Raw genomic sequence first — 114,382 nt, forward strand, 5'->3', positions numbered from 1 at the left:
AACTAAAATTAATAATGATATTTCTCACAATGACAATGATATGCAGCATGAAACTAAATTGCAATTGATTTTTTTTATACCATCGTAGTGCACAAATATTAATGAAGTACATTTTTTGCCGCTTAACATTTATCAAATGTCTATTTATTACAAACAATAATTTATATTTCGTGATAAATATGAAAATTGGCGTAATGTTACTAGGATAGGAAAAGTGGGCCTTATTTTACGTCACTAATAATTTCGTGCATGAAAAAATACCACCATTGTTGATTATCACATTAATGTAATGACAGATTAGGCAGATTAATCATTAACTTCAAATTATGACATAACACTCATCTACCAAATAGAATATGCCCGCCCAACTCCAAAAATTTTTTTCATAGTTTCAAAACACAGAGAAGATACAAATAAGAGCAATACATACCTCAACCATAGGTATAAAAATTACTAACCTTCATTTACGTATTATAACTTTGTTGTAATACGAACGACTTTCCTTAGTTGATTATTCCCTTTTTTCTATGTAAATCACTTATAAAATCTTCCATTCTTCTTATTTCATCCCTAAATTCTCTAATCTCTTCTTCTAATGATTGATCAACATTTTCGATAAATCCACCGACAAGACTTTCTAGTCTTGAGAGATTGAATGATATAAGTGCGTTATATTTTGGTTCTAGTAAAGATGACGCAATAATGATATCGTCTTTGTACAACTCCTTGTCTTTCTTTTCAAAGATTGATATGATCTCTTCCAATGGTACAAAATTGCAAACATTCATGACAGACAAAATGGTTGACCTTAGCTCCTTCGTATCATCAACCAGACTACCTGCTCGAGCTGTAAACCTGGGAAATTTTTCTGGAATCAAATTAGAATGGCGCCTCAACTCCATAACGCATCCTAATTTCAACGAGTGTTCCAATTGAGACAATAACGCCTTTACTAAGGAAGATATTGATATCCTGATATTTATATTCAAACTACTAAATTTAAAGTCAAACGCAGAAATTCTAGCCGATAAAGAACAAAAAGACCGAGAAACACCATCCTCATCTATAACAGACCATGTTACAGTAGAATTATGTTCCAAAAAACAGCAAGCATCATCAAGAATCACTTTGATCTCATTGATCAATTCCAAAAGACATCTAAATCCATCAGGATTACTACTGATCTGATAATTTTGTTCAAAAAAAACAACCCACCGTTGAGGAAAACAATCCACAGCAGCATCAACGCCAACATCAGCAACATCAGCAACATCAGCAACACCAGCAACACCAGCAACACTATCTACAACTCTTAACCCCCCTACCATCTCAGCACGAAGATTACCTAAATAATATGCTGGTTCATGAATAGAAAAACCCTCCATTCGGCGGTCCAAAAAGGAAACAGTCTCCAAAAAATCAGGATAAGAAAGTTGAGATAAAATATTGATAGAATTTTTGCAGCTAAACCCAAATACATACTCAACAGTTGCCCTAGCAGATTCCTCACCTAAATCACTCATCTCATCCTGAATGGAAACTGATCTAGAAATCATCGAGCCACAAAAACTAGCTCTATGCATAAAACATACCCCCTACTAACTATGTAAAGTTAGCCGAAACATAAACCGTGATATTCACCTAGCTGCGCAGTTAACCACATGATCCAGAAAAAACATATGAACTATATCATCAGCTCCAGGAAACACTAATCCAACAAACACTTCACAAAAATTACAAATAAAAAATATTTTAGTTGATTAAATTATTAATCAACTAATTAACTAAAATTAAACAATCAATAAGTATATTTTTATCTCATCAAAAATAAACTAATACCAACCTGATAAAATATAACTTACTTAGATTAATAGAATGTTTTTACACTACAAATCTAATTTATCAACAGTTTATATTTTACCAGCAAAATTAATTTATACTGCACCCAGAGCCAGATCATATTGAAAATATAATACCTTTACACCAATACAACACAAACATTATTATATGTTATTGATAAAATATAACCTTCTATTTTTTATAGCAAATAAAGTTAATAAAAAATTTTTATTCATGCCAAAACTGATATTTTTACAAATTCACTAAGACACTATCAACATGTTGTAAAGTTACCCTTATTAAATGATTATACGAATAAGATACCTTTCACATGGTTTGTCATAAAATTACAAATCTCACCTTAACTTTAGCAATAATTTACCTATGTTGACATTTATCCCTTTAAACTTTTATCAACTCAATAACTAGAAACATAAGAGAAGCAATTACTAATCAATCTCAGTCCAATACGCACCCATGATTTATACTTACCGTTTTTTTAATATATTTGTTATCATAGACCTTTTGTTAAACATGTACCCTAGGAGAATTTATATATAGATAACTGCTACCTCATATCCTGGCAAAATTAATGGATCCAAAACATTATCACCCATAGTTATATCTACCAGACCCCCAAAAGAAAAAACCACATGACAAAAATCATCCCCATTAATAGCACTGGACAACCGCAATATCTCATACAACTTATATCATCCAATAATTCAGTACTTATCCTATATGACATAAATATCTTAAACTAAACACATATTTTATGAATAATCCGCAATCATAAATAGATGCTAGAGAAATACCATCGCTTTAACCTAATAAGTATAAATTCATCAAAATATCAATCAGTAGAAAATTTTAGGTCAGATAATCTTTTACTTCTTCATTCGCACTTGATAGATAAATATCTTAGAAAAACTTCCATTTCTTCTATTTCTTCACTTAACTTCTCCAGTGATCTACCAACATTACCTACATAAACTTGGGTAAAGGATAGCTCATATAAATTATTCCTTTCTTCGTTTAAATTATTACTTTCTTCATTTTGCTCAATCTTTCTCAAAAAAAGTTCTATTTTCGATTTTTTGGTTTCTATAATATCCTGGCACTTAATCTTTATGATTGACACTAACATAACAATCTCATTCTTATATAAATCTGAATCAACCAACTCAAAAAGTCTCAACATATCTTCCAGTGGAACAAAATTACAATATTGCATAGCAGGAAAAATTACATCTTCTATTTTGCGCACATCATTTTTAATATTTCTTAAACAAGTTATAAGCTTCAATGATTCTATAATAGATTGCTTCCTTCCAATAAATCCTTCTTGACCAATACTATCTACCTCAGAGAATGTTTTTTCCATTTGCAATAACGCAATTATAGATAAATTATATAAATTCTTCCCAATACAATATCTTAGTTCCACTAAATTAGACATAATTTTTCGTGACGAAGAAATCATAAAAGACATAGATTCTCGTATCTCCCTGCCTGAAATACACCTGCTACCACTCCTAGGATTATGAACAGGAAAAAAACACAGAGGATCGTAGTAATAAAAAAGCTTCTCTTCCCCTGATGAACCTATTATAGGAAGGGCAAAACCATCTATATGGTCATCTGGATCTGAAAGCAACAGCAAATCATCTATTTTTTCATAGCAAATACCAGCCCCGTCTTTACTTTTGCTATTAACTAGCTGGTATACAGGATTTGATTTCCATACATCATCAGTAAATAATATTTCAGGGGGACTCGGAAACATGAACTTTAGATCCAAAAAAATTGCCTCCATAAGATATGTAACAGACGATACCATTGCAATTTCTTCAGAATTAACAAATAAATTAAAGTGCATGCTACAAAAATCATTCCACTCACTAGGAAAAATATCACCACCACTGCTACTTTCGGATATGCGTTCGTACTTAGAAAAACTAATGCTCTTACGCTTTACAATAGTAGCAGCTTCTAATACATCAGCGCATGAGAGTTGCATCAGGTGACCAATAGATTGTTCGCAGTCAACCCCAAAGATAGATTTCATTGACAATTCTATTAAAGAACAAGGATTGTAAAAGCAAGGAACAGAGACACTATCAATCATATAAGCGCAACAACATGGATTAACACAACAATACCATAACACTTGTAATTAATCTAAAATATGACAAATTTTATGGTATATTGCGTTTTGCTTTTACTCTTTATTTTTCACCTAATACAATAACAATAAACTATAAACGCAATGAACTCAAACTTTCATAAACTACTACTTATATTCTTATTCTTAAATTTATTTTACTATTTTCTAATCGCCGTCATTATATTTTATATAAAAACCAAATGTGGATATCATTGCTATGATACACAAAGTGCTAATAACAAATATATCAGTTGTGCATATATAAAATGTCAGCACAACAATAGTAACAATAATCATAAATGAAATATATTTTGCACTAATATTATAATACTACACTTATATGAAATTTTATTTTACATAATATTTATATATACGTATATTTTAAATAATTTGTCATCTTTTTACTATAAATTATTAATGCAATTGAGATATTAATTTTCCTATAAAAACAACGAAGATAAATTATGTAAATCAAGCATTCCATATAGATATTATTAATTCATTGTATTTTATACTTAATATGTAATCTAAAAGAAAGTTCTCTCACGTCACTTCTAAGTTTTATCAGCAACATATTCATGTCATATAAAGAAACTAATTTTTGCTCAAAATTACCTACATCTCCATCTTTGATTTTTTTCATCTTTTTAATAAGAACTTTGATTTTCCTCATCTTTTTAATAAGAAATTTAATCTCCAATTTCTTGCTCTCTATAATATATGGATATTTAGATCTTAATATAGATAATGTCAAATTAATTTCATTTTTGAACAAATCTGAGCCCTTCTTTTCAAGTATGTTCAAAGTTTCTTCCAGGGGAACAAAGTTACAAATGTGCGAAATAGACTTAATCAATGTTTCTACCAAACCTAAATCTCTCACAAAATTATCAAACCTAATTTCAGCTTGAGAAATTATCCCCTCATCCCCTCCCCTATCAAATTCTTCATTTTCTTCAAATATATTCAATAATCTTGTTATGGATAATGACTTTGCCAATGGCAAAAATGAATGTTCCAATTGTAATGACAATGCCCCTAACAAAAAACGTATAGATCTCCTCATTTTGACTGGTGATCTTTTTAAACTAGGAACAAGCGTATTGACCAAAAAAAGCATATAACCCATTGCTTCAGTAACACCCCATCCATCAGCAATAGCCAAAATTGCCGACTTATCTTTTCTAAAAAATAACGAACAAGAATATATTTTACTAACATTACACATAAAATTTGATAAATTTTCCATTTCTTTAGTGTTACCACATATATCTTTGTTACGCTGAAAAAATGTATTACAAGTACCATTTGCAAATGGACAAGTCATGCTCCTATATCCCAAAAAATTTTGACAAACAGGTTCATAAATAGAAAAACTTGACCTAGTACACCTTACAATTAAGGCAGCATCAATCATTTCAGGTAGTGTAAGTTGCATTAAAAAACTAATAGATTTTTCGCTAGTAAAACCAAAAATTGATCTCAGTGATATCTCAAGCAGAGTATTAGGAGCGAAGAAACTAACTTTATGCACACAAAATCCTTACATGGCACCGTTAATAACCATCAATTAAAGTTAAACAATTAAACGAGTATATATTCCTAATTTCTTAAACATTTCCCCAAAAGACGTGAACCACAACATGAAACTGTACCACAGAGTACATGATATCTGCGGTTTTATGATTTCTTATAAAGTAGTAATGTCATCCTATTTCAAAAATAAAGATACTAACTTTTAAATACTAATACATTGATTTACTACAATAAGTTACTACAATACTTTTTCAAAAATACATCTCGACGCGCCACAACCTGACACAAGTAAACAAAAATAATAATATAAAATTCAATGATGTTGAATTTTATTTAATTTTTTAAAAAAATTAGTCCCACACTCATACTAATTATCAGTTGCCTTAACATAATTTCTTAAGTAAAAAATTAGATAGAAAAATAGCTTATATACCCTCACCCCCTTTTTTACCAATTTAATTAATAAGCATAAATAGTTACGCATCTATAATCATAGGAAAGCAAACATAAATACACCTTATACAATGTACTATAATAGTTAACAAAAATCATAGATACAATGCGCTGCATCTAAATACAATTTAGTTATAACTATGAAAAAAGATATTAGATTGAAATTTATATGATCAGAACAGGATACGCCTCAATAGCTTTATTTATATGCATCTAACACATAAAATGGTTACAACGAGCTTTATCTTAATCAACGTAATTGTTCTAGCCGTAAAATATTATTTAGAGTGCCCCTATGTTTATTTATGATCATTTTGTCTTAAACATACTACTTATGACACTACTAATTATTTTAATACGAGATAATCTTTGGGACAAATCTACTTTGGGCAAATTTTCTAGAGAAGATTCAATTTTTTCTATCTCACACATTAGATCTTTTACTGATTTAATAATAGATTTTGCAAAAAATGATATTAGATCATTTTTATCCAGATCATCTTTGGTAGTTGTAAGAAAAGATTCCATTTCCTCATTACTTACATTAAGCTTCCCAATAAAATAATCGATTTTCATTCTTTTTTTAATTACAAGATCAGAATAATTTTCTCTTAAAAATGAAGATATATTTACAATCTCTGTTTTATATATTAGCCTATATTTTTCCTCCAAACGCGGGTTTGAAACCAACTGTTCAAACGCTACCATAATATCCTCTAAAGATACAAAATTACTGTAATCTAGGAATAGCATAACAATTTCCTTTAATGAAAAAACAAATCTTATGTAATTTCTCAAGCAAACTATTATACTGATAGATATTACGGCTAACTGCTTAGGACAGACGGTAGGACAATTAATATCAACACTTTTCCTGATAGTTATAAGATTTATTAGGGTCCCATTATAATGCTTAATTTGCAGTAAAAGCGCCTTAGGTAAGTAATATAGCATCCCTTCTATCGATAAGTACTCCTCCAAAGAAGTTATTGATGAAACTATACTTCCAATAAAGCTGTAGGCCCTATCCAATAGTGTATAAATAAAATTTTCATATCTAGGATTAGAACTTAGGTGTAAAAAATACAGTGGATCACGATAGTATAAAATATCTTCCTGGAGAGATGACTCCGTATCCACAAACTGAGGCAACATTGGAAGCGTAGAAATTTGATCTTTTTTTGCCCTATAGGCACTCATAACATCTTCTGTTTTTTCAGTATGAACAACTTGGTAGATTGGATGAGCACTATAGATACAATCATCCTTTTTGCTAAATGGTATATTTTTTAAAAAAGGGAAATCTTTAAGAAAAATATCATTAAATTCATTAATAAGTTTATCAACTTTTTTACGAAACAAAATCACTTCTCTGAATTTTAGTAAATTACAGCCGTTAAAAGATTCATAGTTACTACAGAAAAATTCATCATAATCTACACAGCTTACAATTCCGCAATTACTTTCGAAGTTACATTCATATTGGGTATGATATTGGGGCGCTATTTTCCTATTTACAATTATTGCAGCATTAATAGCATCCTTCTGGGGAATTTGAATTAAGTAAGCAATGGATTCTTTGCATCCAGAACCGAAAACTGCCCCCAATGATATCTCAACCAAAGTATGAGGATTGAAAAAAAATCTCTCACCATTTAACACTGACACATCCTTCGCACGTTATACGTGTTACTTATTTGCTTTTAATGTCAAAAATTTACTAAATTCATTTTATCTTCAAGATAGATCTGCGTACTAGCAATCGTAATTTATGGAGCATGAAAAATATCTGCAATAATAAAAAAATAATATTTGTGAAATATTTGTTAATTACATAATAAATGTGCAGAACGCAACATTAATTGCTTATAAACCAAATTCATATATAACAGTAACGATAATTATTATGTTACAAAAAAAAATAAAACCACTTTATCTCATTTAAGCTCAAATTAATACCGATTAATTAAGGTATAATTACCGTAAAGTTACGCATATTCATTAACTAAAACCACCGAGACCAACACATCGTAATATGTTACTATTTACAGATCAATTTACACAAGCAATAGATTATTTATCTACAATTAAAACAAAATATCAAAATAGCACCATATATACAATTACACCAAGGAAAGATGAACACAAAGAAATTGGGACTCAAACAAAAAACTGAATTGTAAATTCAATCATATGCTCAATGTTAAGCAAAATCCTTAAGCAATTAAATATTTACATTAATACATAAACAGAAATAAAGTTTCCTGAGTAACTATTATTTTTTAATTATACTACCAACAAGACAATTATTATGTCTCCTCATAAATTTTCTAAGAAATAATTTCATTTCAAATATTTCATTATCCAATTTTTTTACCAATTCAATTGTACTTCTTACAAATATTAATGTCTTATCATCTTTATATAAGCTATCACTAATGCCCATATTAACTTTTTCAAGTAGTCTTTTAATTATAACTCTCCTATTAGAAAATTTTTTATGACATTGAATTTTTAGGAACGAATATATCTTATTTAACGTATCCTTATCTCTTAGATCAATTTTTTTTAGAAGAAATTTAATTCTCATTCTTTTATTTATTATAATTGCAGAGTACTTTGATTTCAGAAATGAATATATATTTCTAATTTCCAGTTCATATGTTGACCTATACCTCTCTAAGCGTGAATCCAAAATTTTACTTTCAAATATTTTCATCAAATCTTCCAAAAACACAAAATTACAACACTCTATTAAAGGAATAACTATTTCCTTTAGTGAAAGAGAGCACCTCATGTAATTTTTTAGGCACTCACGGACACTACATCCTTTCATCGTATTTTTCCTAAGCACAAGCAATTTATTTAATAATGAGTTGTAGTAATTTATCTGTATAAGCAACGCATTAATCAATGAATATAAATCTAATCCAATTTGATCTAACAACTTCAATAACAAACGTGATAACTCAAATATCATTATTCTTAACATAAAATTATCACTACGAATTTGTTGATAAATTGGAAAGTAAGAACAGAAATGATTATGCTCACTAAGAGGAAAGTACTTTAAAAAACAATCATTAGTTAGAACAATAATTCCATCTATACTTCTCTTCAACGAAATTACCGCCTTTACTTTTTCAGAATTACTTAAGTCATCACAGTTATTAAAACAAAATTCATCATAATTTTTATGACATTGAATATCAACATTACTTTCAAAAACAGACTCATATTTAGTACGATAACAACCTATACTTTTGCTCTTTATAATTATTGCAAATTCAATAGCTTTCTTAGGAGAAATTTGAGATAAACACTCAACAGATTTTTTACAACTGACACCAAAAACAGACATCAACGACATCTCTAGAAGAGTGTAAGGGAAAGCCATCTCAACTCTCAAAACACCACAACTCCTATTAATATAATTAAATAACAAACAGACAACTAAACAAATCCAAGACCTATAAAAATAAAATATTAACTCACATAAAAAACCAAAACAACAATATCTGTACTACGATAGCTCTAAAACAAGAACATCCCTAAATATTCCTTCAAAACACGCAAACACCTTTTTAACTTTGTGTAATCCTAATGAAACTTACAGGAACCAAACTATTATATACTCACAGGAAAATGCCTCCGTAAAAAACAACTAACGTAAAGTTCATATCTTAAACTAGTCTGCCATTTTGTGTATAATTTTATCTAGAGTTTATAACCTTTTCAGTAAAACTATCCATAAATGACTCCATCATCTGTATTTCATTACTCAATTTATCGACCGATTTACCAATACCATCACTACCGGCAGAAACTGAAGAACCACAAGCCCCATCCGCTATCATCTCATTACGTATGCTAACTTTTTTTAGGATGTGTCTCAACATGATATTTTTACTATGTATAACGCCTGGGTATTTTATCCTCAAGAAGGATGAAGCCACATCAATATCATTTTTATACATATCTGAATCCACACGTTCAAATATTTCTATAATTTCTTCCAGATAAACAAAATTACAAACATGTATAACAGGAAAAATGGTACCCCTAAGAGTCTTTACCTCCTTTACAAAATTATGCAAGCTAGAAATGAACTCCGAATTAGCTTGAGCAACATTACGATCATCTACTGATAGTCTCGTTAGCAACGAATTCCTCAGTACAGACAGAAATGAATGCTTCATCTGCAAGAAAGATGCTTTAGCCAAGCAACGCAATAACTTGCTCACTCCACAATGATTTTTCAGACCATCCATAAATGAGCTTATAGCAATAGATATAAGCATCATATATTCATGCACTTTATGTCCACCAGCAATACCCAATATTTTTGTCATATCTTCTCTTATGATCATATCAGTATACATATTAATTCTATCTATCTTACTCATTAACCCTAGGACAGTCTTAAGACCATCACTATTATTGAACAGATTAGCATTGTCACAACAAAAAATAACCCAATTATCTGGGAAGGGACAAATAAGATTCTCCGAAATAGGTCTATAAATAGGCTCGTATAAAGAAAAACTAGACCCCTTACGACCTACAAGCAAAGCGGCTTCAAAAATCTCATTGTGCGACAATTGCATCAGGAAACCAACGGACTCTTTACAACTAATACCGAAAATAAACCTTAAAGACAATTCCGACAAAGAACAGGGATTATAGTGAGTAGGATTCATGACCTTCTGTTATAACATAATAATTAGGATTAATTTTATTACACTACGACTATAGTACGCGTAATTTTACAACTATAGTACGCGTAATTTATTTTTAATTAACTGAAAATACTTTAAAGTGAAAGCAAGGATCAGTTTTATCAATCTTCAATTATATGCGTAGAAATTATTGTGAACAACAAAATATACTTCTAATAATGCTTAGAAGTAGGCAATGGAGATCATAATTTATCCACCTTTATACTTTAAAGAAAAAATATTACTCATTTATTTCCAATTATATTATTTATTTTTAATTAATACATTATTACTTTGACTAAATAATTTTTTATTTTTTCACAAAACGTTCAGCAAAAAAATATTAAAGCAACTATATTTACCACAACCATATTATATTTAGATCAATTTAATTTTCATATACTTCGATTATTAAACACCGTCAAATACCAATTTCATCACACGACAAAAACGATAAAACCATGGTATACCACTAGCACACTAGAGTTAATATACTATTTTACAAGCAACCTTGCTTTTTTACTCGTGATTTTTTTATTCGTGGTTTGTTTTCAGATAAACTTATCATCATCGTCTCCAGTTCTCTTATTTCATTTCTAATTTTCTCTACTGATTGATTAATACATTTAACAAAAACTGGTTGAAAACTTGAGCTATGCAAACCTACTTTATTATTTGGATTAATTTTTCTTAGCAATTTTTTCATTCTCAATTTTTTCTTTGATATAAGACTTTCATATTTTTTTATTAAAAAAGAAGATATTACGTTTACCTCCATCCTAAACTCCGACCTACTTATTTTATAAACCACATCATTAGCTGTTGAAAAATTACGTTTTAATACTCTACTTACATCCTCCAATGGTACAAAGTTGAAAAATTCCATAATATTTATTATCTCTTTTATATTAAATACTGATTCCATAAAATTTCTGAAACAAGTTAAAACATCTAACGATAAATTTTCTTTTTCAAAACTCATCTTATGCTTGTCATAATTACTTCTATTTTCAGCTGCCGTTTCTAACAATGATGCAGCATGTTTTGCTTGCGAGCATGATGAAACTATCAAGCAATATAATTTTTTCCTTATACAGTGACATGATTTTTCTAGAATATCCATCGACTCATTTAGATTTTTAATAACTTTTAAAGATGCACTTACAATTTCAGTTAATAAAGAAGAAGCATTGAAACTATAAATATGTCCAGAAGAAAATAAGTCAAAAAATTGAAGTGGATCAAGATAAGTTTTATCTATTTCTATGTCATAAGGAATCAAATCAGGAAGGAAAAAATTTCTATCTTTTCTATTGTAGTAATCACCAATAAGATCGCTAATATCATCAGAATAAATCAATTTATAAATAGGATTTATTCTTTCGTTATGATCTCTTTCATGAACTTTTTGGGAAATTACAGAGTATCTATCATGCACATTAATTAGAATTTTTACAGATTCCTTCCATCTATTCAATGCTTCAAATTCCATAAAATTACATGATGGAGAATATAGAGAATAATCATTGTAAAGAGAAAATTCACTGCTATTCTCAAAAAATTCTATGTGTTCTCTCCTATTGTTAAAAGATTCAATTACAGACTCATATTTAGTGCGGTAATTAGCTGCCATTCTATTACTTACAATTATCGCAGCCTCAATAGCTTCCCTGGGGGACAACTGCATCAAATTATCAATGGAACCTTCACAATCAACGCCCAGAACTGCCTTCATCGACAACTCTACTAAAGAACAGGGATTACGGTAGTTAATTATTTTCATGTTGATAACTATGATAATAGTCAAGCACAACACTAACAGTGCATACACCGCAAGATTAGCTTGTTATTAAAGGAAAACAGATAGAATAGCAGTATAACGATTCGTTTTAATTATGCACAAAATAAAGGCCACAGATGACATGATATTATTCTTGGATTTAATTTGCAAGTAAATTTATCAATAAAAAACAATAATATCATTGATGACTTTTAAAATTTAAAACATAAGACACTAAAATCGTGCCAACACATACAACGGTGTCTACATAGTAGAAAAAATAACAAACTGATCTTTTTTCTATAAATCAAAATAAAACATAGCACATCGATTATGTATCATATTATTCGCTCATAGTAAGATTAAATCCACCCAAGCTATTAAGATCTCCAATAAAAACCTAAATCCTTGTAATTAATGTAACTACCTCAATTACTTTCACTAAAATTTAGATTGATTATATAAAATTCAACAAGAGATTCAATTATACTAACACTGAAAAATTAGAGGATATTTTAATATAATTTCCCAAAACTATAATAAGTTGCACCTCAAACTTAACTAACAATCACCACTGTGATCACTGTTTAAAAAATTATATATGTAATCAAAATATATCTTAAGATACATCACTTACTTAAATATATTAGTTCCTAAAAAATCATAACCCCAAAATATAAAAACAAAGTAGAACTATAAATTCAATATACAAATACGATTTACCATAAAATCATCAACGAGAATGACAAATATTAGGAAATTAAACTCAGATAGCGTATGATAATTAATTTGCAAATGCGATGATAAAACTCATGTTTAGCACGAGATAAACACTGCAATATAAGATAAACATCCTCTACCAATACCCACCTTTGTTTATTATTGTAATAATGTCTCACTATTAGATACACTATCAAGAAAAACTTCCATTTCTTTTATTTCATTATTCAACTTCTCTACTGATTTATAAATATTATCTATATGTTCATGAGTGAGACACATACATCCCGAATCACTCACCTCACTACGTCTAACTTTATCTAGCATAGATCTTACCATAACTCTTCTTTTTTCTATAAGTTGGGGATATTTAGTTTTTAAGAAAGCAGAAACAACGACGAGCTCACACTTAATTTCCTCCTCACGCTCGGAAATTGATTTAAACATCGACATCATATCCTCCAAAGGCACAAAATTACAATTCTTGATAGCGAGTAAAATAGTCCTTTCTACCTTGCATACATCCTTCTTTATACTTCTCAAGCAAGTTATAAGATTTAATGATTCAATTATAGACAATCTTCTTTCTATACCCACTCCCCGTCTTCCAACAAGCTCGTACCTCACTTCATCAGCCTTCAATAAAGTCTTTTCAATTTGCAACAACGCTGCCATTAATACATGATACAAAATTTTACTGATATTGTCCTTTGATTCACTTAAATCATATACAACCACGCTAACATCAAAAAGCATAGAAAAAATTGATTTGTATATCTCCAGAGCTGATGAGCACCTACCACCATTTATGTGATTATGAACAGGAAAAAAACACATAGGATCATAATAACAAAAAACATCTGCTGACGAATTTAAAGATGGAAGAATCAAGCCATCTGCAGCGTTAGATGGTTCCATAAGCGCCAAAACTGTACCCTCTGTAGCATAATAAGCTTTAACAATATCAGAACCAATTTTGTTATTAACAATTTGGTATATAAGATTATACTTCCATAAACAATCTATCGTATCAAGATCAAACTTTTCTGGAAACATACGACCGACAATACCAATAACCTTCTCCATAACAACAGTGAAAGAAGATATCAACCTAAGATCATTTGGATTGCCTAATAACCAACGATGATCATCGCAAAATTTGTCCCACCTTTCTGGAAACATCTCCCTACCACTACTACTCTCTAAAATAGGTTCGTATTTAGAAAAACTAACCCCCTCACGTCGCATAAGCGTCGCAAACTCAAAGGCTTCGGTATGTGAAAGTTGCATCAAGTGGCCTAAAGATTCCTTACAGTCGACACCAAATACAGACTTCATGGACAGCTCTAGTAGAGTACAATTGCCACGAGAATTAATTGACGACATAAAAAAATGACGAAATAATAAACCGTGACAATTGTAACATCTTTAACAATTTATTCATTACACAATAATTCATGTTTATTGGAGTCATCATTGCTAATACCAAAATTTGTAAGTTTGGAGAAATTTATATAAATTATAAATATTTGGTAAAAAAGATCCTTGCAAAAGTGAAACCGGCAAGTAAAAATTTAAGTTAAAAACTAAATATCCTAACTTTATAGCAATCAGAAGATTAAAAATAGAAAAATAGCTTTGATATATGAATAAAATGATCCGTCTGCCCCCATCTAAATAAGTAAATATTACAGGGATAGTTGATCTAAATGCTGATGTAGCACCAAATGTATCATGGATATTAAAACCTATATTTTTAGGAGAGCACGATCCATATAGTGATTATTAACCTATCTGCTGTATATAATATGGAAGTCACAATTAAGTTTGTAGATATAAATTTAACAGACAAACAAATTTTCTATAAATACCAGATCAATTGAACAAAGCAGTATAAGATATATAAAGTTAAATAATATGGCTCTACCTCGTTAATATAAAAAAACGTGTAAAAATAATTTACTCACCCCCCTTACAGATATAGTTTTTTAGGAGCCCCCATATACTTACTCTACTTACTTTAGATCTGAATACTACACACTACTCTCCTCATAGGAAAAAACCCCTAGAAAAGACTCCATCCCATGTATTTCACCCTTTAATTTTTCAACTGACCTATAAGCCCTATCTATATAATTCTCTGTGAGATACATTCCACCCAATTCACCTTTATTATTTCGTTCAATTTTTTCTAGTAATTTTTCTATTTTTAACCTTCTAATTGCTATAAGTTTAGTATATTTAATTCTTAAATGAAATTTAACCATACTAATTTCACTTGCACATGAACCCCTTTCCTCAAACATTTCCATCAATTCCTCCAAACTTACAAAGTTTCCAATAGACACAAGTTTTAGAATAGTTTGTCTGAGAGTCGTGAAGTTCATTAATAAACTGGCCAAAGAAAGTCCAACCATAAATTCTCTCTCTCCCTCCACTAACTTTGGTATTAGCAATGATGATTCTAATGGAAACGAACCTTTTAATTGCAATAACAATGCTGCTATTGAATAATATACTGATTTCCTAATTTTTACCTTCAATGTTGAGAAATAATAAACCAACATGCCAATTTTCATCCATATAAATATCAGTGGTGTAGGAATAATACCCTGACCAATCTCATTAAAAATTTTCACTCTATTTTTAATAATACGTTCTATTCCAGAAACAACTTCATTAACATCAACAATAAATCCTAATAAAGACCTAAACGATTGAGGATCACTGGAACTAGCATAGCTACTTTCACAAAAATATCCCCAGTCGTCTGGAAAATAAAATGCACGATTAATATTATCTCCAGATAAATACTGACAACCATCACGGATCAACAAAGGTAGGCGATCATTACAGCGGAGGCTAACAGCACCTGGAATACAATCAGGATTAGACGACATATGAAACGGATAGCCATAAAAAGGTAGACAATTACTACCACATTCCATATAACCACGGCTAACACATTCCCATAAACATCGATAAGCAGGACTTTCCGATAAAGACTGATAAACAGGTTTCATAGGATCCGGTTCATGCATAGAAACACATTCATACTTAGAAAAACTAATGCTTCTTCCTCCTGCAACATTCATCAGAAAAGATGCTTCACAAATCTCCTCTCTAGAAAGTTGCTTCAAAAGGCTAATGGGCTCTCGGTAAGTAACCCCAAAAATAGAAGAAATTTCTTTATCTGTAAAAAGAGAAGGATTGCAATTACAATGATTAATTTCCTGTACAAACATAAATATATTCAACCAGTAGTAATAAGTATCTATGAAATAATAGTAAATGGTATCAAAAACATCATATAAAAACTGCAATGCAATACATAATAATAATATATATCATTCGCAACTAAATCATAAAATATGCCTCATATAATAAATAAATGAAATCGATTAACCTGAAAATATAAAATCGATAAAATTACCATAAAAATAGTTAGTTATTGAGTTTTATCCAATACATTTTGAATTTCCCTAGCTGTCATATTTACTTAGGTTTACTCAAAAATAGCACCATTTCTGATATGTCTTTCATTAGATCTTTTACTGACTCAATGGCAGGATTCACAAACACTAACTTATCTTCGCCTTTAGTAGACTTAGTTTCGGCATCTAAGCTAGTTTCTATGCTCAGTTTTTCAATTATTACTTCCTTACTCAATGTATGATCTATAATATTTATTCCTAAGAACAAACATATACTATTCAATGTATTCTCATCATTTAGGTTAATTCTTCCTAAAAGAGATTTAATTCTCATTCTTTTATTAATTATAATGCCATCATATCTATTTCTTAAAAATGAAGATATATTCCTAATTTCCAGTTCGTATGTTGACCTATAATCTGACAAATGTGAATCCAAAATTCTACTTTCAATTATTTTCATAACATCTTCCAAACGTACAAAGTTATGAAACTCTAGGAAGGGCATAAAAATTTCCCGTATGGTACTAACATATTTTATATAGTTTCTAAGCAATATTATTATATTCAATGATTTTATAATTAGCACTTCTCTTTCATGAACCACCGGGGCAATAGTTTCCTCAAGCTTACCCCTAACAAAGATTAAATATATTAAAGATGCATTATAGTATCTTATCTGTAGGAGAAGAGCCATGATTAAATTATATAATTTTCCACTTATTTTTTTTACTGAATTATTTAAATAACATATTAATTTATTTATACTAACACCCAAAACTACAGTAGTATAACACATCGGATAAAGAATAAATTCTTGAATACTAAAATAAGGATCTATGCCTAAATTGCACAGAGCATACTTTGAACTTAAAAAGTATAGCGGATCACGGTAATGAGAAATTCTCTCCGGAGACAATGAGTTAGGATACTTCATCTCCAACAAAGATGGATCAGGAAGCGCTAAAATTTCATCCCTTCTTTCATAATAACTAGAAATAACATCTTCAGTGTTTTTAGAATGCACTACTTGATATATAGGATGAATGCCACATACACTGCTATCTTCTATAGAAAATGAATACCTCAAACCCCAACCACTAACTTCATCAATAATTTTACTTATTCCTGCCCTAAGTCCAATTACAACACTTATTTCCTCGGAGTTATTCAATTTATCGTGACTATTAAAACAAAGATCATCATAATTTAAGGAGCATCGAATACCAACATCACCTCCCAAGTAAGATTCATATTTGCTACAATATGTACCCATCTTATTATTTATAGCAATCGCTGTTTCTATAGCTTCCTTAGGAGAAAGCTGAGCTAAATACCTAATTGATTCCTTGAAGCTAATCCCATAAACAGCTGCTGTTGATAGATGTACTAGAGGATATGGTCCTTTATTAGAATCAACTGCTTCAACTGATATGCTATTAATACTACCCACAGAAACGGACATTACATCCACTCCTATTCAAGGCACATGAAAATCTAAGTCATAAATAGTACGACTCTGTTGTAGATGTTGTATATAAAGAAAATAATTGCAACTAGGAGAAAGCAAAACAATTTATATAATTATTAATTATCAAATACTTACACATATATGTCAATACATAAACTATTTTACACAACGGAATACCCCCCGCCCCCCTTATATAATTATCACAAATATTTATATATAACACCCCACAAAAACTAATGAAAAAACATCAACTAAATACAAAAACGTAACTTTTTAAGTAAATTTATTTTTTGATTTCCATTTTCTTATGATTTGCTTTCAGCAGATGTTTGAGATATTTCTTCAGTAAAATTTATCAAAAACAAATTCATTTCTGATATTTCATTTCTTAGATTATTTATCGATCTGGCTATATTTATCAAAAATACCAAATCATAATTTTCAACTGATTTATCCTTACTTTCAGTTGATTTATCCTTTCTAGTTGCTTCCTTTATGTCATCCACAAAAACTTTTCTGAGAAATTTTTCTATTACCAACATTCTATCAGAAATAGGAATAGAATTCTTACCCAATCCATGAGTAGAATTAGGTATTCCTAGGAAAGAAAAAAATTTATTATTTGTATGTTCATCATCTAGGTCAATTTTTCCAAGCAAACATTTAATTGTCATATTCTTGTTGGCTATAAGTTCATTATACTTTGCCTTTAAGAACAAAGAGATATTCCTAAACTCTCGTTCCCAATCTGATCTATAAACGCCTAAACTTGAATTTAAAATTCTACTTCTAATAATCATCGTTACATCTTCCAATGGTACATAATTACATAAGTCTAATAAAGGAATAAGTGTTTTTCTTATTGAACCGACAATCTCTATACAATTTCTTAGGCTAATCACTATATTCAATGATAGCATGGCTAGATTTTCGCTTTCATACGGTCCATTTTCAGCAACACATCTACGACTAGTTGACTCTAGTAATAAATTATTACTATGTAATATCTGCAGGAGAGCAGCCATAATTATATTGTATGATTTTTTACTCATTTTTGCAGACGACTCCTTTAAACAAACCATTAATTTACATAAATCATAATCAACAGCAATAGAATTGCTACGAAGTGGATTAATAACAAATTCTTTGATACGAGAACATGGAGCTATCTCTAAGTTGCAAAAAGCTAATTTGGGATTTAAAAAATACAGTGGATCTCGATAATGAAGAATTTCCGCTGGTGATGGAGGGCTTGTTCTTGGTATATTTAATGGAGGAAACTTTGGAAGTCTCCAAATTTCCATCCTTCTGTCATAATAACGAGGAATAATATCTCCGATGTTTTTAGCATGAACCACATGATACATAGGATGAACACTACATATCATAGCTTCTTCACTTGAAAATGAATGCTTTACAAGCAAATCATCAATAATACTATCAATAATTTTATTTATGCTATTCCTAAATCGCAATACAATTTCTATTTCTCTACTATCACTCAAGACATCATAGTTATTACGACAAATTTCATCATAATTTACACATAATTCGGTACTACTACTGCTATTTTCAGATCGAGATTCGTATTTGCTACTATGGTAGCTATATGAAGTCCAACTATTTACAGACTTAGCAACTTCAATAGCATCTTTAGGAGACATTTTCAAATGATCAACTAATTCCTTTTTTTGTGAATCATCACCAGATGGTACTTGCTCTAAGCCATCAGCTATATCAACTGATTCTTTTCCTCTTAAAATATCCTTAGTAGAGAGAGGAACCAAACGATCAATGGATTCTTTGCAATTAAGACCATAAACTGCGGCAGTTGATAACTCTAACAAAGTACAAAGACTTCCACTAATACTAGTTGTATAAAAACACCCTCCTTTTGCATTGCTAATATCAACTAACATGATTATCACCCTCAACTAATACTATTTATGCCAACAATAAATACAATTAAAGCTCAACGGATAAGACGTGTATCACAAAACCACTTGCTCACAAAACCACCATCATTGGTAAATTTTGTTGCACAAATCTAAACATTGAGTAGTATGATTTTTACAATTATATTTACTACAAAAAACTTAGCACATGTACCTGCCACTATTACAATAGTAGCAGGTAATAAATACACCAACAATAAAAGATAGTGTCGCATCACAAACTGCGCACCACAAAGCAATAAATTACATGCTAAATAAATAAATTAACCTCTTTGTCTACATCACTAGCTAGATACTTATTCAGGTAAACTTCTCAAAAAAGACTTCATTTCTAATATTTCTTTTATTAGATTATTTATATAGCCAACCGATCGATCTTTGCTATCTGATCCATCCTCTTTACCATCAGATATAGCTCTTCTGAGCAGCATTACTTCAATAATATTCTTACAATCAAATGTAGTATCAGTACAATGTATTTCTAACAATGACAACACTTTTCTTCTTACATTAACCTTTTCTAACAAACAGCTAATTATCATTTTTTTACTTTCAATAATGTCAGGGTACTTCAAACTTAATAACAAAGATATATTCCTAACCTCCCGTTTGTAGATTGATCTATGATGTTGGTTACGTGAACCTAAAAACATAATCTCAGATATTCTCATCATATCTTCCAAAGATACGAAGTTAGAAAATCCTAAGAAAGGCATAAAAATATCCCCAAGGCGCTTCAAATACTTTATATAATTCCTCAAGCAAACTACTACTTTCAATGATGGTATAATCAACCTCTCTCTCTCTGGAGGTTCACAAATAAGTCCATTCTCAACAACATCAAATCTGACACGAATTATCTGTCTCAATAGTAAACTACTGTATTTAATCTGCAGTAGTAATGATAAAATTAAGTTGTGTAATTTCCTATCAATTTTTCCAGATGAATCCTCTAAATAATCTATTAATTTATTTATACGAACACATAAAAGTAAGAGGCTATGACGTAATGGGTGGAGAATAAATTCTCGAACAAAAAAGCAAGGACGAGTATCAAAATCACACAGAGCTAATTTTGAACCTAAAAAATATAACGGATCACGGTAATACAAAATTTCTTCTGGAGAGGGAGGACTAGATTTTTTGTTTCCAGATAAAGGTTTAGAAGGAAGAGACAAAATATCGTGCCTTATTTCGTAGTAATTTTCAATAATATCATCAGTATTTTTAGCATTTACTACTTGATACATAGGATGAATACTAAATACACTACTGTCCTCGCTAGAAAACGAATACTCCAAATTCCAATCAACACTAAACTCCTGGATAATTTGACCTATGTTACTCCTAAGAAACATCACGGTGCTTATTTCATCACAATTACTCAAAAGCCTATAGTGATCGTTGCAACAGGTTTCATAATAATCATGAGAATAATTGTCAGAGCATCGTACATTATCACTACTCGTAGAATCATATTCATACTTAGTACGATATTTACCTAGACTCTTATCATTTGAAGCTGTAGCTGCGTCAATAGCTTCATTTGGAGACAACTGAACTAAATTGTAAACCTTACCTTCACCACCTTCACCAGGAAAATGTGCAGCTAAACTATCATGATATACTAAATTATTAACAGCCTCCCTAAATGGTCTACTGTTAGAGGAAAAAGGCACTAAAAGATCAACAGACTCTCTGCAACTAAGACCATAAATAGCAGCTGTTGCCAGTTGAGATAGAGTGTAAGGACCACCATCAAAACTAGTCATTCTGATAAATTTAGCTTTCACAACCTTGCTCCTAAGTAACCCAAAAACTCTACCAACAACAATTTTACTATCTAAATAACTATCAATTTATACAATTATTATAATAAATGAGGATAAATTATCTCTTACATAGTATCTACTAATAACATCTCTAAACCTCACGAAGATTTTAAGTATTATTAACCCATAAAAATAATTAAAATATCTCCTCAATTTTATGTATAAAAATTAACATGTGACAAAACCATAAAACAAACAAACATAAATAGCAAAGCATAATCTCATTAATAAAATATTGTTTTAGAGATAACGGATACCTATTAAGATATTTGAGATATTTTCTCAGGTAAATTTTCCATAAAGCCCTCCATCTCTGATATTTCTTCTCTTAGATTATTTATAGATCTGACTATATTTCTCACAAAAACTAAGTCAACATTCTCAGTAATACCATCAGATAGTTTATCTTTTCTGTTTGATTCTAATTCCTCTATGTCATCCTTAACAACTTTTCTGATTAATTTTTCAATTATCAACCCACTATCAATCATAGAACCGGTGTACTGTACTTTTAATAATGAAAGTACTTTGCATTTTACAGATTCATCATTAAGATTTATTTTTTCTAAAAGACGATTAATTATCATTCTTTTATTAGCAATAACTTCAGGATACCTCTTGCTTAACAATAAATATAAACTCCTAACCTCCTTTTTATGTAATAAACTACGGTCCTGAGGACGTGAACCCGATAACACAACCTCGGACATTGTAATTATATCTTCCAAAGATACGAAGTTATAAAACTCCAGGAATGGCATTAAATTTAGCTTCATAAATTCAACACTACTTATACATTTTCTAAGGCAAATTATCAAATTCAATGATGATATAACTCTACTTTCTCCTCCGTGAACGTTAGGAGAATATCCAGCTCCAGAAAAAATTCTGTCATCAATCGACTTAATTAACACATCAAGACTGTGTTTTGTCTGTAGAAGAATAGCCATAATCAAATTATATAATTTTCTGTTTATTCTCCCAATTGATGCTCTTAAACAATTTATTTCTCTATATACATTTTTTGTCAAAATAACAACATCGCCATACAATGGGCTAATGATAGACTCAATTATATAGGAATAAGGACAATTACTTGTAGATAAATCACGTATAATATAATCTGGACTTAAAAAACATAGTGGATCATGATCACGCAAAATATTTTCTGAAGATGTCGTATATGATTCTAGCGTAGAGGATCTTTTTTTTCCGCACGGACACAAACTCGGAAGCGACATAATATCAAGCTTTTTTTCGTGGTAATTAAAAATAATATCTTCAGTATTTTTAGCATGTACTATCTGATACATAGGATGAACACTGCATATAGACGCATCTTCGTTTGAAAATGAATACCTCAAAAGCCAATCATTACTAATTTTATCAAGAATTTTACGTAGACTATTCCTAAAGTAAATTACACTTTCCATTTCTTCACAATTATTCAAAAATCTATAGTAGTGATTGCAACAAAATTCATAATAATCAACAGAACCTTGGATAACATCATTTCCAACCGATTCAAGTTCATACTTAGTACGATAGCCACATGTATTCCTATTCTTTACAAATATAGCTGCTTCAATAGCTTCCTTGGAAGACATCTTCAAATAATCAACTGATTCTTTTTTACTATTAACTTCATTAGCAGACACCTGCACCAAAGTATCAATTGAATGATCAACTGATACCTTTAAAATATCATCAGTAGACAGCGGAACTAAACAATCAAGGGATTCTTTACAATTAACACCATAAATAACAGCTGTCGATAATTGTACTAGAGTGTGTAGGCGCCCTCTGTCAAATTCAGTCGTTTTAATAAATTCACATTGCACAACATCAGTAGCATTAATGGACATAACAAATACTCCCACCAAACACTATACGTATTATATAAATAATTAGTGCGATACTGAAACCAATATTAACCACTCTGTGCATATCGAATAAATATTATAGCAATAGCTATCAATATCAGATGGCATATATTTTACATTAATAATTTCATCAACTTTGCCCTTCATCAACATCACCACCTTTATTTATTCATAAGTGATAAAACTAACGTAATTTTTCAAACAAAATTCGCCCTAACCTTCTGTACCACTTGGTACTACCATGTTTCCCAGGTAAAATTCAAACTCAGTATGAAAGCAACCATTCCTTTTGTCACTTATAATAATTCAAGCTTCTATCGTTCCATTAGTAGACTTTATTCAATTAGACAATCAATAAATATTTTGCAAATAACTTCGGAAATAGATCTTCCCATCAATTCCAACAAGGTACAATGACTGATTGAATTAACATCATTACTTTCCACAACGATACCTAAAATTCTTACAGTACAATATATTATTCTCAGTTACCTAATAAATACTAATCGAAATGCAGTAGATTATGTTTTATATCAATTAATCTTCAATAAGATTGGATAACAAAAATACGCAACATATAACAGGTATAACATGAATATATCAACACAAAATCATGTGTATCAATTGCATAAAACTCGGTATATAAAAAATGTTACTTTGAGGAACAAAACTTAGCCACAAGAGTATCGGTTTGTAACTTATATAAATTTTATTAAATAATGTACGATAATATAACTATAGTGAACTTTATATTTTACTTTGAGGTGATTATTCACATTAATAACTGTATTGTCTCATTATGTTTACAACAGAAAACATCAGTCATTCAAGATATGATTATTAAAAATATGTAATCATTTTCATATTGTTTTGTACAAGACGAACAACACTTAGTTCTTATAAAATACCTAGGTATAGTGTAATCCTAATTCACAAACATAATTGCCGTTGTTAAACAACAAGAACCACAGTCACCTTAATGCAGTCGATCCAAATAATACTAAATTAACTTATTCTGCACTTAATAGAGATAAGTATAAAATAGTGGTAGCTATCCCAAACAATAGCTGTAACTATTTAATAGTATATTTTCATTTAACAACAACACATAATTTTTCCATTGCAGAAACTTCAATATCTTCCTTAACCACTTACCTTAGAAAATAAATGTATTTAATAATATTCACCCAGCTGATCACAATAATATAAGATCGAGCAATAAAATTTTCTATTTCTTGTAGCTTAGTACAATTTTTCTTAAACCCAACTCAGTGTAATACCTAGTAATACGAATAAATTTCTACTATGCAACAACATCTAATACGACCAAACACACAACGCAACTACACATAGTATAAAAGTTAAATACCGTAACGGCATAACATTTTACAATTAAGATTAAGGAGCATACAAAGAATTCTAGCAATATCACATGGTAAAAAATATTTTTCCACTTGATCCATATGGTATTGCAAATCCCAGCAACACACCAATATCGGAAGATATCGATAATAATTGCCTAACAATATAGGTATATACCAATATTCATAGGTAGATCGTTAAAAACAAAATCACCAATTTACGCAAAAAAATCAATAACTTCATCCTCTTTCTAAAATACTACATATACAACATATACACCCAATTGCAAAAACACACATACCAAAACACATGCACAGCCATAATAGCACTCGGTAGTACATCAACAGCTCGCAAAACGCATCTTCCAAGATTAATTTGGATTTTTAATTTCACAAACCAGAATAGAGACTCATAACATGCAAGATAAAACGAATTTGCTACATTAAGGATAAATATAATGATAAGAAAAAATTCATGCAAACAAGTACAGACTTGACGCAAAAACACCGCAACAAATCCAGAAAAAAACACGGCCAGCGATAACTAAATAGACATGGTTGTAAGGTACTACATGCAATACCATCTATCAACTCTGATAACTTTTTAATCAAAAATGTATTATACAGGTTGGGCCCAATTTTAACCCTCTACATTTGCCTGGCCTAAGATATTCCCACCTTGATTAAAAAAGTACCACCTATCCAAAATAACCGACTTTAAGATAGTCTCATAATTACTTCCCAAGCAAAAAGTAGTAAGGACAAAAACATAAACACTTTGATAAAAAATTATATGCATAGTCTGCTGAAAAAAAAGATAATTTCGTAACTAATTGTTATGTAATAGCAGAAGTTTTTATTCTCAGGAAATAAGCAAAGTTATTAACAGTTTTTGTGAATATGTTTTAGTTATACCCAACTAACTTATTAACTATTTCAGACTAGTGGTAAATACCACTATAATAACTATCCTTATTCCAAAATAATCCTCAACTTGACTAATAATTACCCAATTAATTATAGTCGTAATAACAAAATTTCTCTCAACTACAACAGCTTCATCATGTAACCGTTAAATTAATAACCAATAGCCAACAATTTGCAACTAACTACAAATTAAGCAAAGCAATTAAAAATTATCTAAGCTAGGTAATAAATAAGACAATATTTACTAAACAAACTACTTATCAAGCAGCAGCGATAAACTCTTCTTTGTCATAAATCAGCAAATAATCTTTATCTTTATGCATGTAAATTACAAGATCTTCTTATGATTTGTTAGCATGGTGATTACAAAGAAAAAATGGATTGGTTATTGCAGCCCCTCTTAAAAGCACAACACCTTGAAAATCAAACTTGAAAAAAACTAAGAACTATGACATTTGAACATATAGCCTTATAAGACATATAGTGTGCAAACACCACCCGGTACAGTGAGCTGATGGCATAGAAAAGACCAAACCTAACATGGGTAAAACAAATTACACAGATAACACCAAATGGACGATTATATCAAAATTAAGAAAAAGCAAAAACTGGGTATAGATATACCTGGGTATAGGTATACAAATATATAACTCAAGTACGACAAGCCATAAAGATTAATTTATGCATTATTTAATGACAAATTAGGTAGAATAATAGCTATACAGTAAATCAACATAATCCCTTGTAATCACGCATCACCTATTGCAGAATTAGTAGTAGATAAAGAAATTATCAAATGCCGCATAATTCCACTAAGATAGCAGTAGTTTATTTCATGATTCATGCAAATTTCATAAAATTCACTGAGTGAATCGCGTTTAATGATTTTACAATTTATGATTTTTATTCAATGAGTTATTTTATATGGGCATAACGTGGTAACAACGTGTTTCTATTTTCAGCCGCTTTGCCAAAATCCTATATCAAGGTGATCCTGCATGAGTATCACTATTTTCTTTTTATACGGCAGAATAATTCTTCCTAAACGTACACAAACCAAATAGACATATAATCCTTTTTCGTTCCTTAACGCTACTACTGCTTATAAATAACGAAGCTACAGTCACCCATGCCCCCCCTTATCTATCTGTGACATGAGACTTCTTAACAACCGCACATTCGATATCTGGTAAGCAATAACCGTGATTTTGGTTTAAGTACCTTATAGATCGAGGAACTACCATTATCTGATAACACCAACAAAATTAGCTTTAAAAACTAGATAGTTGCACAAATACCTATCTCATCACTTGCCTCATAAAACTAATCTTCTATACACCTATACCAAACCATCTTATTCACAGCACTCATTAATCTTGGATTGCGCACCGAACATCAGGCCATAAGATAGTAGATACAAATATTAATTAAAAAACAACAACAGAAAAACTATCAAAAACATTACATATGTGCTGTCTGAAACTACATTAAGCTAAAAATAACTCATTCTTCGCCTATAGGTGGAACATTTTCATAGTCAACCGGACGGTAGCCATCAGGAGTTTTAACAATATCATCCGAAAACAAATATTTCTCCATTTGATTCATAAGATACTGACGAGCCCTCTGATCAGCCATACTCAATCTGTACTCATTTATAAGCATCGTCTGATGAGAAAGCCACATCTGCCAAGCCTCATCACTGACATTATCAAAAATACGCTGCCCAATTGCACCCGGATAGGGGGGAAAATCAAGACCTTTAGCTTCTTTCTTCAATTTTTGACAAAATACAGTACGCACAGCTACTACCTCCAGATTACAAAAATATCCATACTAAACCACACGTTCACAGATATCATGTATCTTTAGTAAAGTAACGTCAATTCTTCTGTAATTTTGTAAAGGAATAGCGTCATGGACTGGGAAACAGTAATCGGTTTAGAAATTCACGTTCAACTAAAAACTCAGTCCAAAATTTTCTCCAATTCACCAACAATATTCGGTACCGAAAGCAATACTCAAGCTAACTACATAGATGCCGGATTCCCTGGAACACTACCAACTCTCAACAAAAAATCCATAGAACTAGCCATTAGATTTGGTATAGCAACACAAGCAAAAATCAACCAACGCATCACCTTTGCCAGAAAAAATTATTTCTATCCTGATTTGCCCAAAGGGTATCAAATTACTCAGGACAAAGAACCAATAGTATTGGGTGGCCAAATACCCATACAACAGGAAAAAGAAACGCATATGATAAAAATAGATCATGCCCACTTGGAGGAGGATGCAGGTAGATCTTTGCATGAAAATCTAAATGGATACACAGGCATAGACTTGAACCGTGCTGGTGTCGCATTACTTGAAATTGTCTCCTTACCTATGATTAAATCACCGGCAGAAGCTGTATCATACGCAAAAACCATACACCACCTGGTTCAGTGGATAGGCATCTGCGATGGAAATCTACAAAATGGCTCTTTCAGGATGGATGCTAACGTTTCGGTACGCATACCTGGAGAGACGGCTCTTCGCACTAAGTGCGAGATAAAAAATCTAAACTCTTTCCGTTTTCTTGAAAAAGCGATTGAATATGAAGCAAAAAGACAAGCAGATACATATGAGCGTGGCGGAAAAATAACACAAGAAACACGACTCTACGATTCTGAAAAAAATCTGACCCGTAGCATGAGACAAAAGGAAAGCGCACACGATTACAGGTACTTTACAGACCCGGATCTGCCTGCATTGATAATTTCCGACGAATGGGTGGATAGTATCAGAAAAGACCTTCCGGAAATGCCATGGGTTATACAGGAAAAGATATCTCAAAAACACGAATTATCTCGCGAGGAAGCAATTTTCATTACTCAGTCGTTGAACCATACTAGATATTTCGAAATGGCTATGTCAAATAAAAACGTTTCTGCTCAACAATTTATAAATTGGATGAGCGGTCATCTCCAAGCATACATAAACGACCATGAACTATCGTGGGAGAACCATATAATAACAGCCGATAAACTTGCAAGTATTATTGAAAACATCAACAACGGCACCTTAAGTCAAAGCTCTGCAAAAAAATTGTTTCAATATGCAATAGATGAAGAAAATCAAGATATAGCTAGCTTGATTAAAAAGTACCACCTTGCCCAAATAACTGACTTACAACCGCTTACCCAAGCAGCTCGTGAAATTATTCAGGGTAATATAGAAATAGCTGCCCAAATAAAAAGCGGTAAAGACAAAGCTATCAACGCTCTGATAGGAAAAATGATGAAACAATTTTCAGGAAAAATAAACGCAACACAAGCACGAGAACTACTTCTCACTGCAATCGATGATGAACTAGAAACATAGGGTGCTGAAAAAAAAGATAAAATTGCAACTAATTGTTATACAACAGTATAATCTTTTATTCTCAGTAAATAGTGGTAGTTATTAACAGTTTTTGTGAATATGTTTTGACTATGTCATGTCCGATCTAAGAAAAGCGCTGCAACGCCAGGCATATCCTGTCCTTCAAGAAAGGATAGAAAAGCACCGCCACCCGTAGAAACATAGTCAATTAAGCCTTCTACCCCAGACTTACATATAGCAGCATTGGTATCCCCCCCACCAGCAATGGAAAGTGCAGGAGAATGTGCTATTGCTTGAGCAATTGCACATGTCCCCGAACTAAAAGAATCATACTCAAAAACCCCCATAGGCCCATTCCAAACAATTGTCTGAGCCACATCAATAAAATGCTTGAAAACAGACCTCGTCTCTGGACCAATATCGGCTATTATGTCCCCTTGTGTGATATCCTCAACCCTTTTCACAATGCCCCGGGACTCACTACAAATATTGTCTGTCACTACAACATCTACTGGCAAAGGAAACCCGACACCGCGCGCGCGCATACTATCCGATATCTCCCTGGCAATACCCACAAAGTCACCTGAAACTAAAGATGAACCTACATGATATCCAGCAGCAAGAAGAAAAGTATTAGCCATGCCTCCACCTACTATCAGTGCATCTACCCTGCAAGACAAAAATTGGATTATCTTAAGCTTAGTGTCGAGCTTTGATCCTCCTATTACAGCTACCAAAGGACGCTTGGGATTGTGTAGCAAATCCGACAAAACAGAAAGCTCTCTTAACATCAATGGACCAGCACAAACCACTGGCGCAAATTTAGCCAATGCAGATACAGTCGCTTCACGACGGTGGGATACAGCAAAAGCATCATTAACATATACATCCAGAAGATGAGACATTCTCTCAGCTAAAATTTTGTCATCTGAGGTTTCACCGATGTTAAAGCGACAATTCTCCAACAACACAACCTGACCAGGGTCAACATCTACTCCTGAGTCTAACCAATTACTAATGAGTGGCACCCTTTGTCCCAAAAGCGTGCTCAATAAAGTAGCAACAGAATTTAATGAGTACTTAGGATCCAATATTGCAGGATTTGGCCTACCTAAGTGAGAAGAAACCATAACCGCTGCTCCCTCAGAAAGAGCATACTTCAGCGTTGGAAGAAAAGCTCGTATACGAGAATCATCAGTTACAGCATGATGTTCATCATGAGGAACATTCAAATCAGCACGGATAAAAACCCTTTTATTACGCAAGTCAATATCATTCATTAGTGGAATGCTATCAAAAACTCTATCATGAACAAAATCAATCATATATAACCTATTTAATAGCAAATAAATAAATGATAATCATTAAAAATTCATGAATTAAGATCAAAAACTGACAATACCTCTACGTGTGATGTATGCGGAAACATATTTAGCACCATTAAATCAGACATAACGTAATTATGATTATGGACCAAAATACCAGCATCTCTAGCCATAGAAGCAGGGTGACATGACACGTAAACAATACGCTGTGGAAGCCTCGCCGGCAATTGCTGACAAATCTCTATACTCCCAGATCGAGGTGGATCTAACAAAATCTTATTAAACTCACCTACACGGTCAAAAATTTCTTGTGGTGAACTTTTATACAAATCAAATGCAAAAAATTTAGCTCGATCGCCCAATCCATTTAGATCTGCATTACTTTTTGCTTGTCTAACCAACTGATCATTGCCTTCAATTCCAACTGCAGTAGCACCAAGACGAGCAATAGGAAGAGTAAAATTACCCAAGCCACAAAAAAGATCCAGTACACGATCAGTTGGACACACATCCATGTATCTCATGACCAACCTCACAAGCACTGAGTTCATTGCATGATTAACTTGGGTAAATTCATAAGGAAGAAATCTGATATCTAAATTAAAATCTGGCAATCGGTAAAATAGGGGACGCGAATCAGTTGAATCTAAAAGAAAGGTGGACTCCAAAGATTTTTCTTGCTGTACCCATAACTGCACACCGTGATCACGGGAAAAATTCAGAAGAACATCACGGTCTTTATCCGATAAAGGAACCAAACAACGAAAAACCAACGCTACCAAATCATATCCAACGGCAACTTCAATGACAGGAATAGATCGATATGAATCCAGTGATTTAATCAAATTTGGTAGAAGTGGCAACAATCGAACCATTGGGTCTGCCAAAACGCAGCAACTCCCCATATCAGTCACATATCTACCATTTTTTTCACGAAATCCAACAACAACACGACCTTTTTTTTCTACAAAACGAACAGAAAGAGAAGCTCTATTGCGATAGAACCAATCAGGACCATACACTGGAGTACAAATCCTAAGTGGCTTGACCTTACCAATACGCATAAGTGTCTGCTCAACCATAAGCTGCTTAGCAGCAACTTGAAGAGGTGATGACATATGCTGCATGGAACAGCCGCCACAAACACCGAAATGAGGACAACGTGGATCCTGCCTATAAGGACTAACGGTTTCTAATTTATGACAACGAGCATCATCGTACGATTTTCTTTTACGAACAGTAGCGTACAAAACACGCTCAGCGGTAATGGCACCGTCGACAAAAACAGTCTTCCCAGAAAAACGACCAACCCCTCTTCCATTCTGGTCGATAGATTCAATACAAATTGGAAAAACACCATCATCATCTATTGACAAATTTATTTCCCCGTAAGCACGGCATCAAAACTGGGTTATGCAGCATCATCCTGGAAGTTTTAACACAACCATTTAACAATACATTACGCCAATACCCATCACTCAGCACCCAATCCTGAGATGTATCATAAATGTCACAAGACCTCAAAAGAACAGATTTATTAATCTCATTAGCAGAAACACATAACCTTGCAGAGGAAAAATAAAATAACGGTCTGCTCGGAATCCATACCAGGTGGTGACGAAGCACAGGATAGCGCACAACCTCATCTAACAATACAGGATGATTAGCAACGCAAGATTCTTTGCCCTTCAAAGAACAACCGATTGTACTACCTCCCAAAACTATTTGCGGCAAAGCACGTCCCCAATATAAAATTGTATACGGATTAGGCTTTCCGTTAACCTTCTCAGGAAACCAATGAACGGACGGATCTTCTGGGTCAGGCAATGCACCCAAACAAAACACTTTATGGAGGTGCTTTACACACAACTGAGTTTGAAAAACATCTCTCATGCTTTTCACCCCGTATCCCCATACAGAAGCATGACTGTCAACACATGACAAACTGTACAAAGAAACATCCTGATAATCTTTATTCCAAGCTGGAACCAGGCAATCTCCATTACTGAGACGTAGTTTTTTGGAAAAGGAGTACGAATGGGAATAGCGATCCTCATGAGATAACACAAACTGCGGGGCAGGATTATCTATTAACTCGAAAGAATGCCTCCAATTCAAAAATGGCTCACGCTTATGAAAATCCAATCGCAACCAGCGATCAGTATTTCCAAACCTAACATCCAAAAAGTAGGGTTGAGCAAACAAATTTAGTAAATATTGGGTACAATCTATACCTGTCCTGGAGTCTATAAGAAACCATGCCTGCTGCATACCAAAAGTACCATGCAAGCTTAAAAATAAGTTCATGCCAGGATTTTGACCACGCACACTCACAGCATGCAAAGGCTCCGCAGCTGAAAGTATAGCAACGCTTTCATCTACATTAGAGTGCAAAAACCACATCTGAGTATTGTCAAAAAGCTGATATGGTCTCAATAACAATAGACCACCCTGCTTAGATGGAAAAGATGCCAGCACCAATGAATCATTTTCTGAAGACCTAAACAGTAAGCGAGCCTTAGTAGATCCAGGAAAAAAGAAGGGGTGAACTTTAAATACCTCTCCTTTAGATCTACCAATCATAACTGGAGTCAAAGAATTTATGCCAAAAACAGAATCAACAGATAACCCGCCACGCAAAGAAACAATACGCACTGTAGAACAAAATGGAGCATAAATATTAGAATTAGACGTTCCCCGTTTTAAAAAATCTACACGGCGGAAAAAAGTTGATAAAGTGGAAGTGCCATCTTTAGCAACAGCCCCCCCCTTAGGCATAGCATATAAATTGACCAAAACAGGGTACGAACCAAGTTCATAGAAGTTGTGCACCTCATTTGCGAAGATAGCATTAGGCAGAAATACAAAACAAAAAAACATTACCCTGATACTAAAACTTACACCCTTTTTGAACATAAAAACTATCCCGAATTTCAGGTAAAAATCAAAACAACCCCAAAAAAAACTACACTTTCACTAATAAAAAGCTTTCACTAATAAAATAGCTCATTTGCTAAATAGCTAAATGAGTAATGAATAACGACATCCTTATAGTTGGAACTAACCAACAACTCAGAACTGCTCTACGGGCAGTCGCACAAAACAACCAAGAGTTCAAGGATATTCGTATTCTTAGTTGGGGGCAAGATAAAAACTGTCAAGAAAACAATACAGAAATTAATGCCTTTATTAAGAAACAGCAACCGCAATACATAATACACCTGGGACTGCAACGCCCTCTTTCAACTACTAACTGCAGCGACAAATATCCAAACAGGTACAAGGAACATATAGATGAAGTTGAGCAATTACTAAAAACTATCTCAGAACTTAGAATAAAACCGCACTACCTATACTGCAGCAGCTCAGACGTATACGACTGCAGCCCAACAATAACCATAGCCAAAGAAACATCACCACTAAATACAAGCAAAGAAGAGTCTAAGTGCCTGATATCTTGTGAAGATATAATAATAGAGCAAGCAGCAATACACAATATCCCCAGTAGTATTGCTAGATTATTTGAAAGCACATACCCAAATTTCTTCGGGAAACACCCTCTTTACCACTATTGCACCCAAATTAACACAATAAAGTGGGGCATTAGACCAGCAGAAATATGGGTGGGAAACCTCAATTCCTACTACGATTTTCTAGAAATAAAAGACGTAGCTAGAGCCATACTAAAAATAATTAAAAATAGAAACACACGAGGAGAAATATACAATGTTTCATCAGGAGAAGCATCTTGTCTTTTTGACCTCGTATCAGAACTTATCAAAATATCAGGAATAGCAGTCGACATGCACGTAGATGTACTCAGGGAACAGCTAGAAAGCACACCAAACATCATCGGTAATAACGAAAAAATAGTAACAGAAACATCCTGGATACCAGAACAGAAGTTTATTTCATCATTGTCCAGTTTTTTAGGAGAAAATAACAACAAGTCAAGATAAAACGAAAAACACAAGCAAGGACCATCCTCGCTTGTGTTAAATATAAACTCTCAAATATAAACTCTCGACAAAAAGCTACAAAACTCTCCTAATTACTACAAAAACCCTAATCACGTTGCCCGGAAAAAGAGATCAATAAACGGAGCAAACTAACAAACAAATTAAACAAATTAACATACAGAGATGTAGCAAGGAGTATGTAGTTAGTCTCCCCACCGTTAACAGCAGCACTAAGAGAATAAGCAATACTCATAACTGAGAATACAGCAATCAGCGATGTAATTACCAAAGAAAAAACTGGGATGTTGAGGAATAGATTAGCAAAAATTGAAATCATCAGGACAATAGCCCCAACAAACATAAAACGACTCATAAACGACAAATCTTTGCCCGTAGAAGTAATCCAAGCAGACAAGCCAAAAAGAGTCAAAGCTGTTGCCGCAGCAGCATAAGAAATCAGCATAGGACCATTTCTCAGTGATAGAGCTACAGTCAACAACGGCCCCAAAGTTATCCCCATAACAAAAGTCAGGACAAACAGAAGGTAAACACCAATCACACTATTACTGTTCCTTTGAATAGCGTAGCTCAAACCAAAAAGCGAAGCCATCAAGATAATGGAGGCAAAAACAGGACTCTGCACGAAAAACTGCCAGCTTATGATCATCCCTATCCAAGCACCGATAGCGGTAGGAATAAGTGTCAGTGCTAGCAAAACATAAGCATTCCTCAAAACCCTAGCCGCAGAACCCGACAAAACCCTAGTTGACACAAAAGACGAATCACGCATAGACTCCCTCACTAAACAAAAGTAAATCACAAACCATCTTACCCGCTGTCGATGGTAAAAGAAAGAAAATGATGGAGTCAAGATGGCAAAGTACCTATTTACCAGGACAATTTGCTGGCAATGGCAGACATAATCAGGATCTGTGACTCCATAACTCCCGACCTCAATTTGCTGTGCTTCCTAACTTCAACCGTGAAGAATGGCAAAAATTTACCCACCAACAACTAAAATTAACATAATTAATGATTAATAGATCATGACTTTTGATAGCCCTAATCTCATTGTCAACAATAACATCACAAGTCTTCCATTATCATTTGACCGAATGCAAGAACAGTACTAATATTGGACCCCTTGCCACGGGGTGTAGCGCAGCCTGGTAGCGCATCTGATTTGGGATCAGAAGGCCGGAGGTTCGAATCCTCTCACCCCGACCACCACGTACTTTTTAGGCTTGGTTATGATCATCGAGGTTCTTTTGCTCTAAATCAAAGTGTTGATTGTGTGCTAATTATTGCTTGTTTCATGTTTTCGCTCTTTTTTGGTGGTAAAATGGTAGTCGCGTGTCATGGTGCCTGTAGCTCAACCGGATAGAGCACCGGCCTTCTAAGCCGGGGGTTGTGAGTTCGAGTCTCGCCAGGCGCGCCAGTTCCCTTATATCTGGTGGCTGTAGCTCAGTTGGTAGAGTCCCGGATTGTGATTCCGGTCGTCGTGGGTTCGAGTCCCATCAGCCACCCCATAGTCGTCGCGATAATGACGATATTTATGATTCCAGTAAGTCAATATTCGTGCTACAGGTGATGAAAATTACCAATATTTTTGTTGACATCTGCCGAGACTATTGGTTTATAATGGCAGTGCTTAAAACTTGATACTCTGTGAATCAGGCATCTGGCTTCTTGTCTGTCCCTCCACGGTCTGTGGAATCAGAGATTTCTTGTTGAGGTAAAAGCGGGGCATTCTAGAGGCCCCGTTATTGTTGGCTTAGTCTGTGTGTTGTTTCCAGTTCTGCTCGTGTGTATGGGTAGAAGGGGTTATCGTTTTTTTGCTTGCAAGAAATTGTGACACGCAGAGAAAAATTCCTCCTATGGGGTTCTGGGAGCTGCCGCGGTTGTATGTTACATCTTGTCGTTGGCAAACCATAGAACAATTAGTGCTCCTTGATGCGCAAGTGTGTGCCGCATGGATTCCGCGTGACTTAGTTACAGCGTGACTTAGTTACCGCGTGACTTAGTTACGATCAGCTCACAACAAAACCAAGAAACGCATCGATAGAGTGATGGGTGCTTTTTTGCTTGTCCATGATATTGTTCCGCTGATGCCATGCATTATCCTTCTACTGAAAATGCATATAAAGAAGTAATATTAAAAAGTCAGAGTTGCCATTGGTTTGTCGGTCAATTATCTAGTAGCAAAGCTTACGAAGACGTAATTACGGTATATGACTTGTTTCGTGCGTATTGATCATGAGCTGGTTGGGTGTTACGCTCATGTCTTTGTGGTAGAGATACTGGTTGCTTTCAATAACAAGTTAAAATCCGGCAAAGTCTATCAAAGATCGATTACCACAATAAATAATTGTACCAGCATGAATACATTGGAAACTGGCAGCGGCAGAAATTACGAGGATAACATGAACATAAGTTGTGTGAACACTAAGCGTTGGTGTAAATATGATAAATAAACAAATATTATCCCCTAACTCCCTGGCACAATTGGCTATGGGAGCTATTCTTAGAGTTAGTAATAGTCAATCCATGTCGCATATATCTCAAGTTTCTACACATGAAATGGTAGACCCCGCCCGCATTGTAGAGAAGAAGAAACAATCGCCTCACAGGGGGTTATTTGCCAGCAAATACGAGTTTAGCTTGGAAATGATCCCCGAAGGAAAAACTGACATTGAAGGAAAAGCTTGCAATATCAATGTATGCGATAAAATTTATTGTGATGATTACAAGCCCTTATGTTTTTCTGAAGGACTTATAGAATTAGAAACATGTAGGTCTGCTATAGAAGAAGTTTTATCTACAGCTAAAAGTCAGCTCTCCAAGTATCTACCATCAAATAGGAATGAAAATTACTGGGGTGTTCACCCTATTTATCAGTTGGTCAACAATAAATATGGCTCAGATATTATTCGTAATTACCAAGAATTAGAGAAACGAATTTTATCTCTTCCAGAAGAACCGCCACTATGTTCACCCAGCTCAGAGCAGAAGACTGGTGATTACCCGGATAGTATTTTGCATTACCGCGACCCGCTGTGTTTTTTAAATACAGATTGCCTGTGGTCTAAAAGAAGTGGTAGCCATTACGTTTTGATAGGATCGCTTAGCATCTATACTTCTTTGATAAGAGAAAACTTGGATAAATCAGTATTAATATTGGAAAATTCAACTGAAATACCAAAAAATATATGTAGTTTGGCTGTTGCATCTCTGCTACAGGTGAAGCACACAATTTGTGAATTGGGAGCGTTGCTATCTATAAGGAGTTCGAGAAGGTCCAATAGCATAGCTAATACACCGAAAACAGAATTAATTATGGAATCATTGCTAATAATAACCTTGGCAAGAAAAGTTCACGCAGAAATAAGTAATTTAAGTGTAACTGCTCTTGCTCTTATTGATCATAATAACTTTTTATCATTGGAAGATTTACTAAAAATATTTGAAGGAAAAATTCAAGTCACTCAAGGCTACCTTAGCAAAATTAAAATGAAACATTTAATTGATGACCCATCCGCCTTGATTGATAAAAATAGACTGGAAAACAACAAGTTATTACTTGAAAAAGAAGTCTCTAGTATTAAGATCTTCCTAGAAAGTGAATATCGATCACTTGTGCCACTCAAGAGGTCAAGAGTAGACTTTCTAAAAGAAAAAATAGATAACCTAAGAAAAATTGTTGCTAAAGGAGATACTACCGGAAACGCTGAAGAAAAATTAGATGAATGCGGATATGTATCGTTTATCAAAAGCTCTATTGAAGACTTAGAAGGAGAAATAGTAGAGATGGAAACATCAATGAGCGACTTTTCATAAAACAATGTACTTTATAAGTAAAAATGTGGAAGCTAAAAGGGTAAATTAATGATAGCTTACTCCTATCGTTGCCGCTTCACAATCAGTCCCGTTTAAGAGAAAAATGCTAGGAGTTAGCTTATAATTTTCTCAGAACTAAATTGGGGATAGTTGTAACTATAAAAAAATAACTTAATTAACGCAACAGCTACGAACTACCAACTACTGTGTTAATCACGGGGAAATCATGGACATAAGTTCTCTAGCAACAACAAGAACGCAACCAGATCAACAAGGAGCTTACAACAGTCCTTGCACTTTAGCACAATTATCAATGAAGTCTATATTAGGTATTGATAATAATCCTCTATCAACACAACCTATATCCAGAATTTCATCACATGAAGCAGTTGAAGCAGCCCTCATTATAAGAGGAAAAACAAAATCATTTTCAAGTAAATATGATGAACCCTTGCCAAAAACAAACTCAGATGATAATGGCGGTAAATTTTGCAGTATATATGGTAAATTTTATTGTGATGATTACAAAGTGTTGGACAATTGCGAAGGAGCTACAGAGTTACAAAAATGCACAGATAACATAGAAAGAATTTCAAGTGCACGCACCAATTATTTTTTAAAGTATTTACCATCAGATAAAGATAACGAATGCTGGTCTACACACCCCATTCACAAATTAGTCAATAGTTCAAATATATCCAATTTTAGTAGTAATTTATGTAAATTAAAGGACTCCATTTTATCTCTTCCCGAGTTACCATCCCCGGGCACAGATTATAATCCAGAAACAAAAAGCTACTCGAGTAGCATTTCATATTACCTTGATCCTCTATATTTTTTGAGCACAAAGTGTCTGTACTCGAAAACCTCTAATCACCATTATGCCTTAATGGGATCACTCAGTATCTACGCTTCATTAGTAATGATAAATTTAGATAAATCTATATCCATATTAGAAAATTCAAATCACATACCAGGATGCATATGTAGATTATCTATAGCATCGCTACTACAGGTAAAGCATACGGCTCTAAAGTTAAAAAAATTAATAGCAACAAGACAAGAAAAAGAACACTCATCCCGGAGAATAATATTAACTAAGATTTCACTTGAAATAATAATTTTTACAAAAAAGGTTTCTGCAGAAATAGAAAAATTACAAGAAACGATCATTCCCCTTATTGAATGCTGCAACTTTTTATCTTTGGAAGATCTATTAAAAATATTCGAGAGCAAAGTTTCAAAAACTAATGAGTATCTTTGCAAGATCAAGCCATCTCACTTAGTTGATGACCCGGCGATATCGATTGATAAAGAAAGAATGGAAACTAACAGATCATCACTCGAAAAAGAAATGGGTGATATTTCCTGTTTCCTAAAAAATAAATATCAACTCCTTATTCCACTCAAAAAGTCAAAAATAAAAAGGCTAAGAGAAAATATAGAATCTATTAAACAAAAAATTGCACATGTTGATGAAGAAACAATGTCCAAAGATCTACATATATTATCCCTCAATGATTCAGTTGAAAAATTAGAAGAAGAAGTAAAAGAGATGGAAAAATTCATATGCGGTAATTTTTCTGAACGATATCAAAGGAAAAGAATAATAGAAGAAAAATCAGAGGGAAAAAGAAGTAGAAAAATGAATATATGAAAAATTATGTATCTTTTGTATTGAGATGAAAATAGTTTTTGTAGTAGGTTGCGTCGTGAAACAATAAACAATGATATTTTCGTAATAAGATAGTATATTTGAGATTAATTTTAGTTTATCTAGCACGCAGTTAAAACTGGTTACGACGACGCCCTTATAGCACCACCAGTACCAGTAAATAATTACATGATGTACAAAAATAGATATGAAAAAATTACTTACAAAAAATCATCACAAAACAATGATATGTAAATCATTTATCAATAATCAAGATGAAAAATTATAAGAATAAATACTAACCATGAAAAAATTAATAACCAACTTTTTATAACAGTATCATCCAATAAGTAAAAAACAACCATAAAATAATAAATTAAAAACTAGAGTTACTTTATACCTAAACTTGTTAATGATTAAGGGAGATTCCAACCATAACGACTCCAATCCATACAATTGTTATAATTTGATAATTTACACTATCTTTATGGCTAAAAATGACATCTATCGCTGTAGTAATTCCCGTACATAACGGTGGAGAAACTTGGTCTCATACACTATCCTCTGTACAAGAGCAATCAGTAAAAGTCAAAGAGCTAATAGTACTTGACATTGAATCTACCGATTCAACAAGTTCTGTAGCAGAAAACCACTTTGCCAAAGTAATTCCTATCTTTGCAAAAGACTGGGATCCTTGGCACACACGGCAGTGGGGGGCATCACAAACCAAGGAATCAGAAATAATAGTTTACCTAAGCCAAAATTGCATTCTAGAAAGTAATTACGCATTAGAAGAATTAGCTGAAACACTGGTTTCAAAAAATTCATATATGGTATATGGGAGACAAAAATGCGATCGCAATGCACCAACAAACCTAAGTAACCTATACAGAGATTTTTTTCCTGCACATAACTGCACCAAAGAAGAAATTGCTAAAAGGCTCCCTATTGCCATGAAATTCTGCATTTACTATCATGCATTCGCCGCCTACTCTAAACAAAAACTACTAAGGCTAAACAGTAGCCTACCCAACCGTATATTCGCAGCTGAAGATTTACTTATAATGGACAACCTAATAAGGGAAAGAAAATCTGTAAGCTACTGTGCAAAAGCTGCAGTTATAAGGGCAACAACACCATCTATTAAACAATATTTCCTCCACAGTATGGATCGAGGCACAGCTTATAGCAAAGAAAAAAATCTTCTATCATTTAAGGATGGTGGACTGTGTACCACAAAAGACATCTCCTGTAGAGAAAAAAACTATCCTCAATCACGAGAACATTTTAAAGAAAAGATACGAGGAATTATCTACAGAGCTAGCTGTGAAATAGGGTATCAAATGGGAAAAAGGCGCCGTCCAAACACGGAAAACTGGACTACTGAAAAACATGGAGAACCACTAATTCGAGGGTTGGTTTAAGAATGTACCACAACATTATATATTGTCTGGTCTTACATCACCAGAATCCAGAAGAGCATAGAAATCAGTCAAAGAAGAAACATTAAATATCTTTAGAAGCTTATGCTCACTATCACCAACAGAAAAGTAACAATCATCCCGCAGGGAATAATGTGACATCAACCCCATAAAAATCTTACGGTCTTCTGAATCTAAATTATAAATGGTTTCCAATATAGCCTGCCTACTTGTGAACCGCTGGATTCTATTTCGGCAATCATCCAAGGCTGATAGAACAACGTCAACAAGACGGTTACTATTGAATGGCTTTTCAATGAAGTCAAACGCACCCGACTTCATGACCTCAACAGCCATTTCAACATAACCATGACCCGTAAGAAAAATTACCGGCCAAATAATTTCCTGATCACGTAATCGCTGAAACAACTTTATTCCTGACCATCCTCCGTTCATCCTAACGTCCAACAATACAGTTGCTACCATAAGTTGATCATAACTAAACAATTTTTCCAAGAAAGACTCAGATGAACCAAACAACTCACACTGTAAATGACGAGATTGAATCAGCAAGGACAATGAGTCGCGAATATAATACTCATCATCAATAATAAAAACCATTCCCCCATTATCTTCACCAATTTCATTCATAAATCATCACTATCTTTCATAAGACGGACAATAAACACCGTTCCTTTACCACAATCCGTTTCAAAATCCAAAACTCCACGATGACTTTCTATGATGGATCTGCAAATAGACAATCCTAGACCCATACCTTCATTGCTAGTAGTAACAAATGCATCAAAAATTCTGTGACAAATATCCGTAGGAACACCAACTCCATTGTCCCTAACCATCACGGCATACTCTGAAATACAATCCTCTATTGATATCTCGATTTTACGGTTGTAATTAATATTTAACATAGATTCAATGGCATTTTTAACGAGATTAATAAAAACTTGTACCAATAGTGTTGCATCAGCGTTAACAAAACAAGGAAAATCTGGTAAATCAAACTTGATAATTACACTGTTTTCCCTAATATTATTATCCATAGCATCCACGGAACGTCTCACAACATCACGCAAATCAACAGTGGTTCTTACTAAATCATGTCTTCTAACAAAGGAATATACTCTCCTCACGATGTCACTTGCCCGCTCTGATTGAGAAATAATTTTTTGTGTAATGTCTAACAGCTGTTTATTGGTAAAAGTTCCTTCTTTCAAAATATTATTGACAGCTGTTGCATATGCAACTATGGCTCCCAAAGGTTGATTTAGCTCATGAGCTAAAAAAGATGCAGTTTCACCAACAGTTACCAGATGACTGGTAAGTTCTAAACGTTTTTGTTGCCAACGCATAAGTTTTTGCAAACGCTTCTGTTCATGAATATCAATGGCCGTAATAATATTACCTATACATTTGCTATCTAAGGTAAGCAATGGCGCCACATAAACTAACACACTAATCTTTTCACCACTGCGTCTTTTAATAAAAAATTCCAGGGGTTGCGCCAATTTACGCTGACTAGAAACGGCATTATAAAATTCATCTAACGAATTTTGCTCATCACTAGGTAGTAAAAAATCAAAAGGCAAATACAATCCCAACAAAAATTGTTCTGGATAGTCAACGAACTGACAAAAAGCATTGTTAACATGAATAATTTTACCGGCCAAATCTACTGCAAAAATAGCAGTTGAAAGACAATTTTCTATGCTTTTCATAAATCCTTGCTGCTCTAACAGCAGGTACTCAGCCCTTTCTCTACGCTTTATATCGTACCGCAAGGTCATCAGGCTCCAGAACAGAATCAGAGAAAAAACTACTCCAGTAACACTTAAAAAAATGCTAATCCAACGGATATGATTATCTGAAACTGTAAATTTGAAACGAAGACCAACATCACCAAAGAAAACAGTAGTAGTTGTAGATATAACTTCATTCAAAACATCTAGAGACCCCGAATCATGGCTTTGAAGATAAAAAGGAAGGTACAGAATTTTATATCGTTGAGAAAAAAACTCAGGCAAAATGTTTTTACCAATAAAATCAGTTATTAGGAATCGCAAAAAAATAACACCTTCAAATTGATTCTTGTCAGTAAGAAGTGGGTAACTATAAATAAGAAAGAATTTGCTTTTGTCCTCTATATCTACTTTTTCATAAAATCCTATCTTTCTTTTCTGGGATTCTGCTTCTTTAAAAAGAGATTTCCAACAAATAGAATGAATTGGGCAAACAACACGAGATAACCTATCTTTGAGGTATTTTTTTCTACTTTTTTCATAAATAACTCTACCATTTTTATCCATCCAAACCAAATCGCTCACCATATTCAGATGCGCCAGTCTCTCCACACCATTAAAAAATGCGTAATCTTTGATGGTTGGTTGATGAAAATTAGAAAGATGAATCAAGCTGTTGATAGGAATAGAAACTGATCTAACTAACAAATGACTGAACAGAACAATATCTTCATTAAGGGTACCCCTTTGATACAAGTACCTCTGGTGCCTATAATTCGCAAAAAATGAGAACGCAAAAACACTTATAAGTCCCAATAGCAAAATTGGAGTAATAAGATAGGAATTTCCAGAAAACAACCCATTTTTATTTTTAACCCCAATCATGGTATACTAACAGCCGCAGTGCGTAGTTAATATGTCCATCACCACTACAAATAGCATGTCGTTTTCCATTCAAAGAAACACTAGCATCAGAGAATACCATTCTTTCAACTTTCCAATTATCGCTAATACCCTTGTTCGGGTAAATAGTCATCGTGGTGTTGTTGAAAGCATGCCTCTAGTAAAATCATGTAATTATCATGCCTTTTTAGGATCAGGAAGTAATACAGTATTTGCAAAAAATTACGATGGATGTGTGGTACAAGTAAACATAAAAGGCAAAATAATACTCAATGATGATGATGACTCGGTTTTGATACAAGCAGCTGCTGGAGAAAATTGGGCCGATTTCGTCGACTGGACAATAGATAACAATTACCCAGGATTAGAGAACCTAGCCATGATCCCCGGAACGGTCGGAGCATCTCCGGTACAAAACATTGGAGCATATGGTGTAGAAATAAAGTCATTTATAGATAGAATAGTAGTTTTTGATTATGAGAGAGAATCTTTCATACATCTACCTGCAAGTACTTTGGACATGAGGTACCGCTGGAGCAAACTAAAAACTCCGGAATGGAAAAATATTCTTATAACCGATGTTGTATTTAGACTACCAAAGAAGTGGTCACCTCAATGCCAATACCAACAAATGGGTAAATTGATAGTTAGTAAAAATCCATCCCCAAGAGAAATACGAGACGTAGTTTGCAAACTACGCATGGAGAAACTGCCACCATTAACACCTGAACAGCACCATGCAGGAAGCTTCTTTCGCAACCTTATAGTGTCACCCAATCAACTGCTGGCAATAAAAGAAAAGTACCCGGACATACCTATATTCCCTGAAAGAAAGATACCAATAGGATGGCTGCTGGAAAAACGCGGCTGGAAGGGAAAAAGCAGCGGCAACGTCGGGGTATCGGACAAACACGCACTAGTGCTGACTCACAATGGGAAAGGAAAAGCAGAAGAGCTAGTAAAGCTCTTCAAAGAAATCCAAATCGACATCATGAACGACATCGGAATCACCATAGAACCAGAGGTAACAATACACGGGCTATGAAGAGGCAACCCCAAGGGATTTAATCCGATGAATCAGCCTACTTTTGCAGCGACTAGCTCTATTGGGATGAATAATACCCTTCGAACAGATCTTATCAATAACAGAAGCAGCCGAATTAAAAACCAACAAAGCCTCATCAGCATTACCAGACCCAATAGCAACACGAACCTTCTTTAAAGCAGTACGAAAAGAAGATCTGAGACTAGCATTACGCTGACGCCTTTTCTCTGACTGAATACTTCTTTTTCTTGACGAGGCCGAATTTGCCATAAAAGCTCCATAATTAAAAGTCGGTAACGTAATTATATACCTTTGTTAGCGTATTCTAGGATATTTTATAACAACTATTCAACAGGTTTGTATCTCTACTCATGTCAAATAATCGACTTCTATCGCTAGCTACAGTAAGCAGCATGACTTTCGCCTCTAGGATTCTAGGATTTGTTCGCGACACATGCATCGCACACTTCTTCGGCGCCGGAACGAACACTGATGCTTTTGTTGTTGCATTCAGATTGCCCAATTTATTGCGGCGCATCTTTGCTGAAGGTGCATTTTCTCAGGCCTTCGTACCCCTTTTAAGTCAAACCAACAATCGATCTCCTACAGAAACAAAAAACTTTGTGAATGGTGTTTTTACCCTAATATTAATCACAACAGCACTTGTAACTGCGATAGGGCTATCTGTAGCTGACCCAATAATACGTGTATCTGCTCCAGGATTTGTAGGAAAACCCAGTTTCTATCTGAGTGTTAATTTGCTGAAAATAACTTTCCCCTACATTATTTGCATCTCACTCGTAACTTTATCGGCAGCAATTCTAAATATAAATGGCAAATTTGCAATATCAGCTATCACACCTGCAATCTTAAACATAGCAATGATTGTGGCCATTTTTGTATCGCAACAGTACTTAAAAGACAGAATCACATACCTTGCGTGGGGAGTATTGATTGGAGGAATAATTCAATGTTTAGTACAAATTTACCCCCTTAAAAAAATAAACTTGCTTCCAAAATGGAACACCTCATTTAAGCAACCAATGATAAAAAAACTCATAACACAAATAGGACCGGCAATACTTGGGGTTTCGGTAATACAACTTAGCTTATTGCTTAACACATTTTTTGCATCATTCTTACCAACCGGAAGTATATCTTGGATTTATTATGCAGACAGATTGATGGAATTTCCTACAGGACTACTTGGAGCCGCAATGGTCACAGTACTGCTACCGGAAATGAGTGCTGCACATGCAAATAAAGACACTAATCTCTATACAAACACCATAGACTGGGGATTAAAAATTACGTTACTGCTAGCAATACCTGCTAGCGTTGCAATAGTAAGTATTGGATACGATATCATAGTATGCTTATTCGGATACGGTCAATTCGGAGCTAAATCAGCTATAGAAACACACCGAGCATTAGTTGGATACGCCATAGGTTTAGTTCCAATGATTGCCGTAAAAGTTTTAGCACCCGCCTTCTACGCGAAGCAAGACATAAAAACACCAGCTAAAATAGCTGTTCTAGTACTAATTATCACACAAACTGGAAACTTATTATTAACTGGATACTTGCAACAAATGGGACTCACGCTATCAATAAGCCTAGGAGCCACCTTCAACGCCATATTATTATTCCATAAGCTAAAAAAACATGGAATCTACGCACCAAAACCGGGATGGTCAAAATTAATAACAAAGATAATCATCGGATCAGCAATAATGCTAGCCTTTCTAAAAGCAGTGGAACCACAGTCGGAACAATGGTTCCACTGGTCATCGGCAAGAAGATTACTAACTATATCCCTAATATGCGCAGGAGGATGTGCAGTGTACCTAGCATCACTTCACATGATAGGTATCAACATAAAAAAATTGATCAAAAACGAACACTAAATACCTGCCGGAAAACCGTCTCGACGAGGATCAGCAATACCAACCCAATAATCACCTCGCCTTTCAATAACAGATAAACCGCTGGTCTCGGCAACCATAACAACCTTATGACCCAAAAGACTCAATTGACGTACCAACTCTGGTGAAATTAATCCATCTTCCACCTCAGTCTCAACACCTCTGGAAAAAATATGGGGTCCAGATATGTTTACAACGGGATCCTCTTGCCAATCAAGGCAGCGCACCAAATAACCAACAATATAGCCAACAATGGCAGAACCACCAGGTGAGCCCAAAACAAGAACCAATTTACCAGACTTATCAAAAACCATCGTTGGTGACATAGCACTTCTAGGCTGTTTACCAGGATAAGGTAAGTTAACAACCTTTTCCTTGGGAAGTGGACGAGAAAAATCAAGTAATTGATTATTTAGAAGAAAACCATCAACCATTAACCTGGAACCAAAAGCATCCTCTATGGAGTTAGTCAACGAAACGGCCTGACCAGATGAATCTACAACTGAAATATGTGAAGTGGAAGGACGCTCCAAAGATACAGCCCTTACCCTACCCATGCCAGAAATTACACCTGGCTTAAGATCAACAGTTGCCTTACCAGAAATATCCTTCAAACGAGAATCCTGGTACTTTGTAGACAACAAAACAGAAGTTAGGTCTTTATCAAACTTAGGATCTCCTGCATAAGAATTACGATCAACATAGGCAGCACGACCAGACTCAATGAACCAATGCCAAGCCAAAGGAGAATTAGGCGGCAGATGGTGAAACGGTGACTTCTCTATCAAACCTAGCCAAGCCAAAATCACATCAGCACCTGAGGAAGGCAATCGCGAACTACAAACTTTCCAGTCACGATATTTACCACATAATGCCAAAGATTCAGTGGCACGATAATTTTTAAGGTCATTCAAAGAGATTATTTTTCTCCCAGCACGACTATTAACCGCCTCAACAATATCTTCAGCCCAACGACCTTGATAAAAATTAACAATACCATTCTTTGCTACATCCTCAAAAACATTGGCCAAAGCATAATTATGAAGAATAGACCCCTCTCTAACAATCTTTCCACCAGGACGGTATAACTTAGAAGCCTCGCGATCATTCCAAAGCATACTCTCTTCGGCAAGCTGAAGAGCCAAACGATGTGCCACAGGATATCCACCACGTGCCAATGAAATTGCCGGTTGAAACAGCTTAGCCCAAGGCAAGCGCCCAAATTTTCTATGTGCCCGATAAAGCATTGCCAATTCACCGGGAACACCAACACCATCAGCAGACAAAATTAAATGATCAAAACTATACCAACGCCCCTTATCATCCTTCCATCTTTTAAGATCAAGCTCACTGGGGGCTACTTCCCTACCGTTAATAGATGTAACTTTTTTCGTCTTCGGATCATATATGGTCATAAAACCACCACCACCAATACCTGATGACTGAGGTTCAACCAAATTCAGCACCAACTCAGCAGCAATAGCAGCATCAACAGCCGAACCACCTATCTTTAAAATTTCTTTCGCGGTACGAGTAGCTAGAAAATTCGCAGTAACAACCATACCTCTCTTAGAGTAAGCTAATTTTTTTAAATGAAAACCACTCGAAACTTCTGGAACACGAGGAATATTGGCATGCACCTCATTGAAAACGCAAAGCAAAACAAGAAAAAAAGGCAACAATCTAGACAACATCATGGGACGCCACCTCGCTCAATAAAGACAAGATTCTATCAAAAATAACATCAGCAGAACCAACACCGCTAACACAAAAAAACAGCGGAACATACCTATCCTGCAAGCCTTTATAGAAATTAATCAACTCTCGGCTATGCTCGTGATAAACGCTCAATCTTTTCAAAACCGTCTCAGCAAAATCATCATCTCTTTGAATCAATGGCTCCCCAGTTTCATCATCGCACCACAAAACACGGGGAGGCTTGTATGTTCTATGATAAGTACGGCCAGAATTTGGATGAACCAAACGCCCACTCAACCTCTCCACCACAACAGAATCCGGAACATGTATCTCTATAACAACATCCAGATCTACGTGAGCCTTCATAAGAGCCTCCGCTTGAGAAACGGTACGAGGAATACCATCAAGTAAGTACCCAGAAACACAATCTGGAGATTGAATTCTATTCTCAACTATTTTTATAATCAATTCATCAGGAACCAGTAGTCCCTTATGCATAATATCCCTTAGCTGAGAACTAAGAGGAGAAGAGTTATCATTCGCAGCAGATCTCAAAATATCTCCGGTTGAAACCTGAGGAATTGATAAATGTCGGCAAATCAACGCCGCTTGCGTTCCTTTGCCTGCGCCTGGCGGACCTAGTAAAACAAGACGCATGCCCAATGTATCCTTTTAAGTTAATTAAAAAAACCAAAAAATATAAACAAATACCACTCTAACAGTAATTATTATTTTTGCATCGCGTCAATTTTTTCTCTGAGACCAACATCTAGAGGCATTGATTCTTCCTCAATCAATACAGGAATCCCATCCCTAATAGGGTACGACAAACTATCGGCAGAGCAAACTAAAACCTGCTCACTCGAGAGGAACTTTAGCGGACCCTTACAAATAGGACAAACAAGAATTTTAAGGAGCTTAGGATCAATCCTACTCACGCCCAAAAAAACCTCCACTAGTCTTTGCTGCGCTCAAAAGGATCCCTTACCGTAAATCCTACATGAGCAACATGAATTTTCTCAACGGCCTCCATAACTCCTACAACTGACTGCGTCGGAGCTTGAGCATCAGCATTTATAACCACAATAGCCGATGATGGGGAAACATTCTTCGCGTTCATCATAGACAATAACGAATCAGCCAAGCTACCAACATACTTGGATGAAATATGCCGCGAAGAAACAACATAGTTACCGTTCTTAAGTATAGCAACCTCAAATTCGGACATAGGAACAGCTTGATCTTGCTTGATTGCAGTAGGTAAATTAATGTGATAGTGCGAAAACCTATTGTAAGTAGTTGATAACATAAGAAATATTATAACAACTAACAACAAATCTATCATAGGAACAAGATTAATTTCTAAGTTATCACGGACGCGACGACGAAATAACATCCACCACCTCAATAAATGAAGTAATCACCGATTAGCAGAAGATTCACGTATAGCGTAAAAAAAATTCATGGCTATATGCTCCATATCAGACAAAAAACCATCAACAACTGAACGGAAATAGCGGTAACATATCAACGAAGGTATTGCAACTGCCAATCCCAAAGCAGTGTTGTACAAAGCAACAGAGATACCATGAGCCAAATGAAGCGGATCAGCAGATCCATCTGAAGCATGTGCAGCAAAAATCTCTATCATCCCTATGACGGTACCAAACAAACCCATGAGGGGGGCAATAGACGCAATAGTACCAATAGCATTCAAGAAACGTTCAAGCTGACGGGCAACCAACATAGACTCCACACTGAGCAGCTCCCGAACTTTCTCAGGAGAAGAATCAGCATGCTTCACGATCAAAGATAACACCCTACCAAGCAAAGAGTGAGATGACAAATTACCAAGAGTCTCTTCAGAAAGTGAGTAGGTTTGACGATACTCATTCAACACTTGATCCGAAAGCTCAGCAGGAACAATTCTTGACCTTCGCAAAAATAAAAATCTCTCTACAATAAGAGATAGAGACGCCACGGACAACAACAGCAACAAGTAAATTGGCCAACCACCAGCAACAAGTAAGCGAAACACGGGATTAGTCTTTCAAGGCAGGAACAACTCCTTCATTATGCCAAACATATGACTTTTTAAAAAGAGGCACAAACGTCCACAAAGGCTGTGGATAAGTTTGTGGGCTAGAACTGCATGACATCTCTCAAGAGCCGTTTTTATTCCTTTGTACTTGCTTTGATGAAAATTCAATCAAAAACTAAACATTATCTGTTTCCATACATAAGCAAAAATTCCTATAATGTTCACACCAATAAGAGTTTGAAACGGAAAATACTCAGTGTTACATAATGAAGAAATTCTTACTGTCAGTTCCCTAACTAGACTGCTAAAAAACGTTTTAGAAAATTCATTCAGCACTGTATGCGTAGAAGGAGAAATCTCAAATTGCATACGCGCATCATCTGGACACTTTTACTTCTCGCTAAAAGACAGTCAATCTCAGGTTAGATGTATACTTTGGCGTGGAATAGCTGATTCCATTGCCTCAACACCAAAGAATGGCGATCAGTTCTTAGTATATGGAGCAATAACTGTCTACGAAGCAAGAGGAGATTACCAGATACAAGTCAAGAAAATGATCCCTCGTGGAAACGGGCAACTGTACGCAGTATTCGAAAAACTAAAGAAAAAATTGAAAGAAGAAGGACTATTCGATACCTCTAGAAAAAGGAAGATAGTGAGATACCCGTCATCTGTTGGGATACTGACATCACTAAAAGCAGCAGCACTTAGAGATATCTTGTTCGTCATAAACAAACATAGACCTGACATTGAAGTAGTAATATACCCCGTTCCTGTACAAGGCAAGGGGGCAGGAGATGAAATTGCAAGAATACTCCGCACAGTATACTTAAGAAATGAAGTTGACACGGTACTTATAGCAAGAGGTGGAGGATCAATAGAGGATTTATGGGCATTCAATGAGGAGATAGTAGCACGTACCATAGCCGACTCACCAATTCCAACCATAAGTGGGATTGGACACGAGACGGATTTCACAATATCAGACTTCGTTGCAGACACCAGGGCTGCAACCCCAACTGCCGGAGCCCATCTTCTTGGAGATCGTCTACAAGAAAAAAAGGCACTTGTTTCACTCTACCAAAAAATGCATCAGAAAATAACAAACCTCTGGCACCAAAAGCAGCAAGTACTGGACAGAACGCAAATACACCTGCAGCACCCTCTAACAAAGCTCTTAAGATTGCGCCAACGACTACAATCCCTAAGTCATAGAATGATTACTCAGATCAAAGACAAACTTAACCAAAAAGTAAGGACATATAACCACCTTTTGCAAAATCTGGATAAGTCAATTCCATGCTGCAAAGCTCAAAAACACCTATGCGAAAAATTGCGTTACAAACTTTCGCTGTGCCTAAATCAGTACTTTGAAAAAACTTGTCACAAACTACGCACACTATCCGTATCTCTGTCACATCTAAATCCTCAATCCGTTTTAAGCAGAGGCTACAGCATAACTACGGATGAAAACAATTCCATTATTAGAAACTTTATGGAGGTTAAACCAGATCAAAAAATAAAGGTAACGCTAGGAAACGGATATCTAGAAGCATCAGTAAATAACTCACTCCCGTCACCAAAAGAAACAAACAACACGGAAAAATAAAGTTATCAGACCAAGCAGTGACTTACAACACCACTTCTGGAAAGAATCATCTGCTTCCTCATTGATGCTTCCATAAAATTCTAGCATTAAATAAAAAAACTTCATCAGAAAACTTAACTTCACCTGTAGAAATATAGGAAGAGCAGACATTCAACTCTACGAGGAGCTACCATCAGACATACCAGAAAACAATCTTATTCCTCCCCTACCAGCCCCTTTTTTGATGCGAATGTTACGACGAAGAGCATCATTTCTGACAAAATATTCTTTTTTATCACCAACATCCTCATCAACTTCATCAACCAAAGCGCGGGAAACAAAATCAGTTCCAACAGGTACAGTACGTAATGCTGAGATATCAGAAGAAAATTTGGTGGAAGAGGAATCAATGTGATCAGATTTCTTAGACATACCAACACCACAATTAGACATGGAACAACATGCACTACCCAAAAAATCAGTGCGAGGAAAAACATTGCTAATAGAAAAATTATCGCTAGCATCACCCTTCGTCGCACCCATGGGAACAGCGCATCTTGGTACAAAACCGCCAGCTATGGAAGGAGAATCAACATCTCCGGATACTAACCTCTCCGTACTCCCACTAACCTCCCCCTGAGATTTATTAATTTCACAACAAAACACCCCAGATACACCACCATTGCTATCGACTGGACCCATAATTTGCTCTCTTGCTCTATCTTATATTGTTAATTAATAATTTAGTCAGCTTAATCATCACATTAGCATAATAGCATCCCATGAATTAACAAAAAACAGCTTTCCTTTACTAAAACATATAAATCACATGACATCACCATTTGATAATATACAAAGCATAATAAAACACACAACCACGACGGCATTTCACATGAAACATAAAAAAATACTTCGTAGTTATCTTATATCAGTATCAACAGGAAAAATTCAATTTAAATTTAATTAACCATTTTCATGGTCAGAAATACTTTTATCGTTTGCCCCTTCCATAAACCTAACCCTACTCTTAATCTCTGCTTTTAAGAATTTATCCTCAGGACGCCTCAATATCCCACCTTCAAGTCGAGAAGAACCATCATAATCAGGTGCCCCAACCATTATAATTTTTAATCCTCTATACCCCAACCTTTTGCTACGAATAGCACGACGAGTAGTATCATTTCTTACAAAATATTTTTCTTCATCATCAATACCTTCCACTATATCAACATAGTCACTGGAAACAGATTCAATCCTAGGAGAAAAATTACTATCTGCATTTCCCCTCACTGTATTAATTACAGTGATACCGCATCTAGGTACAGAGCGATCAGCTCTAGCAGAAGAATCACTGGATCCAGAGCTCAATCTTTGTGTACTCTCACCACTATCTTCCTGCGATTTACTAACTTCAGAAGGAAATGCACCACCTGTAGAAAAATTACTACCCGCATTGCCCCTCATTTTATTAATTATAGTAATACCGCACCTAGGTACAGAGCGACCAGCTCTAGCAGTAGAATCACTAGATCCAGAGCTCAATCTTTGTGTACTCTTACCACTATCTTCCTGCGATTTACTAACTTCAGAAGGAAATACACCATGCACACTACCATTACTATCAATTGGGCCCATAATTTTCTCTCTCTTATTATTATATTAATTAAAAATTCAGTTGGGTTAATCGCCATATTTATTATTAAGATATAAAAAATCACTACGAAAAAATAATTTTCATTTATCATATGTAAATAGCATCAGGATGATGACCTACTTAATTATCTACATCATCGGCAATGCCTTCATTATTTTCATCATTAATAAATCTAACCTTCTTGGGAGATGATCTTCTAGATTCATCACCGAGGTGCTTCAATATCCCACCTTCAAGTGGAGAAGACCCATCATAATCAGGTGCCCCTACCATTACAACTTTACCATTATCTCTCTTAACACGTACTCCCACCCTTCGCCCCTCAAAATTAGAGTTACCCCTGAAAATAGGGCTAGATTCACCCGCGGGAACAGAAACTAAGTAATCATTAGATATTCTTCGAACAGCATCTCCAGTCTCACCCTCCAATTGTTTAGATACAACTATACTCTTCAACTCAGCCACAGATCTAGATGCAGTCACATCATTTTGTTTAACTCTAACTATCCTCAACATGCTGGCGCCACTACCATCCAGCATAGGTGAAGAAGAACCAGCACCTCTTCTTGGCATAGGTTGTGGAGCAGATGACGCACCTCTTGGCATGGGCTGCGGAGAATAAATATCAGAAGTAGATACTACAAACTCTAATGGGCCACGATTTTCTACTTCTTCATCATTATCTGATTTGCTAACCTTATCTGGAAGTGCTGCTTCTGAAACACCACCACTACTGTTAACTGACCCCATATAACTCCCCTATTATTTGTATTTAAGTTTCATAATTCATAATATCAATGAACGAAGGCTAATATTTTATTACCCATTAGCTAAAGACAAATCACAGTTGGTCACTATCAGATTACAAACCATTAATAATTATTTATCATAAAGTAAAGTATTGGCAACATAATAATAAGCTTATGTTGCCTTCATAAAAGTAGTAACAAACCTTGGTTCCTACTTCGCTAGCTCACTAGAACAGCCGCTAGAGCATTAGACCAGCGCTTAAACCCATAACTATATCCAGAGTAAAACGCAGATTGAGCCACCACTTTTGATAGATGGTTTCACATACATACTTAACACTAGTTAACTACAAAAAAGAAAACAATATACTCTTTGATCGTCATTCAATACCTCTATCCCCCCTGAATCAAACCCCCCTCTCAAATCCATCTTCCACATGAGCAATATCAACTCTTGTCATTGGTTGCAGGGAAGAAGAAGTATAATACCTCTTGCATAAGCTATATAGAAGAAACAGTAATCCTCTTAACATTGCTTGAGGAGAAGAAGAACTAGCATCTTCTATTGGCATTGGTTGTAGGAAACAACTACCTGTACTTCTTGGCATTGGTTGTGGGGTTAAAACTACCTGTACTTCTTGGCATCGGTTGTGGGGTAAAACTAGCAGTTCTTCTTGGCATTGGTTGTGGGGTAAAACTAGTAGTTCTTCTTGGCATTGGTTGTGGGGTAAAACTAGTAGTTCTTCTTGGCATCGGTTGTGGGGTAAAACTAGTAGTACTTCTTGGCATCGGTTGTGGGGTAAAACTAGCAGTTCTTCTTGGCATTGGTTGTGGGGTAAAACTAGTAGTACTTCTTGGCATTGGTTGTGGGGTAAAACTACCTGTACTTCTTGGCATTGGTTGTGGTCGAAAACTAGTAGTTTTTCTTGGCATTGGTTGTGGTCGTGTAAAAGAACAATCAGAAGCATGCACCACAGACCCTAAGGTACTAGTACAATCTCCTGAGCCGTCTGTACTTTTTTCTCCTAGTTTGCCACCCTCATCTAGAAGTGCCTCTCTCGAAAAACCATCACTACTGTTAACTGCCACCATAACACCCCCTATTTATTTGTACTTAAGTTTATCGATTCATAATCAATAAACGACGGCTAATATCTTATTACCCATTGGATAAAAACAGATCACAATTGGTCACTAACGGGATCACGAGTTCATCACTAGCAAATTACAAACTATTAGTAACCATTTGTTATAAATTGCCGCCCACATCATAAAAAGCCTATACCGCTTTTCTAAAAGGAGGAACAAACCTTAGCTCCTCCTTAGCTCCTGCATTAAACCCGCGTTTAAATCCATACCTATAGCCAGAGTAAAACGCAGCCTGAGGAGATCTCCTTTTGATAGACGATTTAACATCCTTAATACTCATTACTTCCAAAGAAGGAGATAATCTACTCTCCAATCCTCCTTCTATACCTAATCTAAACCCTGAACCAAAACCACGCTCAAACCCCTCTTCCATAAAAATTTTATATTTTTCAAATCCACCAAACTTAAAGTTTCCCTTGCGAGATATATTTCTCAGTTTTGAACGAGCTACAATAAGATCACTAAAAATTCTCTCCCGAGAAACATGCACTGTATTAATAGAATAATCTTGACTCTCTCCATACGATGCAGAGCTCGGACTCTGACCTCTTCCTTTAACACAACCAACAAGTGAACCCAATTTCTGGGTAATTTTTCTCTTTTTACGACCAGAAACATCAACAGAATCCCAAACACCCAAAATTTGTGCTCTAGATTTTCTTTTTCTATTGGTATCAATGAAAAGCCCACTACCTCCTTCTGCAGCTATTCTTATTCTATTTACATCCGAAGAAAATGCAGACGATTGTTCTACCTTAATAGATGAGCTACTCATGCCTCCCTGAACTGGCCCTGGCATAATAGGACTCCTTATTATTTTTATCACAACCACTTGATCATTTTATAATTTAGTAACTTTATAATAAGATGCAACACACTATGTATGGCAGCCTACACAACCATCGTTAACAACGGCCATACAAATGTATTGATAAATTCTAAGCCAATAACTAAGATGAGAATAAACAACAAAAATTAATCATAAGAAAAATATCTGAATCACAATGCCATAGCATTCCCACACACCACGCACAGTATGAATCTCTTCACAATTACTACGAAAACCGATCCTCTAAAATCAACCAAATCAATTAATCACATTACGAAAAGGCAGGCAACAGCGGCAATCATCAGAAAGAAAATACCTACGCAAAAACAGAGTGGAGATTAGTGCCGCAAACGTCTCCACACACACATATATTTGATTACAAAACACCCTAAGCACTCATAAAACGGTAAAAACAGCTCTGTAAAATTAAAACACCCAACAACTTTCTCACTTACGTTTAAACAAACCAGACACACCACCCTTAAGGGCTCCCTTAACAGCTGATTTGGTAAGTTCTGAGGATCCCTTTTTAGCACCAGACGCAAGTGCCCCAGAAATGCCCTTCTTGGGTGCTTTAATAACTACTTCCTTAGCAAACGCAATAGCAGCTCCTTTGGCACCCGATTTTGCACCCTTAAGAGCTCCTTTCTTGGCACCAGCGGCAAACTTCGACGATATCCCGGGAGAAGATCCTTTTTTAGATTTAGATTTTCCTTTTCCCTTCCTGAGATCAACACCTTTCACAGCCGAATTCCAAAGACCCTCAGCAGAGGCCGTAAGGCCGCTTCCAATGCCAGCATTAATACCTTCACCCAATGAACCCTTTAAAATAGCAGCTTTGACTGCACTCTTAGCAGCAGCCTTAGCACCTTTGGCTGCACTTCCCTTAACAGCAGCACCGAGACCATGAGCCTGCCAAGCCATTTCTTCCTTTAACTCAGCAGCACCGCTTTTAGCACGAGACACTGCCCCTTCAAAACTCTCCAGAAGTCTAGTTGCAGCAGATGGTACAGGTGCCCGAATAATCCCAGACGATGTCGGCGAACTACCCCCAGACCCAACGGGACTGGATGATCGGGAAGAACCAGCATCAGAAGAAGCCAAGGAAAATCTCCCCAATTTGGGGGAAGAATCGGGGGAATTAGATTTTGTAGTTGAGAAAATATCTGAAAGTCTGCTCCCTGGTTGTACATTCATACCAGCACCTTATTATTTTTATTATTAAATTTCTACTCTTCATTTTCGTTACGGAGCTAAAAACACACACAAAAACTAACAAAAGTAAAACTAAAGTAGAAAAAATATAAATGTTAAAATAAAAACATCACATAAGGATGCGATTGTAATATAAACAGCTAGTTATAACAAATAATAAAAATCATTATCAAAAAATAATCTGATAGATATCTCCTATGTTTTTTCAATAAAAATTAAGTAATAAAAAAACAATATCAATTTGAGTATAGCATCATCAAAAGTAGGATAAATTTATGAGAGAATTCAACTCAAATATGAAAAACCATCTAAATACGAAAATTACTTGATATAATGTAGTACCGAGTGAGGATTTTGTCATTAAATTGGCATGGAAAGGACCTATAGATGAAGCACGAATTGCCACCATTACCTTATGCCTATGATGAACTAGAACCATTTATATCTAAGGAAACACTAATAACTCATCATGATAAACATCATGCTGGATATGTTAATAACCTCAATAAACTTATTGTTGGAACAGAATTTGAGGACTCAACGCTAGAAGATATCATTTGCAAATCCAATGGCGTAATATTTAACAATGCGGCTCAGGTCTGGAATCATAATTTCTACTTTGAGTGCCTACGCAAACCATTGGAGGATAACAGTCCTTCTGGTGATCTAGCAACAGCAATTGAAAAGCGTTGGTCATCATTTGACAACTTTAGAAAGGAATTTACAGCATTCTCTGCAGCTCTATTCGGATCAGCATGGGCATGGCTGGTTTTAACACCAGACAATACCTTGGAAATGCTTGGAACCAGCAACGCAAGCACGCCTCTGTCTACGGACTCTAAGGCCCTGTTATCTTGCGACGTTTGGGAACACGCTTATTACATAGACCATAAGAACGTTAGAGCTGAGTATCTGGAGTCATTCTGGTCGATTGTAAATTGGGACTTTGTTGCAAAAAATTTCGCTGCCAACTAAAAACAACCACCTGATCACTGAAGGAAGACTTAATTAGAGTCCTTCCTTCAGAATCGGAAAATATCCAAGTCAGAATGTGACCAAATTTGATACCGGCTTCAGGTAGGTAAGGTAGGAGGTTTTATTCATCAGGCATGTTGTTGTTCCAAATCATGATCGCTTCAAGCACGTCCCGTTCTTCGGGAGAAATAACGACGTTACCAGTTTCAGCTAGCAAATAGGCATCTAAGTCACTATCATATTCGTTGACATAAGATGATGAAACACAATTCTTGCTGACATCTGGTTTGAAAGTGATAGTTTCACCATCCAAAACAACATTATCACCTGACGCTACACTAACGATACCACTGGTTTTAAGTATATCACTGTCAACAACAATACTTTTGTTATCTCCGTGCCCAGAAGTTAGTGTCGGATCAACCCTATTAAATTTACCTTCCGCCCTATCGCCATGAATATAGTAATCAGAACCTGACTGTGCATCATCTCCTAAAAACCTCGGGCAAGAATTGCTATCCATAGCAACCACACTATCTTCCCCGAAAGACAAAGGAGCGGCTTTAAATCCATTAACTTGATTATCAGTACCACTAACATCACTACCACCAACACCACCTCTGCGAAGCGGAATCGGATTCATATAACCCCCAACTATTTTTGCCAATAAGAAACGTAGACAGTTACAAATTCAATTTTTTCCCACACTACATAAATACAATAACTAGACCTTTAGTGATAGAAAATAGAAAATAGACCCTATCGAGCAATGAATAAGTTGTAACATACTTGACATACAAAGCAATTCTTTACTTTAATTAAGAATGATGGCATTGTTAAACTCCTCCCAGTATTGATATAAGCTATGACCACTACCACCGATAGTGTTGTTCTTTCTCCATCCATGCAACATTACATGGACCTAAAAAAAAGTTACCCTGACGCATTCTTGATGTACCGAATAGGGGATTTTTATGAATTTTTCTTCGATGATGCGGTGCGATGCTCTGCAATACTTGGGATAACCTTAACCTCTAGATCACGCATACCCATGGCGGGAATACCATCTCATCAGCTAGAGCAGTATCTAGCAAAATTAGTAAGAACTGGAAACAAGGTAGCTATTTGCGATCAAGTAGGACAAAGAAAGGTTAAGGGAAAAGTAATAACTGATCGAGAAATAACTCAGGTAGTTACACCTGGAACAATTACAGACAACCAACTTCTTGAAGCCAAATCCAATTGCTGCCTACTAGCCATTCATAAGATAAATAATAAGTTAGGTTTAGCTTGGCTATCTCTTACTCAAGGGGTTATACATGTACTTGAAATAAAATCAGAAAATATTTTTGATTACTTAAATACAATACGTCCAGCTGAAATAATCTTGTCTGAGTATGCCGACATTGAAATTGATCCGACACAGTATGTAATAACAAGAGTGGATGACTGGTCGTTTGATTCTGAACACGGATATGACCGTCTATGCCAACACTTCTCACTGCAGTCGCTTGATTGTTTTGACATTGGTAGACGTGACATTATCACAGGATCAGCATATTCACTGCTGTGCTACATGATGAAAACTCAGAAAAAAATAGGACAGCACGTTAACACAATTGTACGAGAAAATACAGATAGATACATCTTACTTGATGAAAAAACCAGGATGCACTTAGAAATAACGCATAGTTTAAATGGAAAAAGTAACCATACCCTATTTTGGTTATTTGATAACTGTGTAACTTCTTCTGGGAGCAGATGGATAAAAAATGCACTGCAACATCCAGTACGAGATCAGTCGGTAGCATCTTCTCGTCATGACGCTATTGAATGGCTATTACAAACTAACTTAGCTCAACAAAAACATTATGAAACCGTTCAGAATTTATTGAAAAACACGGCAGACATAGAGCGAATAGCAGCAAGACTGGCTTTAAAAACGGCCCGTCCAAAAGAAATCGCCTCTTTGCGACAAACTGTCCGTGAACTTCCTAAAGTATTTGGTCATATTCGTAATTCTGAACCAATCCCCAGAATAATAGAGGAAATGCTCCCCCATTTTCTACTTTCTGATAATTTCGTCCACATCCTGGAAAACACTATTGCTGAAGAACCGTCTGCATTTGTTAGAGAGGGTGGAGTTATAAGAGATGGATACAACGAAGAGTTAGATCACTATAGAAATCTAAATAAAAATACACAATTGTATATTCATAAATTGCGTGACCAGGAACGAGAAAGAACACAGATACCATCGCTGAAGATTGAGTACAATCGACTTTATGGCTACTACATAGAAGTTACGCCTTCGCACTTAAATAAAGTACCATCCGATTATCAAAGAAAGCAGTCACTTAAAAATGCAGAAAGATTTACAACGGAAGAGTTGATAAACCTTGAACGTGAAACAGCATTAGCTCAAACTAAGTCACTGGAAAAAGAACGAGAAATATTCGACAATTTCCTTGATTCTTGCCAAAACTTTATCAAAGAGCTACAGATGTGTGCTCAATCTCTGTCATCGCTTGACGGTCTTTGCTCTTTTGCATACGTAGCACATCACCACAAATACACTCGCCCTGAATTTTGTTCATCCACTCATCTAGAAGCTGTAGAAGCAAGACACCCCATAATAGAACAGCACGTTGATCAATTTATTCCTAATGACATTAATTTGTCTTTGGACAGGAAGTTTTTAATGATCACTGGTCCAAACATGGGGGGAAAATCGACTTATATGCGTCAGACTGCCATATTAGTTTTACTGTCTTACTGTGGCAGCTTCGTACCAGTAAAATCAGCTAAAATTGGAGCTATCGACCGCATAATGACCCGCATTGGTGCATCTGATAACCTTTCTAGCGGGCAATCTACATTCATGGTCGAAATGTCTGAAATGGCAAGAATTCTAAGACAGGCCACACCAAACAGCTTGCTATTGATAGACGAAATCGGACGTGGAACATCTACATACGACGGACTATCACTAGCACAAGCTATAATGAAGCATTTAATTGAGATCAACAAATCTCTATGTTTGTTTTCAACACATTACTTTGAACTAACACATGCGATAATAGAGTATCAACAAGCTGTTAACATTCACTTATGTGTAGAAGAAACGCCAGACAAAATTGTGTTTTTGCATACAGTACAAGACGGTGTTTCTCAAAAGAGTTACGGTATACACGTTGCCTCTTTAGCTGGAATTCCAGGTAAAACAGTATGCTATGCTCAGAAATTACTTAAGGAACGAGAAAAAAATTACAGCATTACGCTGAAAAGTGACGTCAGCTCAGACATGAAAGACAGCACAAGCGTAAACGATAAAATTATCTCTAAAATTCACAGTGATATCATAGGAAAGATATTGGATATATCAATAGATGATTTGACACCTAGAGAAGCTTTGGAGTTATTGGCAACTTGGAAAAATGACGTTAGTAAATCTTTACTATGATTAGCTATTTTTACTATTTATTTCAAATTAATCACCGCGTAGATATCGCCAGGGACACGTCACCCATGAAACAAATTACATCAGAAAAATTTTGGGCATGCGTTTTTCTAATTGTATGTGCATTTTTCGTAGGAATATCTTGCTCTCCGGAGAAAACAGTGGAGGGAACTGTTACCACCCCTACAGGAACTATCGGACCTGTAACTGGAGGATCAGATAGCGGCTTAATGCCTTCTCCCGTTGATCCATCCAGCCTAATTATCGGACCCAGCGGTTCGGGAATGTCGTGCACTGACTGAAAAGACGTAAACTATTACCACATAGCAAATAATTTTCGATCTTTACATTTCCTCTACCAGGTTATACTATTAGCCCTCTTTAGTTTGGGTATTAATTGAACACGAGCGCAGATATTTTGTGTTCGTCCGTATAGAGGGGAGTGTTTGTAATGAAGAAAGCCTTTGGAGTGGTTGTTTTGTCTGCTGTGATTATCACACTTGCTGGATGTGATTGGATGGATGATTCTTCCTCTACTTCCTCGTCACCCAGTCAGTCTATTGCCACAACATCGCCTTCAGTTGATGAAAAACCAGATGATATGCAAAAAGCCAAGGAAGAATCAGCTAGCGTCAACCCAAGTTCTGAAAACGACAAGGCTCCTGCTGAAACTCTCAGAAAAGGAAAAAAGACTAAACCAGCCGCTAAAAAACAATCCCACGATGGCGAAAACACCACATCAGGCGCAAAAAATTCCGTCCGGTAAATCATAATTGGCCGCATCTTCCAAGAGGAGGAGCTGGTTTACTGACTTCTCCTCTCGGTCTTATTTTCTAAAATGCAATTTTCAGCAATTCAAGAGATGCCCTAACCATACTACCGTAGTCACTGTGGGCACGGTCGAAGTGTGCGAGTTGTCTACATATAATCTCGGCCGGAACACCTTTCATAGACTCCGCAATGTTGGTTGCTAGGCGCTTTTTCTCATCGGGACTCATTATTGAGAATAATTTACCTGGTTGTTCATAGTTATCACAACCGTCAGCACCATCAAAAGAATCAGCATCCCCAGAAATTTTTAATGGGGGCTCACGAAACTCTGGATCAGCCACTGGACCATTAAAGCTATTTGGTTCGTAGTACGCATCCTTATAAGGCGCATTATCAAAGAAACACATCTGACCGTCACGATTATAGGTATGAACTGGACAACGAGGACGATTCACAGGAATCATGTTGTAGTGAGTACCCAAGCGATGACGATGAGCATCAGGATAACTGAACAAACGTGCCTGTAGTACTTTATCAGGAGAAAATCCAATACCAGGAACAACACTGGAAGGAGAAAAAGCAGCATTCTCAATTTCAGAGAAGTAGTTATCGGGATTACGATTCAATTCTAAAGTACCGACCTCAACAAGTGGATAGTCCTTGTGGTACCAAACTCTAGTCAAATCGAATGGATTAAATTTAACTTTCTCAGCTTCCTTTTCATCCATAATCTGAACATACATCGTCCACTTAGGAAACTCACCATTTTCGATAGAATAGTAAAGATCCTCCTGATAGCTCTCACGAGAACGACCAATAACTTCAGAAGCTTCAGAGTTAGTGAAAAACTTATGTCCCTGGTTTGTCTTAAAGTGTATTTTTATCCAATAACGCTCACCTTTTTCATTCCAAAAAGAAAAAGTGTGAGAACCATAACCATTCATAAACCGAGGGCTTTGTGGCAATCCACGATCTGAAAATAATATTGTAACCTGATGCAAACTCTCAGGGGAAGCAGACCAATAATCCCACATTGCAGTAGGAGACCGAAGATTGGTCTTAGGATGACGTTTCTGAGTATGAATAAAATCAGGAAATTTAAGCGGATCACGGATAAAAAATACAGGAGTATTGTTACCCACCATATCCCAATTTCCCTGATTTGTATAGAATTTCAAAGCAAACCCACGAACATCACGCTCAGCATCTGCTGCACCTAACTCCCCAGCAACAGTTGAGAATCGAGCCAAAACATACGTCTTACGACCTACTTCTTTCAAAAAATCAGCACAAGTATAGGAGGTAACATCTTTAGTTACAGTAAAAGTACCATAAGCTCCCCAACCCTTAGCATGAACAATACGCTCTGCAATACGCTCCCTGTTTTGGTGAGCCAACTTTTCCTGCAAATGCCAATCTTGAATAAGAACAGGACCCCTAGGTCCTGCGGTAACTGAATTAGAATTGTCCGCAACTGGAGAACCAGTTGTAGTCGTCATAACCAACTTTCTATCACCATCCTGTGCCATAAAAACCACCAATCAATACAAAAAAATACGACATTATACAAACATGAACAACTAGGATACACAAAACAAATAGACCTGCAACATGGAAATCTTAACGCCTGTAGAACGGAACTAACTCCGCTTTACCTATGGAGTTGGAAACAAGAGAAAATCCAGCCATAGCAGCAGTAGAGTCTTTCTTAATTGGGAGTTTAGAAACTTTAAGCGCCCAAACAGTAAAGATGTAACGGTGTCTTTTTTCACCGGATGGGGGACAAGGACCACCAAAGTTCTTTAATCCATAATCATTACGAATCTCGAACGAACCTTTAGGTAACTTCCCTAAAGAAGAAGCACCTGTATCCACATTATGAACAGAAGGCGGAATATCTACCAACAACCAGTGCCACCAACCACTAATGGTAGGAGCATCAGGATCATAGACGGTAATAGCAAAACTTTTGGTACCAACGGGCTCGTAAGACCATGATAGCTGGGGAGACAAATTACCACCATGACACCCAAAACGATTAAAAACCTGCTTAATATTCATAATTTTATTAGTAGCCATATCTGCACTATGGAGACTAAACCTTGATGCCAAAACATTTTGGGAAAAAAACATCGAGCAAAACAAAACCGCAGACAAGACCCTAGCCATCATACCGTATGCTCCTTTTAACAATAACAGTCGAGAAAAGCAATTTTAAGAACTTAAGCAACAATAATAGATAAGTACACATTTCAAAAAAACAACAGAGGTAAACCACTATTACTGTAATTATTATCAAACCCTCTACAAATGCAACAAATTGACAAAAACCGGACAAGGTAGTTCCACAAACAAAACCACACAAAAACTATATTGCACGATCAAGTAGAAAAATCCAAGAGATAAACACGAAAAGAAGTTGGTGGAGACGGGCGGAATCGAACCGCCGTCCGCAAGCACTTTACAGCAAGATCTACATGCTTAGCAACGCCGTTAAGGTCACATGCCCAGCACCGGCGCGCAAACGCTGGAACACGCTATCTGCTAAATTGTCGGGAAGAGCCGCCACAGATTCAGCCCACCTTATCGCACTAATATGACACTGCTGTGCATGTTTCCACACACCCACCCCATGCGCAAAGCGGTGCAGCGGAAGGAACACCGGTTATTAAGCGGCAAGTTCCTCACTAATACTAAAGGTTTCATCGTTGGCAGTTATATTTGCCTTCCGGCTGTATTTACGTGGATAACCGGCCCACGACATGCCCTCAACTGCTCTGCAACCCACGTCGAAACCAGGTCGTCCCCCAAAAAGAACAAGTACAGACTACATTGTACCATAATCACAACTTCACATTCAATTTACTAAAACTATATAAATCTCATCGCTATTTAAAAAGAAAATCGCTAAGCTCTTTGGCCGATGACACTAAATTAGAAACTGCCCTTTCCAACAACACATCTCTTTGGTACCCCCACAAAACACCCAAAAACTCCATATTACAAGCACTAGCAGCTTCATAATCACACAAACCATCACCAATATATATGCACTTAGAAGGATCACTATTCAAAATATCTGCTGCCTTAAGCAAAGAATCCGGAGATGGTTTAGGATGCAAAACATCGTCCCCACAGACAACACATGGGCAATTCAAATTTATGTGATCCAATAAAGGAATAGTCAAACTACGCCATTTTCCAGTAACAATACCCCATGGAACAACCAGTCCTTCAATATTAGCGATAATACCCCTTATGCCTGGAAAAAAATCGCTCTGCCCGTGATCCACATCGGTATAGAACGACAGAAATCTATTCTTAATATCCTTAAACTCACTATCTTTTTGGGAAATACCCAAAAATCTCTCCAGGATTTTGTTAACTCCCTGACCAGTATAGGAGAGAAAATCCTCCTGAGTCACAGTATCAATACCTCTATCTTCACAAAGCTTATTCAAAGCAGCACGTAAATCAGATGTTGTATCTACTAGCGTCCCATCAAGATCAAAAAGAATAGCATCCCAACCTAGTTTCATTTTTGAGCAACCATAAAGTAATTGACATCTACCGATGAAGATAAAGAAGCAGAATGAGTCATAGGATTATAATGTAACCCCTTTACATTCCTTACTAACAGACCATATTCCTCCAACCACACAGATAATTCACTCGGTTTTATAAAACAAGACCAATCATGAGTTCCGCGAGTTATTATACTTAAGATATACTCTGCAATCACGATAGTTAAGAAATACGATTTAGCAGTACGGTTTATGGTAGACAATATTATATACCCACCTTCTTTGAGCAATTTAATGCACTGACCAATAAAAACACGAGGTGAGCTGACATGCTCTATAACTTCCATACAAACTATACAGTCGAAACTATCCTTATGTGTCTCCAGGAGGTCGTCCACAGTTGCGTGCTTGTAGTCTATTGCCAAAAGCTCAGATGCAGCATGAAGCTTAGCAACATCTATTAAAGAAGAAGACCTATCAACACCAATAACCTCAGCTCCTGACCTGACCAAGCTTTCAGATAAAATTCCACCGCCGCACCCAATATCCAGAACTAATTTCCCCTGTAAAGAAATAATCGAATTGATAAATGCCATTCGAACAGGATTAATATGATGAAGAACCTTCATAGGTCCCTGATCATCCCACCATACGGAACTAAGATCATCAAAAACATCCATCAAGACTACCTCAAAAACAAAAAAGCCCCCCTAAATTTTTTAGAAGAGCTTTTTATCAAAACCAAAAAATATTTACTAATTGCCTTTGATGTGGGCAGAATCTTTTGTGCGGTGATTATCTATAAAACTATTACGGTTGATAGATTTAGGATCTACAGAAGTAACACCTATGATCTCTACCTGAACACGACGATTGCGTGACCTACCATCCTCTGTCATGTTAGTAGCTACAGGATCAGACTTAGATTTTCCTTCCGCATATATACTAGAATGATCAATTCCCTTTTTAATCAAATATTTACGCACAGCATTAGCACGATCACGGGATAACTTAGTATTAAGAGCATCAGAACCACGAGAATCTGTGTATCCGGTAACGACCACAACCTCAATTTTCACTTGCTTCAAAAAATCAACCAAACCATCCAAAACTCTATGACTAGAGCCACGTATCATCGAAGATGAGGTATCAAAGAAGGTACTAGCAGACAAGGTAAGCTTGTGGTCAATAACACGCTCCTGGGACCTACTAGGCGGAACAACTGGTTTTTTGTAAATTACCTTAGCCTCAGCAGCCGGCTCATCATGAGTAGACATTGCAGTAGATTCAGATTTCTTGAAGTACTCAGGATCACAGTCCGGAGTACGCCCAAGAGGGGACCAAGAAGAGGCACGAACACAATTGGAACCAGCATCACGCACAGGACGAGAAGCGCCATCACGCACATAAGCACCATCCTGGGATCCAGTAAGGGCCAACGCCCCGAAAGAAGAAAAAATCAAAAACAGCAGAGAACCCAGAGCAAACGCCGTAGAATACGTTAACTTCACTCTCATCATCGCAAAACTCCAAAAAGGTACAAAAAAACCGCCCCACGATTGTTTCATGAAAGACGCCGCATTGACAAATTAACTTGCATTATGACCTATAATATGTTGTTTCAGAGACAAAATAATACTAACACTGCCACAAAGAAACCACCACCTGAGCTACTATACCCTCTTTTCTACCCAACGCACCCATGGATTCGGCGGTCTTGCATTTTATTCCTATACACGATTGATCAATACCCAAAGCCTTAGAAATATTGTCCTTCATACCTTCAACAAAAGGTGAAAAACGTGGCTCTTCTGCAATAATAGTTGCATCAATATTGATGACTCTGTACGGAAAAATTACATCGCGATACAAAATCGTAAGAAGTTGCAGTGAATTCGCATCCTTATAACTATCATCAGTTTGCGGAAAATAATGACCTATGTCAGCTTTACCACACCCACCCAATAGGGCATCCATCAATGCATGCAACAAAACATCGGCATCAGAATGCCCAATTAAGCCACGAGGATAAGGTATACAAACACCTCCTACTACCAACGGCAATCCCTCAGATAAGCGATGGGAATCGTAACCATAACCAACACGAATAAGTGGCTTTTGGTACAGGGGGTGAAACCAAAGATGTAACTTAACTGCTTCTAAATCGTGGCTATAGGTAACCTTTATGTTATGAGGCGCGATAATTACTGGATAAATTAATTCGCTCCCATGCAGAAACTCAACTGCAGAAACCTCATCACATGCATCTGGAACAGCAGATAGTGATTCAACAAGAGTAGTATAGCGAAAAATCTGCGGAGTCTGGGCACGATAAATACGGTCATTGGACACTGATCTGTTGAGTCCACCACCATCACTAAATTCCTTCAGTGAATCAACTTCAGGAGAAGCCAAAAAGGCACCCATAATACCTTGGTTTAACAGGGCCTTTGTTAAAGATTGGCAATCATCAAACATCAATGCCGGACGTGCAGCATCGTGAACAGCTACCCAATCATCACTATCTGCGCAATTAGAGATGATACGCAACCCACATTGAACACTTTCTGCCCTAGTATTACCTCCCTTACACAAAAACAATGGCACAGAACCGGTGTACGATCTCCAAAATTCAATTTCTCTCTCGCACTCCCCATCCTCAGGCAAAACTAGTACAATACCCTCGGTGCTCAAAAATCGAGATATGGTATACAGAGAGTATGCAGTCATTGGATGTCCGCCAACAAGCTGATATTGTTTAGATTTCATACTCTGCCCTTTGGGCAGATCTTGGCAAAATCTGCTTCCAGTACCAGCAGCAACAACAATGGACCATAATTTCAATGCTTGTTTAAACATACATACCCATTTTCTCGTCTGAACAATTAACTTATGATATAAATTAATCGAACTTGTAGTTTAGCCAAATTGGTGTAAGAGATAAAATTCATCACTTGTGGGTTAATTAGATAATCGGGCAACTACACGCAAAGTGTAAGTGGCGTAACGTTAAACTTCTAAAAGTGTCTATCATCATGAAACCTTTTGCACAAGAAACGATATCAGTCAGCCTCGAGGAAGAGATGAAATCGTCGTACATGGATTACGCCATGAGCGTCATCGTGGGACGTGCTCTTCCAGACGTCAGGGACGGCCTAAAACCAGTTCACAGAAGAATAATGTATGCCATGAACCAACTAAACAACGTGTGGAATAAACCTCACAAAAAGTCTGCTCGCATAGTTGGTGATGTTATAGGTAAGTACCACCCTCACGGCGATTCGGCAGTATATGACACGATAGTAAGAATGGCACAAAAGTTCTCCTTGCGTTACACACTGATAGACGGACAAGGAAACTTCGGTTCTGTAGATGGAGACAACGCCGCGGCAATGCGTTACACGGAAATACGCATATCTCGTATCGGTCAAGAACTCATGACTGATATCGACAGTCAAACAGTAGACTTCGGCCCAAACTATGACAACTCCGAGGTTGAACCACTAGTACTACCAGCTCGAATCCCCAATTTGTTGGTTAACGGATCGTCAGGAATAGCTGTTGGCATGGCTACTAACATCCCACCACACCAAATTTCTGAAGTTATAAATGCTTGCCTATCCTATCTTGACAATCCTGAAATATCGATAAATGACCTCATTAAAATAATGCCGGCTCCGGATTTTCCAACGGGTGGAATCATATACGGCACTCAGGGTGTCCATGACGGATACCGTACTGGAAGAGGCAGAGTAATCATCAGAGCCAAAGTTCATTTCGAAGATTTAGAAAAAGGCAATAGAAACTCCATAATAATCGATGAACTTCCTTATCAAGTAAATAAAAAGAATTTGTTGGAAAAAATTGCTGACCTGGTTAACAACAAAAAGCTGGAAGGAATTTCAGACATAAGGGACGAATCTGATCGCGATGGTATGCGCGTTGTTCTGGAATTAAAGAGAGGAGAGAACCCAGAAATTGTAACTAACAACTTGTATCGTCTGACATCTCTACAATACTCTTTTGGAATGAACTTCGTTGCCCTAGTCAAGGGAAAACCGCAGGTACTGAACCTAAAATACATAATTCAGTACTTTATAGAACATCGTCGCGAAGTAGTAACTCGCCGCACCATATTTGATCTAAAAAAAGCCCGTGAGCGTGGTCACTTGCTTGAAGGATTAGCTGTTGCTCTATCAAACATAAACGAGATCATTGCACTTATAAAATCGTCTTCATCTCGTCAAGAAGCCCATGAAGCGTTAATGAAAAAGTCGTGGCCATCGTCACTGATTGAAAAGATGCTTGGTAAAATAGATGAGAAATTGATACGGCCAGAGGAGCTACGCAACAGCTATGGAATAAGAAAAGATGGATATTTGCTTTCTGACCCACAAGCAAAAGCCATATTGGACATGCAACTCTCCAAACTCACATCGTTGGAACAAGATAAAATTTTCAGAGATTACAAGAATATAGTAGACACAATTTGCGATCTACTTGATGTCCTAGATAAACCTGAGCGTGTAAATCAGATCATTAAGGATGAGCTCTGTAGTACCAAAAAAGAGTTCGGTGATAAGCGCATGTCCCAAATAGTCACAACGACACAAGATTTTTGTGCTGAGGATCTTATTCCAGCGCAGGATATGATGATTACATTATCTCATGCTGGATACATAAAAGCTCAACCTCTATCCGACTATCGCTCACAAAAGAGGGGCGGAAAAGGCAAGATTGCCGCAAAAACCAGGGAACAGGACTTCATAGAGCATGTATTTACTTCAAACACCCATGATTACATTCTATGCTTCTCGACCCGAGGACGTTGCTACTGGGTAAAGGTGCACGAAGTTCCACAGGGAAGTAGAGTATCCAGAGGTAGACCAATAGTTAACATATTTCAACTCCAAGAAGGGGAAAAAATAACCGCTATTTTATCTGTCAAAGAATTTACTGAGGATAATTTCGTATTCATGGCTACCTCCATGGGAACGGTCAAGAAGACATCGCTATCAGAATTTAATAGTCCACGTCGATCTGGATTAATTGCCATCAACCTTGACGACGGGGATCACTTGATTGGGGTCGCAATTACTGAGGGTAACTCAGACGTTATGCTATTCTCAGACGTTGGTAAGGCAGTAAGATTTTCTGAGCAAGATGTACGAAAAATGGGACGAGCAGCTCGTGGAGTAAGGGGAATAACTCTTGGAACAGATCAAAAAGTTATTACCATGCTGGTTACGGAAAGGGAAGAAAACATAGCTGTTCTTGCTGCAACGGAAAACGGTTTTGGTAAGAGAACTTTAATTGAAGAATACCCAAGGCACGGTCGTGGAACTAAAGGCGTTATCGCCATACAACAATCCAAGCGCAACGGAAGGGTTGTGTCGGCAGCCCTCGTATCACCTGGAGATGAAGTTATGCTTATTACTCTCTCCGGAGTGCTAATACGTCTGTGTGTAAACGGAATTCGTGAGGTTGGTCGTTCAGCCCAAGGAGTAAACTTAATTAATTTGTCTGGAAAAGATACTTTAGTTAAAGTCCAAAAAATTGTAGAATCCGAGGACGATAGCTCGGATGAGGAATGATTCCCTAACGTAATGGTTGTGTAAATTCTTGTGTAACACTTTCGATAAGAAAATCATGATTTTGATGGGATGGTGTTTTTGGTTAGTAACCTGCATCTGTTCCAATTACGTAGCCCCTAACAGCTAACATAACATGTGGCGGAGAGAGCCAATGGCACTAGATTATATTCCGATGAACAATGTCCTAAAAAAAAGATCAGAAATAACCTACCCAGAGGAAGATCTGTCTTATATTGATCGGGCTATGGAAGTATCGATAAATCAAGGATTAACTGGGGCAGTTTTGTTGTTAATGTTAGATGGGGAGATAATTTTTAAAAAGGCGTATGGTTATAAAAATATCTGGAATCGATACAACAAAATACCATCACCTGAACCTGCAACTGTAGACACAATATATGATTTGGCTTCATTAACAAAAATATACGCAACTATGCAAGGCTGCATGAAACTATTTGACGATAATCAGTTAGACCTTGACGAGAAAGTTAGCCATTACATTCCTGAGTTTAGCGGTGGCAAAAAAAATGATGTTACTGTAAGAATGCTACTACAGCACCGGTCCGGATTGCCTGCGAACTATCACTTTTATTGCCCCAACCAATCAGGGGATCTATTCAGTCAAGATCGTGAAACATCAATGTCACTCTTACCCTTGGTACCATTAATTAATCACCCAGACAAAACTACTTTATACAGTGATATTGGACCTTACATACTAGGATTGATAATCGAACGTGTAACTCAAACCAGGGAAGATTTGTTTGTAGAGAATGAACTTTACAATAAATTATCTCTTGAGAGAACTGGCTACTTACTTAAGCAAAAGCTTAACTTACCGAATAATTATTTCGCTGCAACAGAACCTTGCGGAAATACGCGTGATGGATCGATTTCATTTCCCAACATACGTACTGATACCATACAAGGAGAGGTACAAGACGAAACATCGTTTTATTCCTTCGATGGTATTAGTGGTAGTGCTGGACTCTTTTCTTGCGTGGAAGACTTGGCAATAATATCGCAGATGATGTTGAATGGCGGCCAATACGGTAACTTTAGATGGTGCTCTGACAAAACTATCTCTCACTTTATGGATAATAAAAGCGCTGACGAAAAATTTTCATTGCTATGGCGCAGAACAAAGCCATACGAAATGATGACTGGAATTATTCCCAAGCCACACGCCGTATGCCACACTGGTTGGCTAGGAACTTTTACCTTGATTGATAAAAAGCACAACTCAGCCATGATATATCTTAGTAATAAGAAAAACAGCAGGTTGTTGCAACATCCCAATATTTTTTATGGAGACTGTGCCATAACCAGCACTTATGGAATAATAGCTGACATGTTTTATAGGGGATTAATTAAGATGGGAAAGGTAAAGTCTCCCAAAGCAAACGTTGAATGAAACATAAATAACAGTACAAACAAAGAAATATTGTGGGACAGTTGTGTCTTTAAAAATTATCCTACCACCATTTTAAACGAGTAATATCTTTTTAGCCTTTGTAAAAATGATGACCATTATCAACAAAAGGGTTAGCATAGCGGAATTAGCTAAAATTAGGCATGTTTCCTATGAGTACATTGAAGATTGCAACCTGGAATTTAAACTCCCTTAATGTTCGTCTCCAACACCTACTAAAATGGATAGATAAACATAATCCTGACTTTATTGGATTGCAGGAACTTAAGATGCAACATGATAATTTCCCAATAGATATATTCAACAAAGAAGGATACAACTGCTACTGGATGGGACAAAAAACTTTTAATGGTGTAGCAATACTCAGTAAACATTCAATTTTATCTGAGCATAACTTACTGCCAGAGCTTAACGAGGAACAGAAGCGTGCTATTGGTATAGAAACTACTCATGGGTATTTTATTAATTTGTACTGTCCAAACGGCAAGGAAAAATCATCTACATCGTTTGAATATAAGATGATGTGGTACAAACAACTGTCGCAATATTTGCGCAAAATAATATCATCTAAAAAAATGTGCATAGTATGTGGTGACTTCAACATTGCACCAACTGAAATGGACATTTATGACCATACTCTATTTGAGAATACTATTTTATGCACTCCAGAAGAGAAATCTTGTTTTCAAGATATCATTGACATAGGATTTATTGACGCTTTTAGGGAAATAAACCCTGAAGAAATACGATATTCATGGTGGGATTACAGAGGTGGATCATTCAGAAAAAACAAAGGCGCACGCATAGACCTCATCCTTATAGATAAAAAACACAGAAACCACATCACCAAGTGCTACATAGACGCAGAACCTCGCAAAGAGGACAGGCCATCTGACCACACCCCCGTTATCATGGAACTATGTACCTAAATACCACTTCCGCCGCTAGGGATATTATTGTTCTTTTTTACATTCTGACCCAATACAATTCTAACTGCCTCAGCAACGCTGCGGGCACCCAATTTACTCATAACATGAGAACGATGAGCCTCAACTGTCTTTATGCTTATACCTAACTGGTCGGCAATTTGCTTGTTTAACCTACCAGCTACAACACAGTCGAGAACCTCACGCTCCCGCGGGGTTAATTGATCCAGCAAACGCACACTCTTAGCCCTAAAACCAATTTCCTCCCAACTAGACATAGCACGTTCAATTGAACGATCAATCAAGCCGAAAAGATCGGTATCCTTGAAAGGTTTTTCTATGAAATCCACAGCTCCCCGCTTCATGGTCTTCACAGCCATCTGAACATCACCATGACCGGTAACAAAAATTATTGGCAAAGGAAAATCTTCTGGTTTAGAACGAGATAGCAAAACCTCCTGCAACTCAAGGCCACTCATACCTGGCATACGAACATCCAACAACAAACAACCCGGTTTCAAAGAGTCATAACTTTCCAAGAATGAGTCCGCAGAAGAATAGCAAGAAACAGCATAACCTGCACCCTCAAGGGTCCAAGAGAAGGAATCACGAACAGCTTCATCATCATCTACAACGAAAACGGTCACATCATTACGCATATCAAGTCACCTTCACTATTAAGAATTATTATCAAGCCTTGATTGACCATAAAAAAACAGCAGCTGGAACCGGTATATTAAACGAAAACCCCCCCGTAACACCAGTTAGTCTATCACGCAAGGAAGGGTAAATCGGAAAATACTTCCTCCACCAGGATTACTTTCTGCCCAAAGCCTACCTTTGTGGTATTCCACAATCGATCTGCATATATTTAACCCCATTCCCATACCCTCGGTCTTTGTAGTAAAAAATGGAGCAAATAGCTTATCCATGGCGTCTGGGTTAATACCATGACCACGATCAAATACAGACACTTCTAGAACCTCATCACGAACTAGTGCCTCTATCCTAATCACACGATCTATACTATCTTGCATAGCATCAACGGCGTTTTTAATGAAATTAATCAAAACTTGCTGAATCAATATAGGATCCACACTGATGGGAGGTAATTGACTATCGACAACAAGTTCAATTGAAATATTTCTTTTGGATGCATCGACTTCAGCAAACTCCACTGCTTCAGCCAAAAGTTCATTCATATTACAAAGAAAAAAACGTGGTTCATTTTTTTTAACGAAATCACGAATACTACGAATAATCCTGCCTGCACGATCAGCCTGAAACGCATTCTTTCTCATAACCTTAAGAACCTCATCCAGGTTCATCATTCCTGACTCAAGACGAGCAATAGAACCAGTACTGTAATTTGAAATTGCGGTTAAAGGCTGATTTAGCTCGTGGGATAAAGAAGAAGCCATCTCACCCATGGTAATTAAATGAGAAGTTTGTTGAACTTTTTCTTGTTGCTGTTGATACAACTGCTCTGCTATTTTTCTCTTGGTGATATCTGTAGAAACTGACATTACTACGGGCTGACGACCATCAACCCAAGGGATAAGCCTCACCCTAACTTCGAACCAACGTTGCAAACTCTCTACATACACTTCAGCAGAAGCGTACTGATCCGAACCAGACCTAGATGCCTTAGGAACCGAACGACATAACTGTAAATGCATATCTGGGGAAGATCCAAAATTCTTATGATAGTAGGCATTATAAAACAAAACTCTCAATTGCAATTGATCAAAAACACAAACTGCAGCTTCTAATGAATTAATAACAGTAGTAAATTGCTGGTGATTATTTTCTAAAATTCTCCGAACACGATTTTTCTCAGTAACATCAATCACAGAAAAAATCCAACCGAAAGTGTTCTTATTTTGATCAGTAAGCGGTGAAACATATAAATGAGCCTCAAAATCTGTGCCATCTTTCTTCATCACACGAACTTCTAATCCACTACCAAATCTAGATTTATCACATCCTTCCTTAATAAAATCCTCAAGTAAAAACCCTACTTTATTGAGTTCATAAGGAAACGGCAGATAAGTATTTAAGCACTCACTAACAGAGTACCCAGTCATTGAAGAAAAAGCATGATTAACATAAGTCACTGTGCCATTCATATCAGTTACCTGAACCCCAGTTATCATAGAATCGCCAATAGCTTGGCGAAAAGCTTTTTCCTTAATCAATGCTCTCTGAATTTTTTTATGAGCAGTTATATCCTGAGCTATGGCGGTAAAATATTCTCCATCAGAAGAATCATGAATCTCCCATACTAACCAATACCTATCACCGTCTGTTGAACCATCAGAAGAATTATTAAAAACAAACTCTGCCTCAAAAAATACTCGTTTTACAGAACCAGACAAAATTTTATTCAACTTTTCTTCTACCAAATCGTAGCATTCTGGCGAAACAAACTTAGTTAGCTCCTGACCAATAACATGAAGCATTGACCCGGCATAGCTAGTAAAAATCTCATTGACTCTACAAAAACGAAATTCCCTATCAAATACACAAAGTGCTGCCAACGACAATCCAAGTAAATCCCGCCTTTGGGTTTGAATGTAATGACTTTTACTGCGATAAAACAGCAAAAAAATTACAGAAATAATCAAAATCATCCAAGTAGATAATCTAATGTAGTTTTCTAAAGAAGAGTAACTTGGCTCTACGCCTATAACCCTGAAATCAAATACATGTCTATTATCCCTGATTGTTGTAACCCTTTCGTAACGATAAGGATTACTCCCACCTTTGGTTACAATTACAGAACACCCTTTGCTTGAAGCTAAAACCTTACTATCAGAACTATCCATGATCTCAATACAAGATTGAGTACCTATATGCAAAGGAACAATATCTGAGAAAAAATTATGTGATTGGTACAAAAATGCCAAAGCTCCTACATATTTACCATCATAAAATTTTGGATAATAGGCAACAAAGTACGATGATTCGGGGAATATTGGCATACCTTCAATAAAAATATCAGCAACAAAGCTACCCTTACTAGTATTACTGAAATTCTTCTCGGCAAAACTCTTAACACTAGCACTCACAATATCTTCTTGATTTATATGCGTACCACATGCCGAAACTAAACTATTATTAGCATCTATAGCAAAAATTTTTAACAAATCTCTACGCATGGAAAACTGCTTTTCCAATCTACTACAAGAGCCCCTACTACCAACATTAGATAAGAATTGAAGCAACATGGGATCAGCAAACTCCATATCGCTTAGAAATTGGCGATGTATTAGGGAAGCGTAAAGCAGTGCATCCTGGCTGAAATTATCATGCTCCAATTTATCGTGGAAATTTTTAGATGAGAAGAAAAAAACAATAATAAACAACAAAGATGCCGCTGCAGTAGGAGATAAGCTAAAATATCTCTTCAATACTACGGAATACTTCTTCATCCAACGGGTAATAACCTTATGATCCAACTCCACCCCCGACAAAAATTGCAGTGATTTTAATCACAAAAAATAATGGGCCAGTAAATACTTTATCAATAAAATCACATATAACAGTTTTATATAATCATTCTCTTGCAAAAATTATACAGTCAGTGGAATAATGTGATCCTCTCTTCGCGCCCGTAGCTCAGCTGGATAGAGTACTTGGCTACGAACCAAGGGGTCGTGGGTTCAAATCCTGCCGGGCGCGCCAAGTTTTTCTCCTAACTTACTATCGATGTCGTAATACGGTTGTGATATGATCTCATAGTGCTCCGTTTTGGTCTTATTCTGCCTAAAAACGGGGTTGGTTTAGTAGGTTAGTATATTTTTTACATTTGACTCGACAGAATGTTTTGCTGTGTCTGTAGGGGAGTTTAGATTTATGATTGATAATGCCACACAAAGTAGCTCTAGCAAAAAGGATAACAATATCATCACTGAGGAGTTGTTGCTCAGTATGGATGATAGTGAGTACATGAATGAAGAACAGATAAAATTTTTTCGGCACAAACTTGAAGTAATGCGTTCTGAGTTACTTGAAAATGTTAATCAAACAGCGGAAAATCTCCGCGATACCCCGGTAGTGCCAGATCTTGTGGATCGTGCAACAATAGAGGAAGAGTACGCTCTTGAATTGAGAACAAGAAATCGTGAGAGTAAGCTTTTGTCTAAGATAGAAACGGCTCTGGAAAGAATCAACGATGGCACATACGGTTGGTGCGAGGAAACCGGTGAACCAATAGGTATACGTCGTTTACTGGCCCGTCCAACAACGGCCCTGAGCATAGAGGCGCAGCGTCGCCGAGAAATACGTCAAAAACTCTACAATGATTAGGATTAATCTAGTCTTTTTTTACCACACGTTTTCCTATATAAATATCGGTTTTGTATAGGAACCGTTCCGCTTTGAGGTTTTGATGCAGTCCAATAATCCACATTTAATACTCGGTGTAACTGCAGGCGTAGCGGCCTATAAATCACTTGAGCTAGTGAGGATTTTGATTAAGAATGGCTGGGAGGTTGATGTCATTTTATCTCCTAAAGCGCAACATCTTATACACCCATCTATGTTCCAGTCATTAATTCACAAAAATGTTTGGTGTGAAGACAGTACGGCAGAGTCAGACACAGGAATGCCCCACATTCAGTTATCAAGAAATGCCGATGCTATACTGATTTCACCCGCAACTGCTAACTTCATTGCTAAGTTGGCACATGGCATTGCCGATAACACTCTTCTAACCACGGTATTAGCTAAAAAAATTCCGCTAATAGTGGCTCCTTCCATGAATAAGCAAATGTGGAATAATCCTGCAACGCAAAGAAATATTGACATACTTAAACATGATGGAGTCGATGTGATCGCTCCGGACACCGGGGAACAAGCATGCGGTGAGTACGGAATCGGTAGATCCCATGAGGCTAGGGTCATATTTGAGTACGTAAGGAATAAACTTGTCTCCGGTGACCTTTTTGGTGGCAAAAAAATTCTAATTACAGCTGGACCGACTATAGAAAAAATAGACGCAGTACGCTACTTAACAAACCGAAGTTCAGGGAAGATGGGATACAGCCTAGCAGAAACAGCTTACAAAATGGGAGCTGAGGTTACGTTAGTATCTGGTCCAACACACATCCCCCCCCCACCGTTTGCTTGTGTAATAAAAGTTCAAACGTCGGAAGAAATGTACTCTGCGGTCAATGATCGCGCTAAAAATCAAGACATATTTATATCTGCAGCAGCCGTATCAGATTACACACCTGTAACATACTCAGATAAAAAAACCACCAAAAAGGATGAAATCACTATAAAGCTGAGAAAAACTGCCGACATTCTGGCACTAGTTGCAAAACAGCACAAAGACCTATTCTGTGTTGGATTTTGTTGTGAAACTGATGAATTGGATAAAAATTCAGAGAGAAAACGAATAGAAAAAAACGCTAGGTTAATGGTAGGAAATTTAGTTAGAAACTCCATAGGCAAGGACAGCAATTCTGTAGTCCTCTACGATGAACACGGAAAAACTATACTTACCCAAAACCCTAAGATAGTCGTTGCACAACAAATTATGCAACACATATATTTACTTATGGCAGAGGAAAATAATACCTCCCAACAACCTAAGGAATACTGATGCTATCGATAAATGTTAAAATTTTGGACGAAAGAATACGCAATATCATGCCCACATATGCAACAGATGGATCAGCTGGGATGGATATTAGAGCTTGCGTTGATACGGCTATAACTTTGGATAAAGGTGAGTCCATACTAATACCGAGCGGAATAAGCTTCCACATAAATGACCCCAAGTATGCAGCGATTTTGCTCCCAAGATCTGGATTAGGACATAAACACGGCATAATACTTGGCAATACTGTGGGGTTAATTGACTCTGACTACCAAGGATCCCTGCAGGTATCACTGCTAAATAGATCAAACAAAAGCTTTGTAATAGAACCCATGGATCGCATTGCTCAGCTGGTGATAATACCGGTCATCCGCGCTTTATGGAACGTTGTAGAAGAATTCGACGCTGTATCAGAACGTGCATCAGGTGGATTTGGATCCACTGGACAATAGCAATTTATTAGCACGAAGCCGCCTAATTTCCTTAGGATCTACTAATATTGGACGATAAATTTCCACTCTGTCACCATCACTAACCGCAGCAGAAAGGTCGTGTAGCCTACCGTATATACCCACCTTCTGCTGATTAAGATCTATTTTAGGAAAACGGTCCAACATTCCTGACATCTTAATGGCATCTTCTATTCTACTGCCCACAGGAACTGAAAGTGAAATAATTACAGCTTCCTCCCTTAAGGCATAAACCACTTTAACATTAAAATTTTCCGTAGACATCCTTCACTCTTTTCACGAATGAATCTACAAAACTATTTGTTATTTTATCAAAAACCGGGCCAACAGCTTTCTCAAGCATAACGTGAGAAAATTCATACTCTATATCAAATGATACATGACACCCTGAAAGGGATTGGTTATCAATTGGATTTAACAGCCACAAACCCCGCAATCTCTTGAATGGACCCTTAAGCAAAGAAAGCTCTATCGATTGATCGGCAATCATGGTATTTTGTGTCTGGAAAGACTGCTTGATTCCGTGGAAGTTAATGCCAATGGTAGCACATACCATATTATCGCTTGGTCGTTCGTCAATTTTTGCTTCATCGCACCAATCAAGAAATAGAGGGTACGAAGGAATATCAGCAATAACCAAAAACACTTGGTGCGCTGAATAAGTAAGCAGTGCCTCTTTGTAGATGTGCGCCATATATGTGCTTTTCCATTCATCGGGAGTATATTATAGCCATGATTATCGTACAAAATAAAAAAGCTTTTCACGACTATTTTATTGAAGATAAGTATGAGGCTGGGATGGTACTTATGGGTTGGGAAACCAAATCGATCAGAGCTGGTCGCGCCCAAATAAAGGAGGCTTATGTACTGGTAAAAAATACCGAAATATGGTTAATTGGAGCTCACATCAGTCCCCTCCTATCTGCATCAACACACATCAAAACTGATCCAGTACGTACCCGCAAGCTACTACTAAACCACAAGGAAATAAGTAAGCTAATAGGACTTACAGAACGCCGCGGCTACACACTAATACCATTAGATCTTCATTATAGTAAAAGAGGATATATAAAAGCTGAAATCGGTCTAGCAAAAGGAAAAAAACAACACGACAAGCGAGAAAGTGAGAAAAAACGTGACTGGGAACGAGAAAAAGCTCGAATCATGAGAAGACCTGCATAAATGATAATATCGTCTCGCATCTCACTCCACCCCTAATGGTACCAGCAACGAGAGTTAGCCAACTTACCATCATAGGTATGGTACATGCACCTATAAGTGTCTCGTACAGAAAAACTACTATCTGCATCAATAGATAAATATTGATTTTTGGTTCCAGAGCAGTCTCTCAAAGGATAAAATGGATTAACATGATCATCTTCAAACGAATTTATAATACGAAAAGCAAAAATGTTATCAACACCCAAATGAGATCGATATAAAAACTCGCTCAAACTCTCCCTACCATAAAAACTATCAGTAAAATCACGGATAGAAATATCATCATGATAAATATTAGTGTCAAGAATTCTAATCCCATGGAATTTTTTTGAAAACTCTTTCAACACTAAAAATAAGTGCCGTTTATTTTTGTAAGTTTGATCTTGAGCAAGAACCGCATAAATTCCCTCTTGACTTTGATAAATGAATCCAATTAGCTCAGAAACACTCATTCCAACGCCTTTGGTAAGAGAATATACCCTACCCGGAAGAACTTTATCAAACAGGGAATTAAGAAAAGCAACATGATCCTTGTCAGACATAATGTTTACCTCCGTCTCTTTACTTAAAGAATGACGATAAGTCTCCAAGAACTTAGAAAGGGTACCATCATAATCTACAGGATATAAAGGCTGTTTATCTAGTGAATGGGTAACAATAAATAAAGCATTTACCCCTTGGATAAAACAAATAATATTATCGCTATCACTATCATTACGACAGCTATACAGACCATCTTCGCGCATAGCGTACATTTTAAGAATAGTAAAGTACTTGCCAAATTCATAACTTTGACTAGGCGTACTATCATCATAGTTGGGTGAACAATATTTTTCATTATCATTAAAAGATGATAAAAATGACTGAGCCTCGAAAGATAACCAATCCTGACCCGATGGTGATGAAACATAAAATACCGAAGGAGACATACCCATGACATGCGGATCAATCTTTCTCCTATTTACCACATATAGGTAACCAAAAGTACCACTATAATCACTCACAGCTAAGTAATTACCTCTATCATCCTGCCAATACACAGCATCATTGGTGTAACCAGAAAAGAATCCAGTACCATTAATTCTTATAGGAACCCATCTCTGTCTTGAAACAACACCATCGATAGCGTCGATATAATCGTTACAATCTTCCCAGTACACCCAACCAAAGTCACTTTCTGAATTAATAAGCGGTGACGATAAACACTTTTTTTGTGGAACATGGTATATCAGGCCATGTTCCATTTTCACTTTATATGAATAGTATGACAGCCTTCTCGTATGAGGATCATAAAAAATGGAATCACCATCAGATTTATACTCGTACTTACAACCATTTGCCGTTACATAATATAAAGCTCCGCGATTAGATTCAGATTCCCATCTAAGTTGCAATGAAACACTAACGTCATCTGGATAAGAATAGTGCTTATCCAAATCCGTAGACACCAAATAATCGTCGTAGCAATTTGAAGAGTAATTACAGACCACACCATAGAAAGAATTAGTAAAAACAGCATTATAGTGTTGAATTCTTAATTCAGTACCTCTTAAAAATATGTTATTACCCCTGAACTCCCACTGTTGATTAACATCGCCAATATCACACTGAGAAAAATACAACCAGCTTTTCTCATTATAATATGAACTAGACAGGTCTCTAGGATAAGTCAGGCAATAGCTAAAAGAGTTCAGTTTGATTGACAAGCGACCATATATATCATACCTAATGGGAGGAGAGTTATAACAAGAATCAAGGTATAAATACAATTTATCACTAAATACAGAAAATAATCCTCCAAGAGCTCCAGTGTAGCAGTAATTTTTACCATTATTATCAACAACCTCTAATTTCCCAGAAAAATCATCAGCTTTTTCGCCATGGTAATACATTGAAAAAATAGTACCGCTAAACAAGACAAATGACAGACAACACAAAACCCTTGCAACAAAAGAGAACACACTAATCATATTAAAATCATATCTATAGAAAAAATTTCTAATCAGAAGCATATACTACAACAGGAAATAATTTCCAAATTTGACTACTACTACCATCGCAGGGAGAAACTTTAACATAATCAAAATTTACACCACTACCACTAAAACAACCCATATTATCAATAGATATAGCACTACCATCATTAAATTTTATTCTGCTAGCATCATGTAATGAGGCGGATGGCTTCAATGTACCTTCACCTAAATTTTTAAAAACTAACACTCTATTGTCATAAGATACCAAAGTAACAAAGTCATCAAAATCAGCCCCTCCAATATCAACGGAAAATAACTGTGAAGAAGAATCTGGAGAACAGTTAACTGAAAAAACACTATCATTTTGGTAGACGTAGGGCCCACCAACTTGAAGACATAAATTATCTCCGTTGATTCCTTTATTGATTAAATTAAAGAAAATATCAGAGTAACGGTCATTATTTCTAACATTATAGTAATGATATCCAACTAGTTTTCTTCCACCATCACAATCACTCAAAAAAACGTTAGATTCATTACCCTTACTATCATTATAATGATTATCAAATAAGCACTTATTAGCATCAACATTATGAAATTGAAACAAATCATCTAAAAACCATAATTGATTTTTATTTCCATAAGAACATGATGAAAATGAAACTGTACGACTTCTATCTGTTGTAGTAGAACAATACTTATCAAATCCTGAAACAACACCAAAACTTTGATTGTGGTAAACCATGTTAAAAGTTTTATAAAATAAACTTGGACGGTAGATATAGGTTACTTTATTAAACCTGTAACTATCAGATGAACAAAAGAAACTTTCAAGATGAGTATCAACTAAACCATATTTATCCTCAGGCCCAATGCACCTACCACTAACTGTAATGGTATAAGGAACTCCCAAAGAATAACGAGAAAATAATATCGTAAAGTAATCATCATACATACTCGTAGTAGAATAAGGTGCTACAGAGATATTTCCCCTAGGATCACTTTTTAAGCAAATCTTAGTGTTTAAATTATTTCGTGATGTACAAATCCTCATAGAGTAAATATCAGAAGACATACCTAAAACTTCATAAGACCAAATATCAGTTTTTCCATGGGAACAATCTTGATCTATCAATTTTTGATTGTCGTCAACAACAAGGCATCGATTATTAATAGTCATAAGATGCCAAATACCACTCGATCCAAGTTTAAGTATTGAAGGCAATAAAATAAAATTAGCCCTTTGGTCCATCGATCCATCTGGAAAATAACTCTGGTCAACAAAATCGAACTTTGGTTCAATTTTTTTATCATCTGTATGTTGGTATGAAATTGCAATTTTTTTCCCAGTAGCAAAAGAATAAAAGTTACCAGATAATGTACTATTAGCACTAGCATCCATAATCTCTTTCGTACAATCCTTACCAGTTTTTGATGACATAATACGCCATCTTGTAGGATACGATTTCAAATTTTCTGAAAGCTCTAAGTTAGCATTATCAGCCCACAGTAACCTATCATTAAAACCTGGATATGCATATAATAAAACTACACCATTACTGCTATTGCTATAATAATCATTTGTACTTTGGTTATTTGCTACGTAAAAATATCCTGCTACTGGAGACCCAAAATCTTGATACTTCAATAGATATCCATCTGAAAATTCTGGAGAAATAAATGAATTATAATTATGCCAAAACTGAATGTGAGCACCTTGTTTATCTGAATAGCCACTGAGTATGATGTAATAAGTATCATTTTGTGGATAATTATCTTTACGTACCTTCAAATATTTTGAAAAAACATCTCTATAAATAACCATCCCTTTATCTGCAGTTTTAATGTATACTTCCTCGCACTCACCTACAATGGGATAATTACTTGCCCCCTTATAAAATAGATTATAAATTTTACGCGTACAATCCTCATAAGTATTTTTATCCCTAAAATGTACGCGAAAAGCAGCTCCACTAAAATCATCAATAAAATATTGTTTAATTATTACGTAATCATATCCTCTCCCAACTACTATCCAATTGTCATTACCAGAAATACCCTGAACACCAAGACCAGTGGCATTTATAACATTAACTGTCAAATTATTATAATAATTACCCTCCAAATTGATACTAAAAATACCTTTATCAATATTCTTAGTGATAAATCTCCAGCTGTCAGGAGTATTAGAAGGAATAACATTTATATCAACAACTTTCCACCACTTATGTGAATCATAAAATCTAGCATTAACAGTATCACAAACAGCCGCAGAAAATACCATAGGTGCATAAGAAATAAAAATAATAGCCATCCATAAACTAAAACTATTAGACATATCTACCACCTCGAATATTACTGATGAAACGCGGCAAAATATTATACATATGGATATAAAATTATAAATAAAAACAAATATAAATCTAATAAACACAGAACACTTTATACAAGAAATATGATAAAAACTAGCAATAAATAAATAAGAAACAAAATAACATTTATATGCTTTAGAAATAAACATCAACCTGAAAACACTGTGTAACCAAAGCAATTGAACACATTCAAGTATGATGCTATAGAAAAATATATAAATTAAATTCTTAGATACAAAACCGAAAATACCCCTAGCGCAATTATGCCATACTAATATATATCTTACAATTATCATACTCATTTTCAGATTATATTTTTTCAATTTTTTTTAAAAATATGAAAAGTATTATGAATCAGCTGAGTTGTATTAATCTTTTAATCTCATTATTATTAATATAAATAAAAGCAATAAGATAAAGAAAATAAGCAGTAACCATGTTAGATAATTGCCGTCCTGACATGAGTAAGTACGTTCCCGTCTATACGAATAGATCTGACTCGACATTGCTATAAAAAATGAGTTTAGACATCATGATATGAGTAAGCATATGAATTACCTGGAATAACTACAATAACAATGTTAGATGATGCGGAATTTTTGCTACTAACCTTCTCAGAGCATATAGATTGGCAAAGGGATTACGATATTTTATCAGAAAAAAACCATCAACATGATGATTAGAAAAGAATCAAATCATATTACTAGCGCGAGAAGGAAGGCAATTATAAAATCGCACTAGTTATTGCCTTTGCAATGTATGAATAAAAAATAATCTAACTAATACGATTATTCGATAACAACACAATATTATAGCGTCACCACCTGGAAGTTTATTATCCTAAATGAAAAAATAACTCCCCCCCAATACAACTTATGCAAAGCTTTTATCACGAAATAATTTACATAATTTTTGAATCATCTATAATTTTTCTACTTATCTACAAATTCTTCACCTTTAAAAACTTTTAAAAGATAATACTTACATCTTGGCAATAAAATCATGGAAGCAAACACACACATAGTCACCCCAAAATAAACTCTAAAATCATTATGTAATCAACAGTTGAATAATAGATTATGATGTTAATATATAATCGATTGCCCTAGAAGTAATAGCTGCTGCGGTTTACATAGGAGAAATAGCATCATTTAAGTAATCATACAAACGAGGGACATACTTAATGTCTGAAAAAACTTAGTAGTATAATCAAAAATATGAAATTATAAAAAATCACATGGTAAGCTAAATATCTTCACCCTCTTTGTCTGAAAACCTTGTACTCCTTTATTTATCAATTGCATTATAATAAATGCTATCAGGATAATCTTTAAGTATATCCCTTTCAAACAAATATCAGTTACCAGAAGTCTATTTTTGCAACATCAACCTCAACAAGTGGCATTCCACTATAAACTCCATAAGTTATATTTATCTCATTGTGAATAGTAGTAGCTTGTAAAAATTAAGATAATGACAAACACGAGTTAAGTAATTAGTAATTTATCACCTATTTCACCATAGTAAAAATTTATTTTCTTTACTCAATTAACCGGTACTATTGATATATAATATATATTTTGATCGTCTTCTGGACTTCACAGGTAACTGAACATAAAAATCTCTTCCTCGTTATGAAATCATAAGCAGAACACTTATTAATTAGGAAAAATATAAAAATTTAAGATTATCAATTATTAGATCTTAATAAGCTTACCCATATCGGCAAAACAAACCAATTCATTCTCAGCACAACAATAATATTGGAGTTTAATCTAGATTTTTATGATTTAAGACCACCAAAATCTAATCCAATAAGAAACGTTTAACATACAGTTTGCACTAATGACTATCACATTGGATCATATAAAAAAGATAATATAATTATTATACCTATTCTAAATCTAACTCCTCAATCTCAATGTAAGATTTCATAACTTCTTCTCCATTATTATGATTTTCACCTGCATTATCTAATGATTCTAAATTTCTTCTTCTCTCGATATCTTTTCCATTAGATCCAAAGCAAGTATATCTTGCAAAAATACATTTTTTTAATCGAGAACTTATTGAGAAAAAAATAAGTATAAATATTAGTAAAGATACTGCACAAATAAAAATTATAATTTTTGTAGAAGATTTAACTGCCACACCAACAGGAACCACTGTACCATCTGCAGGAGAAGTGGTAGGTATAGCAGCAAAAGTTGGAGCAGAGTATGCAATGAAATTATTCAAATCTTCACAATTACTGAAATGGGCCACACCACCATTATGAGATATGGAAGGATAATTAATATTAGACATTATCCCTAAACCTAGAGACTCTAATGCATCATCTGCATCACCCGTCAAATAACTTACTCTATTGCCAATCGTCAACAAATCATCTTCTGCAATATGTTTGCCAACTACAATAAATGGATCACCAATAACCGACTTTAACTCTGATTCTATATTAATAACAGAAACATTTTCAGTCAATGCAGGATAATCTATCTTAGCTTTATCAATAGCTGACTTTAGTGCTATCAATATACACACTTCCAAAGCAAACTTAGACTCCACTGATCCTTCAGCAAAAATTTGAGCATCAGTAACTGCAATGAAACTACTGAAAAAAGCTAATAACACGGCAGAATTACAAATAAAAGAAGGACATTTTTTCAATGATCTACAAACTCCTCTTATTGAATCCATCAAAGTAATGGTCTGTAAAACCGAACTAAGTAACAAACAATTATCTGCGATAAAGCTTCTTGAATAACTTGATATGTTAAATGAACTACGGATAGGAATTATCAACTTTAGTGCCCTTATAAAATTGCAAAGATTAAATATTATATGCTTCGGTATTTTTTATGAAAGTAAATTTCAACATTTTTTATTAATTAGTTATTTAGCTAACAAACTTCATACTAGCCAATTTCATTCACATCCCAATAAAACATGCAAATAATTCTACTTCTTAGTAGTAACTAGTTGAACTATATATGCCATCATATTAAGGACATGATACTAATATAATTAGTTAAAAAAATAGATAATTATATACATTAATTAATATTCAAAATGCACATAATCACTGAAGACACAAATCCAAAACCAATAAAAATTTAACAATAACATGAATCAGTTATTGATCATTTGCCATCAATACATCAACAAAGAAGTAGGTTTGAAAACAAGAAAAGGTGAAAATAGGAAAAATAACAATAATCTTACGTACCGCAACTTACGACACTTAAAAGTATTAGAAATTACCAGCACAATAACGCCCAAAGACATGCCACCCTGATCATTATGCATAATTTTAGATCAAACAAAGTAATCACGTTAATGGAAAACATAAATCTAATACATATAAAGAAGAACTTAAGAAACAATGACATTCAAAAACACAATTAACATTGCAGTACAGTGCAATGTTCATCTTCACTAAAACATAAAAATTTATCATTCACAAATAATAAAAAAATAACTACAAAAACAATACCAAGTTTTTACCAAAAAATAATTTATGGAATTTTAGCTTCGGTCACAATTTTTCTACTTAACACTCTGACTGCACGGTTGGCAACACCAAAAATTTTTAAACGAGAACGTTTACATCTTAGCAATAAAAACATAAAAGTAAAAATTAACATAGTTGCAAAAAAAATAACCGATAAATCCATTATTGGATCAGTTGTTGATGTATCAAGACCAAACCTTGATATAGGATCAACCGTTGAAGTAATAGCCTCTGAAATTGATGTAGGAACAGTATCATTAAAGTAATCGTACAAATTGGGACAATAATTAATATCTGCAGAGTAAACGTTCATCCTTCTAAGAGCAGATCCATAAGAAAAATCGCTGTCTATATTTACTTGTAATATCCTCTTCGCAAAACTAATTCTTACCGCAAATTGATTCAGTAACCAATAGAAACTACTTTTCAATTGCGCTATAATAAGTCCCGCTTGATGATCATCAGTAGAGTCCCTGGAAAATTTCTCCGAATCACCAAGAACAGATTTTAATGCCGGTATCACATCAATACTCAAATAGTAAGCATGGGAAGAGTTCTGAAACAACCTAAAAGATTCGTCGGCTCTTGATTGCAAAAAAATCAAGGCACATGCCCTTGATTTCAATAATTCCCACCTCAATTCAGAAATAGTTTCGGCATCAGCACAATCAACAAGATTAGCTAGTATAGAAAAACAAAGAGCAGCCTTACCAAGTGCTCTATTAGAAAATTTACTAATCCTACTAATTGCATTGTAAGGAATAACAACAGGTGAAAATGAGTCAATCAACGAATATTCTCCAGATAAATTACTACTATCATCACCAACTGTATTCAAAAAACTAACATTAAACCTTTTCATTACCATTATTATACATTCCCACTTCTGGTATCCTCAAAACACCACAAACACAGCACTATCATTATCGTAAAAATACACAACTCAACAAAAACCAACTTTATAATTTTACCAAGTCTTTTATCACAAAAACATATGGATTTTTTATTAATCCAAGATTCTCCTACCCATAACTCTAACTGCACGCTTTGCAACACCAAAAATTTTTAAACGAGAACATTTACATCTTAGTAATAAAAATAAGAAGATAAAACTAAATACAATCGCTCCCAAAATAACTAATAAACTTCTCATATAATCCACATAATCAGTTGTCGATATAGTAGTATCTGTTGTTAGAATGTCGATATTGTCGTCAACGTAATCATACAAATCTGGACAGTGCCTAATGTTTCCAACATAAAATCTATATTTCTCTGAATCAAGTAAACGAGGATCGTATTTTTCCATATCTACTGGTAAAACTTTACTGGCTTTAAATAGTATTGAAGCCAATTCACTTAATATCGATTTTATCTTGTTATTCAATTGCATTATGACGACGTTGGCTTGATGATCATCAGCCGAGCTCCTTCTGAAAAAAGACAATTCACCAATTATATGACCTAACGATGGAACTATAGCGATTTTATAATACTCCCCGCTATAAGAACCATTGGAAATTCTGTATAAATACCTACTCATTTCATCAGATTTCGACTGCAAAAAAAGCATGGAGCACACTCTTGATTTCAATACCTCCCACTTTGGGTCAGAAATAATCTCAGAACCAGCACTACCAATGAGACTAACAAGAATAGAAGAAACAATAACAGTTTTAACAAGTGCCCTATTATATAATCCACCAATTCTTTTCATCGAATCGGTAGGAACAACAACCTGTAAAACCGGACCTAATGAAGAAGGTAAACTAGCATCATCTAAAGACAAATTATTACATCCATCTTCTTTAGCCGTGTTCAAAAAATCTATATCAGACATAACCATTTACAGTACTCTCGAAAAAACGTATCTAAATTATATTGCCATAGTGCAACAAGAAACATTTCAAAAAAAGTAATATTTTAACTCTACTAACTGATCAAATACCTATAAAGTAATTTTACATTTAAGGCACGATAAAATAGGAAAATGCTTTATAATAATTATACCATCATACTAGGAAACAATTGGCGCATTACATAATCTACATCGTCATGATACAGCACTTTCACTCATGTAATGGATCAAGAAAATTATCACGCCCCAAATATACTATATTAAATTTATTTAATGTGACTAAAAATTAGTTATACATATTCAAAAATATTTACCTCCCTTAATTATAATTAAAAGATTAGGACAAAATAATTAGGCAACATCAAAGCTAGCACAATATAATTTTAATGATTATATAATATGTGCAAAATAATAAGTATAATATGAAATTAATTATCCATTAATCACTAAAAACAAGAATAAAAGCAACTCAAAAAATTAATGACATGAATTAATATATAGATCCTAATATAGAATTAATTGCACTCGTAGTCATTACACCAACAAATCATCACGCTCCCGCTCCCCCCCCAGTACTTCCCTTACATAACCACCATCTACTCGTGCAGGTAATGGAGCAAGCCATGGAAATTCCGATGAATCATCCCTTCTACATCTAGTTTTTTTTCTAGATTCACAACAAATACTCTCACCACGTCTGCATTTTTTCGTACTAGAACACCTATATCCCAAAAAGAAAAATACCAAAGCAACTATGAATATAGTTACCGCAAAAGAAATCAACATAGTTTCCTTAGATATTAAAGACATAATATATTTAAAGTCATATTTACTTACTGATACATCAGAAGCAGAAAATATTGATGCATTTGATGCAAACATCGATGTGGTATTAATTGCAGTAGCATCTAAAAGCTGTGAAATAGTGGAAAGTGCAAGTGTTGACGTAGTGGTAGGTGCAAATGTCACCGTAGTAGAAGATGCAAGTGTCGACGTAGTAGCAGGTGCAAGTATTAACATGGTAGCAGCTGCAAGCGTTGACGTAGTAGTAGGTGCAAGTGTTGATGTAGTGGTAGGTGCAAGTGTTGATGTAGTAACAGATACCTCCGTTGTTGTAGTAATTGCATCAACAATAAATTCACTTATAGTTGGACAATATGTAACATCTACTCTACCCCTTCTAATAATCCTACTAATAATATTAGCAGGATCTTCTCCGTATAATCCTACTGATTTTAATCTTGTCAAGAAATCCAAAATCATAGAATTTACTTTAGATCCTAATTGTGATGAAATAAGTTCTAAAAGTTGATGGTTTCCAACATATGAACTTTTTACAAGTTTACTTGATGCAGCAACAGACATTAACTCTTTTTCAGCATTATAGGAGTATGATCTTAACCTAGGATTTTCTTCTTTAAAGCTATCAAAAGATGATTCAATAAAAATTATGGCACACATGCTTGATCCCAATGACCCCCAAAGCTCTTCAACATAGGCCGACAAATCACTATCTTCAACAGCATTAGCATTTCCAACGAAGGCACTAATTACAGTGGAAAGCAAAACAGCCTTAACAAGAAAAGGAATTTTTCTCCGCCCCAAATTAGGTAAATCACAAATTCTATTTATTACATTGCATGGAACCGTAATCTGGGAAAACGAACTAAGCAGCGAATAGTTATCAATTGAATCACTGCATCCACTATCATTACCAGCTGCATTTAAAAAACCAATATTAGTCGTTACCACTCTCGTCATTCCTATAAAGTTTTCAATATGACTTCATAGTATAAGATGGGTACTTTCGATAAAAGCAAGTCTTTAACTTCGATAATTAGTTATATTAACAAATTGTTTATCAAATAGTTTTACATAAAGTACAATAAAGCATCGCATGTATTTTAATACTTCATAATTAATTAACAATAAATAATTATATTATATTACCATCAACTAAAAAACATAATTAATATATAGATAAAGTGATGACAAAATTAATAGATAAAAAACAAGTCGCAACCGCAATTTTTAAAAATCTACAAATTATCCATGAGCGCTCCAAATAAACTCGTCATTATCATGATAAATAGACTTTCATTACTATGCGAATTAAAATTGATGATGATGATATAAAAAATTAGTGTGGTGCCACTAAATTTGTCATCTATCTTCTTTAAAATAGAAAAACATTAATTTTAACTTTCTAGGATAATCACTAATAATTTAGTAAAATAATTCCCGTCAACGCTCAATAATGCTTAACGCAAAAATAAAATCATGTAATACCTAAATAAAAATCACAATTTTATTAACTAGCTAGAAAAAATTCATAAAAAATATAAAAATGCATCAAGACAATAGTGCAGATATAAAATCTAAAACTAGCACCAATAAAATTAAAAATTACTGATTTAAATATATGAAACAACAATAACTTTAAAAATGAAAACATACCATTTTATCACCGCATAACAACTCATATAATAAGCACAACATAATTATAAATCTACTATCCCCAAAACAGTATCAAACACCATAACTACCAACCTCTTCCTTATGCAGCACCATTTGTTACAATAACAAATAACTATACCCATAATTTTTTCTAAAAACCTCATCTTGATTAATATTATATTTTCGTATATATCTTTGGAGAAAAAACACACTTTTCTCCAAAGATTTCAAAGAAAAAACTCATACAGCAAATACATAAATCATAACTGCCATTATTGATTACGATAAAATCAGTTCAGTACCTGATCTTACTGTTACAGTATTAAATTTTGTGGTAAATACTTCTTATAGATTAATAATCCATGTAAATTTGAGCAACCATATATATCTTTCACATTATAATTATGTTCATTGAACATAATTATAATAATAGCATTATCAATGTATAGTATTATTGATCTATAATCCTTTTAACTTCGATAATATAATCCATCTCCCTATAACAGATATAATTATTTTTAACATCGGGTAATGTGTAGATCATTATTAGTAATAATTACACAAAGATCAACAGGAATGGTAAGACAACTAACACAACCAATATATTTTAACTATGATACCATCTAGTATTGTAACAATTTTCACATAAGTAGCAGACAAATCTTCTTATTTAGGTGATGATATATAATATCTGACCTCAAACTTATCAACATCTGATTCTAATATAAGAAAAGCACACAAATGCCCTGTGAAAGAAAAATTATATTTACTTCAGTCCCAGTTAACTAACACTCAAATTAAAATTAGAAATTATAATGCACTAATATAATTACCATCAAATTCAAAGTAAGGATATTTACTTCCTTACAATGAAATTGTGGATATGAATTAAGAAAAAAATTTACTGATTTAGATCATAAATACATTATAACCAACTTGACAATTATAATTGCTCAATTTCGATACTAGACATCACAATTTTTCTTCCAGAATCCATATCTGACATTTGTAAAGATGGCAAATAATCAACTGGAGACCTCACTAACTCAAGATCTTTTATTCTATGACTATCTTTTTTTATATACTTGCTTGGATATCCACCAAAAATACGTTTTTTTAGGCGAAAACACGCTAATAATAAAAATAACATGGAAAAAATTAATACTGTAGCTATAGAAATTATCTCTGCACCTTTTTTAGATAGCACAGATGGAGATATCGACGGAGACGGACAAACTAAATCATTAGTCGGTTCCTCAAAAACAAAGAAATCACTTAAATCTTTGCAACCACCCAAATGTATCCTTCCACAATTATCAACATGGGAATAATAAAAATTTATATAATCGTCTGAATCTACACCTTGGGATAGTAACCCATTACGTATACTACTGTAATAATGGTACACTCTACTAAACGAATCATGTAACTCATTATTTGAAAAAGCACTAGAAGTTACAATTCGGTCCATACCGAATGAAGATATTAACTCTTTTCCTACATCATAATCAGAAAGACCTAATTGTTCGAATACTAGAGGGTAATCAACACTTATTCTTTCAATATTTAATTTTAACACGATAAAATCACACACACGCGATGCAGATAACAATACAGATGGAAATCTCTCCTCATCAAAGCTTTCATCAGTAAATACATTATTAATCATTTTTTGACCAGCAACACCATCAATAAAATAACCAAATAAAGATGACGCCATAAGAGACTTAGAAATAAAAACAATTGTTCTTTTAAGAGCGCTAAAATTCCCCTTTATCACAGATCCATCATCTGCAACATCCTGAGAAATACAACGAAGCGAGGAACAAGATTGTACATCTATTGCGCTTGATGTACATTCAGTTGAATCATCAACTTTATTAAACGAATTAACATTAGATATCACCATCTCTAATACCCCGATAAAATTTCAATAATCGATACATTATATATCTCTATTTTTTTACATAAAATAACTTTCAATATTTATCATACTAATTAATTAACAAGTTATGCATAAAATAATATTGTTTATCTTTAAACAAAATATGATATGAAAATAATTTAATGATGATTAAACTTCACAGTAGTAAGTAGATGCAGGTTATTTAATATAATATTATAACTATAATGTTGGTAATTTTTATTAAGAAAATAGGTAATTATATCATTGATACTACAATGAATACCAAGTGCACAAATATGCGCAACATCTACTTAAAATAGGGAAGATATTAAATAAAGTTACGTAATTTCATAAGAATATGAATTAATGAGTATTTTAAACATAAACTAATAATTATCACCGATATAAAAACTACTATGTTGATAATATTATATTTCATGCCATATTATTAATTTATAGCAACTTACATAATGGAAGTAATAATTGCCCCGAAACTACTTCCTGGTTAATACTCTAAGACAATAAAAATTACAATAAATTTGCAACAAAGCTAGATTAATTATCAATTAAACATGAACAAAATTTATCATTTATTAAATTAAAAACACATCATAAAAATTTCTGAATTTAGTACACCGAATACTTTCATTACTTATATCTATTTATAACATGAACAGAAATAAAATTAATTATTATTCACACTAGAAAAATATCAAGATAATAGCAACATAATTTATACTATCTAGAACTAAGGATAAAAATCATCAAATACCATGAATACAATCGGTTTAAAAATAATAATAATTATTTCATTAGTACTAACAATACAACAAATACAATACAACAAATGCTGAATCTAAAATCAACATCATCATCTTTATAGTGTCTAAAAACACACCATAAAACAATCACAGATGGACATTGAGCATCAAAAACATGCTTTAAGTTGACCAATAAAAAACACCTATGTTACCTCTAGCACCTCTAAATCTACTTCTTCATCCTGACTATCATCACCTATTTGTAAAGATAATGGGTCACCACTCGAATAAAAATCTACTAATCCTAGGTCTACTCTTCTATCGCTATCTTTTTCAATTGATTTTAAACTCATATTCTTTTTAAAATTACATCCTCTGAAGCGAAAACACATTAATAAGTAAAATATCAAAGCAAATATTAAAAAACCTACCACAAAAATAATCGCTACAGTATCTCTAGATAAATAAGATGTTGGCGAAACAACCAAATCACCACATGCTGTAACCTGAGTTGGAAAAATATCGGTTAAATGGTTAAGTATTGATTTATGATGCTTAGACACAAAAAATTTACTTAATCTTGGACAACCGCAAAAAGTCACCATATTATCGTTAACAGCTATAGTGATATTAGGAATATAAGACGAAATAATTTTTTGATCTTTGTGCTCTAATCGTAATATATTAAGCAACATTTCTTCATAATAAGATTCAAACTTTAACATCTCATTAACAACTGAGCCTGAAATGCGTTCTTCATTTTCAATATAACTCTTCCCGAGTAATGACTTCAAATGTGATCCAACATCAACAATAGGAAGCTCTCTTAGTTTAACTAAAGAAGGATGATTAAGCTTAATATTATCAAAAGTTGATTCAAGTATAAGTAATTTACATATACTCAATGATAATAGCATACCAATTGATCCTTCACGAAAAACTTGAGCATCAACCCCTCCAATAAAACTGCCAAACACAGTCGATAACATAACTGCACTAGCAAGAAAGCATGGTGCTTTTTTAATTTTCATGGCAGCCAACTTGCAAATTTCTCTTATAGAATCGCTACCCGTAGTAATCTGTGAAACTAAACTAAATGGAGGATGATAGCGCGATATATACCTGGCTGAACCATTGCACTCACAATCACTAAATGAATTAAAGGAATTAACATTAGGATTTTCCATTTCTGAACCGCCTGTAAAATTGCAACTATCGACACACTATATACAGATTAACATCCTTAATAAAAGAAATTTATAAGATTTGATTAATTACTAATTAACAAAATGGATTGATTTATATCTCAATAAAATACGCAAATGACCACACCTTACTTTAATTTCCTAAAAACAAGTAATTGTAATTATACGCCATACATACTGCAAATATAATATTGGAAAAAAGAATTAATTACCAAAATAATTACTGTAAAAAAATAGTTACCGTATTAACCGACGAGCAACTATTAGTGCGCAAGGTTATAAATCATTAATAAGAAAATAAAAATTACAACAATATTTAATAATAAAACAAACAATGCTACTTTTCTAGCGACATACAAAATCAATCTCTTCAATAATAATATCAGACATCACAACTACCTCTTCTTATCCATGATTATTTGACTTATGAGCCACACCAAGAAATATTTTTGATAAAAAATACAATAAATAAACAGTTGATAGTCACATATTATATTAGCATAAAAAAGTAAGTTTGTTCTCGCAGCAACTGCAAACAATAGCTACTTTTAATTACTTAAGTAAAAACACTGAGTAACAATTGTCGTAATTAAATACGGGTACAATAAATACATAAGATTTAATATTTTCAAATTATAATTTCTCATAAAATCCTTAAAACTCTAGCAAATTTATTAAACATAGCACATTAAATTATCACGATAATAAATCTAATACCACATGGAATGGAAATGATAATATAGACTTAAATTTAGTCATACATTCACAGATAAGGCCAAAATATAACAACATCGATAACTTCACAATGTAAGTAAGACAGGATCCGTAGCAATGGTAAAAAATTAAAAACATCACAAGTACTAATATCAATATAAAGTGATGCCAGCAATCAATTTTTTGCTGGCAATTAAACATTTAATCAATGAAACACAATAACAATAAATGACTAAATGAAATTTTATTATCATCATTTATGATTGCAACAATATCACTATACTCACTGTACCTACTATCATAAAACATAAACAACAAGCCACTACACCGATTTAATAAGTATGATAGAATATCACCCACGAAAATAGTGCCTATGTTAGAAACGATAATCTATTCTCATTCTAAGCTTCGATATCTTGTCCTTCATTGAATTGACAGTAGTTCTGCACCAACTACTACTCCTACACTTTCCTAAAACAAAATTAACAACAATCCCTAAAAGAAAAATTAACGATAAGAACAATGATATTACCCCCACTGGCTCTTTATCCATACTATTGAGGCCAAAATTATCAATTATTATATCGTTTCCTGGGATCATCCCGAGAATATATTTATTAATATCCTTGAAATATACAGAAGATATATTAAGGCATTCTGATCCTATACCACAGTTCTTATCTGTGTTCATGACATTGCGGCGTGTTTCACGAGTTACAGGACACTTAGTGACAACATCATTTAATTTGCACTACGTTTTTATTATATATTATCCACAAATACAGAAATCATTAACTATGTGTCAATAAAATTAATAATTATCTCAACAACACGTACAAACAATTTCTATTTTTTCTATAATACAAATTGTCATAATTTGCATGAAACGTTGCAAATAAATTAAGATACTAAGATTAAGATCCAAAAACATGTTATCCGGCAATATAAAATATATACAATAATTTATTGATTAAAATTTACAACTTAATTTTGTTATTATATATTTAAAGCATGAAAAAATATCATTTTCTAATAAAAATAAGCGTAAATTTAGAACGTATTTATAATGCAGCAAGACAAAATCATCATAATCACTTCTAGATTGGAATATTTATTAACCAATACAATGATTAAAATTTATGAATTCATATCACAAAAGTTGAAATATTAATTTATTAAAGTACGACAATAATACATTAATAATTATTATTAATAAAATTATGAAAGATATGATCGTGCAATCAGTTGTCGAGTATAATTTTTAATCTCAACAAAAATATATTCAGATTCGCCAAAGGAAATTATTGTGTTCAATAAAGATAGTAGAACTAACAACATATACAATTCTGGATGCCAAAATTATGGAAATCAATAATTCAGCATCTACTTACTACTGCGAATTCTAATTACCATTAAATTATTTTAATATCATATATTGTTTAAAGATAAACAATATTATTTTATGCATAACTTGTTAATTAATTAGTCTGATAAATATTGAAAGTTATTTTAGGTAAAAAATAGAGATGTATAGTATATCGACTATTGAAATTTTCGAGGTATTAGCGATGGTGATATCTAATGTTAATTCGTTTAATCAAGTTGACGATGAAGTTAGTAATTCAACGGAATGTACATTAAGTACAATAGATGCACAATCTTGTTCCTCGCTTCATTGTATTTCTCAGGATGTTGCAGATGATAGATTTGTGATAAAGTGGGATTTTAGAGCCCTCAAAAAAACAATTATTTTTATCTCTAAGTCTCTTATGGTATCATCTGTATTGGGTTATTTTATTGATGGTGTTGCTGGTCAAAAAATGGTTGATAATGTATTTACTGATGAAAGCTTTGATGAGAAATTTCCATCTGTATTGTTATCTGCATCGCGTGTGTGTGATTTTATCGTGTTAAAATCAAATATTGAAAGAATAAGGGTTGATTACCCTATGGTATTCGAACAATTAGGTCTTTCTGATTATGATGTAAGAAAAGAACTAATATCTTCATTCGGTAGGGACCGAATTGTAACTTCTAGTGCTTTTTCAGATAATGAGTTACATGATTCGTTTAGTAGAGTGAGTTATTATTACAATAGTATACGTAATGGGTTACTATCCCAAGGTGTATATTCAGAAGATTATATAAATTTTTATTATTCCCATGTTGATAATCGTGGCAGGATACATTTTGGTGGTTGCAAAGATTTAAGTAATTTCTTTGTTTTTGAGGAACCGACCAAGGATTTAGTTTGTCCGTCTCCGTCGATATCTCCATCTGTGCTATCTAAAAAAGGTGCAGAGATGATTTCTATAGCTACAGTATTATTTTTTTCCATGTTATTTTTATTATTAGCGTGTTTTCGCCTAAAAAAACGTATTTTTGGTGGATATCCAAGCAAGTCTATAAAAAAAGATAGTCATAGAATAAAAGATCTTGAGTTAGTGAGGTCTTCAGTTGATTATTTGCCATCTTTACAAATGTCAGATATGGATTCTGGAAGAGAAATTGTGATGTCTAGTATCGAAATTGAGTAATTATAATTGTCCAGTTGGTTATAATGTACTTATGATCTAAATCAGTAAATTTCTTTCTTAATGCCTATCCACAATTTCATTGTAAGGAAGTAAATATCCTTACTTTGAATTTGATGGTAATTATATTAGTGCATTATAATTTTTAATATTTGAGTGTTAGTTAACTGGGACTGAAACAAATATAATTTGCTGCTAATTCTAACCCTGTTATTTTGGATTTGTTATGAATAATATTATTTGATGATGATACTCAGTACTCAATATTAATATTAACTTGTTCATTTAAAAACTATCGATACCGAATACTACATTTGCTAAAATTTTTCTGCTCTACTTAACTTAATTAAGGTTTTGCCATCTGATTGCGATGGTATTGTGTTGTAGTTAGAGCATTTGACTTGTACGCGCCTAGCTTTAACCGAACTGTAGGTGTTGGTAAGGTAATTTTTAATGCCTGTCAAGGGTTAAGTAGTTTTTTAGCTTCTAAGAGTTTTTCATCAACAATTACTCCTTTGACTACCGATGTTTTAACTTCAGATACAGTATCTGACTCTGATCTACCATCAATAGATGATTTATATAATTCTAATATATTGTTTATATTTAAACAATATATGATATAAAAATAATTTAATGATAATTAGAATTCGCAGCAGTAAGTAGATGCAGGTTATTTAATATAATATTATAACTATAACGTTGGTAATTTTTATTAAAAAATAGGCAATTATATCATTGATACTACAATGAATACCAAGTGCGCAAATATATGCAACATATACTTAAAATAGGCACGATATTAAATAAAGTTACGTAATTTCATAAGAGTATGAATGCATGAGTATTTTAAGCATAAGCTAATAATTATCATCGATATAAAAACTACTATGTATGTATTATATTTCTGCCATATTATTAATTTAGAGCAACTTACATAATGGCAGTAATAATTGCCCTAAAACCACTTTCTGGTTAATGCTCTAAAACAATAAAAATTAAAATAAATTTGCAACAAATCTAGACTAATTATTAATTAAACATGAACAAAATTTATCATTTGTTAAATTAAAAACACATCATAAAAACTTCTGAATTTAGTACGCCTAATACTTTCGTTAATTGTATTTATTTATAACATGAACAGAAATAAAATTAATTATTATTTACACCAGAAAAATATCAATATAATAGCAACACAATTTATACTATCTAGAACTAAGGATAAAAATCATTAAATACCATAAATACAATCGGTTTAAAAATAACAATAATCACTTCATTAGCCCTAACAATACAACAAACACTGAATCTAAAACCAACATCATCATCTTTATAGTGCCTAAAAATACACCATAAAACAATCACAGATGGACATTGAGCATCAAAAACATGCTAAGACAGGATCCGTAGCAATGGTAAAAAATTAAAAACATCACAAGTACTGATATCAATATAAAGCAACGCCAGCAATCAATTTTTTGCCGGCAATATTGAACACTTACTCAATGAAACACAATAACAATAAATGACTAATTGAAATTTTATTATCATCATTTATGATTGCGACAGTATCGCTATACTCACTTGTACCTAATATCATAAAACATAAACAACAAATAAGTATGATAAAAACATTACCCATGAAAATAGGGCCTATGTTAGAAACTATAATCAATTCTCATTCTAGGCTCCGATATCTTATCCTTCATTGAATTGACAGTAGCTCTGCACCACCTACTACTCCTACACTTTCCTAAAACAAAATTAACAACAATCCCTAAAAGTAAAATTAACGATAAAAACAATGATGTAATACCACCATTGGCTCTTTAGTCATTCTATTAAGGTCAAAACTATCGATTATTATATCGTTACCTGGGATCATCCCAATAATATATTTATTAATATCCTTGCAATATACAGAAGACATATCAAGGTATTTTTATCCTATACCACAGTTCTTATCTGTATTCATGATATTGCGGTGTGTTTCACGAGTTACAGCATTCCTATTGACAACATAAATTTTAATACTCACATAAAAATATGACTAATTTCCGAATACGGGTCAAGACCATTAAAAACATCTTTAATATATTTTGATGCATTCTTAAACCTAAAATAATTTAGGTTAGTATAATCATCCACGGACAACGGCAGAGATGGAGTCAAACTTAAACCTGAGCCAATCAACGCATCAAGAAATACTTTAGTAATATTAACTTTGTCAAAGGGAAAACGAAGTTCTGATGATAAAGTATCGAATCTATCCCTAGCATACATCAAAGAACAAAGTGTCAACTTTAGATCACACCATGCTGTTCTCAACCCACTAGAAGAGTCTATCATGCTAAGCATAGATAAAGTAAATATGAGACTTTTAAGTTTTATGATTCCAGATAGTGGTTAGTGGTGTCCTGATTTAGGTAATTTACATTCTTCTGCATAATGCATAAATAACTGAATAACATTCATCCGATCCTATACCATCATGGCCACATGTATCACCTAAATCGCACCCACCTGTTAAGCATCTGCTACTAGTTAATGTTAACATTTTTTACCTTTACTATTTAATTTGCACTGCAACCTTATAAGTATTTTTATTTTATATGATCTACAATACAACAATTATTAATTATATATTAGTAAAATTAGTAATTATCTCAATCACACAATCTATAATACAAATTGTTATAATTCGCATGAAACGTTGCAAATAAATTAAGATAATACGACCCCAAAACATGTTGTCCGGCAATTAAAATATACACAATAATTTATTGATTAAAACTTACAACTTAATTTTGTTATTCTATATTTAAAGTATGAAAAAATATTATTTTCTAATACAAATAGGCGTAAATTTAGACCGCATTTATAATACAGCAAGACAAAATCATCATAATCACTTCTACATTGGCATATTTATTAACCAACATAATGATTAAAATCTATGAATTCATACCACAAAAGTTGAAATATTAATTTGTTAAAGTACGATAATAATACATTAATAATTATTATTAATAAAATTATGAAAGGTATGATCGTGCAATCAATCTGCTAGTATAATCCTTAATTTCAACAACAATATAATCAATTTTTCCAAAGAAAACTATTGTGTTAATCATGAAAAATACAATAAAAACAGTTGAAAGTCACATATTATATTATTATTTTATCATAAACAAAGTAAGCTTATTTTAACAGCAACTGCAAACAATAGCTACTTTAAATTACTTAAGTAAAGTAAAAACATTGAGTAACAATTGCCGGGATTAAATACGGGTACAATAAACACATAAGATTTAAGATTTTCAAATTATAATTTCTCATAAAATCCTTAAAACTCTAGCCAATTTATTCAACACAGCACATTAAATTATCACGATAATAAATCTAATACCACATGGAATAGAAATGATAATATATACTTAATTTTAAGCATACCTTCACAAATAATGATAAAATATAATAACATCGATAACTTCAATACAAGCAAGATAGGATATGCATCTATGGTAAAAAACTAAAAGCATCACAAGTGCTAATATCAACAGAAAGTGGCGCCAGCAATCAATTTTTGCTGGCATCATCAAACGTTCACTCAATGAAATACGAGCACAGTGACTAAATGTTATCCATGGAAATAATACATATGTTAGAATGTTAGAAACGATAACCTATTATCATTCTCCACTCACATATCTTACCATCAGACTAGATATTTTCTTGCCCTCAGATCAGATATCTTATCCTTCACTGAATGGATAATAGTCCTCTTACTACTCCCACACTTTCCTAAAACAAAATTAACAAACATCCCTAAAAGGAAAATTAACGATAATAACAATGGTATTACCACCATTGGATCTTTAGTTATACTATCAAGGTCAAAATTATCAGTTATCACATCATTACCTGGAATTGTATCGTTTCCTGTAATTGTACCGTTACATGGAATTATATTGTTGCTTATAATTCTATCGTTACCTGTAGCCGTATCGACAATATATTTACTAATATCTTTGCAATATATAGAAGACATATTAAGGAATTCGGATCCTATCCCACAGTTCTTGCGTGTACTCGTGATACGGCGGTATGCTTCATGAGTTACAGGACAAACACTATAGGCAAGTTTAGTATTTATATAAGGCGTATGCGGTCCAATACTAATAAAAGCAGATCTAACATATCTTGATGCTTGATCAAACCTAGGATCATTTGGGTTAGTATAATCATCCAGGGACAATGGCAGAGATGGCTTCGAACTTAAACCAGACCAAGTCACCACATCAGTAAATACTTTATCAACATCAACTTTGCGAAATTCGAGAAGGGGTAACCTCTCTTCTGATGATAAAGTACTAAATCTATCCCTAGCATACACCAAGGTGCAAAGTTTCAACTTTAGAACACACCATGATGTTTTCAGTCCACTAGAAGAATCTATCATGCTAAGCATAGATAAAGGAAATATAAGACTTTTAAGTTTTGTGATTCCAGATAGTGATAATCCTGATTTAGGTGAGGTACATTCCTCTGCACAAATAACTGAATAACATTCACCCGATACTATGCCATCATGGTCACATGTATCTCCTAAATCGCAAAATCATCTACTTTTATCCAAAATATTATTGAATCAACAACTTCAGCGCCAGAAGTTATTAATGAATCAACTTTTGAATCATCTACTTTTATCAAAAATATTATCGAATCAACGACTTCTGCACCAGAAATCATTAATACATCAACTTTTATCCAGAATATTATTAATTCAACCCTTGTTGAATCAGGAATTGTAAACACAACAACTATTAACTCAACATCTTTGGCACCAGAAAAAATAAGTCCATATAATGGTAATAACCGTGTACTTATTGGTACATTAGTGGCTGTATTTTTATTTCTTGCTACCGCTATGTGCATTTTTCTAGGATATAGATATCATAGCAGTAAAGTTAATAAACATCACAACAGATCAAACTCTGTAAGAGTTAAATTTTCTAGAGAAGAAGCCGTTCTCCTTTAGGATTAATACCATAGTATGCTATCCTCGATAGCATACTTTATGGCCAGAATAAATTTATAGGCATATTGTATTTGATTGTATATCATTATAATTTGTATGTTTTTAAGAATGTTATGTGTTCTTTTGTTGCCTTATTGATTTTATAAAAAATAATATTAATATAATATCTCATGAAAAATCTAATAATATAAATATGGGACAAAACACGATCTTTTTGTGTTATTAATTACGGGAAATGCAGCATAAAATGTAATATATAAATTTATATTAGTTATTAGTTGATTTCATTATTTAAATCATTTAACTTGCGAAAGTATTTTCGCGGTGTTAACGTATCATATTCATATTTATAAATTAAATATATTATAAATCCAATAAATCATTACTACTTAATATTGAATAAAATTTTACTACATAAGATCAATAATAGCTAACTGTAAGATTAATATTATCATGATAGATTAATTCAAGTTTATTTTTTACAGGAAAAGAAATGAGCTATGCCAAACTCAAACATTTGTGTTTCTCAAGCATCAGTACATTTTTGGCTGAGGAAAAAACTGAAGATACAGAAGCAGACTCTAGCATCAAAAAAGAGACGACAAATCTAAAACCAACTAGCTCATTATTAATTAGCAAACCATCATCTAAGTGGGATTGGTAACCACGCTAATAATTTTTTTAGCGTGTTAAAAAGTGCAAGTGGGTACAGATTCGATAATACCATCCTTTCATCTTTATGTAGTCTAGAAGGATCAATGTGTCGATTAATAAGCATTGAAAAAAGAGACTACACTATTAGGGTTCACAGTATATTAGTAAAATCTTTTGCAAGTTCAAATTCATTATAAAGATTAAGTAAAAAATTACATCCTGCTTTACATATTCCTAACACTAATGGCGGAGATTATGAAACAAGAAAAAATATTGTCACTCTACTTAACAGCATGAGTCAATATGTTGATCTAAAATATCATGAAATTTTAGATGATTACCTTCTTTATTTCGAAGATAAAACTCACCAAGATGTTGGCATTTGCTCTGAAAGCAATGTAGAATTTTGTGATAAAGATTACAGTATTAGCACTGCCGTTTATGAAAGTTGCTGTAAGACCATATCTTCATATGTATCCCACCTAGTACTACTCTAACTACTATAGCATCAGAAGTTGTGAATTCAACAACTCAAGCACCAGAAATTATAATGCAGCAACCCTTGAATCCTCAACTTTTATACAGAATGTTATTAATTCGACCCTTATTGAATCAGGAATTGTAAACACGACAACTATTAACTCGACATCTTTGGCACCAAAAAGAATAATTCCAGATAATGGCAATAACAATGTACTTACTGGTACATTAACAGCTATATTTTTATTTATTGCTACCGCTACGTGAGTTTTTCTAGGATATAGATTGACGATACTGCAGTAGTGAAATTGATCAACGCCACACTAGCTCAAACTATCTGATAGTGAGAGTTAAATTTTATAAAGAAGAAGAAGTTCTTGTTTAGGGATAACGTCATGGTCTGCTATCATAGATAGCAGAATTAATTACTAGAATCAATGTATAAATTTAATCTCATTATAGAGATACAAAAAATATTTTTATATTTTCAAGATAATAGGTAACTAAACACTACTTTTTAAATAAAAAAACTGGATTGTAATTGCTAAAAAGTATTGCGATTATTCCAAATTAAAACTAATATTAAAGACTAGAATCAATTCCTTGCAAAAATCGTATTTTTGATTAAAAAAATTATGTGGATGTTGTAATAGTTAGTTAAGTAATTTTATGCTTTTTTATTGGCAATGACATTTATCAATACTATATAACTCCTGTTTATTACATATATATAATAATTGAAACTAGTAACTTATATTGTAATAGGAATATCATTTCACACCTATGCCTAAGTCGACCACTAGTAATAGGTCATGTTATTTGGCTTGTATTTTTGTTTAATTAAAGCTAATCATGAGTAATAATTTTCTTCATGATATTGTGAAACATCTATGACAAAGAAAAATAATAAACATTTTATTTAATGATGCTATGAATTTAGAACAATAAAAGAGCAAACTTAACCCGATAGTATAGAGCATAATCAATTATCGCAATGTAATAATGAGGGTTGAATAAGTGTAATTATTATTAATTAAGATTAAGAACAACACCTGACAACACTATTATATTTTATATTAATTTATTAACATATACTATACATGCTGTGCGATAATTTCCTTCTTATTTATTCAAAGAAAGTATTTTAGATAAAATTAATAATAAGTCATTAGATGGTATAATTTATAATGCTATCGTTTGGTTGATTTTATTTCCAAAGGAAAAATAATGATTCGCAGATATAGTAATACTGATTTTGATTATACTGATACTAATGCATTTGAGTTGCAAAACCTCGGAGATGGAGAAAGAAGAGGATGTACAAAAATTATAGTCACTAAAAATGAAGATAGTTCACAAATAACTATTTTCCATTCTCTTATTAATAATAGATCTCTATCTATTAGATATGTGGCACTAGCACTGTTAATTTTTAGCATGCCCCAAAATGCAAGTGGATCGCAATTAGGAGATATTGAAGTTTCTCGTACTTTGTGTCAAATACAGGAATCGGTGTGCAATTTGATTAGGGTTACTGATTACAACGATTCTTATGTTAGTAAGGTACTTAAATCTTCTTTTGTGGCATACCAAAAAATTATATTAAATAGTAGCAATAGTAATTTCAGTAAGCCCTGGAAACTACCAACAGATGATTTTAACTTGTCTACTTTGAATAAAATTGTTACTAGTAATATTAATAATTTATGTGTAAGATTAAATGGTTACTCTGGCTGTAAAGTAGATAGCAATAGTATTTGTGGTTTAATGAGTAATAACGGTAAATTTTGTAACGAAAATTATGATATCGACAATCCCACTTGGAAGGGATGTTGCAGTAGTATTTTCTCTCACCTATATCACCGAAATTTATTCTTGAAAACAACTATGGCACCAGAAGCACTGACGACAAGTTTTGAATCAGCAACTTTTGCCTCAACAGAAATTACTAGATTAACCGACAAAGGTATAAGTGCAATTGGTGTTTCATTAATTGCTTTTTTATTTTTCGCTGTTACAATTTTTTCTTTTCTAGGATACAGAGCTTATAAAAATAACAAAGCTAATTTACATCAACATCTATCACCAGAATCTGATAACATTAAAACTGAGGGAGATGAAGGAAACCTTGTCTAAGGTATAGATTAACTATATTAGTTAATCTACCTAAATGTCATGTAATTTATGATAATACTTCCCTCTTAGGAATACCCCATCATGTAAATTCAATATATGAAAAATGGTTACTTACAAAACAATAAAGTTGTTTAAATTGCTCAAAACTATAAGTCGTAGAAGATAGTGAATGTAAATAATTTACATGGTAATCAATGAACAAGAAGAAACATTACGTCCAACTAATTTTTCTAGTAGCAGTAGGAAAATGTTGGAATTATATCTCTTCTACTAGTAATTTTTATCATGTCAAAGTAAAAATGCGGATTTATGTAGAAAATTAAGTGGTGATTTTCCATGTAAATTTCATAATTATGATTATCCTTGCTCTGTATATGCTGTTGGTAGATTCTATGATAGAAATCATGATATCAAAATTTACATTTATTCATCTGATGTTGGTGTAATAGCACTTACTCGTACCTGTACCACCTCCCAATTTATCGTTAAATGCAACATGAAGCAATAGTAGCGACTGCAATAACAGAAATTAATAATTTCAACACATTCAAACCATAAAATTATAATTCAACAGACACAATAATAATTATCAGTAATGGTATATCTACAGCCAATATTATATTGGCTTTTTTGCCTACTGTTTACAATATTATCTTTTCTAGGATACAGATCATATAAGCATAGAAAAAGTAGAAGATCTCGTATAATAATGAATGTAAAAATTATTTCAATAGCATGTAGATATTTATTGCTACAGTATTTTTGTTATATAAAACCAATATAGAAGATGTAGCTGAATTGTTAAGGTTCATAGATATTAACATATGATAATTCAATGAAGATCATTCTATAAAGATAAATAAGTTTCACTATGAGATCAGTATGTTTTTATAAATTGTCATAACTTATAATAAGATAAGAATTTAGTACAGGTTAATAACCTCATATCACTTATAGTGAAGAAAATGTATGCATGTATTTCTAACCAAATAATTATAATGCAACAATGCCTAGATTTGGATATATGAATGTCATTAAATAGTAAAATACAAAATTAATTATTGTGACTTATTTATTATAGATAAATAAGTCACAATGCTACATTGATGAAATGCGGGATTGATATCTATTTAGAATATATTCTGTTTATATGTTGTGTGCGTTTAACAATAAAGAGTACGTTAAAGTGCAAGGCATGGTTGTAATCGTTAATTGTACAAAGGATATTAGTGATGAGTGATTATTTTGTGTCTCCATGTAGGTCTGAAACAAATTACACACCTGATGCTGATATAGAAATTTCAGCAGAAAAGTCTGCTAGCGTTGGTACAGCTGCCTCTTCACTTATGGATGTATCACAATCATCTGGATTTCAGTCAGATTCTTCCTCTTTTATCTCGGAAAAAGAATTTGATGAAAATGGATTTAACAGGAATGGATATCACAGGCATGGATACGGACATAGTGGATATGGAATAAGGAATAAGAAAGATGGGTATAGACACAGATATATAGATCGTAGGTTTGACGAAAAAGGTTATGATAAAAGTGGATGCAAATTTCAACTGGAATCTCCCTTGCTCATTGATTTGTTAGACATGAGTAAATATGATGAAGATGGGTTTGATAAAGATGGATTTGATTGGAATGGATGTGATAAAAACTGGTATGACATAAAAGGTCTAGATAGAAAGGGATATGATAGATACGGATTTAATAGATACGGATTTAACAAAGAGGGATTACATAGAACTGGATCTAAGTACAATGAAGATGGATATGATAAGAATGGATATGATAAAAACGGATGGAAGTATGGATATAAGAATGGGCACGATAAGAATGGTTATGACTGCCGAGGATATGATAGGAATGGATATGATAGGAGTGGTTATAACTGTCGAGGATTTGATAGGGACGGGTATGATAAACGCGGATACGACAAGTACGGACGTGATCGCAATGGTTGCATTAAAAAGAATCCAGAAGGTGTATTTGATGAAGATGGTTTTGATGGTGATGGTTTTGATAAATGCGGATTAGGTAAGGATGGTTTTGATAGGTCTGGTTTTAATACTGATGGAATTGGAATTGATAGGGATGGGTATGATCGAAATGGACTTAATGAATATGGACGTGATAGGAACGGATTTGATGAAGAGGGATATGATCGAAAAGGATATAACAAGGATGGATTTAATGTAAGAGGGTATAACAGGGATGGGATTGATAAAAATGGATTCCGCAGAAACGGATTTTATGTAGATGGGTCCAAGTACGATAAAGAGGGATACGATAAGTTTGGGTATGATAAAGAGGGATATGATAGAGAAGGATTTGATGGTTATGGATACAACAAGAACGGGGCAAATAAATCAGGATATAATAGAGATGGATCTAAATCTGAAAAAATATCTAAGCATGAATCGTTCCATGATGAATCTACATTAAACGAGGATGGGTATGATAAATTTGGGTACGATAAAGATGGATATGATAAGAATGGATATGATAATCGTGGATATGACAAATGTGGTTATGACAATGCTGGGTATGATCGATTGGGGATTAATAAATATGGTTACGGTAGGTGTCGAGGTGAGTACAGATATGAAAAATATGAGGGATAAATAAAATGGAATTATACGCTCGGCAGGACATGTTATGTCGAGCGTACTTTTAGGTGTTTTTTTCCTTTAGAGATATTAATATCATCAATTATAGAAAGGATGATGATAATGAGTGATTGCTTTATGTCTATGTATAAGTTCGAAACGGATCCTATATCCAGCACTGATTTTAGTACTGAGGTAAAAACGTCAAAAGGATCTGCTGTTGATAGTACGACTCCTTCTTCACTTGAGGGGATATCACAACTATCTGAATTTCAGTCAAATTCTACCTCTTCCTCTTTTATCTCGAAAAAAAATTTTAATGAAGATGGATATGACGGAAATGGATTTAACAAAGATGGATATGACAGAAATGGATTTAACAAAGATGGATATCATAGAACTGGATATGGACATAGTGGATGTGGGATAAGGGATAAGAAAAATGGATACAGATATGAATACGTAGATCATCGATTTGACGAAAACGGTTATGATAAAAATGGGCACGCATTTGGAGTATCTGAGCGCTCATGTATTAACTGGTTGGATAGAGGTAAATATGGTAAAGATGGATATAATAGAGCGGGGTTTAATAGGGAAGGGTTACATAAAAATGGATCTATATATGATGCTGCTGGGTATGATAAAAAAGGATATGACGAAGATGGATTCGATCGAGAAGGATTTGATAGAAACGGATATGATGAAGAATGGCTTAACAGGTACGGATTGGATATGACAGGATATAGTAGAGATGGGTTTGATATAAATGGATATGATAGGAATGGATTTGATAGATGTGGATTCAATGAAGAAGGGTTAAATCGGGAAGGATTTGATAGATATGGGTATGATGAAGATGGATTTGATAGGAATGATATGAGTATAAATGGAGTTGATAAAAAAGATATTAAGAAAGATAGTTATTCTGCTTTATAGCTGCCATTTATGTTGAGCACTGATAGGGGATTGATTTGATTTTCGTCTGCACTGAAACATAGTCGTATAAATATAATAAGCCAACTCTGAAACAACCTCAATCCCTGGTGCTGAAATAAAAATTTTACAATAGTCTGGTGATGATGTGATACTGGATATTTGTTCGCGTGTGTTATTGTCATAATCTTCTGAATTTCATTTATATTTTTCCTCTTTTATTTCGAGAAAATAATTTTATGGGAATGTATATGACAGAAATAAATTTGATGAATATATCTATCATGCAAGTAAACGTACAGTTCATTCTTATTTTATGATGTTTTCACAATTATCTTCCGTTTCGATATTTATTTATCGCTTGTAGTAATTTTATCAGAGTTATATCGCTTTATTAATTTGTTGCAAAAAATGACGCAATATTCATTGCATTTATTAGAGTTATGTTATTAGCATGTTACACTACATTGACGCTGTATTAGCACACCCGTTTTCTATATTAGATAATGTTTAAGAAGGAATATTTAACAATGAGTGATTGATTTATGTATGTACATAACCCCGAAACAATATCGGCAAGTAATACTGAGATGGAAATTTCAGAGGAATCTGCTAGTACAAGTAGGATTCATTCTTCAGTTATGGCGTTGTCACAATCATCAGAATTTCAGTTAGATTCATCTTCTTTTACCTTTAAAAAAGAGTTTGATGTAAATGGTTATGATGTAAATGGATTTAATAAAGATGGTTATCATAAAGATGGATACGAGCATAATGGTTGCGGAATAAGGAATAAGAAGGATGGATATAGATATAAATATATAGATCGTAGATTTGATAAAAACGGTTGCGATAAGGATGGAAACAGATATCTAGTAAGAAGTCCAAGAGATAATTTTGTCGACTATCTAAAAGGCTACAATTATGACAAAGATGGATACAATGTGAAAGGATTTAATCAAAAGGGGTTATGTAGAGATGGTTCCAGGTATGATAAAGAAGGATACGATAGTGGAGGATATGACAGGGATGGATATAATAGGAGAGG

At 34.3% G+C, this 114,382-nt stretch carries 87 protein-coding genes, 4 tRNA genes and 1 other RNA gene; 32 read left to right on the top strand and 60 right to left on the bottom strand.

Going from position 1 to position 114,382, the window contains the following annotated elements:
- Window positions 1-503: 503 nt before the first annotated feature.
- From Arg41_RS06530 to Arg41_RS06595, 15 genes are all read right to left on the bottom strand, one after another.
- Window positions 504-1,583: a hypothetical protein gene (locus Arg41_RS06530; RefSeq protein WP_092490616.1), complete on the bottom strand. Its 1,080-nt coding sequence runs from the start codon at window positions 1,581-1,583 to the stop codon at window positions 504-506.
- Between the two features lie 807 nt (window positions 1,584-2,390).
- On the bottom strand, window positions 2,391-2,546 hold the full coding sequence (locus Arg41_RS07985) for a hypothetical protein (protein WP_157722310.1): 156 nt from the start codon (window positions 2,544-2,546) through the stop codon (window positions 2,391-2,393).
- A 188-nt stretch (window positions 2,547-2,734) separates the two neighbouring features.
- Window positions 2,735-3,967: a hypothetical protein gene (locus Arg41_RS06535; RefSeq protein WP_092343566.1), complete on the bottom strand. Its 1,233-nt coding sequence runs from the start codon at window positions 3,965-3,967 to the stop codon at window positions 2,735-2,737.
- A 538-nt stretch (window positions 3,968-4,505) separates the two neighbouring features.
- Complete coding sequence (locus Arg41_RS06540; protein ID WP_092343567.1) at window positions 4,506-5,540, bottom strand: hypothetical protein; 1,035 nt, start codon at window positions 5,538-5,540, stop codon at window positions 4,506-4,508.
- A gap of 764 nt (window positions 5,541-6,304) precedes the next feature.
- Window positions 6,305-7,657 (bottom strand): hypothetical protein, encoded by a 1,353-nt coding sequence (locus Arg41_RS06545; RefSeq protein ID WP_092490617.1) that lies wholly within the window; start codon window positions 7,655-7,657, stop codon window positions 6,305-6,307.
- A 613-nt stretch (window positions 7,658-8,270) separates the two neighbouring features.
- Window positions 8,271-9,404 (bottom strand): hypothetical protein, encoded by a 1,134-nt coding sequence (locus Arg41_RS06550; protein WP_141663211.1) that lies wholly within the window; start codon window positions 9,402-9,404, stop codon window positions 8,271-8,273.
- Window positions 9,405-9,708: 304 nt separating this feature from the next.
- The gene (locus Arg41_RS06555) at window positions 9,709-10,695 is read right to left on the bottom strand and encodes a hypothetical protein (protein WP_092343570.1); all 987 of its coding nucleotides are present in this window, start codon (window positions 10,693-10,695) and stop codon (window positions 9,709-9,711) included.
- 517 nt (window positions 10,696-11,212) lie between these two features.
- The gene (locus Arg41_RS06560; RefSeq protein WP_141663212.1) at window positions 11,213-12,496 is read right to left on the bottom strand and encodes a hypothetical protein; all 1,284 of its coding nucleotides are present in this window, start codon (window positions 12,494-12,496) and stop codon (window positions 11,213-11,215) included.
- Window positions 12,497-13,372: 876 nt separating this feature from the next.
- Window positions 13,373-14,599, bottom strand: coding sequence for a hypothetical protein (locus Arg41_RS06565; protein WP_092343275.1), 1,227 nt, complete (start codon window positions 14,597-14,599; stop codon window positions 13,373-13,375).
- 647 nt (window positions 14,600-15,246) lie between these two features.
- Entirely contained in the window at window positions 15,247-16,458 is a 1,212-nt protein-coding gene (locus Arg41_RS06570; RefSeq protein WP_092490619.1) for a hypothetical protein, read from the bottom strand.
- A 250-nt stretch (window positions 16,459-16,708) separates the two neighbouring features.
- A complete protein-coding gene (locus Arg41_RS06575) occupies window positions 16,709-18,112 on the bottom strand; it encodes a hypothetical protein (RefSeq protein WP_092490620.1) in 1,404 nt (467 codons plus the stop codon).
- Window positions 18,113-18,423: 311 nt separating this feature from the next.
- Window positions 18,424-20,037 carry a hypothetical protein gene (locus Arg41_RS06580; protein ID WP_092343272.1) on the bottom strand — a complete coding sequence of 538 codons (1,614 nt, stop codon included), beginning with the start codon at window positions 20,035-20,037 and terminating at the stop codon, window positions 18,424-18,426.
- A gap of 332 nt (window positions 20,038-20,369) precedes the next feature.
- Window positions 20,370-21,866, bottom strand: coding sequence for a hypothetical protein (locus tag Arg41_RS06585; RefSeq protein ID WP_092490621.1), 1,497 nt, complete (start codon window positions 21,864-21,866; stop codon window positions 20,370-20,372).
- 299 nt (window positions 21,867-22,165) lie between these two features.
- Window positions 22,166-23,770 carry a hypothetical protein gene (locus tag Arg41_RS06590; RefSeq protein ID WP_092490622.1) on the bottom strand — a complete coding sequence of 535 codons (1,605 nt, stop codon included), beginning with the start codon at window positions 23,768-23,770 and terminating at the stop codon, window positions 22,166-22,168.
- A 3,809-nt stretch (window positions 23,771-27,579) separates the two neighbouring features.
- A complete protein-coding gene (locus Arg41_RS06595) occupies window positions 27,580-27,879 on the bottom strand; it encodes an oxidative damage protection protein (RefSeq protein WP_092343269.1) in 300 nt (99 codons plus the stop codon).
- A 114-nt stretch (window positions 27,880-27,993) separates the two neighbouring features.
- Between Arg41_RS06595 and gatB the strand changes: the two genes are divergently transcribed.
- Window positions 27,994-29,442, top strand: a complete 1,449-nt coding sequence (gatB, locus tag Arg41_RS06600) for an Asp-tRNA(Asn)/Glu-tRNA(Gln) amidotransferase subunit GatB (protein ID WP_092490623.1) — start codon at window positions 27,994-27,996, stop codon at window positions 29,440-29,442.
- A 113-nt stretch (window positions 29,443-29,555) separates the two neighbouring features.
- Here the strand turns inward: gatB and Arg41_RS06605 are convergent, their stop codons facing one another.
- The 3 genes from Arg41_RS06605 to Arg41_RS06615 form a co-directional block, all read right to left on the bottom strand.
- On the bottom strand, window positions 29,556-30,722 hold the full coding sequence (locus Arg41_RS06605; protein ID WP_092343277.1) for a phosphoglycerate kinase: 1,167 nt from the start codon (window positions 30,720-30,722) through the stop codon (window positions 29,556-29,558).
- Window positions 30,723-30,814: 92 nt separating this feature from the next.
- The gene (gene rlmD, locus Arg41_RS06610) at window positions 30,815-32,143 is read right to left on the bottom strand and encodes a 23S rRNA (uracil(1939)-C(5))-methyltransferase RlmD (protein ID WP_157722311.1); all 1,329 of its coding nucleotides are present in this window, start codon (window positions 32,141-32,143) and stop codon (window positions 30,815-30,817) included.
- Window positions 32,130-33,683, bottom strand: coding sequence for a hypothetical protein (locus Arg41_RS06615; RefSeq protein ID WP_092343266.1), 1,554 nt, complete (start codon window positions 33,681-33,683; stop codon window positions 32,130-32,132). The genes rlmD and Arg41_RS06615 overlap by 14 nt, the downstream gene beginning before the upstream one ends.
- Before the next feature lie 116 nt (window positions 33,684-33,799).
- Between Arg41_RS06615 and Arg41_RS06620 the strand changes: the two genes are divergently transcribed.
- Entirely contained in the window at window positions 33,800-34,726 is a 927-nt protein-coding gene (locus Arg41_RS06620) for an NAD-dependent epimerase/dehydratase family protein (RefSeq protein WP_092343265.1), read from the top strand.
- Between the two features lie 106 nt (window positions 34,727-34,832).
- On the opposite strand, the gene Arg41_RS06625 is transcribed toward Arg41_RS06620, so the two are convergent.
- The gene (locus tag Arg41_RS06625) at window positions 34,833-35,516 is read right to left on the bottom strand and encodes a Bax inhibitor-1 family protein (protein ID WP_092343264.1); all 684 of its coding nucleotides are present in this window, start codon (window positions 35,514-35,516) and stop codon (window positions 34,833-34,835) included.
- Between the two features lie 360 nt (window positions 35,517-35,876).
- Between Arg41_RS06625 and Arg41_RS06630 the strand changes: the two genes are divergently transcribed.
- The 7 genes from Arg41_RS06630 (at window position 35,877) to Arg41_RS06660 (ending at window position 41,641) form a co-directional block, all read left to right on the top strand.
- Window positions 35,877-35,953, top strand: a tRNA-Pro gene (locus Arg41_RS06630).
- Window positions 35,954-36,087: 134 nt separating this feature from the next.
- Window positions 36,088-36,164 (top strand) — tRNA-Arg (locus tag Arg41_RS06635).
- Window positions 36,165-36,179: 15 nt separating this feature from the next.
- Window positions 36,180-36,255: transfer RNA gene (locus tag Arg41_RS06640), tRNA-His, on the top strand.
- A 252-nt stretch (window positions 36,256-36,507) separates the two neighbouring features.
- Window positions 36,508-36,729 (top strand): hypothetical protein, encoded by a 222-nt coding sequence (locus Arg41_RS07990; RefSeq protein WP_157722312.1) that lies wholly within the window; start codon window positions 36,508-36,510, stop codon window positions 36,727-36,729.
- Between the two features lie 460 nt (window positions 36,730-37,189).
- Complete coding sequence (locus tag Arg41_RS06650) at window positions 37,190-38,563, top strand: hypothetical protein (protein WP_092490624.1); 1,374 nt, start codon at window positions 37,190-37,192, stop codon at window positions 38,561-38,563.
- A gap of 226 nt (window positions 38,564-38,789) precedes the next feature.
- A complete protein-coding gene (locus tag Arg41_RS06655) occupies window positions 38,790-40,220 on the top strand; it encodes a hypothetical protein (protein ID WP_092490625.1) in 1,431 nt (476 codons plus the stop codon).
- Window positions 40,221-40,714: 494 nt separating this feature from the next.
- Window positions 40,715-41,641 (top strand): glycosyltransferase family A protein, encoded by a 927-nt coding sequence (locus tag Arg41_RS06660; protein WP_092490626.1) that lies wholly within the window; start codon window positions 40,715-40,717, stop codon window positions 41,639-41,641.
- A 15-nt stretch (window positions 41,642-41,656) separates the two neighbouring features.
- Here Arg41_RS06660 and Arg41_RS06665 read toward each other — a convergent pair whose 3' ends face one another.
- Window positions 41,657-42,289, bottom strand: a complete 633-nt coding sequence (locus Arg41_RS06665) for a response regulator transcription factor (RefSeq protein ID WP_092343259.1) — start codon at window positions 42,287-42,289, stop codon at window positions 41,657-41,659.
- Window positions 42,286-44,280, bottom strand: coding sequence for a two-component system sensor histidine kinase NtrB (locus tag Arg41_RS06670; RefSeq protein WP_092343258.1), 1,995 nt, complete (start codon window positions 44,278-44,280; stop codon window positions 42,286-42,288). The genes Arg41_RS06665 and Arg41_RS06670 overlap by 4 nt, the downstream gene beginning before the upstream one ends.
- A gap of 31 nt (window positions 44,281-44,311) precedes the next feature.
- Between Arg41_RS06670 and murB the strand changes: the two genes are divergently transcribed.
- Window positions 44,312-45,343 carry a UDP-N-acetylmuramate dehydrogenase gene (murB, locus tag Arg41_RS06675; RefSeq protein WP_092343257.1) on the top strand — a complete coding sequence of 344 codons (1,032 nt, stop codon included), beginning with the start codon at window positions 44,312-44,314 and terminating at the stop codon, window positions 45,341-45,343.
- Here the strand turns inward: murB and rpsT are convergent.
- Window positions 45,338-45,613: a 30S ribosomal protein S20 gene (gene rpsT, locus Arg41_RS06680; protein WP_092343256.1), complete on the bottom strand. Its 276-nt coding sequence runs from the start codon at window positions 45,611-45,613 to the stop codon at window positions 45,338-45,340. The two genes, murB and rpsT, sit on opposite strands and share 6 nt — an antisense overlap.
- 101 nt (window positions 45,614-45,714) lie before the next feature.
- Here rpsT and murJ point away from each other — a divergent pair, with 101 nt between their 5' ends.
- A complete protein-coding gene (gene murJ / locus Arg41_RS06685; RefSeq protein ID WP_092343255.1) occupies window positions 45,715-47,250 on the top strand; it encodes a murein biosynthesis integral membrane protein MurJ in 1,536 nt (511 codons plus the stop codon).
- Here murJ and Arg41_RS06690 read toward each other — a convergent pair.
- The 5 genes from Arg41_RS06690 to Arg41_RS06710 all read right to left on the bottom strand — a co-directional run bounded on the left by Arg41_RS06690 (window position 47,247) and on the right by Arg41_RS06710 (window position 51,004).
- Window positions 47,247-48,965: a gamma-glutamyltransferase family protein gene (locus Arg41_RS06690; RefSeq protein WP_092490627.1), complete on the bottom strand. Its 1,719-nt coding sequence runs from the start codon at window positions 48,963-48,965 to the stop codon at window positions 47,247-47,249. The two genes, murJ and Arg41_RS06690, sit on opposite strands and share 4 nt — an antisense overlap.
- Entirely contained in the window at window positions 48,952-49,623 is a 672-nt protein-coding gene (gene adk / locus Arg41_RS06695; RefSeq protein ID WP_092343253.1) for an adenylate kinase, read from the bottom strand. Before adk ends, Arg41_RS06690 begins: the two co-directional genes overlap by 14 nt.
- A 71-nt stretch (window positions 49,624-49,694) precedes the next feature.
- Window positions 49,695-49,895: a Trm112 family protein gene (locus Arg41_RS06700; protein ID WP_092343276.1), complete on the bottom strand. Its 201-nt coding sequence runs from the start codon at window positions 49,893-49,895 to the stop codon at window positions 49,695-49,697.
- A 26-nt stretch (window positions 49,896-49,921) separates the two neighbouring features.
- Window positions 49,922-50,362 carry an ExbD/TolR family protein gene (locus tag Arg41_RS06705; RefSeq protein ID WP_092343252.1) on the bottom strand — a complete coding sequence of 147 codons (441 nt, stop codon included), beginning with the start codon at window positions 50,360-50,362 and terminating at the stop codon, window positions 49,922-49,924.
- A 24-nt stretch (window positions 50,363-50,386) separates the two neighbouring features.
- On the bottom strand, window positions 50,387-51,004 hold the full coding sequence (locus tag Arg41_RS06710) for a MotA/TolQ/ExbB proton channel family protein (RefSeq protein WP_092343251.1): 618 nt from the start codon (window positions 51,002-51,004) through the stop codon (window positions 50,387-50,389).
- A 259-nt stretch (window positions 51,005-51,263) separates the two neighbouring features.
- Between Arg41_RS06710 and xseA the strand changes: the two genes are divergently transcribed.
- Window positions 51,264-52,616, top strand: coding sequence for an exodeoxyribonuclease VII large subunit (gene xseA / locus Arg41_RS06715; RefSeq protein ID WP_092490628.1), 1,353 nt, complete (start codon window positions 51,264-51,266; stop codon window positions 52,614-52,616).
- Here xseA and Arg41_RS08205 read toward each other — a convergent pair.
- From Arg41_RS08205 to Arg41_RS07995, 5 genes are all read right to left on the bottom strand, one after another.
- Complete coding sequence (locus Arg41_RS08205; protein WP_172792681.1) at window positions 52,584-52,766, bottom strand: hypothetical protein; 183 nt, start codon at window positions 52,764-52,766, stop codon at window positions 52,584-52,586. The genes xseA and Arg41_RS08205 overlap by 33 nt on opposite strands.
- Window positions 52,767-52,772: 6 nt before the next feature.
- On the bottom strand, window positions 52,773-53,297 hold the full coding sequence (locus Arg41_RS06720) for a hypothetical protein (RefSeq protein ID WP_092490629.1): 525 nt from the start codon (window positions 53,295-53,297) through the stop codon (window positions 52,773-52,775).
- Between the two features lie 261 nt (window positions 53,298-53,558).
- Complete coding sequence (locus Arg41_RS06725; RefSeq protein ID WP_092490630.1) at window positions 53,559-54,230, bottom strand: hypothetical protein; 672 nt, start codon at window positions 54,228-54,230, stop codon at window positions 53,559-53,561.
- A gap of 139 nt (window positions 54,231-54,369) precedes the next feature.
- A complete protein-coding gene (locus Arg41_RS06730; RefSeq protein WP_092490631.1) occupies window positions 54,370-54,999 on the bottom strand; it encodes a hypothetical protein in 630 nt (209 codons plus the stop codon).
- A gap of 406 nt (window positions 55,000-55,405) precedes the next feature.
- Window positions 55,406-55,570, bottom strand: coding sequence for a hypothetical protein (locus Arg41_RS07995; protein WP_242641418.1), 165 nt, complete (start codon window positions 55,568-55,570; stop codon window positions 55,406-55,408).
- Between Arg41_RS07995 and Arg41_RS06735 the strand changes: the two genes are divergently transcribed.
- The gene (locus Arg41_RS06735) at window positions 55,564-56,139 is read left to right on the top strand and encodes a hypothetical protein (protein ID WP_092490632.1); all 576 of its coding nucleotides are present in this window, start codon (window positions 55,564-55,566) and stop codon (window positions 56,137-56,139) included. The genes Arg41_RS07995 and Arg41_RS06735 overlap by 7 nt on opposite strands.
- Window positions 56,140-56,277: 138 nt before the next feature.
- Here the strand turns inward: Arg41_RS06735 and Arg41_RS06740 are convergent, their stop codons facing one another.
- Together Arg41_RS06740 and Arg41_RS06745 are read right to left on the bottom strand one after the other, a co-directional pair.
- On the bottom strand, window positions 56,278-56,946 hold the full coding sequence (locus tag Arg41_RS06740) for a hypothetical protein (protein WP_092343420.1): 669 nt from the start codon (window positions 56,944-56,946) through the stop codon (window positions 56,278-56,280).
- Between the two features lie 477 nt (window positions 56,947-57,423).
- Window positions 57,424-58,173 carry a hypothetical protein gene (locus Arg41_RS06745; protein WP_092490633.1) on the bottom strand — a complete coding sequence of 250 codons (750 nt, stop codon included), beginning with the start codon at window positions 58,171-58,173 and terminating at the stop codon, window positions 57,424-57,426.
- A 405-nt stretch (window positions 58,174-58,578) separates the two neighbouring features.
- On the opposite strand from Arg41_RS06745, the gene Arg41_RS06750 reads away from it, so the two are divergent.
- Entirely contained in the window at window positions 58,579-59,166 is a 588-nt protein-coding gene (locus Arg41_RS06750; protein ID WP_092343346.1) for a superoxide dismutase, read from the top strand.
- 121 nt (window positions 59,167-59,287) lie between these two features.
- On the opposite strand, the gene Arg41_RS06755 is transcribed toward Arg41_RS06750, so the two are convergent.
- On the bottom strand, window positions 59,288-59,809 hold the full coding sequence (locus Arg41_RS06755; protein WP_092490634.1) for a hypothetical protein: 522 nt from the start codon (window positions 59,807-59,809) through the stop codon (window positions 59,288-59,290).
- A 222-nt stretch (window positions 59,810-60,031) separates the two neighbouring features.
- Here Arg41_RS06755 and mutS point away from each other — a divergent pair, with 222 nt between their 5' ends.
- The 3 genes from mutS to Arg41_RS06770 all read left to right on the top strand — a co-directional run bounded on the left by mutS (window position 60,032) and on the right by Arg41_RS06770 (window position 63,392).
- On the top strand, window positions 60,032-62,629 hold the full coding sequence (gene mutS, locus Arg41_RS06760) for a DNA mismatch repair protein MutS (protein WP_092490635.1): 2,598 nt from the start codon (window positions 60,032-60,034) through the stop codon (window positions 62,627-62,629).
- 65 nt (window positions 62,630-62,694) lie between these two features.
- Window positions 62,695-62,928 carry a hypothetical protein gene (locus tag Arg41_RS06765; protein WP_092486795.1) on the top strand — a complete coding sequence of 78 codons (234 nt, stop codon included), beginning with the start codon at window positions 62,695-62,697 and terminating at the stop codon, window positions 62,926-62,928.
- Between the two features lie 149 nt (window positions 62,929-63,077).
- A complete protein-coding gene (locus Arg41_RS06770; protein ID WP_092343350.1) occupies window positions 63,078-63,392 on the top strand; it encodes a hypothetical protein in 315 nt (104 codons plus the stop codon).
- Between the two features lie 67 nt (window positions 63,393-63,459).
- On the opposite strand, the gene Arg41_RS06775 is transcribed toward Arg41_RS06770, so the two are convergent.
- The 7 genes from Arg41_RS06775 to ispF form a co-directional block, all read right to left on the bottom strand.
- A complete protein-coding gene (locus Arg41_RS06775) occupies window positions 63,460-64,926 on the bottom strand; it encodes a catalase (protein ID WP_092486792.1) in 1,467 nt (488 codons plus the stop codon).
- 91 nt (window positions 64,927-65,017) lie between these two features.
- Window positions 65,018-65,569 carry a YbhB/YbcL family Raf kinase inhibitor-like protein gene (locus Arg41_RS06780; RefSeq protein ID WP_092343351.1) on the bottom strand — a complete coding sequence of 184 codons (552 nt, stop codon included), beginning with the start codon at window positions 65,567-65,569 and terminating at the stop codon, window positions 65,018-65,020.
- Window positions 65,570-65,817: 248 nt separating this feature from the next.
- Window positions 65,818-66,205: a transfer-messenger RNA gene (gene ssrA / locus Arg41_RS06785) on the bottom strand.
- Between the two features lie 80 nt (window positions 66,206-66,285).
- Window positions 66,286-66,936: an HAD family hydrolase gene (locus Arg41_RS06790; RefSeq protein ID WP_092343352.1), complete on the bottom strand. Its 651-nt coding sequence runs from the start codon at window positions 66,934-66,936 to the stop codon at window positions 66,286-66,288.
- Window positions 66,933-67,601 carry a bifunctional 2-polyprenyl-6-hydroxyphenol methylase/3-demethylubiquinol 3-O-methyltransferase UbiG gene (gene ubiG, locus Arg41_RS06795; RefSeq protein WP_092343353.1) on the bottom strand — a complete coding sequence of 223 codons (669 nt, stop codon included), beginning with the start codon at window positions 67,599-67,601 and terminating at the stop codon, window positions 66,933-66,935. The genes Arg41_RS06790 and ubiG overlap by 4 nt, the downstream gene beginning before the upstream one ends.
- 75 nt (window positions 67,602-67,676) lie before the next feature.
- The gene (locus tag Arg41_RS06800; RefSeq protein ID WP_092343354.1) at window positions 67,677-68,489 is read right to left on the bottom strand and encodes an OmpA family protein; all 813 of its coding nucleotides are present in this window, start codon (window positions 68,487-68,489) and stop codon (window positions 67,677-67,679) included.
- Between the two features lie 70 nt (window positions 68,490-68,559).
- The gene (gene ispF, locus Arg41_RS06805; protein WP_092343355.1) at window positions 68,560-69,780 is read right to left on the bottom strand and encodes a 2-C-methyl-D-erythritol 2,4-cyclodiphosphate synthase; all 1,221 of its coding nucleotides are present in this window, start codon (window positions 69,778-69,780) and stop codon (window positions 68,560-68,562) included.
- 176 nt (window positions 69,781-69,956) lie between these two features.
- On the opposite strand from ispF, the gene gyrA reads away from it, so the two are divergent.
- The 3 genes from gyrA to xth all read left to right on the top strand — a co-directional run bounded on the left by gyrA (window position 69,957) and on the right by xth (window position 74,876).
- A complete protein-coding gene (gene gyrA, locus Arg41_RS06810) occupies window positions 69,957-72,515 on the top strand; it encodes a DNA gyrase subunit A (protein WP_092343356.1) in 2,559 nt (852 codons plus the stop codon).
- Between the two features lie 133 nt (window positions 72,516-72,648).
- Entirely contained in the window at window positions 72,649-73,929 is a 1,281-nt protein-coding gene (locus Arg41_RS06815) for a serine hydrolase (RefSeq protein WP_092490636.1), read from the top strand.
- Window positions 73,930-74,099: 170 nt separating this feature from the next.
- Entirely contained in the window at window positions 74,100-74,876 is a 777-nt protein-coding gene (gene xth, locus Arg41_RS06820; RefSeq protein ID WP_157722316.1) for an exodeoxyribonuclease III, read from the top strand.
- On the opposite strand, the gene Arg41_RS06825 is transcribed toward xth, so the two are convergent.
- Together Arg41_RS06825 and Arg41_RS06830 are read right to left on the bottom strand one after the other, a co-directional pair.
- A complete protein-coding gene (locus tag Arg41_RS06825; RefSeq protein ID WP_092343359.1) occupies window positions 74,873-75,532 on the bottom strand; it encodes a response regulator transcription factor in 660 nt (219 codons plus the stop codon). The genes xth and Arg41_RS06825 overlap by 4 nt on opposite strands.
- A gap of 105 nt (window positions 75,533-75,637) precedes the next feature.
- Entirely contained in the window at window positions 75,638-78,334 is a 2,697-nt protein-coding gene (locus Arg41_RS06830; protein ID WP_092343360.1) for a PAS domain S-box protein, read from the bottom strand.
- A gap of 149 nt (window positions 78,335-78,483) precedes the next feature.
- Here Arg41_RS06830 and Arg41_RS06835 point away from each other — a divergent pair.
- The 4 genes from Arg41_RS06835 (at window position 78,484) to dut (ending at window position 80,933) form a co-directional block, all read left to right on the top strand.
- Window positions 78,484-78,560 (top strand) — tRNA-Arg (locus Arg41_RS06835).
- Between the two features lie 171 nt (window positions 78,561-78,731).
- Window positions 78,732-79,184, top strand: a complete 453-nt coding sequence (dksA, locus tag Arg41_RS06840) for an RNA polymerase-binding protein DksA (RefSeq protein ID WP_092343361.1) — start codon at window positions 78,732-78,734, stop codon at window positions 79,182-79,184.
- A gap of 82 nt (window positions 79,185-79,266) precedes the next feature.
- Window positions 79,267-80,484, top strand: coding sequence for a bifunctional phosphopantothenoylcysteine decarboxylase/phosphopantothenate--cysteine ligase CoaBC (gene coaBC, locus Arg41_RS06845; RefSeq protein WP_092343362.1), 1,218 nt, complete (start codon window positions 79,267-79,269; stop codon window positions 80,482-80,484).
- Window positions 80,484-80,933 (top strand): dUTP diphosphatase, encoded by a 450-nt coding sequence (gene dut / locus Arg41_RS06850; protein ID WP_092343363.1) that lies wholly within the window; start codon window positions 80,484-80,486, stop codon window positions 80,931-80,933. The genes coaBC and dut overlap by 1 nt, the downstream gene beginning before the upstream one ends.
- On the opposite strand, the gene Arg41_RS06855 is transcribed toward dut, so the two are convergent.
- The gene (locus Arg41_RS06855) at window positions 80,904-81,215 is read right to left on the bottom strand and encodes an RnfH family protein (protein WP_092343364.1); all 312 of its coding nucleotides are present in this window, start codon (window positions 81,213-81,215) and stop codon (window positions 80,904-80,906) included. The two genes, dut and Arg41_RS06855, sit on opposite strands and share 30 nt — an antisense overlap.
- The gene (locus tag Arg41_RS06860) at window positions 81,196-81,645 is read right to left on the bottom strand and encodes a type II toxin-antitoxin system RatA family toxin (protein WP_092343365.1); all 450 of its coding nucleotides are present in this window, start codon (window positions 81,643-81,645) and stop codon (window positions 81,196-81,198) included. Before Arg41_RS06860 ends, Arg41_RS06855 begins: the two co-directional genes overlap by 20 nt.
- A 38-nt stretch (window positions 81,646-81,683) precedes the next feature.
- Here Arg41_RS06860 and smpB point away from each other — a divergent pair, with 38 nt between their 5' ends.
- Entirely contained in the window at window positions 81,684-82,133 is a 450-nt protein-coding gene (gene smpB, locus Arg41_RS06865) for an SsrA-binding protein SmpB (protein WP_092343366.1), read from the top strand.
- 32 nt (window positions 82,134-82,165) lie between these two features.
- Here the strand turns inward: smpB and Arg41_RS06870 are convergent, their stop codons facing one another.
- From Arg41_RS06870 to Arg41_RS06910, 11 genes are all read right to left on the bottom strand, one after another.
- Complete coding sequence (locus Arg41_RS06870) at window positions 82,166-84,142, bottom strand: DUF1561 family protein (protein ID WP_139057374.1); 1,977 nt, start codon at window positions 84,140-84,142, stop codon at window positions 82,166-82,168.
- Between the two features lie 28 nt (window positions 84,143-84,170).
- Complete coding sequence (locus Arg41_RS06875) at window positions 84,171-86,486, bottom strand: ricin-type beta-trefoil lectin domain protein (RefSeq protein WP_139057373.1); 2,316 nt, start codon at window positions 86,484-86,486, stop codon at window positions 84,171-84,173.
- A 1,927-nt stretch (window positions 86,487-88,413) separates the two neighbouring features.
- The gene (locus tag Arg41_RS06880) at window positions 88,414-89,220 is read right to left on the bottom strand and encodes a hypothetical protein (RefSeq protein ID WP_242641419.1); all 807 of its coding nucleotides are present in this window, start codon (window positions 89,218-89,220) and stop codon (window positions 88,414-88,416) included.
- Between the two features lie 453 nt (window positions 89,221-89,673).
- Window positions 89,674-89,829: a hypothetical protein gene (locus tag Arg41_RS08000; RefSeq protein WP_157722317.1), complete on the bottom strand. Its 156-nt coding sequence runs from the start codon at window positions 89,827-89,829 to the stop codon at window positions 89,674-89,676.
- Between the two features lie 209 nt (window positions 89,830-90,038).
- A complete protein-coding gene (locus tag Arg41_RS06885) occupies window positions 90,039-90,902 on the bottom strand; it encodes a hypothetical protein (RefSeq protein ID WP_092343370.1) in 864 nt (287 codons plus the stop codon).
- Between the two features lie 138 nt (window positions 90,903-91,040).
- Entirely contained in the window at window positions 91,041-91,874 is an 834-nt protein-coding gene (locus tag Arg41_RS06890) for a hypothetical protein (protein ID WP_172792683.1), read from the bottom strand.
- 552 nt (window positions 91,875-92,426) lie between these two features.
- On the bottom strand, window positions 92,427-93,644 hold the full coding sequence (locus Arg41_RS06895) for a hypothetical protein (protein ID WP_092490638.1): 1,218 nt from the start codon (window positions 93,642-93,644) through the stop codon (window positions 92,427-92,429).
- 749 nt (window positions 93,645-94,393) lie between these two features.
- Window positions 94,394-94,561, bottom strand: a complete 168-nt coding sequence (locus Arg41_RS08005; protein WP_157722318.1) for a hypothetical protein — start codon at window positions 94,559-94,561, stop codon at window positions 94,394-94,396.
- A gap of 731 nt (window positions 94,562-95,292) precedes the next feature.
- A complete protein-coding gene (locus Arg41_RS06900; protein WP_092490639.1) occupies window positions 95,293-96,258 on the bottom strand; it encodes a hypothetical protein in 966 nt (321 codons plus the stop codon).
- A 961-nt stretch (window positions 96,259-97,219) separates the two neighbouring features.
- Window positions 97,220-98,203: a hypothetical protein gene (locus Arg41_RS06905; RefSeq protein WP_092490640.1), complete on the bottom strand. Its 984-nt coding sequence runs from the start codon at window positions 98,201-98,203 to the stop codon at window positions 97,220-97,222.
- Between the two features lie 1,108 nt (window positions 98,204-99,311).
- Complete coding sequence (locus Arg41_RS06910) at window positions 99,312-99,626, bottom strand: hypothetical protein (RefSeq protein ID WP_092490641.1); 315 nt, start codon at window positions 99,624-99,626, stop codon at window positions 99,312-99,314.
- An 835-nt stretch (window positions 99,627-100,461) separates the two neighbouring features.
- On the opposite strand from Arg41_RS06910, the gene Arg41_RS06915 reads away from it, so the two are divergent.
- The gene (locus Arg41_RS06915) at window positions 100,462-101,472 is read left to right on the top strand and encodes a hypothetical protein (protein ID WP_157722319.1); all 1,011 of its coding nucleotides are present in this window, start codon (window positions 100,462-100,464) and stop codon (window positions 101,470-101,472) included.
- Between the two features lie 2,034 nt (window positions 101,473-103,506).
- Here the strand turns inward: Arg41_RS06915 and Arg41_RS06925 are convergent.
- From Arg41_RS06925 to Arg41_RS06935, 3 genes are all read right to left on the bottom strand, one after another.
- Complete coding sequence (locus Arg41_RS06925; RefSeq protein WP_157722320.1) at window positions 103,507-103,821, bottom strand: hypothetical protein; 315 nt, start codon at window positions 103,819-103,821, stop codon at window positions 103,507-103,509.
- A gap of 1,369 nt (window positions 103,822-105,190) precedes the next feature.
- Window positions 105,191-105,934, bottom strand: a complete 744-nt coding sequence (locus tag Arg41_RS06930; protein WP_092490644.1) for a hypothetical protein — start codon at window positions 105,932-105,934, stop codon at window positions 105,191-105,193.
- 146 nt (window positions 105,935-106,080) lie between these two features.
- Window positions 106,081-106,410 carry a hypothetical protein gene (locus Arg41_RS06935; RefSeq protein ID WP_092490645.1) on the bottom strand — a complete coding sequence of 110 codons (330 nt, stop codon included), beginning with the start codon at window positions 106,408-106,410 and terminating at the stop codon, window positions 106,081-106,083.
- A 596-nt stretch (window positions 106,411-107,006) separates the two neighbouring features.
- Between Arg41_RS06935 and Arg41_RS08010 the strand changes: the two genes are divergently transcribed.
- From Arg41_RS08010 to Arg41_RS08215, 6 genes are all read left to right on the top strand, one after another.
- Window positions 107,007-107,177 carry a hypothetical protein gene (locus Arg41_RS08010; RefSeq protein ID WP_157722321.1) on the top strand — a complete coding sequence of 57 codons (171 nt, stop codon included), beginning with the start codon at window positions 107,007-107,009 and terminating at the stop codon, window positions 107,175-107,177.
- A gap of 283 nt (window positions 107,178-107,460) precedes the next feature.
- Window positions 107,461-107,664 (top strand): hypothetical protein, encoded by a 204-nt coding sequence (locus tag Arg41_RS08210; protein ID WP_092490646.1) that lies wholly within the window; start codon window positions 107,461-107,463, stop codon window positions 107,662-107,664.
- A 1,210-nt stretch (window positions 107,665-108,874) separates the two neighbouring features.
- Window positions 108,875-109,783 carry a hypothetical protein gene (locus tag Arg41_RS06945; protein ID WP_092490647.1) on the top strand — a complete coding sequence of 303 codons (909 nt, stop codon included), beginning with the start codon at window positions 108,875-108,877 and terminating at the stop codon, window positions 109,781-109,783.
- Window positions 109,784-111,015: 1,232 nt separating this feature from the next.
- Window positions 111,016-112,413, top strand: coding sequence for a hypothetical protein (locus tag Arg41_RS08375; protein ID WP_242641420.1), 1,398 nt, complete (start codon window positions 111,016-111,018; stop codon window positions 112,411-112,413).
- A 108-nt stretch (window positions 112,414-112,521) separates the two neighbouring features.
- Window positions 112,522-113,337 carry a hypothetical protein gene (locus Arg41_RS08020; protein WP_157722322.1) on the top strand — a complete coding sequence of 272 codons (816 nt, stop codon included), beginning with the start codon at window positions 112,522-112,524 and terminating at the stop codon, window positions 113,335-113,337.
- 542 nt (window positions 113,338-113,879) lie between these two features.
- Window positions 113,880-114,382 (top strand): hypothetical protein (locus tag Arg41_RS08215; RefSeq protein WP_242641421.1); only part of this gene is annotated, 503 nt, incomplete at its 3' end.

This window comes from Candidatus Ichthyocystis hellenicum (assembly GCF_001460935.1).
Classification (GTDB): Bacteria; Pseudomonadota; Gammaproteobacteria; order Burkholderiales; family 2013Ark19i; genus Ichthyocystis; species Ichthyocystis hellenicum.

What these genes read in the sequence shown, in the direction of transcription:
- Arg41_RS06530 (WP_092490616.1), bottom strand. Translation starts at nt 1,583, where the DNA reads ATGCATAGAGCTAGTTTTTGTGGCTCGATGATTTCTAGATCAGTTTCC.
- Arg41_RS06535 (WP_092343566.1), bottom strand. Translation starts at nt 3,967, where the DNA reads ATGATTGATAGTGTCTCTGTTCCTTGCTTTTACAATCCTTGTTCTTTA.
- Arg41_RS06555 (WP_092343570.1), bottom strand. Translation starts at nt 10,695, where the DNA reads ATGAATCCTACTCACTATAATCCCTGTTCTTTGTCGGAATTGTCTTTA.
- Arg41_RS06560 (WP_141663212.1), bottom strand. Translation starts at nt 12,496, where the DNA reads ATGAAAATAATTAACTACCGTAATCCCTGTTCTTTAGTAGAGTTGTCG.
- Arg41_RS06565 (WP_092343275.1), bottom strand. Translation starts at nt 14,599, where the DNA reads ATGTCGTCAATTAATTCTCGTGGCAATTGTACTCTACTAGAGCTGTCC.
- Arg41_RS06570 (WP_092490619.1), bottom strand. Translation starts at nt 16,458, where the DNA reads ATGTTTGTACAGGAAATTAATCATTGTAATTGCAATCCTTCTCTTTTT.
- Arg41_RS06575 (WP_092490620.1), bottom strand. Translation starts at nt 18,112, where the DNA reads ATGTCCGTTTCTGTGGGTAGTATTAATAGCATATCAGTTGAAGCAGTT.
- Arg41_RS06580 (WP_092343272.1), bottom strand. Translation starts at nt 20,037, where the DNA reads ATGTTAGTTGATATTAGCAATGCAAAAGGAGGGTGTTTTTATACAACT.
- Arg41_RS06590 (WP_092490622.1), bottom strand. Translation starts at nt 23,770, where the DNA reads ATGTCCATTAATGCTACTGATGTTGTGCAATGTGAATTTATTAAAACG.
- gatB (WP_092490623.1), top strand. Translation starts at nt 27,994, where the DNA reads ATGGACTGGGAAACAGTAATCGGTTTAGAAATTCACGTTCAACTAAAA.
- Arg41_RS06605 (WP_092343277.1), bottom strand. Translation starts at nt 30,722, where the DNA reads ATGAATGATATTGACTTGCGTAATAAAAGGGTTTTTATCCGTGCTGAT.
- Arg41_RS06615 (WP_092343266.1), bottom strand. Translation starts at nt 33,683, where the DNA reads ATGTTCAAAAAGGGTGTAAGTTTTAGTATCAGGGTAATGTTTTTTTGT.
- Arg41_RS06620 (WP_092343265.1), top strand. Translation starts at nt 33,800, where the DNA reads ATGAATAACGACATCCTTATAGTTGGAACTAACCAACAACTCAGAACT.
- Arg41_RS06625 (WP_092343264.1), bottom strand. Translation starts at nt 35,516, where the DNA reads ATGCGTGATTCGTCTTTTGTGTCAACTAGGGTTTTGTCGGGTTCTGCG.
- Arg41_RS06650 (WP_092490624.1), top strand. Translation starts at nt 37,190, where the DNA reads ATGATAAATAAACAAATATTATCCCCTAACTCCCTGGCACAATTGGCT.
- Arg41_RS06655 (WP_092490625.1), top strand. Translation starts at nt 38,790, where the DNA reads ATGGACATAAGTTCTCTAGCAACAACAAGAACGCAACCAGATCAACAA.
- Arg41_RS06660 (WP_092490626.1), top strand. Translation starts at nt 40,715, where the DNA reads ATGACATCTATCGCTGTAGTAATTCCCGTACATAACGGTGGAGAAACT.
- Arg41_RS06665 (WP_092343259.1), bottom strand. Translation starts at nt 42,289, where the DNA reads ATGAATGAAATTGGTGAAGATAATGGGGGAATGGTTTTTATTATTGAT.
- Arg41_RS06670 (WP_092343258.1), bottom strand. Translation starts at nt 44,280, where the DNA reads ATGATTGGGGTTAAAAATAAAAATGGGTTGTTTTCTGGAAATTCCTAT.
- murB (WP_092343257.1), top strand. Translation starts at nt 44,312, where the DNA reads ATGTCCATCACCACTACAAATAGCATGTCGTTTTCCATTCAAAGAAAC.
- rpsT (WP_092343256.1), bottom strand. Translation starts at nt 45,613, where the DNA reads ATGGCAAATTCGGCCTCGTCAAGAAAAAGAAGTATTCAGTCAGAGAAA.
- murJ (WP_092343255.1), top strand. Translation starts at nt 45,715, where the DNA reads ATGTCAAATAATCGACTTCTATCGCTAGCTACAGTAAGCAGCATGACT.
- Arg41_RS06690 (WP_092490627.1), bottom strand. Translation starts at nt 48,965, where the DNA reads ATGATGTTGTCTAGATTGTTGCCTTTTTTTCTTGTTTTGCTTTGCGTT.
- adk (WP_092343253.1), bottom strand. Translation starts at nt 49,623, where the DNA reads ATGCGTCTTGTTTTACTAGGTCCGCCAGGCGCAGGCAAAGGAACGCAA.
- Arg41_RS06705 (WP_092343252.1), bottom strand. Translation starts at nt 50,362, where the DNA reads ATGTTATTTCGTCGTCGCGTCCGTGATAACTTAGAAATTAATCTTGTT.
- Arg41_RS08205 (WP_172792681.1), bottom strand. Translation starts at nt 52,766, where the DNA reads ATGTCTGCTCTTCCTATATTTCTACAGGTGAAGTTAAGTTTTCTGATG.
- Arg41_RS06720 (WP_092490629.1), bottom strand. Translation starts at nt 53,297, where the DNA reads ATGGGTCCAGTCGATAGCAATGGTGGTGTATCTGGGGTGTTTTGTTGT.
- Arg41_RS06725 (WP_092490630.1), bottom strand. Translation starts at nt 54,230, where the DNA reads ATGGGCCCAATTGATAGTAATGGTAGTGTGCATGGTGTATTTCCTTCT.
- Arg41_RS06730 (WP_092490631.1), bottom strand. Translation starts at nt 54,999, where the DNA reads ATGGGGTCAGTTAACAGTAGTGGTGGTGTTTCAGAAGCAGCACTTCCA.
- Arg41_RS07995 (WP_242641418.1), bottom strand. Translation starts at nt 55,570, where the DNA reads ATGCCAATAGAAGATGCTAGTTCTTCTTCTCCTCAAGCAATGTTAAGA.
- Arg41_RS06740 (WP_092343420.1), bottom strand. Translation starts at nt 56,946, where the DNA reads ATGCCAGGGCCAGTTCAGGGAGGCATGAGTAGCTCATCTATTAAGGTA.
- Arg41_RS06745 (WP_092490633.1), bottom strand. Translation starts at nt 58,173, where the DNA reads ATGAATGTACAACCAGGGAGCAGACTTTCAGATATTTTCTCAACTACA.
- Arg41_RS06750 (WP_092343346.1), top strand. Translation starts at nt 58,579, where the DNA reads ATGAAGCACGAATTGCCACCATTACCTTATGCCTATGATGAACTAGAA.
- Arg41_RS06755 (WP_092490634.1), bottom strand. Translation starts at nt 59,809, where the DNA reads ATGAATCCGATTCCGCTTCGCAGAGGTGGTGTTGGTGGTAGTGATGTT.
- mutS (WP_092490635.1), top strand. Translation starts at nt 60,032, where the DNA reads ATGACCACTACCACCGATAGTGTTGTTCTTTCTCCATCCATGCAACAT.
- Arg41_RS06765 (WP_092486795.1), top strand. Translation starts at nt 62,695, where the DNA reads ATGAAACAAATTACATCAGAAAAATTTTGGGCATGCGTTTTTCTAATT.
- Arg41_RS06770 (WP_092343350.1), top strand. Translation starts at nt 63,078, where the DNA reads ATGAAGAAAGCCTTTGGAGTGGTTGTTTTGTCTGCTGTGATTATCACA.
- Arg41_RS06775 (WP_092486792.1), bottom strand. Translation starts at nt 64,926, where the DNA reads ATGGCACAGGATGGTGATAGAAAGTTGGTTATGACGACTACAACTGGT.
- Arg41_RS06780 (WP_092343351.1), bottom strand. Translation starts at nt 65,569, where the DNA reads ATGATGGCTAGGGTCTTGTCTGCGGTTTTGTTTTGCTCGATGTTTTTT.
- Arg41_RS06790 (WP_092343352.1), bottom strand. Translation starts at nt 66,936, where the DNA reads ATGAAACTAGGTTGGGATGCTATTCTTTTTGATCTTGATGGGACGCTA.
- ubiG (WP_092343353.1), bottom strand. Translation starts at nt 67,601, where the DNA reads ATGGATGTTTTTGATGATCTTAGTTCCGTATGGTGGGATGATCAGGGA.
- Arg41_RS06800 (WP_092343354.1), bottom strand. Translation starts at nt 68,489, where the DNA reads ATGAAACAATCGTGGGGCGGTTTTTTTGTACCTTTTTGGAGTTTTGCG.
- ispF (WP_092343355.1), bottom strand. Translation starts at nt 69,780, where the DNA reads ATGTTTAAACAAGCATTGAAATTATGGTCCATTGTTGTTGCTGCTGGT.
- gyrA (WP_092343356.1), top strand. Translation starts at nt 69,957, where the DNA reads ATGAAACCTTTTGCACAAGAAACGATATCAGTCAGCCTCGAGGAAGAG.
- Arg41_RS06815 (WP_092490636.1), top strand. Translation starts at nt 72,649, where the DNA reads ATGTGGCGGAGAGAGCCAATGGCACTAGATTATATTCCGATGAACAAT.
- xth (WP_157722316.1), top strand. Translation starts at nt 74,100, where the DNA reads ATGAGTACATTGAAGATTGCAACCTGGAATTTAAACTCCCTTAATGTT.
- Arg41_RS06825 (WP_092343359.1), bottom strand. Translation starts at nt 75,532, where the DNA reads ATGCGTAATGATGTGACCGTTTTCGTTGTAGATGATGATGAAGCTGTT.
- dksA (WP_092343361.1), top strand. Translation starts at nt 78,732, where the DNA reads ATGATTGATAATGCCACACAAAGTAGCTCTAGCAAAAAGGATAACAAT.
- coaBC (WP_092343362.1), top strand. Translation starts at nt 79,267, where the DNA reads ATGCAGTCCAATAATCCACATTTAATACTCGGTGTAACTGCAGGCGTA.
- dut (WP_092343363.1), top strand. Translation starts at nt 80,484, where the DNA reads ATGCTATCGATAAATGTTAAAATTTTGGACGAAAGAATACGCAATATC.
- Arg41_RS06855 (WP_092343364.1), bottom strand. Translation starts at nt 81,215, where the DNA reads ATGTCTACGGAAAATTTTAATGTTAAAGTGGTTTATGCCTTAAGGGAG.
- Arg41_RS06860 (WP_092343365.1), bottom strand. Translation starts at nt 81,645, where the DNA reads ATGGCGCACATCTACAAAGAGGCACTGCTTACTTATTCAGCGCACCAA.
- smpB (WP_092343366.1), top strand. Translation starts at nt 81,684, where the DNA reads ATGATTATCGTACAAAATAAAAAAGCTTTTCACGACTATTTTATTGAA.
- Arg41_RS06870 (WP_139057374.1), bottom strand. Translation starts at nt 84,142, where the DNA reads ATGATTAGTGTGTTCTCTTTTGTTGCAAGGGTTTTGTGTTGTCTGTCA.
- Arg41_RS06875 (WP_139057373.1), bottom strand. Translation starts at nt 86,486, where the DNA reads ATGTCTAATAGTTTTAGTTTATGGATGGCTATTATTTTTATTTCTTAT.
- Arg41_RS06880 (WP_242641419.1), bottom strand. Translation starts at nt 89,220, where the DNA reads ATGGATTCAATAAGAGGAGTTTGTAGATCATTGAAAAAATGTCCTTCT.
- Arg41_RS08000 (WP_157722317.1), bottom strand. Translation starts at nt 89,829, where the DNA reads ATGCATAATGATCAGGGTGGCATGTCTTTGGGCGTTATTGTGCTGGTA.
- Arg41_RS06885 (WP_092343370.1), bottom strand. Translation starts at nt 90,902, where the DNA reads ATGGTAATGAAAAGGTTTAATGTTAGTTTTTTGAATACAGTTGGTGAT.
- Arg41_RS06890 (WP_172792683.1), bottom strand. Translation starts at nt 91,874, where the DNA reads ATGTCTGATATAGATTTTTTGAACACGGCTAAAGAAGATGGATGTAAT.
- Arg41_RS06900 (WP_092490639.1), bottom strand. Translation starts at nt 96,258, where the DNA reads ATGGTGATATCTAATGTTAATTCGTTTAATAAAGTTGATGATTCAACT.
- Arg41_RS06905 (WP_092490640.1), bottom strand. Translation starts at nt 98,203, where the DNA reads ATGGAAAATCCTAATGTTAATTCCTTTAATTCATTTAGTGATTGTGAG.
- Arg41_RS06910 (WP_092490641.1), bottom strand. Translation starts at nt 99,626, where the DNA reads ATGAACACAGATAAGAACTGTGGTATAGGATCAGAATGCCTTAATATA.
- Arg41_RS06915 (WP_157722319.1), top strand. Translation starts at nt 100,462, where the DNA reads ATGTATAGTATATCGACTATTGAAATTTTCGAGGTATTAGCGATGGTG.
- Arg41_RS06925 (WP_157722320.1), bottom strand. Translation starts at nt 103,821, where the DNA reads ATGATAGACTCTTCTAGTGGGTTGAGAACAGCATGGTGTGATCTAAAG.
- Arg41_RS06930 (WP_092490644.1), bottom strand. Translation starts at nt 105,934, where the DNA reads ATGATAGATTCTTCTAGTGGACTGAAAACATCATGGTGTGTTCTAAAG.
- Arg41_RS06935 (WP_092490645.1), bottom strand. Translation starts at nt 106,410, where the DNA reads ATGCACATAGCGGTAGCAAGAAATAAAAATACAGCCACTAATGTACCA.
- Arg41_RS08010 (WP_157722321.1), top strand. Translation starts at nt 107,007, where the DNA reads ATGAGCTATGCCAAACTCAAACATTTGTGTTTCTCAAGCATCAGTACA.
- Arg41_RS08210 (WP_092490646.1), top strand. Translation starts at nt 107,461, where the DNA reads ATGAGTCAATATGTTGATCTAAAATATCATGAAATTTTAGATGATTAC.
- Arg41_RS06945 (WP_092490647.1), top strand. Translation starts at nt 108,875, where the DNA reads ATGATTCGCAGATATAGTAATACTGATTTTGATTATACTGATACTAAT.
- Arg41_RS08375 (WP_242641420.1), top strand. Translation starts at nt 111,016, where the DNA reads ATGAGTGATTATTTTGTGTCTCCATGTAGGTCTGAAACAAATTACACA.
- Arg41_RS08020 (WP_157722322.1), top strand. Translation starts at nt 112,522, where the DNA reads ATGAGTGATTGCTTTATGTCTATGTATAAGTTCGAAACGGATCCTATA.